We start from the raw sequence: 111,367 nt of genomic DNA on the forward strand, positions 1-111,367 counted from the left end.
GAAATCTTATCCGTGTTTCGTTCGATCCACCCAAAGGTTCCCTTTTGGCGATAACTATTATCTACACCGCCCCAATGCATTATCGTCCGCAAGATGGTGCAAACGTCGCTATTGGAATCACGTTGGATAGCGGACTGCAAATCGGCGGCCAATCGATCAAACTCGGCCTTGTTCTCGGTAAAGTGTTTTCCGTGCCACGTATATTTGGATGCCGCATCCGCCAGGCCAGCTACCGACCACTTACCGTCAACCGTTCGGGACCAAGCCAGCGATTTTCCTCTGGAGGGAACGGAAAGGGAATGCTGACGGTTTCCTCCCCATTCATGGGCAAGAAACTGGCAAAATTAGCGTATCTGCCCATGATTACAAGGTGCGTGTTTCTCCCGCTGTCCATACCGGGTTAGTGTAGATGCGAGCGGCCGCGAGGGCGCGGCGCACGCGCCCGCCAACACTGGCAACGGTTCTGCCATGATACTGCAACCGCGTTATCTTGCGTGAGTGACGTTTTTGCAGATGAGGTCCGACAGCCGAACCACAAGCTCGCGAAGTCGGGTATGCTCCTCAAGAAGCGAGCGAACGTCGTCGGTGTGTTCGTCATCCCGAAGCGAAGCATCATCCTCTCGAAGGGCATTCTCAAGTGGCGAGAGCGAGTCGTCGGTGGGTTCGGCAACCCAAAGCGACGGCTTAGCGAGGTGGACTTGTTTGTCGTGCGACGGATGATCTGTTTCCATAATTGATCCTCCAATCAATTGCCGGATGCACCCCTCAGTTTTCCAAAGTGAGTTGAGTCGAGAGTCGAAATTGAGTCTAAAAATCGAAAGGGTTTGGGCACGTCGCAATCGTGCCGCGTTCGCGCCGAGAAATCTCCGCCCCGACGGTTCTCCGGTTTTATCGAAGGGAGTGACAGAACGAGCGGTCTTTGTACGGCGTACACCCGAACCAGACCTTTGCACCGCCTCCGACGCATTAACCACCTGTTAACCAAGACCGCCGATCCTTAACTATTCAGTAAGAACGACGAGTCGGCGACAATGGACCCGATTGCCAAGGCCACACGTCAATCGTTCCGGATGCGAGGCCGTTCCTTTGTCACGCTCGCCTTATGCCCAGTCGTTCCGATCGCGGGCTGGCTCGAAGAAATAGATGTAACTCTTGCCCGCTCGCCCGATTTTTTTGCTGGCAAGCCGGTGACGCTCGATTTGTCCCCGCTTGACCTTAGCCAATCGGCTATCGCCCACCTCATCAAAAGCCTGGAGCAACGAAACATCCGCATCCTCGGCATTGAGGGCGTGGACGCCGCTCAGCTCACGACGAGCATGCCGCCTTTACTGACGGGTGGACGACCATGCCTGCTCGCCCAGAACGAACCGAAGAAGCCTGAGCCTAAACCAAAGCCAATTTCGCTGTTGCTCGACAGTCCAGTGCGCTCTGGTCAATCGATCGTTAGCGAGGGCGACGTGACTGTGCTGGGTTCGGTCGCTTCTGGGGCAGAGATCGTCGCCGGCGGGTCTATCCATGTTTACGGAGCGCTTCGCGGCCGTGCGATGGCGGGTTCCAGCGGCAACGCCACAGCACGGATCTTCTGTCAAAAGATTGAAGCCGAATTGCTGGCCATCAACGGCTACTACCAGACCGCGGAAGAAATAGACGTCGCCCTGCGCCATCGTCCGGCACAGGCGTGGTTGGAAGGCACCACTATGAAGATCACACCGCTAAGCTAATTCGGTAGGGAGATAACAATGGCGAAAGTTCTGGTCGTGACGTCTGGCAAGGGCGGCGTCGGTAAGACGACCTCAACAGCTGCGCTCGGGGCGGCGCTGGCGCAAATGGGAGAAAAAGTCGTCGTCATCGACTTTGACGTCGGTCTGCGGAATCTCGATCTTGTAATGGGGGCGGAACGCCGCGTCGTGTTTGACCTCATTAATGTTGTGCAGGGCGTTGCAAAGCTTCAGCAGGCACTCATTCGCGATAAACGTCTGGAAAATCTGTGGTTGCTTCCTGCATCCCAGACCAGGGACAAGGATGCCCTGACCGACGAGGGGATTGGAAATGTTGTCGCTGACCTGCGCACCAAATTTGACTGGATTCTCTGCGACAGCCCGGCGGGTATCGAGCGGGGGGCGTTGCTCGCGATGCGCTATGCCGATGAGGCGGTCATCGTAACAAATCCAGAAGTTTCATCGGTGCGCGACTCCGACCGTATCATTGGGATGCTTGATTCAAAGACACTCAAGGCCGAGCGCGGCGAACGAGTAGAGAAATATATACTGATTACCCGATATGATTCAGCGCGCGCATCACGTGGCGAAATGCTCGGGATCGACGATATTCTTGAAATTCTCGCGACGCCGCTGCTCGGAATCATTCCGGAGAGCCAGGAAGTTCTATTAGCGTCGAACGTTGGGTCCCCGGTTACTCTGAACAACGCCGCCAGTGCGCCGGCCCGAGCTTACACAGACGCGGTGCGTCGTCTGATGGGTGAGACTGTCACGATGACCGTACCCGTCGAACGCAAAAGCTTGATGAATCGATTACTCGGACGGAGGGCCGCATGATCAATTTGCGACGGCTCATTGGTGGCCGTACTGCTTCCGCGCCTGTTGCACGGGAACGGTTGCAGATCCTTTTGGCGCACGAACGCGGTTTGCGCGGCGAGCCTGATTTGCTGGGAGTGCTTCGGGCAGAGATCCTTGCGGTGGTATCGCGGCATATCGTGGTGGATCCGGAAAAGGTCACCGTCAAGATGGACAGGAGCAAGCATGTTTCGACGCTTGAAGTCGATATTGAGGTGCCTGAGGGTGTCCAGAGGTCGTTTGCGGTCGCGACATGATCGCCGAAAGCGACATCCCTTAAACGGTGTTCAGCTCAGAACGAACATAAACGGCGAAGGCCCTTGCAATCGCTCAATTCAGGGATCGTGTAGCCAGTAACCTATGTTTGGCCTGGGGTTGTCGATCAGTCATCGCTGCCGACCGCCGGATAGTTCGTTATAGGAGAGCAGCCGATGTCCGTTGAGATCCTGACTTATGCCGCGCTAGGTGCCCGCCTGAACATCTCGCAAAAGGCTGCTCGTTCGCTTACCCGGCGACTGAAGCTACCGCGCGCATTTTCGGATGGCGGCAAAGCACTTGTGAGCGTCGATTTCGCTGAAATACCGCATAAGTCCCGGCCACCACGGAGTCGGCCGAGCAGCAGTGCCTTAGTAGCAGCAAAGATTGAGGCGTTGAAGGCCAAAGTCGCGCGGCTCGAAATAACGGCGGCCGATCACAAAGCAGATTTGGAGTGCGAACGCGAGCGCGCCGATCGCCTGGCGGCTGAGCTGCTTCAGGCGGCTGCTGAATCTACGACGGCACTGGAGATGATCGCACGGCTTGAAGATGAGGTGTCGGCTCTGCGGGCCAGTTGCCAAACTGGCAGCTTGGTCGACGGCCACGGACAAGCTACGCGCCGGCTGGGACATCTAGCCGCTAGCATAGTGCAAGCAGACCGCAAGGCATGCAGATAGCAAATCGTGCTTCGTTCTTCGAGCACCGGGAGGTAAACATGACCAACATCACAGATATTCGCGAGATGAAGGCGCGCATTGTCGTGTTTGGGGTCGGCGGCGCCGGCGGTAACGCCATCAACAATATGATCGCGGCCGGTCTGCAAGGCGTCGACTTCATCGTCGCCAATACCGACGCACAGGCGCTCACCATGTCGATGGCCACGCGCGTCATCCAGATGGGCACTCAGGTAACCGGAGGCCTTGGCGCTGGCTCACGGCCCGAACTGGGGCGCGCCGCAGCGGAAGAAGCAATCGACGAGATCCGCGATCATTTGACCGGCGCACACATGGTATTTGTTACTGCTGGCATGGGCGGCGGTACCGGTACCGGGGCAGCGCCCATTATCGCCAAGACCGCACGCGAGCTTGGCATTCTTACCATCGGTGTAGTCACCAAGCCATTCCACTTCGAGGGCCAGCGCCGGATGCGTTTTGCCGAAGCCGGTATCGCGGAATTGCTAAAGGTCGTGGACACCCTGCTGATCATCCCGAACCAAAACCTGTTTCGGGTGGCCAACGAGAAGACGACTTTCACAAATGCATTCGCTTTGGCCGATCAGGTGCTTTATTCGGGTGTGGCTTGCATCAGCGACCTTATCGTCAAGGAAGGTCTGATCAATCTCGATTTTGCCGACGTTCTCGCCATAATGCGCGAGAAGGGCAAAGCGATGATGGGCAGAGGCGAGGCTTCCGGCGAGAAGCGCGTGCTCAACGCTGCTGTGGCCGCGATCTCCAATCCATTGATCGAGAATCCCTCGATCAAGCGCGCCAGTGGCCTCATAATCTCGATCACCGGCGGCAAGGACCTGTCGTTGTTCGAGGTCGACGAAGCCGCTACCCGCATTCGCGAAGAAGCCGACTCGGACGCCAACATCATCGTCGGCGCGTGTTTTGATGAAAGCCTCGAAGGCATGGTCCGCGTTTCGGTGGTGGCGACCGGCATCGATAATCCCGATCCGGCTTGCCCGACGCAACCAGCAGAAAGCTTGCTCACAGAACTCGCCGGCAGGTTACGCAACGTCAGCCGTCACATCGCCGGCGGCCTCGAGCGTAATGCCCCCCCGCCGTCGCAGTTAGCGAATCCGCCGGCTGTCCCAGCGGCCCGCCAGCCCCCGCGGCGGCCGGCAGACCCGAATCCGGAATATGCCCGCCATGTGGCTCCGTAGGGCCTCGATCCGCACAGCCGCCCCTCTCCTGCGCAAAATTTCATTGACGAAGACGTTCTCAACGTTCCGGCCTTCCTGCGCCGCAGGGCCAGCTGAGCGGACGCGGCTTGAGGCTGTCCGAAAGCATCGCCGCGATCTGAAGGGCTGTGGCGCTAGAAAGTTTGCTCGTTGCATTTGGAATCCCGTTTGACTCGCCTTGATGATACGCTGCACCCAGGATAACAGCCAATGCGATCATAGCTATTATGATCGCCGCGATTGCCACGCAAAGTGTATCTCGCGATTGATCATTAGCTCCGCGCTCGTTGGGGCGAGGCGGCCTGACTTCGTCCGTGATGACTGTTTGCTTTGGGAGGTGAGCCAGGTGCGCGGGTTTGCTGCCGTACGCCTCAATATCGCAAGAGAATTGTTGCGTTAGGTCTGGCATCGTAAGGACAATTTCACTGCGTGGAGCAGGCTATCAAGTGCATTCGGACCACACGGCTTGACCTCGACGACCACCTTGGATGGTTTAAGTTTTGGAGCTTTGTTGGCGTTTGTGCGCTTCGGCCGAGGTTTGTCAGGATGACCTGTGTATTTCGGCTTAGGTTTCAGCTTTTTTACGACATCCATTCTATCGTTGGCATCCAGACCAACGGTGCTCGAATCTCTGGAAACTAGAGTTGTCATAGTCACGTCCGCTGGCAGTGCTGCTGGTTCAACGGGCGAGGCCGGCTGAGGCGATGCTTCATCCAGCAAATGGTAGATTTCAATTCGATCAGCGGCCTCTAAGGTGTCAGGTGCCACACTTACGTCGACTGTGAGTTGGTCGATCGGATCTGGCGCATTTGTTTTCGTGGGCGATGGTGTCCCCAACTCCATGACCGTAAGTGCGCTCACGCTGACAACGATGAGACACATTCTCATCGTTGATCTTACTCTTCTGAAATGAAGATGCTTGAGGCCGCCAAACCCTGCAATTTCGTTTGTGGATTCTCTTTCCCTGCGGACTATGATTCTGTGGGTGCATCGGAGGGCGATGCGACCGAAGAAGCACAGGACGACGGGATGGAACGATCTGTTCCGGGCGCGGCTGGACCAGATCATCAATCTGAAGCACGAGTTGGTTCAGCTCGCCGGCAAGATCGATTGGGACTGGATCGACGGCGAGGTCGCGCCGCTCTACAGCGAGAACGGCCCGCCGGGGATCGAGACCCGCTTCATGATCGGGCTGTTGTTGCTCAAGCACACTTAGGGGCTGTCCGATGAGGGCGTTTGCGCGCGCTGGGTTCACGACCCGTATTTCCAGTTCTTCACCGGGGAAGAGTTCTTTCAGCATGCCTTGCCGCACGAGCGCTCGGACCTGAGCCATTGGCGCAAGCGGCTCGGCGACAAGTTGGAGCTGCTGCTGCGGCGCGTTACGCGGCCAAGACTTCAAGCGCGTCACCGTCGACACCACGGTGCAGCCGAAGGCCATCACCTTTCCGAGCGATGCCAAGCTGCTTCATGCGGCGATCAAGGGGCTCAACCCATCATCCGCGACATCCGCCGCAGGATCGAGGGCCAGCCGGCACTGGAGGAGGCATTCGCCCTCCCGCTTGGCCGGGCCTCGCAGATCCGCTCGCAGTAACAGCGCCAGCGCGGCTGGAAGCTTTATTCCTTCCATGCCCCAGAGGTGCAATGCATCGGCAAAGGCAAGGCCGCCGCCCCTTACGAGTTCGGCGTGAAGGCCTCCATCGTCACCAACCATCGCCGAGCTCCCGGCGGCCTGTTCCTACTGCATGCCAGCTCGCTGCCCGAAAATCCCTACGACGGTCACACCTTGCGGAACGTCATCGACCGGACCGAGACGCTCACCGGATGTCCGATCGAGCGGGCCTATGTCGACAAGGGATACCGCGGCCACAATGCTCAAAATCCACGTCGCGTCTTCATCTCCGGCCAAAAGCGCGTCCGGCCAAAAGCGCGGCGTCTTCGGCGTCATCAAGCGCGAGCTGCGCCGCCGCTCTGCCATCGAGCCCATCATCGGCCACATGAAGACCGAAGGTCACCTCGGCCGCTGCTCCCTCGAAGCGTCAAGTGGCGCAATGTAGCCAACGGACGCACGCTAACGTTGCCCAGGGGGCCGCTCTATAACGCCCCGATCTTCGCGCAGATGGCATAGAGGATCATAAAAATCGGCAACGTGCCGAAGAACCACATTGCAGGCCGGTCCCTCTCCAGCCGGGCGAACTCGCGGTTTGGGTCCGTCTCTAGCGCCGAGGGCGTGGAATCCCTCTTGTTGTGGCCCAGTCTCGCGGCGCGACGTAGCAGCCCTCGAACTTCTGTCTCGGTTTTGGGGGATTTCACCTCAGTCATCTCTTTTTTGCCTTCAGCCCGATCTCGACTTTCCCACGCGCCAAGTTCAGAGAAAATCCCGAAGCCGCGCGAGTTCAGCGACGATTTGTCCCGACAAGACATCGGCTATTAACGGCGCCTGAGGCTCCGAATGAATCTCGTAAAGATGCCGTTGGTGGGCCGGCTTAGCCATGAATGCCCGGATGCATTCATCCAGGGCGCCCTCGACCAATAAATACGGTCCGGTAGCGCTGGCGCGCCTGTGGTTGTCGAGTGATGCCCATTTCGGAAGGACAGCCGGCGCATCGAAACTGACGTGAGGATGGTCAGTTAAGCGTTCGTCGCTGTCCGTCATTTCCCCTTCGCCTTCAGGCCCCGATCGATCGTATTGTTGCTCTTAGCACCCACGACAAACTCTCTTCAGCTTTGCGTCCAGTTTTGCGTTTTCAACCGCCAGCGCGTCGACGATCGATCCTTGATTACGGGGAGCACCAGGGGCCGCCGCCTGCTTCTGCTTGGTCGCCACAGGCTTTGCAGGCGATGGTGGCGTAACCCGGTCATAACAAGCCAATCGTTCACGAGCCTTCGGTATCGTTGAGCATTCGGGTGTCTGGGCGACTGCGCCGTGGCAGCTCACAAAAATTAATGCGGTTAGCACCAAAAACTTCATTTTTAAACTCCAGCAAGGTTCGTCGCAGTGCTCAGTCTGGTTTCGCCTTCAGCCCGATCTCGACCAAGCGTTTGATGCCAATCATTTAGTGCAACGATTCTGAAGGACGATCATGACCGAAGCTATGGATGCCTTCCGTCTCAAGCGTTCGGTAAAATTCGTCGCGAGCGTCTTCATCGGTTGCAAACAAGTCTTCCCACACCGTCGAACCGCCTTCGCTATCAACAACCTCAAGCGACCAGCCTTCAGTACCGCCCTTCAGTCGATAGATTTGGAGCGTTACCGTGGTTCCGTCGCGGCGGACCTCTTCGCAGAACTGGGAATACTCAATCTCGGGGTCATCATCGATGTTCATGGAGTTCTACCCTCGCTTCGCCCAGCCCCAACTCCACTTCCGGCGAATGGCTTCGGAGCGAATGGCTTGTCGGTTGTTTCCCCCGCGCTCAGCGCTTCGTGGGAATAATCGCCCTCAATGCTGCGTCGCCCGCAGGGGTAATGCAATAGGTGCTGCCGTCAGGTTGCTTCTCGATCCAGCCCTTCCTCAACATTCCGGCAATAATCTGCTTACCTGCTGGATACAAATGTTCTGCCCGAAGACCCTTGGTCAGGCTCATCTTTTGTAAGGAGGCGCGCTCTATGGCATGCGGAATGTGACTAGGCCGCGCCGGCATTCATGTCTCCTTCGCCTTCAGCCGATCTCGACAAGCCGACGGTAGCGCAATTCTGTGTTCAGTGTGATGCCTCAGCGCGGGCGCGAATGATTTCTGAGAGGAGTAGCTTAGCCGTCATTTCGGGCAAGGAGCCCCCAACATGGGTTGCTTTGCTTCCGAATGCCGATTGCACGTACACGACGGAGTTCTGGACGAAATACGTCCCATAGTGTGCAACACCGTCGATTGCGACCGTGAGGGTTTTAAGCACGGCAGGCCGGTCCATTTGCAGCCTCGTTTCTATAAAAGCTGAAAATTAGTGCGATAGAGTGCATGATTCGCGGGGGCCTAGAAAGCTCAACCGGTGCTGCCCGTGTCCATCCTAGAGCCGTAAACCGCCATCGTGGCGGCGCAAGCGCATGCGATACGATCCTGTCCGGACTTTGGCCCTGGGGCCGTCGTTATGTTCGGCGGATGGAGGTGTACGGTCATTCCTTGCCAAGTCGGTATCTGGGGGGCGCGGTACACGCGGCATTGGCGCAGGATTTTTCGTAGCTTGCTTGTTCCGGCTAAAGACAAGACCAAGGAAACCTGACACCACGAAAATAGCCCCGACGATCATCAGCCAATGCGGCAATTGGACCGACGAAAGCCCGTCCATCTATTTCCCCGTCGCCTTCGTGGCTGACGATGACGCTGTTGCAGGACTCAGCCGTTCGCTAAGCTGCGCGCGCAACCATTTGACAGACCCGGGGCCTAGATTTGGGATGCTAGCGAAGGTTTTATCGGTGGTTTGTCGGAGATCGCCTATCGTTTTCAGTCCGGCAAATTTTGCTGCATTTCGGATTCGAGTGGGCAAGCGCACCATCTCAACTAGAGTGTCGTCCGGCAGGTCAGATCCGAGGTCAAACATCATTTCTCTTCGGCTTCGTCTGATCGACACGAGCGTGTCGCCCCCTCTGTTTCAGGACGATTTCGCCGAGGATGCAAAATGGCTTCGTGCGGGTGGTGAAGGGGGGCGGTTCACGCTGCCGGATTTAACTATAGGTTAACCATCCGTCGACAGAATGAGCGTGTCCTTTCTGGGACTCGCAATCGAAAGAGGCCGTCGCTGTCCCTGTCCACTCGCAGCGGCCGCTTTTTCATGCCCATGAGTAGCTGGGCTGACAAGCTTTCACGCCGGCGGGTTTCTCACCGTGCCCCTTCGGGCAGCGTCCGACTCACGTATGTTCGGTTCGCTGTACTTTCGATGGTGGGGGCGCCTATGGGCGACACCTTGGATCGAGATGTGCATGCGTTGAAGCAATTTCCTGATAAGGCGTGGCACTATCTGGCGTCACCGTTATTGTCGCGATTTCAGCGGCAAAAAATGCGAAATCAGATGAGGCTGACGGAGGAAACTCTGCGCATCGTTCTCAAGAAGGTTGCTGCCCGCGATCGCGCGCTAGTTCAAATCTTCAACGTGCGTCACAAACTCCGTTCGCCACCAACTCTGCGACTGCTGAGTTTCGACGGATAGGCAAACGCTGGTCGGCCCGCTCTGCTTGCGGGCCTACCGTCGGGTCAGGTCAATCCTCAGAATTTGAAAATCATTTGAGAACGGCAATTTACCTCACTGAAAATCGGTGAAAACCTAGGCTAGCGCCGTTCTCACCGACTAATACAGTAGGTAGGAGTGGCTTTGCTTAAGCGCTTTGTCGCAGACGAAAATGGTGCAAGTGCGATTGAATACGGCCTGATTGCAGCCGGCATTGCACTTGCCATCATCACCGTTGTTAACAACCTCGGTAGTACGATGAACGACAAGTTCGGGTCGATCAGCAGCTCATTGAAATAACCGACGGCTGTCCGAAACGAGGCGCCCGCGACGCTGGCTCTACTCCCAGGGATCAACCGCTCACAGCAGTCGCGCGTCCTTTTGAAATGCTGCACGTGTCGCTGCGCTGGCCAATTTGGCCCGCCGGTTCACCCGGGCGGGCTTTTCTAGCCCAGGCAGCCGTGGCAGTGGCTATTCCTTCGACCGCGCAGCCTTCTTGGCGATCTCGGTGTGCCGTGCCGGCGCCCGTGAGGTCGTGTGGGCCCGTTCTTCCTTTACCAGATAAGTGTTATCAACTGGACTCGGTTGCTGCCCCGTCACACCGTCTATGATCGACTTGGCTAGCTCGTTCGGATCTGGGGGACCTTTGGGGGGATGGTCTGTCATTGGAGTAGCCCCGAAGCCTTAGAGTCAGGCTTAGCTAAACGCGATAGCGAGCAAGCCTGAGCACAACACCACAAGGCCGGTCGCGATTAGCGCGAGAAATCCATCGGACACGAAGTCATGAGTACGCATGATACACCTCCCGTCGTTCAAGGGAGGCTGGTCCGAATTTGTTAAGAATTTCGGAATCGGCTTTTTGCCAGCGAGTCACGCGGGTTGTCGCCGTGAAGCTCCAACATGTCGAAGGCGAACAGCACCACCGCATCGCTGCGCCGGCGCCTGCTGCGCAGGGCATCGAAGTCCGGCGTCCCGTCTTCGCGCTTAACCACCGCCTCGCCGTCGATCAGGAACGATGCGGTCTTGAGGCGGCGTGCAGCGTCAACGATGATCGGTCGGCCCAGTCGTGACCGTTGCGCGTGAAGCAACGAATATGCTGACCATCGCGGAAGCGATCACCTTGCGGGTGGGTCCGCCTTGCGCTTCGAGCTTGTCAACGTAGCTCGGGTGCAAACGAGGTGCTGCGCCAGCACCGACGCCCTGGCCTCGCAGGGCATGCACAGCCACTGCGTTCCTTGCATCCTGAGATCGCGCCGGCGGCACTACGAGAAAGATCAAGCGTAACCCCGCGCGTGAATGGGCCGCGGTTATTAATCACCACGGTAACAGATTTCCCGTTCTGAGGGTTCGTCGCGATCCGAAAGGCAGCGTACGGTGCGCAGCTGTGTGCCCACCGGAATCGAAGGTCTCGCCAGTCGCTGTCCGCCCTCCCTAGGCATGGAAGGTCGCGACCACATGCTGCCCCGCGCAAGTTCCGAGCGGTTTGGGATGCGCGAAGAACCAGGCGAAGCCCCGCTATGAGCCTGCGTGGACGACCTGGTTAGCCACGCTAGAGCCAATCAAAAGATGAAAAAAGGTGGACGCATTTCCCCTTCCGCCTGCGCCCCTACACTATACGGCACCAACGGTCATGTCACGGCTGGCTCAGCACACCGTGCAGAACGACGGCCCAATTGAACACAGTGCACTGACGCTACGCCGTGGATGGCAGCTCAAAATTGGACCTTTGCGGCGAACAAAATCATTGAACGCGAACGAGTTACTCGCGATGGTAGCTGCGCGCAACTTCTGCGGGGCGACGAAAGCTATTGGGTAAGGGGCGGTGCCAATGTTTGGCTGGTTCAAATCCGAGCGGCGTGAGTGCCGGAAGAAAGTTAAACAAGATCGTAAACATCTAGAAGAAAAGACGCGGCGCTTCTTGAAAAGCTACTTAGATGCCGATCAAACACGAAAGCCTCAATTCTATCGCGCCGTTGAGGACATCAGCAAGAAATGTCAGCCAGCCGAATTGATAGGCCAGCCTGAAAAGGACGACCGACGGTTTGCTGAAGCCACGTCTCAGGCAGCTTTGCAGATGGTCTTGGACCGCGTTGGGCGATTCAGCACTGACGACAAGGTTGATGACTTCGTCACAGATGCCTGCGCAACGGTGGCCATGGCTTACCACCATGCGGCTGGCGTCTACGTTGGGGACGAAAAAATGAAGAAACTAGGAACTGCTGCTGTTCACCTCTTAACGATGGCAACGTTATACATCCCCGCCGAGAAGGAATAGCGGTGCCATCCCTGCGGTTGCCGACAGCAATCCGGCCGTCCGTTTGATGGAACGGCGTTGATGGCTCTGTCCGGCGCTGCTGTCAGAAACGGTACGGCCCCAGTCGGAGAAGGACGGAGCCGTGGACTGAATTGTCCGCACACGAGTTTCCATTCTTATCGACGGCGCCGCGCCCGCTGTTTTGTCAATCCATGATACAACTCTGCAAAGCAACGGCGATGTACAAGGGTCCATTACGCGTCAGGAGTTGTCTACCAAGTCTACCAAGGGTCTCGCCGCAAATTTGCGAGTAGCCGAAATGTGGATCGGTGAAAAAGATCGCGGTAACGCCAGCGGAGATCTCGGACGTCGGAACCACTTGGCACGTCGACATCTTAGATTAGATAGCGGCGACGTAGACGTCGAGGTGGTCGCGGCGGATACAGGAGAATGTTAGCTCGTTGTCCGAAGTGATCGACTATGCGAGTTTGAGCACTAGCTTTTGTCAACTTATCCGCCCTTCCGTGGGGCAGAGCATGCCAAATAGTCCAAAAAGGCCGTGCATGGTTATCTTGAGGGGGCCGCTGCTTGCGTCAGCCATCGCCGTGGCGATCGTGCTGGGTGTTGTCGGGCCCACCTCGGCGCAGTTCTTCAACTTCGGTGGACAGCAGCGGCCGCTGCCACAGCGCGGTGCCGGTGGGTTCGGTGGACGCTGGTTTGGCAATGACGTGTTTGCGCCGTACCAACAGCGCGCGCCCCAGCCTCGTTGGGAGAGGCGGCAAACACCATCGCAAGTGCGCGAGGATTTTTCAAAGGCTCCGCCGCCCGAGAAACGTGACACGATCCCAGAGCGCTACATTCTGGTGATCGGTGACGCCATGGCGGACTGGCTAGCCTATGGTCTTGAAGATGCCTATGCCGAACAACCCAACATCGGCGTGATCCGAAGACATAGGACCGTCTCCGGCCTAATCAAATATCAACCGAAGGGGGACCCGACCGACTGGGCCGCCGCGGCCAAAGGCATTGTCGCCACCGAAAAAGCAGACGCCATTGTCGTCATGCTCGGTCTCGATGACCGTGTCGCAATCCGCGAACCGGCGACCGATAAATCCGACAACAAATCGTCGGACAAGAAGAGCGAGAAGGATGCTAAGGCCAAACCCGATGGCAAGCCTTCCGATGCAAAATCCGCCGTGAAACCTGATGCAGGCAGAAAGCTCGACGACAGGGCGGTGGATCCCGAATTATCGCCCGATGCCGCCGACAACAGCGATGCGCCGCCGGTCATCGCGTTGGAGAAAAGCACTCGCTCGCCCAACGGGCTCTATGAATTTCGTGAGGAACGCTGGGTTGAGCTCTACAAGAAAAAAATCGAAGAGATGATCGGCGTGCTTAAGTCCAAGGGTGTGCCGGTGCTGTGGGTAGGTCTGCCGATGGTATATGGCCCTAAGGCGAGCCGCGACACATTGTTCCTGGATTCGCTCTATCGCGATGTGGCCGGCAAGACCGGCGTCGCCTATGTCGATGTTTGGGACGGCTTCGTCGACGATGCCGGCCGTTTCTTGCAAAAGGGTCCGGACTTCGAAGGTCAGGTCCGACAGTTGCGCTCACCCGACGGCGTGTATTTTACCAAGGCCGGCGCGCGCAAGCTCGCACATTATGTCGAGCGCGAGGTCACGCGGCTGTTGGCCGCGCGTTCCGCGCCTATTGCGTTGCCGACCGAACCATCGACGCCCGACGCCAATGCGCTGCCAGGTCAGCCGGCGCGTCCGTTGGCCGGGCCGATCGTCCCCTTGGTGGCCCCTTCTGTCGGCACAGATCAATTGCAAGGCGGTCCAGGGTCGCGGCCGGTGACGATCGATGCGCAAGCCGCGCGGGTCTTGGTCAAAGGCGAGCCTTTGTCGGCACCAGCCGGTCGCGCCGACGATTTTGTCTGGCCGCGACGTGAAATTGGATACGAAGAGGCCAAGGGCGAGACGCCGGTGGCATCAACTTCGCTCGATGCCAAAACGCGAACGCCGACGGCGTACCTAAACCCGAAAAAGCATCGCCCCTAAATGGGATTGCCAACCGTTTCTCGACGGTTCCCATGGGACAACCGGGCAAACCGCGCCAGTTTGCCCGGCCGCTGCGCACATCATCGGCCCAGCAGTTGCCATTGATCTCGATGTGATGGCCGCAGCGACAGTCGCGGCAATAGATCAGGACGTCTCGGACGCTGGAGGCGCGCATCTCGCAGAAGGTGATCTTATGCGGATAAGTCGTCACGGTATCCGCCACGATTCTTCGACGCCCAACATTAGTCACTTCCGGTCGAGGAGCTGATGCAGGTGGTCGGTTCGCTGTTACGCCGACCTGCGCGTTCGTGCGATCCAGCGTCGGATGCCGCGGCGACGCTTGTGATCTTCCAGACGACGTGGCGGCGGCGGCGGGGGGGGTGGTGGGAACTCGCTGGCCGGTCGGTGCTCAATCAGCTCGTCGCGTGTAAGTTCTTCAGATGCGATCGCAGGCGGCCGCTCCACCGCCAAGAGCAATGCCCGGCCTGCATCTGTGATACGCCACTCGCCCGGCTCGCGCGCGATCAGCTTTTGGCCGAAGATGTCGAGGTCTGGTGCCCGCTCAGCCAGACGCTTCATGCGGGCCGTCCACTCTGATCCGCTGGTGTAGAATAGCGCCAGGTGCTGCTTGACGACGTCAAGACTGGCCCGGCCATCGGGCTGGCCGGCGAGGATCTTGAGTATCGACAGCTGAAAGCTCACGCCCGCCACCCGTACGCTACTACTGAAATATCAGCTAAAGTAGCGAGCGCATCCAGCGTGTGTCTAGCGACAATTTTTGGCACGAACTAAGCGCGTCTCGCCGAAGCCGATTTGCTGAGAGGTCATGGGCGGCGCCTAAACTTCTCCACAGGCCTCTATGGCGCTTAATATTTTTCGCACCAAGGCACTAACGCGAATCGCGACACAAATGTGAACAATCAGATAAATATGTGAACAAATTCAATGGGATAATTCCACAAAACACTTCCTCGCGCAGGGAAGGCCGAGTGATTGGCACCACCTGTATGCTGCTGTGCGGTTTTCCTGCGTGTGCTTTTCGCGCGGCGGACCGCGGGTGCCAGCCGGCACCCGGCCTTCCCTGTGCCCTCTTGGATTTGAGGGTGGAGTAACCAAGCAAAGCTCGGGCGAAATCAGCCGCGAGGATGCGAAACTGTGTCTGCAAGTTGAGTCTGCATTGGAGGAAGGCGATGCTGCACCTTGATCCGTCATTGCGAGCGCAGCGAAGCAATCCAGTCTGCCGCCGCGGAGCGATTCTGGATTGCTTCGCTGCGCTCGCAATGACGATGTGGAGAGAGTGTGCGTCACACTTCGCTCTGGCCCCCCGACGGGCGCAGCAACGCCCCTTGCAGCGCATGTGGGAGACGCGGCGGGCGAGGCTGAAAGCGCCGACTCACCTGGCGGGGCCTCGTTAGCGCGCCGAAATGAGGCGTCGGGCGCGTGCTGGAAAATCTGAAGTTGTGGATCGGCCCGCCCAGCGGGGTATCACAGTAAGCTCGTTCCGTGTCCTCTGGGCCACGATTGTGCCGTCCGTGCAACACTCGATACGGATTTAACCATCATCTCTGTCCGTTCGCATCGACGCCGCTTTTTGGCCACACCCGAACATGAATAAAATCACTCTAATGTTTTAGCGGCAGCGGTGGTCCCGGAAGGCGACGAGAAATCCCCAAGGTCGACTCAAAAGGTCGATTCAAAATCTTGGCTCTGATTTTTCGGGTCTGAAAGGGTTGGCCGGGGAAACTGGTTTGCGATGGACGCGAAGACCGACATCAAGAAGAGGCTGCCGAGCCGTCACGTGACGGAAGGCCCCGCGCGCGCGCCCCATCGCTCCTACCTCTACGCCATGGGTCTGACCACCGACCAGATCCACCAGCCCTTCGTCGGCGTCGCCTCGTGCTGGAACGAGGCCGCGCCCTGCAACATCTCCCTGATGCGCCAGGCGCAAGCGGTGAAGAAGGGCGTGGCGGCCGCCGGCGGCACGCCGCGGGAATTCTGCACCATCACCGTGACCGACGGCATCGCGATGGGCCATGACGGCATGCGCTCCTCGCTGCCGTCGCGCGAATGCATCGCCGATTCCGTCGAATTGACGATCCGCGGTCACGCCTATGACGCCCTGGTTGGTCTGGCCGGCTGCGACAAGTCGCTGCCGGGCATGATGATGGCGATGGTCCGCCTCAACGTGCCATCGATCTTCATCTATGGCGGCTCGATCCTGCCCGGCAATTTCCGCGGACAGCAGGTCACCGTGCAGGACATGTTCGAAGCCGTCGGCAAGCACTCGGTCGGCGCGATGTCGGACGAGGACCTCGACGAGATCGAGCGCGTGGCGTGCCCCTCGGCGGGCGCCTGCGGCGCGCAGTTCACCGCCAACACAATGGCGACCGTCTCCGAAGCGATCGGGCTGGCGCTGCCGTACTCGGCCGGTGCTCCGGCCCCCTATGAAATTCGCGACGCCTTCTGCATGACCGCGGGCGAGCAGGTCATGGAGCTGATCGCCCAAAACATTCGGCCCCGCGACATCGTCACCCTCAAGGCGCTGGAGAATGCCGCCGCCGTGGTCGCCGCGTCCGGGGGGTCGACCAATGCTGCACTGCACCTGCCGGCGATCGCGCACGAGGCCGGCATCAAGTTCGACCTGTTCGACGTTGCCGAAATCTTCAAAAAGACACCGTACGTCGCGGATTTGAAGCCGGGCGGCCGTTATGTCGCCAAAGACATGTTTGAAGTAGGTGGCATACCGCTTCTGATGAAGACGCTGCTCGACAACGGATTTCTCCACGGTGACTGCATTACCGTCACTGGTCGAACGATCGCCGAAAACCTCAAAAGCGTGAAGTGGAATCCGCACCAGGACGTGGTGCACCCGGCAGACAAGCCCATCACCGTCACCGGCGGTGTGGTCGGTCTGAAGGGCAATCTGGCGCCAGAAGGTGCGATCGTGAAAGTCGCGGGAATGTCCAACCTCAGGTTTACCGGTCCGGCCAGGTGCTTCGACCGTGAGGAGGATGCTTTCGAGGCCGTCCAGAAGCGCACCTACCGCGAAGGCGAAGTCATCGTGATCCGCTACGAGGGGCCCAAGGGCGGTCCCGGCATGCGGGAAATGCTCCAGACCACCGCGGCGCTGACCGGCCAGGGCATGGGCGGCAAGATCGCGCTCATCACCGACGGCCGCTTCTCCGGCGCCACCCGCGGCTTCTGCATCGGCCATGTCGGGCCGGAAGCCGCCATCGGCGGCCCGATCGGGCTGCTCGAGGACGGCGATATTATCGAGATCGACGCGGTCGCCGGTACCCTTAACGTAAAATTGAGCGACCAGGAGCTTGCCCAGCGCAAGACCAAATGGACCGCTCGCGCGACTAACCACACGACGGGCGCGCTCTGGAAATATGCTCAGCAGGTTGGACCAGCGGTCGGTGGGGCAGTAACCCATCCGGGCGGCGCGCACGAGAAACAGTGCTATGCGGACATCTAGGCGTACCATCGTTGCGTTTGTGTTGGGGGCTACCGCGCTGGCCGCGCCGGCGCTCGCCTTCGACGGCGCCCCCGTCAGCCAGAGGGATGCGACCATCCCGGTGGTCACGACATTGCCGGGTGCAGCGGGCAAGGTCCGCAATGTACCGCCGGCGGTCGTGACCCAGGAAACCTCGCTCAGCGCCCTGCAATATGCCGCGGAGGGTGGCCACCCCATCGCGCAGTGGAAGCTCGGCCGCATGTACGCCAATGGCGACGGCGTCGCCCAGGACGATGTGCGCGCGTTCGAGTATTTCACCCGCATCGCCAACGCGCATGCCGAGGATAGCCCATCCGCGCCGCAGGCGCAGATCGTCGCCAACGCCTTTGTGGCGCTCGGCCGCTATTATCTCAGCGGCATCCCGAATTCGAAGGTCAAGCCGGACCAGGAGCGGGCGCGGGAGATGTTCTCCTATGCCGCGTCCTATTTCGGCAATGCGGATGCCCAATACGATCTCGCTCGCCTGTACCTGAAGACGCCGGACGCTTCGCGCGAGGATTTCCGCTACGGCGCGCGCTGGCTTGGGCTCGCCGCGCAGAAGGGCCAACACGAGGCCCAGGCGCTGCTTGGCCAGATGCTGTTCAACGGCGATCGCCTGCCGCGGCAGGCCGCGCGCGGCCTTATGTGGCTGACTCTGGCGCGTGACAGCGCAGGTAGCGACGAGACCTGGATCAAGGAAAACTACAACCGTGCCTTCGCAAAGGCCTCCGACGACGATCGCGCCATGTGCCTGCAGATGCTGGAGCAATGGGTGCAGGGTCGCCGGGAGTGATGGGTCGAGGCGGCCTCACGCCGCCTCAAGATCGAGATCCGCCCACACCGGCACGTGGTCCGACGGCTTCTCCCAGCTGCGCACATAGCTGTCGATGCCGACATTGGCGAGCCGGTCGCTGGCCTGTGGCGACAGCAGCAGATGGTCGATCCGCAGGCCGTGGTTCTTCTGCCAGGCGCCGGCCTGGTAATCCCAGAAGGTGTAGAGGCCGGGCTCGTCGGTGACGGCCCGAAGCGCATCGGTCAGGCCGAGGCCGAGCAGGGACTGAAAACTCTCCCGGGTCTCGGCCTTGAACAGGGCGTCCTCGGTCCAGGCGGCGGGATTATGGACGTCCCGGGCATGCGGGATGACGTTGAAGTCGCCTGCGAGGATCAGCGGCTCCTCGGTCTTGAGGCGTTCCTTCGAATACTTAAGAAGCCGCGACATCCATTTGAGCTTGTAGGGATATTTCTCGGTCCCAACCGGATTACCGTTGGGCAGATAGAGGCAGGCGATGCGCAGCACCCCGCGCTTCAGGGTGACCACGCCTTCGAGGAAGCGGGCATGCGCGTCCTCGTCGTCGCCGGCCAGCCCCGACTTGGTCTCGTCGAACCGGAGCTTCGAGAGCAGGGCGACGCCGTTGAAGGTCTTCTGCCCATGGGTGACCACGTTGTAGCCGAGCGCCTCGATCTCCAGCCGCGGGAAGGCCTCGTCGACGCATTTGATCTCCTGGAGGCAGACGATGTCCGGCTGGCACTCCTTCAGCCAGGTCAGCAGCAGGTCGATCCGCTGCCGGACCGAGTTCACGTTCCAGGTGGCAATTCTGATGGGCATATTGGCGGCTCCGGGCAGGGGCCATGGTTAGAACAAAATGCAAACGCGCCCGTCAAGGACGCCGCGAAATCTCCCACAAAATTAACCCGGCTTAAGTCGGGCCTGGGCCATTGATCGTGAAAAGGTTTTTCGAATGGGACGGCCGGACAAATCCATGAAGCGAACCGAGCCCCGCGACGGGCTGATCGGCGCGTTCCTGTACTGGCTCGGCGGCTACGAGATCGAGGACGGCCTGACAGCCGGTCTCAGCGAGCGCGAGCTGAGCCGCATCCGCGCCAAACAGATCGACGCGGTGACGCGGCTGATCCCAGTGACGATGGCCGTCAACATGCTCAACGTCGCCATCGTGCTGATCTTGTTTTGGGGCCGGGGCTGGAACGACTTTCTCGCGATCTGGGGCCTGACCCTCGCCGCCACCGCCTCGCTCGCGGTGCGCGCGTGGCGGCGCTCCCACCAGAGCCCGCCGCAGGAAGCCTCGCCCCGTGCCGCGCGGCAGATGTTGCGGCAGGCGTTTTTCCTCGCCGCGATCTGGGGCACGCTACCGGTCGCGCTGTTCAGCCGCATCGAGCCGACCAGCCAGCTCATTCTCGCCTGCCTGATGGTCGGCATGATGTCCGGCGGTGCCTTCACGCTCTCGACCTTCCCGCGCGCCGGCCTCGTCTATCTCGCGATGACGACGATCGCCTGCGCCGGGGCGTTGCTGTTGTGCGGCACCGGGCCTTACCTCGTGACCGCGCTGTTCCTGCTGCTGTTCGCGTTCTTCATGGCGCGCAACATCGTCTCGCAAGGCAATCTGTTCCTCGGCAATCTCAAGGCCCAGCTCGAGCTCGAGCGCCAGACCGAGATCATTTCGCTATTGCTGAAGGATTTTCAGGAGAATGCCAGCGACTGGCTGTGGCAGACCGACGCCGAAGGGCATCTGGTCGACGTGCCCGAGCGCTTCGCGGCCGTCGCACAGCTGCCGCTGCCGCTGCTGAAGGGCTCGCATTTCGCCGACGTGCTCGACATGCTGTGCCCCGAAGACAAGAGCGCGGCCTACAACGTCGTCGGCCTGATGGAGCATGCCGAACCGCTGCACGAGATGAACCTCAAGGTGGTCGCCGGCGGCGAGGCGCGGCTGTGGTCGCTCACTGCGAAGCCGGCCTACGACCGCGACGGTCAATTCCTCGGCTATCGCGGCTTCGGCCGCGACGTGACCGAACGCTGGCGCGCGGAAAAGGCCGAGGCCGAGAGCCGAGCCAAATCGGATTTCCTCGCCGTGATGAGCCACGAGATCCGCACGCCGATGAACGGCGTGCTCGGGCTTGCCAGCATGCTGCTGGAGACAAAACTCGATCCGGAGCAGCACGAGGCCGTCACCACGATCCGCGAGTCCGGCGACAATCTCCAGCGCATCCTCAACGACATCCTGGACCTTTCCAAGCTCGAGGCCGGACGCTTCGCGTTCGAGGTGATCGACTTCGCGCCGCAGGCGCTGGTCGAAGCAGTGGCGACCGTCGTGCGCGCGAGCGCCAAGGGCAAGGGGCTCGCGGTCAAGGTCGAGCTCGATCCCAACCTGCCGCCGACGCTGCGCGGCGATGCCGCGCGTATCCGCCAGGTGCTGCTCAATCTCGCCTCCAACGCGGTGAAGTTCACCGACGAAGGCGAAGTCACGATCACAGCTGTCTGTCAGGCTTGCCGCGATCTGCTCGCCACCGTCGAGTGGAGCGTGACCGACAGCGGCATCGGGATCGCCCCCGAGAAGCTCGGCCAGCTCTTCTCCGACTTCGCCCAGGCCGACGCCTCGATCAGCCGCCGCTTCGGCGGCACCGGGCTTGGGCTTGCGATCTCCCGGCGCATCATCGAGCAGATGGGCGGCACCATCGGTGTCACCTCGACGCCGGGCGAAGGCTCGACCTTCCGCTTCACGCTGGTGCTGCCGTGGAGCCAGGTGCAAACGTCCGATCAGGACGCAGGCCGCGAGGAAGCCGACGATCTCAGGGCGCGCATCGCGGGCCTCGACCGACCGCTGAAGGTGCTGGTCGCCGAGGACGACGCGGTCAACCGCATGGTCGTCAGCAAGATGCTCGGCGCATTCGACGTCGAGTTGCGCGTCGTGACCGACGGTGTCGAAGCCGTCGCGGCCGTGTCCGAAGGCGATTACGATATCGTGCTGATGGACGTGCGCATGCCCGAGATGGACGGCCTTGCCGCGACCCGCGCGATCCGCGCCGAGGGCGGACGCTTCGCGGCCTTGCCGATCATCGCGCTGACCGCCAACGCCTTCCCCGAGGACGTCAAGATCTGCCGCGAGGCGGGGATGTCCGACTTCCTGGCCAAACCGCTGCGCAAGCCCGCGCTGGTCGCGGCGCTGCTGCATGCGCTGACGGATGCGGCGTCAGCGGATGCGCCCCTCCAGCCGCAGCTTGCGCCGCTCGCGGCGGACTGGGCGGACGAGGCCGGCTGGAGTGATGAGGAAAGGCAGATGACCGGCGCGTAAGCGCGTTACAGTTTCCCAAAGACTCGCGCGGCGACCACCTTCAGGCGCTCGACCGAGCCTGATTCCGGATGCGGCTTGACTGGCGCGAACAGGATCGAAGCTTGCCTGCCGTTCTTCCAGACGAAGATGTTGACGGCATTGCCGTTGCCCTTGGTGCAGGAATGCTCGCCGAACGCTTCACTGCCGAGCTCGGGGATCGCGACGTGCTTGCAAGGGCCAGTGCGTTTCATCATGCTGATGACGGTGTCGCGCGAGATCGCGATCACCGCGACCGTCATGGTGTTGGCCTCGCGATCGAACATCATGCAGCTGCCCCCACCGGTCCGCTGGACCGTCAGCGTGTTCTTGTCGAGAAAGCCGTCGGCATCCGCCGCAGTGAGCCATTCGCAAGTGCCGAACCGCTCGCTGGTCTTGCTGACATTGCCGATGGCGACGCGCGCGGCTTGGGTGATCGGTCCGAGCAGCGCGTCGTCGGCACGCCGGCCGATCGGATAGACGCTGATCTGCAGAATGTAATCGCCGGACAAGGCAACGACCGAGGCCTCCTGTCGCTCCGCGCCGGCTGCGCTCGTTCCGCCCTGGCCTTCGTCGCCGATCCCCGCGACTGCGTTAAGCGGCATGCGTTCGCCAAGCGTCTTGACGAAGGTCGCGTATAATTCCCTGGCGCGGTCCTTGTCGGGATTGCGGAACACGGTCAACATCATCGTGTTGCCGCCTCCGGCCTGGTAGATGCAGCCGCGGCCGTCCTGATTTGAAATCAACGACCATTTGAGCGCCGGCATCGCGCCGGCGAGCTCCTGGGTACTGATGAACGGGCAGGTTTCGGCAGCGTGCACCGGAGGCACCGGGAGGGCGGCAACTGCAAGGAATAGAACGAAGCAACGGAACAGCCGATCGATAATGCGCATTTGATAATTGACTTTCGCTAATGGCGCGCCACGTCTGATGAAGGTGGACGGAATGATTCCGCCGTGGCGCTATGATGCCGCCGCGGTCTGGCATGCGCTCCAAGCGGCAGCATGCTCGATCTTGTCGCTGCCGAGGATGTCTCGTGATACTGGCTTATCGGATAGGGGGAACAAACGTGGGATCATGTCACGACTGACGCCTAACGTTTGCTGGGCGGCTCGCTAAGTAAATTTTCGCTCAATCCGAATGCATCGCGCCGGCTTCCCGGCTACTTTGCACGAGGTTGTTTTTCAGATTTTGAGTTGGGTTAAATCGAGAAGCTGGTCCCGCAGCCGCAGGACGCCGTGGCGTTGGGATTGTTGACCCGGAACGAGGCGCCGATCAGATCGTCGACGAAATCCACCTGCGAGCCCGCGAGGAACGGCTGCGAGGCGGAATCGACCAGCACCACCGCGTTGTCCTGCTCGATCACGAGATCATCGTCGGTGCGGGCACGGTCGATGTCGAACTTGTACTGGAAGCCGGAGCAGCCACCGCCCTCGACCGAGATCCGCAGCATCGCACCAGACCCTTCGCCCTTGAGGATCTCCCCAATCCGGCGTGCGGCCTTGTCACTGATGGTCACGTCAGTCGTCATCGTAGATCTCCGATAGCCCCGCGGTCATACCAAATTCACTTGCCCAATTCATTTGGTATCCCGCACCCGGCATAGTTAAGTGTCACCATACGCAGAATCAAATGGATAGGGACTAAATTCGCCGTGTCCGTCGGAATGGCAGCCCCCCGCGCGCCCTATGCCTGCGACCCCGAGCGCAGCCGAGGCCGGCTGGTCGCGGAGCCGCCGAGCCGGACCCGCAGCCCGTTCCGGCGGGATTGCGACCGGGTGATCCACTCCACCGCGTTCCGCCGGCTGAAGTACAAGACCCAGGTGTTCGTGTTCCACGAGGGCGACCACTACCGCACCCGGCTGACCCATTCCCTGGAGGTGGCGCAGATCGCCCGGGCGCTGGCCCGGCAGCTCGGGCTGGACGAGGACCTCACGGAAACCCTGGCGCTCGCCCACGACCTCGGCCATCCGCCGTTCGGGCACGCCGGCGAGCGGGCGCTGGACGCCTGCCTGACGGATTTTGGCGGCTTCGACCACAACGCCCAAACGCTGCGCGTGGTTGCGGCGCTGGAACACCGCTATCCCGAATTCGACGGGCTCAACCTGACCTGGGAGGCGCTGGAGGGCATCGTCAAGCACAACGGCCCACTGACCGATCGCAGCGGTGCGCCGGTCGGGCGTTATCGCGAGCACGGCATTCCGATCGGCATCGCCGACTACATCAAGACCTACGATCTCGAATTATGGAGTTTCGCCTCGCTGGAGGCGCAAGTCGCCGCGATCGCCGACGACATCGCCTATGATGCCCACGATATCGACGACGGCCTGCGCGCCGGCCTGTTTCACCTCGACGACCTCAAGGTGATGCCGCTGACCGCGGAGATCATTGCCGAGACCTCGGCGCATTATCCCGATCTCGAAGACGTCAGGCGTGGCGCCGAGCTGGTGCGCGAGCTGATCTCGCACCTGATCGGCGCCGTGTTCGCCGATGCGCAGACAAACCTTGCCGCCGTGAAACCGCAATCCGCCCAGGACGTCCGCCAGCAGAGCCGGGCATTGATCGCGTTCCCCGCCGCGGTCGCCGAGGAGGAGGCCGCCATCAAGCGCTTTCTCTATCAGCACATGTATCGCCACAAGCGGGTCATGCGCGTGATGGGCGAGGCGGAACAGATCCTGTTCGACCTGTTCGCAAAATACCTCACATCGCCCGGCGAGCTGCCGCCGGAATGGCTGGTCGGGGCGGAAGCGGACAATAAGGGCGACCGGGCCCGCCGGATCGGGAATTTCATTGCTGGAATGACCGACCGTTTCGCCCTTACCGAGCACCAGCGGCTCTTTGACTCGACCCCGGATTTGCGTTAGGCGGCCCCCATGCCCGACACATCCTCAGCACTGCACCTGTTCGCCGACGTGCTCGCGCGCGTGCACGCCGTCTGCCGCGCGCTCGCGGCGGAAGCCAACTGGCCCGAGGGCATCGATGTCTCGCGCGTGGTGGTCGAGCCGCCGCGCGATGCCTCCCATGGCGACATGGCGACCAACGCGGCCATGGTGCTTGCAAAAGAGGCGAAGGCGAAGCCGCGCGATCTCGCGGAGCAGATCGCCGAACGGCTGCGCGCGGACCCGCTGATCACCAAGGTCGACGTCGCCGGTCCCGGCTTCATCAACCTGACGCTGAAGCCGGCCGCATGGGCCGAGGCGCTACGGACGGTGCTGCGCGAGGGCGCCGATTACGGCCGCGTCCGCGGCGGCTCCAAGGTCAACGTCGAATATGTCTCCGCCAACCCGACCGGACCGATGCATGTCGGCCATTGCCGCGGCGCCGTGTTCGGCGACGCGCTGGCGAGCCTGCTCGAGTTCGCAGGCCGTGACGTCACGCGCGAATATTACATCAACGACGCCGGCGCCCAGGTCGACGTGCTCGCACGCTCCGCGTTCCTCAGATATCGCGAGGCGCTCGGCGAGGACATCGGCGCGATCCCGGAAGGCCTTTATCCCGGCGATTATCTGAAGCCGGTCGGGCAGGCGCTGGCGCAGGAGCACGGCGCCAAGCTCCTCGCCATGAGCGAGGGCGCGTGGCTGCCGACGGTGCGCGCCAAGGCGATCGCGATGATGATGGACGAGATCAAGGACGATCTCGCCGCGCTCAACATCCGCCACGACGTGTTCTTCTCCGAGCGCTCGCTGCAGGACGCCGGCAACAACAAGGTCGCTGAGACCATCGATTTCCTGCGCGCCAAGGGCGACATCTACCAGGGCCGTCTGCCGCCGCCAAAGGGGGCCCCGGCCGAGGATTGGGAAGATCGCGAGCAATTGCTGTTCAAGGCGACCGCTTATGGCGACGACGTCGATCGCCCGCTGATCAAGTCGGATAATTCCTACACCTACTTCGCCGCCGACATCGCCTACCACAAGAACAAGTTCGACCGCGGCTTTGCCGAGATGATCGACGTCTGGGGCGCCGACCATGGCGGCTACATCAAGCGCATGCAGGCGGCGGTGAAGGCGACGACCTCCGGCAAGGGGGCGCTCGACGTCAAGATCGTCCAGCTGGTGAAGTTGCTGCGCAACGGCGAGCCGGTGAAAATGTCGAAGCGGAGCGGGGACTTCGTCACCTTGCGTGAGGTGGTGGATGAAGTCGGCCAGGACGCCGTCCGCTTCATGATGCTCTACCGCAAGAACGACGCGGTGCTCGATTTCGACCTTGCCAAGGTCATGGAACAGTCGCGCGACAATCCGGTCTTCTACGTGCAATACGGCCACGCCCGCGGCCACTCGATCTTCCGCAACGCCCGCGCCGAGGTGTTCCCGGAACTCCCGGAGGACCCGGGAAAGCGCATCGCCTGGCTCGGTGAGTCGGCGGTGGAACGGCTGTCGGACCAGGCTGAACTCGACCTTCTTAAGCGGCTCGCAATTTTTCCGCGCATGCTGGAAGCGGCGGCCAGCGCCCACGAGCCGCACCGAATTGCCTTCTATCTCTATGACTTAGCGAGCGAATTTCATGCACTTTGGACGAAGGGGCGCGATTTGCCCTATTTACGCTTCATTATCAATAATGATGCAGATCTAACGAAGGCGCGGCTGGCCATGGTCCAGGGCGTCGTCTCTGTCCTGGCATCGGGCCTCGCCATCCTCGGCGTCCATGCTCCGGACGAGATGCGGTAGTTTGGGGCGAACTACTTAAGGGATTTCGGGGGTAACCGGCAGAAGCCGGATCGCTTAGACTTGGTTGAAAGCCTTGTGGGTCGAAAGCCGTGCCTTGGTCGAGGGGCGCGCGGCTTTCCCGAAGGGACGCATCATCACGATGGCCGAACGATATCAGGACAGACCGTTTCCTTCCGATGACTATCGCGGTGGCGATCAGCATGGGAGCGGCGATCCCTTGGCCGAACTTGCCCGCCTGATCGGGCAGACCGATCCGTTCGCAGCGCAAGGGCGGCCTGGCGCGCACCCGCCAGCAGCGCGTGCGCCTGCCCAGAGCCATCAGGACGACGACTATCGCCATGACGATGACCAGCAGGACTATGCCGAGCAGGCCCCGCCGCCGCCCGGGCCACCCTCATGGATGCGGCGCGCCAATGTGCAGCCGCAGACGGCGCCAGCTGAGCCTGCCTATCCTGCTTCCGTAAACCCGGTTCATCCACTGCATCGTTATTCAGCCCAGCCGACTGCGCCCGAGCCCGAACCGGATTTTCGTCAGCCGCAGACCTATCCGGATCAGGCCTATCAAGCTCCTGGCTATCAGGATCAGGCCTACCAGCAGCATGATCAGGCTTACGAGCAGCGCGATCAGGCTTACCAAGAGCAAGCCTATCAGCAGCCCGATCCGGCGCGCTACGACGATGCGCTCTACGGACGGCTGGAGGCGGGCGAGCAGGACTATCAGCGCGATCCCGCCTATCCCGACGATCCTTACGCTTTCCAGAGCGACTATCCCGAGGCCGATCTCGACGAGCCGAAGAAGCAGCGCGGCGGCATGATGACGGTCGCGGCGATCCTGGCTCTTGCCGTGGTCGGGACCGGTGCGGCCTTCGCCTATAAGACCTATGTGGGCTCGCCCCGCAGCGGCGAGCCGCCGATCATCAAGGCCGACAACACGCCGACCAAAATCGTGCCGGCGCCGTCGGACTCCTCGGCCAAGGTGCCGGACCGCATGGTCACCGGTGATGGCACCGAGAAGATCGTGCCTCGCGAGGAAGCGCCTGTCGACGTCAACGCCAAGGCGGGAGGTCCCCGCGTGGTATTTCCGCCGCTGAACCAGAACGCGAATCCGCCGCCGGTCGCAAGCGTGTCGCCGTCCAGCATTCCGCTGTCGAGTGCGGGGTCGATCCCGAGCAACGGCACGCTGCCGAACAATTCGCCGCGCGCGATCAGGACTGTGGCCGTGAAGGGCGATCAGACCGACGCCACGGCATCACAAGCCGCCACGGCCGCGAAGCCGGCAGCTCTCCCGAAACCTGTTGCGGCACCGGCTGCACCGCGCACGCCGCCGACCTCGGCCAATGCCAGTGCCAATCAGCCGCTTTCGCTGGCGCCGCAATCGGCTCCGGCTGCGGAGCCGCCGCAGCGGATGGCTGCGACCAATCCGACGCAAATAGCGCCCGCGAGCAGCGGTGGCGGCGGCTACGTCGTGCAGGTCTCCTCGCAGCAGACCGAGGATAGCGCCCACGCCTCCTACCGGGTGCTTCAGAGCAAGTACGGCAGCGTGCTTGGCTCCCGCGCCCCGGTGGTCAAGCGGGTCGACCTGACCGACAAGGGCAAGGGAATCGTCTACCGCGCCTTCGCTGGGCCCTACGGTTCGCTCGAAGAAGCGAACCAGGCCTGCAACAGTTTGAAATCCGCTGGCCTGTCTGCCTGCTTCGTCCAGAGGAATTAACGGCCGTTTCCTTGACCCTCTCGCGGGTCAGGGTTAATCGGCCATATGAGCACGCGGGCTTTCATTACCGGCGTTTCCGGAACGGAACTAACCGCCCCCGAGCGGGAGTTTATCCGCAGCGAACGCCCATGGGGTTTCATCCTCTTCAAGCGCAACGTCGAGACGCCGGCTCAAGTTGCTGCACTCGTTGCGGAATTGCGGGCGGTTGCAGGTTTTGCGGATGCCCCTGTCCTGATCGACCAGGAGGGTGGACGGGTGCAGCGGCTAGGGCCGCCGCATTGGCCGGTCTATCCGCCGGGCGCTATTTTCGCAGGTCTCTACGACACTGATTCGGCGCTCGGGCTGACCGCGGCGCGCCTCAGCGCCCGGCTGATCGCGGCCGATCTCGTAGATCTCGGCATTACTGTGGATTGCTTGCCGCTGGCCGACGTGCCGGTTGCGGGCGCCGATGCCGTCATTGGGAACAGGGCTTACGGCACCTCGCCGGGCAAGGTCGCGGCGATCGCTCGCGCGGTCACCGAGGGTCTGGAGGAGGGCGGCGTGCTGCCGGTCCTCAAGCATATCCCCGGCCATGGCAGGGCCACCGCCGATACCCATTTCAAGCTGCCGACGGTCGATACGCCCCGGGACGAACTGGAACGGACCGACTTCGCAGCATTCAAGCCGCTGGCGGATTTGCCGATGGCCATGACTGCACATGTTGTGTTTAGCGCGGTCGACCCCGCCCATCCGGCGACGACATCTGCGACAATGATCGCTGAGGTGATTCGCGGCACAATCGGGTTCCAGGGTTTGTTAATGAGTGATGACGTGTCGATGAATGCGCTGGCGGGCAATATCGCTGAACGGACCCGCGCCATCTTTGCGGCCGGCTGCGACATGGCCCTGCATTGCAACGGCAACATCGAGGAGATGCGTGAGGTCGCCGGCCAGACACCCGAACTGGGGGGCAGGGCGCTGGAGCGGGCGAAGACCGCGCTCGCGGCGCGTAAAGGACCGCAACCGTTCGATCGCGCGGCCGCGCGCGCCGAACTGGACGCATTGATCGCACGGGCAAACACGGCATCGGCATGACCGCAGAAATCCTATCGTTTGAAACCGGGCGGCCTGCAGAGCTCGCCGAGGGTGAGCCGGCGTTGGTGGTGGACGTCGAGGGTTATGAAGGTCCGCTCGACCTGCTGCTCGCACTGGCGCGGCAGCAGAAGGTCGATCTCGCCAAGATCTCGATCCTGGCGCTCGCCGACCAATATCTCCACTTCATCGAAGCCGCGCGAAAGATCCGCCTCGAGCTTGCCGCCGACTATCTCGTGATGGCGGCCTGGCTGGCCTTCCTGAAATCGCGCCTGCTTCTGCCGGAGCCGCCAAGTGCGGAAGGCCCGAGCGCGGAGCAGATGGCGACGGCGCTCGCCAACCGCCTGCGCCGGCTGGAGGCCATTCGCGAAGCCGCCAACCGGCTGATGAACCGGCAGCAATTGCTGCGCGACATCTTCCCGCGCGGCGAGCCCGAGCAGATCGCCGAGATCAAGCATCCGAAATACACCGCAACGCTCTATGACCTGCTCACCGCTTACGCCGCGCAGCGCCAGTCACGCGTGCTGGCGAGCGTGCATCTGGCCAAGCGCACGGTGTGGTCGCTCGCCGAGGCGCGCGCCACGCTGGAGCGGCTGGTCGGCAGCATCAGCGAGCAAGACGATTGGGGCGTTCTCGACGATTTTCTGCTGCAGCATGTCGCCGATCCGACGCAGCGCGCGACGGTGCTCGCCTCGAGTTTCGCGGCTGCGCTCGAGCTGGTGCGCGAAGGTCAGCTCGAGCTGAATCAGAAAGAGGCGTTTGCGCCCATCTATTTCCGGAAGGGGCGCCCCAAGCCGGTCATGGACGCAGCTCCTGCGCCCGATGCGCCGGTCGCTTAAGTGCAACAAGGAGAATCTGCCATGGCAAGCCTGGCTGAAGTGCGGGTAGAAGAGGCCGAGCCGATGGAGAACGAGTCCCAGGCACGGCCCGAAGAATTGCGGCTGCTGGAAGCGCTGCTGTTCGCTTCGAATGAACCGCTGGACACCGCGACGCTGGCCAAGCGCATGCCCGAGGGCGTGGACGTGAAGGCCGCGCTCGAGCAGTTGCAGGCCGACTATTCCCTGCGCGGCGTGAATCTCGTGCGGGTCGCCAACAAATGGACCTTCCGCACCGCGGGCGATCTCGCCTGGTTGATGACCCGCGAGAGCACCGAGACCCGCCGCCTGTCGCGCGCCGCGATCGAGGTGCTGGCGATCATCGCCTATCACCAGCCGGTGACGCGCGCCGAGATCGAGGAGATCCGCGGCGTCGTCACCTCGAAGGGCACGCTGGACGTGCTGCTGGAAACCGGCTGGATCAAGCCGCGCGGCCGTCGCAAGACGCCGGGCCGTCCCTTGACCTTCGGAACCACCGAGGACTTCCTGTCACAATTCACTCTGGAACAGCTCGGCGATCTGCCGGGTCTGGAGGAGTTGAAGGGCACGGGCCTGCTGGATTCGCGCCTGCCGACCGGATTCAGCGTGCCGACGCCGTCGGATGACCCGACTTTGCGTGAGGACGAGGATCCGCTGGAACCAGGCGAGGACCTTGATCTCGCGCTGGCGCCTGCGGTCGAGCCGGAGACGCCGCCGGAAGACGGCAATGAGGGCGGCAGCGAGGACTGACGTCCCGGCCTTTTACCGGCCCCCTGCGACCAGTTAACACTAGCAAAATTACGTAGCGCCAACAGCGAATTGGCGCTGCCTTGGTCCTTGTTTTTGACACCTGCCAAGCCTAGGTTTCGGTGAAGATCGGCCGGTCCCCGGCCATGCGCGTTTGGAGGGTTGCAGGATGGGTTCACTCAGCATTTGGCACTGGGTCCTGGTGATCGCAGTGGTCCTGCTGCTGTTCGGTCGCGGCAAGATTTCGGATCTGATGGGCGACGTGGCGCAGGGCATCAAGGCGTTCAAGAAGGGCATGCAGGACGACGACAAGGTCGCCGACAAGCCCGAGCCAGCCAAGTCCATCGAGCACAACAATGCCGCGCCGACCGCGGCACGGTCCGACGTCGGCAGCAAGGCCGTCTAAGCCAGAGAGCACGCGAGACGCGGGTAGCGGACCCGATCCTGCGCGCGAGGGATTGGGCCGGCTGCGGCTGGCGTGAACGGAAGACCTCATGTTCGACATCGGGTGGAGTGAACTGGTCCTGATCGGGGTCGTGGCCCTGATCGCCATCGGCCCGAAAGAGCTGCCGGGCGTGCTGCGCATGGTCGGACAGTGGATGGGCAAGGCGCGCAAGATGGCCGCCGAATTCCAGGGCCAATTTCAGGAAGCGATGCGCGAGGCCGAGATGGCCGACCTCAAGAAGAGCTTTGACGAGGTCAAGGAAGCGGCTTCCGGCTTCGCCGGCAACAATCTGATGACCTCACTCCAGAAGGACGTCAGCGACGCGCTCCGCGTCGATGCGCTGGACAAGCCGGTTGAGACCTCCGCCGCTGTCGAACCGGCGGCGACTTCAAGCGAAGCGCTTGCGACTTCAAGCGACGCGCTGACGACGCCCACCACGCCGGAAGCGCCGACGCCTGAGACCTTCGTGGAAGCCGAGGCACATGCGGCCGTCAACGAGCCGCTCGCCATCACCCGTGAGGTCGAGCAGGCGCAGGTCGCGCAAAGTTCGGTCACGCAAGGTTCGGTCACCCAGGACACTGCGCCGGCCGAGGCGATCAAGGACGCCAAAGCGTCATGAGCGCCGCCGATATCGAGGCCAGCAAAGCTCCTCTGATGGACCATTTGATCGAGCTGCGTTCGCGGCTGATCAAAGCGCTGCTTGGCTTCGGCATTGCCTTCATATTCTGCTTCTTCTTCGCCAAGCAGATCTACAACGTGCTGGTCTGGCCGTTCGTGTGGGTCGCTGGTCCCGAGAACTCGAAATTCATCTACACGGCGCTGCTGGAATATTTCATCACCCAGCTCAAGCTCGCGCTGTTCGGCGCCGGCTTCATCTCGTTCCCGATCGTCGCGACGCAGATCTACAAGTTCGTCGCTCCGGGTCTTTACAAGCACGAGAAGCAGGCCTTCCTGCCGTATCTGGTCGCGACCCCGTTCTTCTTCGTGCTGGGCGCAGCACTGGTCTATTTCGTCGTGCTGCCGATGCTGGTCCGCTTCTCGCTCGGCATGCAGCAGGCCGGCAGTGACGAGACCGCGCAGATCCAGCTGCTGCCCAAGGTTGGCGAATATCTGTCGCTGATGATGTCGCTGATCTTCGCCTTCGGCATCGCCTTCCAGCTTCCGGTGATCCTGACGCTGCTCGGCCGCATCGGCATCGTCACGTCAAAAATGCTGCGCGAGAAGCGCCGCTATTTCATCGTCGTCGCCTTCGTCATCGCCGCGGTTCTGACCCCGCCCGACGTGCTCAGCCAGTGCTCGCTCGCGATCCCCTTGCTTTTGCTCTACGAGGGCTCGATCATCGCGGTCGGGATCGTAGAGAAGAAGGCGGCAGCGTCAAATGCCACCGGCACCGACGTATCGACGCCGGCTAATCCGGCGGAGTAGGGCGCCCCATACTCCGGTGTCATTCCCCGCCTTGTGCGCAATTGCGCACTGGAGCGGGGAATCCAGTACGCCGCGGCCCCTCGGAGAATCAGTGCCGTCTCTGGAATACTGGATCGCCCGCTTTCGCGGGCGATGACAGCTGTGCTAGGGGGAAGCGCGCCAATGCCACCTTACAACGTTTGCCGCTGTAGGTTTACGCGCTGGATTCAGGACCACGGCCATGCACGACATCAAATCGATCCGCGACAATCCGCAAGCCTTCGACGCCAGCCTCGCACGACGTGGCCTGAAGCCGTTGTCGGCATCGCTGCTTGCGATCGACGAGACGCGGCGTGCGGCGATCCTGGCTTCCGAGCAGGCGCAGGCGCGGCGCAATGCGGCCTCCAAGGAAATCGGCGATGCCAAGAAGGCCAAGGACGAGGCGCGCGCGGCCAAGCTGATGACGGAGGTCGCCGAGCTCAAGTCCACGATGCCGGAGCTCGAGGCCGCCGCCAAGACTGCCGACGAGGAGCTGACGAAAGAGCTGTCCGCGATTCCGAACATCCCGTTCGACGAAGTGCCCGATGGCGTCGACGAGCACGGCAACGTTCAGCACCATGTGTTCGGCAACAAGCGCAATTACGGCTTTGCGCCGAAGCTGCATGACGATCTCGGCACCGCGCTCGGTGACATGGATTTCGAGGCAGCGGCAAAACTCTCGGGTGCGCGCTTCGTCGTGCTCAAGAAGGGGTTGGCGAGACTGGAGCGCGCGCTCGGCCAGTTCATGCTCGACCTGCATACCAACGAGCACGGCTACACCGAAATCAATCCGCCGCTGCTGGTGCGCAACGAGGTGATGTTCGGCACCGGGCAGTTGCCGAAATTCGAGGACGATCAGTTCTGGGCGATCAAAGGCGAGCTCTTGGCCGCGCCGGACCCCGAGCGGCTGATGACCGAGCGCCTCGGTCTCATTCCGACCGCCGAGGTCGCCCTCACCAACCTCGTCCGCGAATCCATTCTCGACGAGAAGCAGTTGCCGATGCGGCTCACCGCATTGACGCCCTGCTTCCGCGCCGAGGCAGGAGCTGCGGGGCGCGACACCCGCGGCATGATCCGCCAGCACCAGTTCACCAAGGTCGAGCTGGTCTCGATCACGACGCCCGAAACCAGCAAGGACGAGCTTGAGCGGATGCTGTCCTGCGCCGAGCAGGTGCTGCAGAAGCTCGATCTGCATTATCGCGTGATGACGCTGTGCGCAGGAGATATGGGCTTTTCGTCGCAAAAAACCTATGACATCGAGGTCTGGATGCCGGGGCAGGGCGACGGCGGCATGTTCCGCGAGATCTCGAGCTGCTCAGTGTGCGGCGATTTCCAGGCGCGGCGCATGGATGCGCGCTCGCGCGGGCCCGACGGCAAGCCGCGCTTTGTCCACACGCTGAACGGCTCCGGCACCGCGGTCGGCCGTGCGCTGATCGCCGTGATGGAGACCTATCAGCAGGAGGACGGCTCGATTGCGGTGCCAAGCGTGCTCCAGCCCTATATGGGCGGGCTGAAGGCGGTCGGACGCGACTAGGCGTGCTGCCAATCTGAAACGGTCGAAACGTTTGGTTGCGAAGATCGGGCGGCCGGTTATCCTGCCGGCCACCCGACAACGCGAACCCATCGTTCATGGCCTTGCACCGCGACATCTTCTGGGTCGGCAGACAATGGGCGGTGACGGGTGCCGGAATCCAGGCTGTCGATCAGCGGCTGCGTGGCGTGCTCGACATCGAGATCACGCGGCTCTGGGACGATCATCTCGTCCAGAGCCGGCGGGCCAAGGCCGGCGTGAATGCCGTGGATTTCGACCAGGCACTGACGCTGGCACGCGAACGCTTTCCGCAGGCGCCGGTGCCGGACGCGTTCGTCGCACAGCTGGAGGCGCTCGGCGTCATCGAGGCGCCGATCGTGAGCCCGGTCGTGCCGGCGATGAAATTGCACGCGGAGGGCCGGCTGGCGCGCTTCCTGCCACAATGGCGCGTTCGCCGATAGCCGGCAACCGGGTGCCGGCCACAATCGGCCGGTTTGCCTGATCGGCCCCGGCCGGATAAGACGGCTCAGACCCGCTTCAGGAATCGACCTTTCCCATGCGCATTCTCTGCACCAATGACGACGGTATCCACGCCCCCGGCCTCAAGGTCGTGGAGGAGATCGCGCGCGCATTGTCCGATGATGTCTGGGTGGTCGCGCCTGAGCTCGACCAGTCCGGCGTGTCGCATTCGCTGTCGCTGAACGATCCGCTGCGCCTGCGCGAGGTCGGACCGCGGCATTTCGCGGTGCGCGGCACGCCGACCGACTGCGTCATCATGGGCGCGCGCCACATCCTCGGTGCCAAGCTGCCCGATGTCGTGCTGTCCGGCGTCAACAAGGGCCGCAACGTCGCCGAGGACGTGGTCTATTCCGGCACCATCGCCGGCGCGCTGGAAGGCACCATCCTGGGGCTGCCGTCCTTCGCACTGTCTCAGGAATTCAGCGTCGAGACGCGCGAGCGGCCGCTGTGGGACACGGCGCGCAAATTCGGTCCCGACATCCTGCGCAAAGTGATCGCCGCCGGCATCCCGAAGGACACCGTCATCAACGTCAACTTCCCGGCCTGCGCGCCGGAAGATGTGCTTGGCATTCGCGTGACGCGGCAGGGCAAGCGCAATCTCGGCTTCCTCAAGATCGATGAGCGCAAGGACGGCCGTGGCAATCCGTATTTCTGGATCGGCTTCGAGCGCACTGCGATGATGGATACGCCCGCTGAAGGCACCGATCTCGCGGCGCTGCGCGAACGCTACGTCTCCGTCACGCCGCTCAGGCTCGACCGGACCAACGAGGCGTTTTCCGAGGCGCTGAGTGCGACGCTGAAGTAAGTCCGACCTGAAGTAATCCGACCTGGAACGGGGCCTAGCCGCCGCGAAGCGCGGCTTCGATGGTCTTGCCGAGGGCGTCGAGCTGAAACGGCTTCTGAAGCGCCGGCCGATCGCGGTACTGCTCGGGCAGGCCGGAGGAGCCGTACCCGGTGGCGAAGATGAACGGGCAGCCCTTCGCCTTGATGACGTCGGCGACCGGCGAGATGACCTTGCCGTTGACGTTGACGTCGAGAATGGCGATGTCGAACTCGGTTGCCTGGGCGAGCCGCATGGCTTCGGTGATGTCGCCAGCCTCGGCTGCGATCTTGTAGCCAAGCTCTTCGAGCATGTCCGCGACCATCATCCTGATCATCACCTCGTCTTCGACGAGGAATACAGAGCGGCCGGTAAGCCCCGTCGAGGTCATGGTCGAGTCCTTGCCCATTGCCAAAAACGTTCGCAGATAACATGAATCGACGCAATGCGCGTTTCGACGAACTGATGCATGAAAATGGCCGTCGAGGCTCGCCCGTTGCAAGCCAATTTGTGGTCAACTACGCCATCCAAAGCGTATCACGGGTTCCCTGGGCCGGAACAGGAATCTCGCGCCCCAAGGTTGGCGTCCCCGACCCCAAAGACAGCACAAGCAGGCAATGACCTCCCATCAGCACCCGCCGGAAAAGATGATGTTTCAGCTCACGTTGAGGCGTCGGGGCATCAGCGACCAGGCGGTCCTGCGGGCCATGGAGGAGGTGCCGCGCGATCAATTCGTCGACGACGCCGATCGCGACGGGGCGTATCGCGACAGCGCGCTGCCGATCGCCTGCGGGCAGACCATCAGCCAGCCCTTCGTCGTCGCCTACATGACCGAGCAGCTCCAGCTTCAGAAAAAGCACCGCGTGCTCGAGATCGGCGCCGGCTCGGGCTACCAGGCGGCGGTGCTGTCGCGGCTCGCCGGGCAGGTGTTGACGGTCGAGCGCTACCGCAAGCTTGCGGATGCCGCACGTATCAGGCTTGAAAAGCTCAACTATCACAACGTCGAGGTGATGCTGGGCGACGGACTCAATCTGCCTCCCAATATCGGCCCGTTCGACCGCATCATCGTCACGGCCGCGATCGAGCAGCTTCCGGACAACCTGGTCGAGCGGCTGGAGGTTGGCGGCATCCTGATCGCGCCCGTCGGCCCGCATCAGGGGGTGCAGACGCTGATCCGCCTGAGCCGAACCGAAGCCGGGATCGAGCGCAAGGAGCTCGTCGAGGTCCGGTTCGTGCCGGCGCTGCCCGGGGTGGCGCGGGAGCTGTAGAATTCCGGATTGGCTGCGCTGCCAACATCTTATTGGGAGGGTTAAGCCGTTATTTACTCGGCGCGTGTTTACTTAAAAGACCAGTTCTGTTGCGTACGAGTGAGTAACCATGTCCGTTGCCGCCGAGTTGCTTTACTCGCGCCGTGTGCCGCAGGTCGCGGTGCTGGCGCTGATCTCCTTCAGCTTCGCAGGGTGCAGCGCCGACATGTCGTCGCGCATGTCCCAGTCGAACTTCTCCAATCCCTTCGCGCAGGAATCGACCGGTTCGGTGCAACAGGCACCGCCGCCGCAGCGTGAGTTGCCGCAATATTCGCGGCCGCAGACGCAGTCCGGTTACTATCAGTCGCAGCCTTTGCCGCCGGCAGTGTCCGCGCCGCAATCCTATCCCGTTGCGGCAGGCGGTGTGTCCGGAGGCGGCCGCGGTGTCAGCTCCTACGCTCCCCCGGCGCAGCCGCATCTCGAGACCACGGCCACCGTGCCGCCGCGCTCGGTTGCAGCCGCCCAGCCGGTCGGTGGAACCAAGATCATCGTCGGCACCAGCGATACGCTCGACCTGCTTGCCAAACGCTATCGCGTCACGCCGCAGGCGATCCTCGCGGCCAACGGCTATAAGGGCCCGCGCGCGCTCTCGCCCGGCCAGCAACTGATCATTCCGCATCAGGCCACCGCCGCTGCGCCCGCGCCGCTCATGGCTCCCGTTGCGGCGGCCCCCGCGCTGGCGCCTGCTGCGAGGCCGGTTGCCGCCGTTGCCGCACCGTCGAGCACGCACTTCGTGAACCACGGCGACACCCTCGCCAGCATTGCCCGCAAGAACCATATCTCGGCGGCCGAACTGGCCCGCGCCAACGGCCTCGACCCCTCTGCAAAACTCAAGCTCGGCGCCCGGCTGGCCGTGCCCGGCGCCAAGACCGCAGCTGTCGCGGCACCGCTTGCCGCGGCTCCGGTCGGAGCCGCTCCCGTTGTGGGGACGCTGCAGCCCGTTGCGGCCGCCCCTGCGCCCGCCACCAAGATGGCGGCCGTCGCCGCGCCGGTGCAGAGCGCGCGCCTGGCCCAGGCCACGGCGAATGTCGAAGACAAGGCCGCGGAGGCTCCGGCGAAAGCTGCGGAGACCACCAGCGCGCTGCCGACTTTCCGCTGGCCGGTGCGCGGCAAGGTGGTCACGAGCTACGGCGCCAAGACCAATGGCAAGTCCAACGACGGCATCAATCTCGCGGTGCCCGAGGGTACGCCGGTCAAGGCGGCTGAAGACGGTGTCGTTGCCTATTCCGGCAACGAGCTGAAAGGTTACGGCAATCTCGTCCTGGTTCGGCACTCCAACGGCTACGTCACCGCATATGCCCATGCGAGTGAGCTGATGGTGAAGCGCGGCGATACCATCAAGCGCGGCCAGGTCATTGCCAAGTCGGGTCAATCCGGGGAGGTGGCGTCGCCGCAGCTTCACTTCGAGATCCGTAAGGGATCGAGCCCGGTTGACCCGCTTCAATTCCTGAACGGGGCGTGAGGCGCGGGCCTGTAGAGCAGGGGCACGCCGTTACCAAATACAAGCTGTCATCGCCCGCGAAAGCGGGCGATCCAGTATTCCAGAGACAGTCATTGTTGAGCCGAGAAGCCGCGGCGTACTGGATTCCCCGCCTGCGCGGGGAATGACAGTTGTGAGTGAGGCGAAACTGTCCGCTACGTCGCCGCCAGCTTCACGCCGAGCCGTCCCGCAAGCTCCTGCACGAACTGCCAGGCGACGCGGCCCGAGCGCGAACCGCGCGTCGTCGACCATTCAAGTGCCTCGCGTTCCAGCGCGTCGTCGTCGACCTTGACGCCGAAATGGCTGCAATAGCCCCGCACCATGGCGAGATATTCGTCCTGGCTGCAGCGGTGGAAGCCGAGCCAGAGGCCGAAGCGATCCGACAGCGAGACCTTCTCCTCGACGGCTTCGCCGGGATTGATCGCAGTCGAGCGCTCGTTCTCGATCATCTCGCGCGCCAGCAGATGGCGGCGGTTGGAGGTGGCGTAGAGGATGACGTTCTCCGGCCGACCCTCGATGCCACCTTCGAGCACCGCCTTGAGCGATTTGTAGGACGCATCATTGCCGTCGAAGGAGAGGTCGTCGCAGAACACGATGAAGCGGAAGGACGATGCGCGAAGCTGCTCCATGAGGGCGGGCAGGCTCTCGATGTCCTCGCGATGAATCTCGGTCAACTTCAGCTTGTCGGCCGGTTTGCGCTCCGCGTTGATGCTGGCGTGCGCCGCCTTCACCAGCGACGACTTGCCCATGCCGCGCGCGCCCCAGAGCAGCGCGTTGTTGGCGGGCAATCCGTTGGCGAAACGTTCGGTGTTTTCCATCAGGATGTCGCGCATCCGGTCGACGCCCTTGAGCAGGAACAGTTCGACGCGGCTGACGCGCGGGACCGCCGCAAGGCGGCCGTCCGGATGCCAGACGAAAGCGTCCGCCTGCTTGAACGACTCGCGTTGTGCGGCGGGCTTGCCTTGAGCGGAGAGGTGCGCCGCAATCGTCTCCAGCGCGCGAATGATGCGCTCCTGGGAGACGTTTTGGTTCGCCTTGGAAGTCGTCTTGGAAATCGTCTTGGAAGCTGCTTTGAGGGCTGCCTTGGGACGTTTTGCCGCGACGCGGGCTGGCTTCGTGGCAGGGGTGCGGGGGCCTTTGCCGGCCGGGCTTTTGCTTGGTTTTTGGGGCATGTCCGAAGTTCCTGAGAATGCAGCCTTATCGGGCCTGAGCGCGCGCCGCAAGGTGGCTAAAAGGGCGGTCTGGCAGCGTTGCAATTGGGGCAATGGCCGCTATAGTCCGCGCGAATTTGACCGAACCGGTCGCCGCTTGGGCCTGACCGGTTCTCCCCCGTTCTCACGAGGATCGTCCGAATGCTGATTACCCCTGCGTATGCCCAGGCTGCGGGCGCCGGCGACACCAGCGGCATGTTGATGTCGCTGCTGCCGTTCGCCCTGATCTTCGTGATCATGTACTTCCTGATTCTGCGTCCGCAGCAGAAGAAAGTCCGTGACCACGCCGACCTCGTGAAGAACATCCGCCGCGGCGACACCGTCGTGACCTCGGGCGGTCTCGTCGGCAAGGTCACCAAGGTCGTCGACGACGACCAGATCGAGTTCGAGATCGCCGATGGCGTGCGCGTGCGGCAGATGCGCTCGATGGTTTCCGGCGTGCGCGCCAAGGGCGAGCCGGCCAAAGAATCCGCCAAGGATAGCGCCAAGGACGACGCCGCGGCGAAGTGAGCGCTTCCGCGAGTCTCTCAAATCTCCTGATCTGACAGGTCCAGTCGATGTTGTATTTCACGCGGTGGAAGGCGCTCGGGATCATCCTGACGGCGCTGATCGTGTGCCTCTGCGCGGTCCCGAACTTCTTTCCCGAAGCGCAGGTCAAGACCTGGCCGGCCTGGGCGCAGCGTCGGCTCGTGCTCGGTCTCGATCTTCAAGGCGGCTCCTATCTGCTGCTCGAGGTCGACGGCAACTATGTGAAGAAGGAGCGGCTCGACCAGGTCCGCGACGACGTTCGCCGAACGCTGCGCGATGCCAAGATCGGCTTCACCGGCGGCGTCACCGTGCGCAACGACGCGGCCGAGGTTCGGATCACCAAGGAATCCGACCTGCAGCCTGCGCTCGCCAAGCTGCGCGAGCTGTCCCAGCCGCTGGGCGGATTGGTGGGCTCCAGCGGTCAGCGCGACCTGGATGTGACTGACGCTGGCGGCGGCGTGATCCGCCTCGCCATCCCGCAGGCCGCGATGCTCGACCGCATGCGCAAGACCATCGAGCAGTCGATCCAGATCGTCGAACGCCGCGTCAACGAGCTCGGCACCGTCGAACCCGTCATCCAGCGCCAGGGCAACGATCGCATCCTGGTGCAGGTCCCCGGCCTCCAGGACCCGACCCGTCTGAAGGAATTGCTGGGCAAGACCGCGAAGATGGAATTCCGCATGGTCGATGCGTCCGTGCCGCCCGATCAGGCGCAGCAGGGACGTTTGCCGCCGGAATCCGAGCTTCTGATGAGCGCGTCACCGCCGCCCACCCCCTATGTGGTCAAGAAGCAGGTGCTGGTCGCCGGCGGCGATCTGACCGATGCCCAGGCGAGCTTTGACCAGCGCACGAGCGAACCCGTCGTCAGCTTCAAGTTCAATACGTCAGGCGCGCGCAAGTTCTCGCAGGCCACGCAGGAGAATGTCGGGCTGCCTTTCGCGATCGTGCTCGACAACAAGGTCATCTCCGCGCCCGTGATCCGCGAACCGATCACTGGCGGACAGGGCCAGATCTCCGGCAATTTCACCGTGCAATCGGCCAACGATCTCGCGATCCTGCTGCGTGCCGGCGCATTGCCGGCACCGCTCACGGTGGTCGAGGAGCGCACCGTCGGTCCGGGCCTCGGCCAGGATTCGATCGAGAAGGGCGAACTTGCGGCTTACGTCGGCTCGATCCTCGTCATCATCTTCATGCTTTTGACCTACCGCCTGTTCGGCGTGTTCGCCAACATCGCGGTGGCCATCAACGTCGCCATGATCTTCGGCCTGCTGTCGTTGCTCAACGCCACGCTGACGCTGCCCGGCATCGCCGGCATCGTGCTCACCGTCGGCATCGCGGTCGATTCCAACGTGCTGATCTACGAGCGCATCCGCGAGGAATTGCGTGGCGGCCGCAACGCGATCTCGGCGATCGACGCCGGCTTCAAGCGGGCGCTTGCGACCATCCTCGATTCCAACATCACCACTTTCATTGCCGCCGCGGTGCTGTTCTACATCGGCACCGGTCCGGTGCGCGGCTTCGCCGTGACCCTCGGAATCGGCATCATCACCACGGTGTTCACCGCCTTCACCCTGACCCGGCTGATCGTGGCCGGGTGGGTGCGGTGGAAGCGGCCGCAGAGCGTGCCGATCTAGGAGCCTGATCGTGAATCACACCGTTCTCATCGGGCTCGGCGTCGTCATAGCCATTCTCACCGTGGTTGCGGCATTCGGCTGGCTGCCGTCGCTGCGTATCGTCCCCGACGATACCCATTTCGACTTCACGCGGTTTCGCCGGATCAGCTTCCCGATCTCGGCGGCGCTGTCGATCGTCGCGATCACGTTGTTCTTCACCCATGGCCTGAACTTCGGCATCGACTTCCGCGGCGGCACGCTGCTGGAGGTGCAGGCCAAGTCCGGCACCGCCGACATCGCGGCGATGCGCACGACGTTGGATGGCTTGCGTCTCGGCGAAGTCCAGCTGCAGCAATTCGGCGGTCCCGCGGACGTCCTGATCCGCGTGGCGGAGCAGCCGGGCGGCGACGCCGCCCAGCAGGAGGCCGTGCAGAAGGTCCGCACTGCGCTTGGCGATTCCGTCGACTATCGCCGCGTCGAGGTGGTGGGACCGCGCGTATCGGGTGAATTGCTAGCCTACGGCATGCTCGGCCTGATGCTCGCGATCGTCTCGATCCTGATCTATCTCTGGTTCCGATTCGAGTGGCAATTCGCGCTCGGCGCCATGATCGCCAACGTGCACGACATCGTGCTGACGATCGGCTTCATGTCGATCAGTCAGGTCGATTTCGACCTGACCAGCATCGCGGCGCTTTTGACCATTTTGGGCTATTCGCTCAATGACACCGTCGTCATCTACGACCGTATCCGTGAAATGCTGCGGCGCTACAAGAAGATGCCGATGCCGCAGCTGCTCAACGAATCGATCAACTCGACGCTGTCGCGCTCGATCATCACCCACTTCACCGTGACGCTGGCGCTACTGGCCCTGCTGCTGTTCGGCGGCCACGCCATCCACAGCTTCACCGCGGTGATGATGTTCGGCGTGGTGCTGGTCGGCACCTATACCTCGATCTTCATCGCGGCCCCGATCCTGATCTATCTCGGCGTCGGCGAGCATCGCGAAGATGCGGTCGATAAGGCTACGCCGGCGAAGAAAAGCAAGGCATGATCCGAACCGCATGCCCTCGCAGGAGTTTGCGAGGGCAGTAAGCTCATTCGGACGAGGCTCATGGCCGGCGATCCCAACGCACCGCATTTCCCCCGCTCGGCGCCGATCGAAGCTTATGGCAAGGGCGGCTTTGCCTTTGCCGGCATGTCGCATCGGGGATCGCTGCTTTGCCTGCCCGACGCGATCTGGGCCTGGGACATAACGGACCCCGTGAAGATCGACCGCTATTCGCTGGATCGAGTCTTCAAGTCCGCCAACAGCATCGACACACTCCTGATCGGCACCGGAACCGGGGTCTGGCTGCCGCCGCCGGAACTGCGGCAGGCGCTCAAAGCGGCGAGGGTGGTTCTGGATACGATGCAGACCGGTCCCGCCGTGCGCACCTACAACATCATGATCGGCGAACGGCGGCGCGTCGCGGCCGCGCTGATCGCCGTGCCATGAGTGGCTCCGCGCCGCCGCCGGATTCTGCCGCGTTCTGCGGTGACCTCGTGCGCAGCCACGACTTTGCGCGCTACGCCGCGACCCTGTTCGCCCCCGCCGCCGAGCGCCGCGCGCTGCTGGCGCTCTATGCCTTCAATGTCGAGATCGTCCGCGTCCGCGACCAGGTGAGCCAGCCCTTGCCCGGTGAAATCCGCCTGCAATGGTGGACCGACATGCTGTCGGGCCAGGTCCATGGCAGCGCCGAGGGCAATCCGGTGGCAGCGGAGCTGCTCCGCGCAATCCGTGATTTCGACCTGCCGGTCGAGCCGCTGTCGCTGCTCGCCGACGAGCATCAATTCGATCTCTACAACGATCCAATGCCGACCATGGCGGCTCTCGAAGGCTATCTGGCCGCGACCTGCTCGGCGTTGTTCGCCCTCGCGGCACGGATCATGGCGTCACCTTTGGACCCAGCCGAGCATCTCGCGCGGCATGCCGGGTTGGCTCAGGGCATCGCGCAAGTCATCGCGAACTTGCCGCGCGATGCGGCGCACCGGCAATTATTCCTGCCGCAGCAGGTTCTGGCGAGCCACAATTGCAACATGGAGGACGTGTTCGCCGGCAAGGAGACGCCGAATTTGCGCGCCGTGCTGGACCAACTCGCGGGCGAGGCCGGGCAGCATTTGACCACGGCGTTGTCGCTGTTGGCCGAGGTGCCGGTGTCGGCACGGCCAGCGTTTCTGCCTCTGAGCCAGGTGCGGGCCGACCTCAAGCGCCTGTCGCAGCCCGGGCGCAATCCGTTTACGCCGCAACAGTCGTCGCGGCTGCGCACGCTGTGGACGCTGTGGCGGGCCTCGCGTTCCCGGGAGTTTACCAAATAGCTGTTGGCTTATCGCCTCAAACTGCCAAATGCCCTATGCTGTCCCATGGCTGAGTTGTCCCAAAGCACCTCCTCTGATCTCAGCGCCCTTCCGGTCTCGCTGAGCGACATCCATGCCGCCGCCGTGACCATCCGCGGCGCCGTCGTGGAGACGCCCTGTAGCTACAGTCGCACGCTGAGCAATATCTGCGGCTGCGACATCTGGCTGAAGTTCGAGAACCTCCAGTTCACGTCCTCGTTCAAGGAGCGCGGCGCGCTCAACCGCCTTACGGCGCTCACGCCGGAGGAGCGCGCGCGGGGCGTCGTCGCGATGTCGGCGGGTAACCACGCGCAGGGTGTCGCCTATCACGCCAAGCGGCTCGGCATTCCCGCAACCATCGTCATGCCGGTCGGCACGCCCATGGTGAAGGTCGAAAACACCAGGCATCACGGTGCCGAGGTGGTGGTGACGGGCGCCACGCTGGAGGAGGCAGCCGCATATGCGCGCAGCCACGGCGAAGCCCGCGGCATGATCTTCGTCCATCCCTATGACGATCCGCTTGTCATCGCGGGGCAGGGTACCGTAGGGCTGGAAATACTCAAGGCAGTGCCGGAGCTCGATACGCTGGTCGTCCCGATCGGCGGCGGTGGCCTGATCAGTGGGATCGCCATCGCCGCGAAATCGATCAATCCGTCGCTGCGAATCGTGGGCGTCGAGGCCTGGCTCTATCCCTCGATGTACAACGCCATCCACGGCGGCAATCTGCCGGCGCGCGGCGACACGCTCGCCGAAGGCATCGCTGTGAAATCGCCCGGCAAGATCACGACCGAAATCGTCCGCCGCCTCGTCGACGACATCGCGCTGGTGAACGAAGCCGAGCTCGAGCGCGCGGTCGCGACCCTGATCTCGATCGAGAAGACGGTCGTCGAAGGTGCCGGCGCCGCCGGTCTCGCCGCACTGATGTCCGACCCGTCCCGTTTCGCCGGCCAGAAGGTCGGGCTGGTGCTGAGCGGCGGCAATATTGACACACGGCTGATCGCATCGGTCCTGACCCGCGAGTTGGCGCGCGAGGGGCGGCTCACCCAGCTGTCGCTCGACATCCCCGACAGGCCCGGCCAACTGGCTGCGGTCGCGGCACTGCTGGCCGAGGCCGGCGCCAACATCATCGAGGTCTCGCACCAGCGCACCTTCTCGGATCTTCCGGCCAAGGCGACGCTGCTGCAACTGGTGATCGAGACCCGCGACAGCGCCCATCTCGACGAGGTCATGGCGAAGCTTGGCGCATCCGGATTGAGTGCGCGCTGTACCTGATTGGCGCGACCGTTATTCCGGCAGGCCGGCGGCACGAAGCGCCTCGCCAAGGGACGACGCAAGCGACGGGGAACAGTTAACGCCTGAGAACTGCCGGCTGTAGCGAAACGTCGGGTGCAACTCGAGCACCCGGGCGGCCGCCGCCCTCGCTTCTTCCAGACGTCCGAGCTTTGCGAGCGCCGCGGCCAGTTGCACATAGGTAATGCTGTGTCGAGGATTGGCCTGAACCGACCGGTAGGCCGCACGACAGGCATCTTCATATCGACCGCGGTGGAAGTGTCCCATGGCCTGCGCGTCGAACGCAGCAAAGGCCCAGGGATCGAACGGACTGAGCCGCACGCCCCTTTCGCTCCACTCGATGGCGCGGTCGGCTTCGCCGCTCCAACCGAGCATGACGCTGCCGAGGATGTAGGTCAGCGCCGATGATGGGCTGATGGCGAGTGCGGCGTCGAGTGCAGTGAATGCTGCGGAACGATCGTGCCCATCCATGCCGATCGAAAAAGCCGCAAGGGTGAGAGCAAGCGCGTCATCCTGTCCGTGGATCAGGGCCGACCGTGCATGATGGATCGACGCGGCCCGATTGACCTCCTGCAAACCGGCTCGAAGGAACAGGCAATGGTGGCACATTGCGGCATTGCCGTGCGCTAGCGCATAAGTGGGCTCAAGCGCGATCGAACGTGCGAGCAGCACAAGGGCTTGCGTGACCTGCTCTGGCATTCCGGAATCGACATCCGGCTGGGCCCGCAGGACAAGATCATAGGCATCGAGGCTGTCGGGCCGTTGGCGCTTGACCCTGTTGAATTCGGCGCGCCGCAGGCTCGGCGCAATGGCGCCGACGACCGATAGGGCGATGTCATCCTGGAGGGCGAAAACGTCCTCGGACCCGCGGTCGTAGCGCTCGGCCCACAAATGCCCGCCGGTCGACGTATCGATCAACTGACCCGTGATACGGACCGTTGTGCCGGTCTTCCGGACGCTGCCTTCCAGCACATACCGGACGCCAAGCTCGCGGCCGACCTGCTTCAAGTCCACCGCACGCCCCTTGTAAATGAACGTCGAATTCCGCGCGATTACGAACAGCCAGTTGATGCGCGACAGTCCGGTGATGATGTCGTCGACCATCCCTTCGGCAAAGTAGTCTTGCTCTGCATCACCGCTCAGGTTCGCGAAGGGCAAGACCGCGATTGACGGCCTGTCAGGCAACATCAGCGATGGCGCTGCGGAGGCGGCGGATGCGTGATCCCGATGGGACGTCGTAACGGAGGGACCCACATAGCGATAGCCACGCCGCGGCAGGGTCTCGATCCAGCGGGCCTCTCCAGAGATATCCGCCAAAATGCGCCGCACAGCGGCGATTTGGACGGTCAAATTACTGTCCTCGATTGCCTGGGCAGGCCACGCCGCCTCGATCAAGGCTTCCTTGGACACCGGCGCGCCGGCCCGTTGCACGAGCAGGGCCAAGAGCAGGACGGCTCGCTGGCCGAGGGGGATCGGCTCGGCACCGTGGAAAAGGATTCCTGCATCGGCGTCGAGACGGAATGGACCAAATTCAAGGATCATGGCCATTGCCAAAGAAGGGCACATTTCGGAGGTTTTTTGCAATGTTTTCCGAACGGCTTCACCACTTTCAGGAGCCGCTGGATCACCATGGCGTGGTTTTCAGCAGAGCCGCACCGAGCCATGGAGGGTCACATGAACGCCAAACCGCTCATCCGCAGGTCCGGCGAGACCAAGGGAATCATGCTACGCGGTCAACCGATGGCCTTCCTGGTTACCGGCGAAGATACAAAGCACACCAGCATGTTCGACTGGACGATACCGGCAGGGTTCGCCACAGGCCGGCACGTTCATCGCGTGCAGGAAGAGACCTTCTACATGCTGGAGGGCGAGTGCGAATGGCATGTCGGTGACGAAGTCGTCCGAGCGGCACCGGGGACCTATCTCTTCATTCCCCCCGGCGTCCCGCACAACATCACCAACGTCAGCGAGAAGCCAGCGCGCGTGCTCATGACGGTCTCTCCACCGGGACACGAACGCTACTTCGAAGAGTTGGCCAAGCTGACCGCAAGCGGAGCCCCGGACGCGAAAGCCATCAGTGAATTGCGCGCCCGTTTCGACACCGACCAGCTGTCGGCGCTGACAACGAAAGGTTGAAGGCCATGTGCTGGGGCGACGGCGGATCGGCTTCGAACTCGATTCGGTCGAGCAGGTTCTTGCGCCTTGCTATCGTGGCGTCAAAGCTTCCAGGTGGGCGATCAGCCGATCGATCTCGGCTTCCGTATTGTAGTAATGCGGGGAGGCGCGGACCACCGGCGGCAGCGAGCGAATTTCGGCATCGATGCGCGTGCTCGACGGATCCGAGGCACCGATCGTGATGCCGGCTGCGGCCGCGTCGCTGACGACCGCGTCCGCCTCGTACCCTTCCACCGTGAAGCTGACGATGGCTCCCGGAGCGCGTCCGAGGTCGCGAATTCTGGTGCCGCGAATGGACGCAAGGCCGCCCCGGAGGCGGTCCGCCAGCATGCGGCAACGCTGCTCGATGGGGCCGATCCCGATATCGAGGGCATAGTCGACGGCCGCGCCGAGCCCCAGCCGGGCTGCGTAGTTGTTCTCCCAGGTCTCGAAACGGCGCGCATCGTCACGCAGCCGATAAGCGTCCCGGGAGACCCAGGGTGCGGCGAAGTGGTCGATCATTGGCGGTTCGAGCTGCTGCAGCATCGCCCGGCGGACGTAGAGAAAGCCGGTGCCGCGCGGGCCGCGGAGGAATTTGCGACCGGTCGCCGACAACATGTCACAGCCAATCGCCTCGACGTCGACCGCCATCTGTCCGACCGCCTGGCAGGCGTCGAGCAGATAAGGAATGCCCTGCGCCCGCGCGATCTTGCCGACGGCCGCAGCCGGATTGACCAGCCCGCCATTGGTCGGAACCCAGGTGATCGCAATCAGTTTCACGCGCTCGTCGATCATGCGTTCGAGCGCGTCAACGTCGAGCTCGCCGCTGGCATCGCTCGGCACGATGTCGATCGCGGCGCCTGTTCGCTTGGCGACCTGGAGAAAGGCGACATAGTTGGCCGCGTACTCCGCTTCCGCAGTCAGGATCCGGTCGCCCTGACGAAACGGAAGCGCGTAGAACGCCATCTGCCAGGCAACCGTCGCATTCTCCATGAGGGCGATCTCATCGGGCGCGGCATTCAGCAGGCGCGCCACTGAGCCGTAGACGGATTCAAGCTGGGGCGCCTCACGGTCGGCGGCGGCATAGCCTCCGATCTCGCTCTCCAGATCGATATGGTGCTTCATGGCTTCGACGACAGCGACGGGCATGAGCGCCGCGCCCGCATTGTGCAGGTAAGCCTGCCGGGAGGTGGCTGGCGTGTCGGCACGTACTCGCTCGATGTTGATCAAGTCAATCTCCGGCTCGGACTATCGTCGCGTCAGTGCGGCATTTCCTCGAACTGCGGCAGGTTGAGCGGCGTGTTCCACGACATGCGACGCTTGGTGAACATCTCGATCTTCGGTGCAACGAGGTCAGGCCGGTCGAGGCTGCCCAACTGGACGAAGACCGTCTTGGGGAAGCTATCGAGATTAGTGGTAAAGACCCGCGAACCGCATTCCGGGCAGAAATTGCGATCCAGGCCTTTGCCGGAATTGGCGATGTAGTGAAACGCCTTCGGCTTGCCGCAGAGAAGCGTGAAATCGTCCTCGGGTACCGCGAAGAAGGTCGCCATCTCGCCGCCCGAAGCGCGCTTGCAGTCGTTGCAATGACAATTGGCGATGAAGGACGGATCGGTGCTGAATTCGAACTTGATGGCGCCACAGGCGCATTGAGCGGTGTACTTCTTGGCCATTGATCGCCTCAGGTTGGTTGAGGATAGCGGCGCGATCATAATGGCCGGTCGGAGAAGCGCGCGCAACAATGCTTCCGGCGCGGCGTCTCGCCTCAGATGCAGAGGCCGAGCAGCTTGATGTGGCAGCCGCCGGATTTCGGCTTGCTTGCAGGAGCGGCTTCGCGTTTCACGGCAACGAGGGGCTCCTTGTCCTTCTTGCCTTTGCCCTTCGGCTCATAGTCGCCCGCAATCACCATCGCCCAATACGTGCGTTTGCCGCTGGCGTTTTTCGCGCTCGCGATCCCGACGCGGGAAGCGTTGTGCAGCAGCAGGTTCTTGCGATGCCCGGACGAGTCGATCCACTGTCCCAGGGTCTTCTCGAAATTGTCGTAGCCGTAGGCGATGTTCTCGGCGGCGCGGCCTGCGCCGGCCGGTGCGACCCGGCGGTTGAACGGACCGAGGGCGTCGTGACTGAGGTCGTCCTTTGTCGCCATCGCGCGGGCCTGGTCCATGGCGATGCGGTCGAGGGTCGAATCGCGGGCGACGCGGACCTCACCATGCTTGAGGCGGAAGCTCGAGATCAGCTCGGCCGGAGACTCGGCCATCGCGGGCGCGGCGGCGATCAGCAGAAGCACGGCGATCAGGCCGCCAACCACACGATGCATCGTCGTCCCCCGAGTGCCCATGATCCCGCCAAGTCCCCGCCAAGCCCGAATGATCGGATCGCTTCTCTATCGCCAATGTGGACGCTTCAAGGCGTGATCCACGCTAGCCCGCCGGCAGGTCGGCCTCGAAATTGAAGCGGTCGCGCAGGTTCTTGCGCTGCTCCAGGATGTCCTTGAGGAAGGCGCGGTCCTGGTCGTTCTTCATCATCGGCTCGATCAGGTCGAGCTGGTTCATGGCGACCAGTTGCAGGATCTCCGTGCGCGGCTTGCCGTCCGGATTGCGTGGCAGCGCGTGCACGACCTGGATGTGTTCCGGCGGCTTCGGCCCCTTGGCGGCGGTGAGCTCGTTCCGCAATTGGCCTTCGAGCGCGGCCTGATCGGCTTCGACGAAGGCATAGAGCCCGACACCGGAGCGGCGGTCGGCAAAGGCGACGATGGCTGTGTCGCGCACCGCGGGGTTCTTGCGGATCAGTTCCGCCAGCACCGGCGCGTCGTTCACAAGCCGGCGGCCGCCGCCTTCGCGGTCGGTGAAGTTGAACAGGCCGCGGGTGATTGCCCGATAGACCTTCTTCCCGGTGGCGAGCCACAGGCTGGCGGCGAACGACTTCTTCGCCAGGATCTTGCGCTCGCGCGGCGTCAGCGCCTCAGGCGCGTAGGAGCGCTTGTGCTTGAGCAGATGCCGGAGATCTTCATAGGCCAGGATGCGGGAAAGCCGGCCGCGACGTTCGAAGCAGGCCGCGAGTTGGAAGTCGGTCACATAGGCGAGCCCGTCGCGGCCGACCAGCCAGTTCTGTTCCTTGGCAAGATCGTTGTGGCAGATGCCGGCGCGGCGCAGCCGTCGCAGCGCGGCCTTGGCCGAGCGAAAATAGGCAAGGTCGCCATGCGGCTTCGCCAGATGCAGTGCGACACCATCGACGAAGCTGCGCACCAGCGCGCGGCGTCCGGCCCACAATAGCTCGGGGCCGACATCGAGGCCCTTGGCGAGTGCCAGCGCATGCTTCTCCCGGGCGAACAGATGGCGCGCCAAAAGGAATGACCACCACGGCACCTCGTCGAGGCGGCGCAGCACCGCGTCGACCTCGCCGTCATCGTCGCGGAATCGGCCGCGCTCGACGGTCGAGAACACGTCGCGCTTGAGCAGCACGCCCTCGGTCCAGCGCGCCGAGAGTGTTGCGGCGTCGTCTTTGGGAAGATTCATCAAAAACTCACGCCGCGGCGGCAATGCGCAGGTGATCGGCGATCCAGCGATCGAGATCGGCGAGCGCCAGCGCGCTCATCGCCTGCTTTTTGGCCACCGTCTTCTCGTTCCCGCGCAGCCGGCTTCCGTCGGGCTTCTTCGTCGGTGCGCTAGCGAGCGGCGGGAACAGGCCGAAATTGATGTTCATCGGCTGGAACGAGCGCGTGCCGGGCTCGATGGTCTCGATATGCCCGCCGGTGATGTGGCCGAGCAGGGATCCAAGCGCCGTCGTGCCCGGCGGACTCGCAAGCGTCTCACCGCGCACGTCCGCTGCCGCATAGAGGCCGGCGATCAGGCCGATGCTGGCGGATTCCACATAGCCCTCGCAGCCCGTCATCTGGCCGGCAAAACGCAGCCGCGGCTGCGCGCGCAGGCGCAACTGGCCGTCGAGCAGCTTTGGCGAGTTGAGGAAGGTGTTGCGATGCAGGCCGCCGAGGCGAGCGAATTCGGCCTTCTCCAACCCCGGAATGGAGCGGAAGATGCGTTGCTGCTCGCCGTATTTCAGCTTCGTCTGGAAGCCGACGATGTTGTAGAGCGTGCCGAGCTTGTTGTCCTGGCGGAGCTGCACGATCGCGTAGGCTTTTGTGGTGGGATCGTGCGGGTTGGTGAGGCCGACCGGCTTCATCGGCCCGTGGCGGAGAGTCTCGGGGCCGCGTTCCGCCATGACTTCGATCGGCAGGCAGCCGTCGAAATAGGGCGTGTTGGCCTCCCATTCCTTGAATTCGGTCTTCTCGCCGGAGACCAGAGCTGCGACGAAGCCGTCATACTGCTCCTTTGTCATCGGGCAGTTGATGTAGTCGGCGCCGGTGCCGCCGGGACCGACCTTGTCGTAGCGTGACTGGAACCAGGCCACCGACATGTCGATGGATTCGCGGTGCACGATCGGGGCGATCGCGTCGAAGAAGGCGAGGGCGTTCTCGTCGGTCAGCTCGCGGATCGCGTCGGCCAGCGGCGCCGAAGTGAGCGGGCCGGTCGCAACGATGACGTTGCTCCACTCGGCCGGCGGCAGGCCTGCCACCTCGCCGCGTGCGATCTCGATCAGGGGATGATCGTTCAGCGCCTTGGTGACGGCCGCTGAGAAGCCGTCGCGGTCCACCGCCAGCGCGCCGCCGGCTGGCACCTGATTGGCGTCGGCTGCGCGCATGATCAGCGAATCGAGGCGGCGCATCTCGGCATGCAGCAGGCCGACGGCGTTGTTGGCGGCATCGTCCGAGCGGAACGAATTGGAGCAGACGAGCTCGGCAAGCCCGTCGGTGCGGTGTGCCTCGGTCATGCGGGTCGGCCGCATCTCGTGCAGCACCACGGGCACGCCCGATTTGGCCACCTGCCAGGCGGCTTCGGAGCCGGCAAGGCCAGCGCCGATCACGTGCACGGTATTTGATTGGGGTCCTGTCATGGGGCGGACAGGTAGCGCTTTTCGGCGATCAGTGGAATCGCCGAGATCGAGTTTTCTGCCTCCGGATGCGACAACGCCCGCACGAGGCGGGCGCTATCGGTTCGTCCGGCTAAGGGCTGAACGATATCAGCCCTGATACTGACCGGCGGCAACGCGCGGGATGTCCGAGCGATCGAGGCCGATGTCGGCCAGCTCGCGATCGCTGAGCTGGGACAGCTCGGCAACATTGCGCTGATAGTCCCGGAAAGCCTGGATCATGCGGATGAGCGAAAGCAGCATTGGTAGTCTCCTGTAGTTCGATTCAGCTCTTGCCCGAGCCTCATCGTTGAAATGAATATAGGTGAGAGTGGTGCAGTGCGAAAGTTCCTATGTTGCGATGCAGCTAATCGCTGGATGCATGGCATCGGTAACGGACGATTAACCCAAGGGCAGGCCCGCCCAAAGGGTAGGCGAAACAGGAAAATGCGTGCGGAAAATACCCGTTGATTCACGGATTTACGGCAGATCAGCCGGCTCCGTTCAGGGGCGAAATAAGTTGCTTTCCGGCCGTCCGCAAGCTGATTGACTAGCTTCTATACCCAAGTCTCGCATGCGCGAATCGCATGATGAGCGAGTGTGTTTAGTGAATTAATATTCACTTGTTAGCGTAGAGGTGCCCTTTTTAGCCGCTGTGGCCGGCGATTCGCCTGACCCGGCGGATCGACATGACGAAAGTCGGTAAGTCAGGACGAATCTAGCCCGCTTCGTGAGCCCCGGCCTCTGCCCTAGCGTAGTGCACACACGCCGAACGTGTGGCCTTGATTACAAGCATGTAATGAAAATCAGAAATTTCTCATGCGGCTCTGCGTGGCACGCAACATCACGCAATTCTCGCGGGGAATTCATTGCGTCAAGTTGCCGCGCCCGGAGGAAAGTGATGTCGCAGAATCCGGCAATGTCGCTGGCTCTGGCCCAAGAACAAGAGAAGGAAGGTAACGTCATGACGAAGTTACTCGGGGTTATCGCAATTGCCGCGGTCGCATTCGCCGTCGCGCCAGCCCAGGCCGCCAAGCACGCCGCCGGCGGCTGCAGCTCGGCCAATCTGGAGAAGACCGAGACCGCGATCGAGAACATGGCCGATGGCGACGGCAAGTTCGTCGCGCAGAAGGAGATCGCGTCCGCGCAGGACTCGCTGCTCAACGGCAAAATGGGTGCGTGCGGCGCGCATCTGAGCAAGGCGATGCACGCCACTATGGGCAAATAAGAACTTCAGGAACGCACCAGGAGAGGGCCGGTCGCCAGGCGATCGGCCCTACGCGTTTTGACGAGGGCTTGCTAAGGGGCGTGCGCGAGCTGGGTGGCGAAATAAGCGATGGTCTTCGAGTAAACCTCGCTCTTGTTCCACTGCTGCAGCACCGCGAAATTCGGACTGCCCGGCTGCCAATCCTTACCCTTCTGCCAGCCATAGCCGGCAAGGTAGTTCGCGGTGGAGGCGAGCACGTCGGGGGCGTTGTGCAGGAGGTCGCGCTTGCCATTGCCGTCGAAATCGACGGCATATTTCATCCATGACGACGGCATGAACTGGGTCTGGCCGAGTTCGCCGGCCCACGCGCCCTTCATGTCGGCCGGTGCGAGGTCGCCGCGCTGGACGATGCGCAGCGCATCCAGCAGCTCGGCGCGAAACTGCTCGGCGCGGCGGCAGTCATAGGCCAGCGTCGCCAGCGAGCGGATGGTCGCGAACTTGCCGGTATTGACGCCGAAATCGGTCTCGAGACCCCAGATCGCGACCAGCACCTCGCCGGGCACGCCGTAGGTCTGCTCGATCCGCGAGAGCACTGAGCCGTATTGCTTCATCATGTTGGAGCCGCGCGTCATGCGCGGCGGCACCATGCGACCGGAAAACTCCTCGAAGGTCTGGGTGAAGACCTTCTGCGAGCGGTCGCGGTTGAGCACGCTCTGATCGAGCGTTACCCCGGCGAGCCCGGCGGAAATGGCCTGTTGCGAGACGCCTTTGGCCGCGGCGTCCGTTTTGAAGTCTGCAAGCCACGCGTCGAAATTGCCCGAACCGCAGGCAACGGCGGCGAGCGCTGGCTGAGCGGATAGGATGGACGCGGTGATGGCTAAGGCTGCGAGGGCGAGACGAGAAATCGTCGGGGTCATTCGAGCAAATAAATTCCGTGAAGTGATCTGAACGGCGGGCGCAATCTCGGTGGAAACCGCGGCCAAAGCAAGGCGTATGACGGTGCGCGATCCTGCCGGCACCGGGGCAGGATCGCATGTCACGATATCGTCAGGCGTCGGTCCGATTGCGCCAGGGGAAGAGGTTGGCGGGGAAGTCGGCGGCCGGCTTGCGTGGACGATGCGGCGGAGGCGGCACCGGACGCGTGGCCGGATCCGACACGATCACCTTGCGGTAGAGATGCCAGGTGGCGTGGCCAAGCAGGGGGATCACCACGGCAAGGCCGAGGAAGGCGGGAATCGTGCCTAGCGCCAGCAGCACGGCCACGATCAGGCCCCAGGCCGCCATCGGCACCGGGTTCTTCGCGATAACGCGGAGCGACGTCACCATTGCCTCGAACGCGCCGGCATGCCGGTCGAGCATCAGCGGGAACGACACGGCGCTGATGCAGAGCGCGGCAAGGGCGAACAGAAAGCCGGTGCCGCAGCCGACCACGATCAGCCACCAGCCTTGCCGGCTCGTGAGCACGCGCGTCAGAAAATCCGAGATCCCGGACGCGCCCTCATAGCCGAAAGCCGCGACGTAGATCGCCTGCGCGGTCGCAACCCAGGTCACGAACAGGGCCAGCAGCAGCGCGCCGAGACCGAGCATGGCGCCGAAGGAGGGCGAACGCAGCACCTCCATGGCATCCCAGGCGCTGGCCTCTTCATAGCGCTCGCGCCGGCTGGAGAGCTCGTAGAGACCGAGCGCGGCGAACGGGCCGATCAGCGCGAAGCCCGCGGCCAGCGGGAACAGCAACGGCAGCACCGAATAGCCCATCACCACGCGTGCAAGCACGAGACCCAGCACAGGATAGATCACGCAGAGGATGATGGCGTGGCTCGGCACCGCCTTGAAATCGTCCCAGCCGCGCTTGAGCGCATCGTGCAGATCGGAGAGTTGGATGGTTCGGATCACAGGTCCAGCCGCTTCTGCGGTCTGGGCCAAGGTGGGGACATTGCCCGGGTAGAATGTGGCCATGGTCGCTAGCTCCCTTGCCATGCGGCCGCATCTGGCGCCAGCAAACGGCGCAAGCGGCCGCTATTCTGAGTTTCGCGATCCCAACCAGACGCGAATTCCGGATGGCATCGCGAACTGAACGTCAAGCGTACGCCCATTTGCGAGTCATGTCCCTCACGCTTGGGTGAGATTCGATGCCGCAGCGCAACCTCGATGATGTCATTCGGTCGTCATTTCGCCGCAGATAAGCTGATGCTGCGTGTTGGTCCGCGGAACTTTGCGGGCACAACGACGCAACTTGGTCTATAAGTGCCACTCAAGGCCCTTCCACGGGTCCTTTTCGGGGAGCAGACATGAGCATTTTCGGGAAAATTATGGGCGCGATCTTCGGTAGCCACCCAGCTTCCGCCGCGCCCGCAGGCGGTGGTCCGTCGGGCAGCGCGCCCGCAGGGGCCGCGCCGAGCGGATCCGCGCCAGCGGTGGATGTTGCCTCGATCGTCGATGCGGCGGTCGCCGCGCACAAGGGCGAGAAGCTGGAATGGCGCACCTCGATCGTCGACCTCATGAAGGCGCTCGACATCGATTCCAGCCTCGCTGCGCGCAAGGACCTCGCCAAGGAGCTCGGCTACAGCGGCGATACCAACGATTCCGCGAGCATGAACGTCTGGCTGCACAAGCAGGTGATGTCCAAGCTCGCCGCCAATGGCGGCAAGCTGCCGCCGGAGATCAAGCACTGACCGATCGCCCGGTCGCAATCCAAGGGCCCGCGATCGCGCGGGCCCTTTTGCATTCAGGCGACGAGATCCGCATCTTCCGGATGCTTGTCGAGATAGTCGACGACGAAGCCGCAACCGGCGATCACCTTCCTGCCGTCGCGGCGGATCAATTCCAGCGCGCCCTTGACCAGCTCGGAGCCGATGCCGCGGCCGCGCAGCGCGTGCGGCGTCTCGGTGTGGGTGATGATCACCGCCGACGGCGTCAGCCGGTAATTGGCGAAGGCGATTTCGCTGCCGACATCGAGCTCGAAGCGGCTTCTGTCCTTGTTGTCCCGTACCGATGGCGCCATGCAAAATCCTTCCGACATGCTGCTTGCCTCTGATCTAGGCGCCTGAACCGGGCCTTGCCAAGGTGCGACCAAGAGTGGTTGCCGCAGGGGAGATATCCGGAAAATGCGTGTCCCGCTCAGCCTCATCGCGCTGCTCGCCGCGCTGACCTCGCCGGCGCCGGCTTCGGCGGCAGGCGGTCCGGCCTGGGAGGCTTGCGTCGGATTGACCAGCTCGCCGGACCAGCGGATCAAGGCTTGCTCGACCGTGATCGAAACCAAGAGCGAGAGTGGACCCCGGCTCGCCGGCGCTTATTGCAATCGCGGTCATGGCCTCACGGAGAAGCGTGAGCTCGACGCGGCGCTGTCCGATCTCGATGAGGCGGTCAGGCTCGACCCCGGCTATGCCTGCGCCTACAACAATCGGGGCCGTGTCCACAGTTTCAAGCGCGACTATGATCGCGCCATCGCCGATTACGACCTGGCCATCAAGCTCGATCCGTCGCTGGCGCTGGCCTACAGCAATCGCGGCGAGTCGCGTTTCAACAAGGGCGACCTCAACGGCGCCTTCGCCGACTTCGACGCCGCGATCAAGCGTGATCCCAAATACGCCATGGCCTACGCCAATCGCGCGCTGGTATATTACCGCAAGCACGACATAGCGCATGCCATCGCCGACTACACCACGCGGATCAAGCTTGCGCCCGATCTGCTCGGCTATATCGACCGCGGCAACGTCTATCGCGACAGCGAGCAGCTTGATCGCGCCGCCGCCGATTATGGCGAGGCGATCCGTGTTGCGCCGACCGACGCGCGCGGCTGGCGCAATCGCGGCATGATCCGGCTCTATCAGGGCGACAGCAAGGGCGGCCTTTCCGATTACGACAAGGCGCTGCAATACGATCCCTCCGACGTGTTCTCGTGGAGCAACCGCGGACAGGCCAAGCTGCGGCTCGGCGACAAACAGGGCGCGATCGCCGATTTCAGGAAGGCGCTGGAATTGAAGCCTGGCCTGCCGACGGCGCAGGAGCAGCTCAGGAAGCTCGGGGTGTTGTAGCTCTCGGTCGCTTCTCGCGACGACGGGGCTGGACTTCCACCAGGTCCTGATAGTCCGGATGCTTCAATCGGTCGCCTTGGCGAGCCTGGAATCCTCGGGTTGTGCCTGCGGGCGCAGGCATCCCTGGCAGATGACGAGGGAACGGTTGACTCTGGCGTCCTGTTCCGCCTCGATGCCGTCCTGCGCCTGCCACCATTCCTCCGAATAGGGCTGAAGCCCGGCTTGCGACCTGTTGCGCTCGGATCGGGCGACGGTCCGTGTTGATTCTGAGCCAGCGCGCGGGTGATTGGGATTCTCGCCGGCGCCGTCCCAGGCATAGCGCGCAGGCTTGAGGGCGGGATCGGAGGCGAGATGAGCTTGCGGGCCCACGGCACATCCGGCAAGCGCCAGCGACAACAGGAGGAGGGCGGGCGCTTTGACCATGATGCGGCACTCTGTACGCGAGAACTGACGAAGGTTGCGCCGATCATGTTTAAAATTTCCTGAATGATCGCGGCGGCGCTGACGACCAATGCCAATGCAATATCTGATCCTCCTGCTCGTCCTGTTCGCAACTGCTGCGCGCGCCGACAACGCAAAGCCGTTCAATCCTGCCGACTATCCACCCGGCGTGCAGAAGGCCGTGCGCTACGCCAATAAGGAATGCGAGAGCCAAGGCGGCGGCGCGGTGACTTTGCGCCGGATACCGTGCGCCGGATCGACCTGACCGGCGACGGCCGCGAGGACTACATCGTCGATTTCCGCGACACCAAATGCGGCGACCGCGAGACGACCTATTGTGGAACCGGCGGCTGCGTCATGAACACTCTGGTCACGTTGCCGGATGGCAGTGTGCAACCCGTTTTTGATGGCCGTGTCCGCAGCTACGAGATCAAGCCAAAACCAATGAAGCGGGGTGCGGCGCGCACCATCCGTTTTGATCTGCATGGAAGCTATTGCGGCGGCTTTGGCGCGCAGGCTTGCGTCAAGGAGAGGGCCATCTCGGTGGCGCCGTTCGCGTTCAAGCAGCCTTAAGGCAGGTACGCGGCCAGTGGCCTTGCAGGGGCGCTGGCTATGGCGATAAATGGGCTGCAATGAGCGGGCGGCTCGCGTGCCGTCCGCTGCCGAAGAGGAAGCCCGATGCAGCCCCTGCGCATGTCCCGCCGCGTCATGAACCTCGCTCACATGCTGACCCAGAATGCGCGGCGGCACGGGGCGCGTCCCGGTTTCGTCTGGGGCGACCGATCCTGGACCTGGCGCGAGATCGATGCGCAGGTCTCGGCGCTGGCGGCAGCCCTCGCGGCGCGCGGCATCGCCAAGGGCGACCGTATCCTCGTCCATTCCAAGAATGGCGACGAGATGTTCTTCTCGATGTTCGCCGCGTTCCGGCTCGGCGCGGTCTGGGTACCGACCAATTTCCGACTGATGCCGGACGAGGTGACGTATCTTGCGCAGGCCTCCGGCGCGAAGGCGTTTCTTTGCCACGTCGATTTTCCCGAGCACGCCGCGGCGGTGAAGGGCGGAGCGCTGGAATTCACCTGGAGCATCGACGGTCGGGCTCCATTTGCCGAGACGTCGGTTGCGGATGCCGTCGCATCGTGTGCCGGCACAAAGGTCGAGAACGTCGCGGTCGAGCACGACGATCCCTGCTGGTTTTTCTTCACATCGGGGACCACCGGCCGCTCCAAGGCTGCGGTGCTCACCCACGGTCAGATGGGGTTTGTCGTCACCAACCATCTCGCCGATCTCACGCCCGGCGTCACCGAAGCGGATGCCTCGCTGGTTGTGGCGCCGCTGTCGCATGGCGCAGGCGTGCATCAGCTGGTTCAGACCGCGCGCGGCGTGTGCACCGTGCTGCTGCCGACGGAGAAATTCGATATCGACGAGGCGTTCCGCCTGATCGAGGCGCATCGGGTCAGCAATCTCTTCGTGGTGCCGACCATTCTGAAGATGATGGTCGAGCATCCCGCCGCCGACAAATACGATCATTCCTCGCTGCGCCAGGTGATCTATGCGGGTGCGCCGATGTATCGCGAGGACCAGAAGGCCGCGCTGAAGAAACTCGGCAAGGTCATCGTACAGTATTTCGGCCTCGGCGAGGTGACCGGCAATATCACTGTGCTGCCAGCGGCCCTGCATGATCCCGAGGACGGACCGCACGCGAAGATCGGCACCTGTGGCTTCGAGCGTACCGGCATGCAGGTTTCGATCCAGGACGACGAGGGCCGCGAACTCGGCGCCAACCAGAGCGGCGAGATCTGCGTGATCGGCCCCGCGGTCCTTGCCGGCTACTACGACAATCCCGAGGCGAACGCGAAGGCGTTCCGCAACGGCTGGTTCCGCACCGGCGATCTCGGCCACATGGACGAGGAGGGGTTCGTCTACATCACGGGACGAGCCTCCGACATGTACATCTCCGGCGGCTCCAACATCTATCCGCGCGAGATCGAGGAGAAGATCCTGACGCATCCTTGCGTCGGCGAGGTCGCGGTGCTCGGCGTGCCCGATGCGACCTGGGGCGAGGTCGGCGTTGCCGTCTGCGTCGCCCGCGAAGGCGCGAAGCCGGTGAGCGAAGCGGAGATGGCGGCATTCCTCGGCCCCAAGGTGCCCCGCTACAAGATGCCGAAGCGGTTCTTCTTCTGGGAAGCCTTGCCGAAATCCGGCTACGGCAAGATTCCCAAACGGATGGTTCGCGACGAACTCGACGCGCGCGGGCTGCTCGATCTCGACAAGACACGGGCGGGCTGAGCGAAGGTCATGCGCAGCATCAAGCAGCCAGGCGTGCCGGTCGCCGAGCGTATTCAATGGGTGGAGGCGACGGGACGCGCTTTCTCCTTCACGCTTCAAGCAGGCCTGCCGCTGCTGGAGGCCGCGCGGCGCGGTTTTGCCGCGGAGGGATTTGCCGGCGGCGTGCTCAGCTTCGGGCGCGGCGCGCTCGGGCCGTTCGGCTATGTCATGCCGGCGCTGTCGAAGACCAGCGAGAACGCCGCGTTCTATAGCGACACATTCCGGCCGGGCGGCGTGACGCGCACCAGGCTCGGCAGCATGACGCTGGGCATGCGCGATGGCGCGCCGTTCTTTCATTGCCATGGGCTGTGGACGGAGGCCGATGGCCGCGCCGGTGGCGGCCACATGCTCCCGGACGAAACTGTTGTCGCCGAGCCGTTCGAGGTCGACGCCTTCGGTATTGATGGTGCGATGTTCAGTGCCGAGCCCGATCCCGAGACCAACTTCAAGCTGTTCGGGCCGGTGGCAGCTGCGCGCACCGGCGCACGCACGACCAGCCGGGCTTTCGCGCTGCGGCTGCGCCCCAATCAGGATTTTGCCGGCCGTCTCGAAGACTTCTGCCGCGCGCAGGGCATCGCGCGCGCCAGGATCCACGGCGGCGTCGGTTCGACCATCGGCGCGCGCTTCACCGATGGCGGCGTGACCGAGCCCTTCGCGACCGAGCTTGCGATAACAGCCGGCACGATTGCGGCCGGCTCCTCCGGCGCGCTCGAAGCCGCGCTCGACGTCGCCCTGATCGACTATACCGGCGGCATAGCGGAGGGCCGTCTGATCCGTGGCGACAATCCCGTGCTGATGACCATGGAGCTGGTGCTCGAGGTGCTGGCCTAGTATCGGCGAGCGATCATCAGTGGGCGCGCAGCTTGGCAATGGCCAAGAATGTGGAGTCACTGATCCCCGAACTCGATCCCTGAAACAGGTTGAGCAGAGGGGATTGACCCTGGCCGGTGCTCTGGCTGTTTCTGATGTCATACATGGCGGAGAAACGGCTCAACAGCTTTGTAACCTTCGCGGGATCGGACAGGTCCTTGATCTTCATGAATCTGTCCACGAACTTGGCCTGCTGATCGATCGGCATCGCCGCCATCGAGTCAGGCAGATCGAAAGTGGTCCTGAACACCTCCGAAAGAGCCTTGTCGGCAAGGATGTCATACGCGGACGTGATGTCCCCCGCCTTTCGCTGGAAATAGAGCGCCAGGCGGACGCCGGGATTCGCATCCCCTTGCTGCTGCTCCAGGCTTTGCTCGACATAGTTCGCTTGTGTTTCCCGAAACTGATCCCGCTTCTGTGGACCCATCATCGGAAGACGCGCGACGTTGCCCTTACTGTCGAAATTGAATGACGCCGCGATTTCGGCAAAGCGGGGATCGCTCTCGGTGTTCGCGAAGCTCTTTGGATCGTTCAGATCGGAGCTGAAGATCTTCCTGAGAAATTCGGTGCTGACCTTCTTGGGATCCAGACCCTTGGCCAAAAGAATGAAATCGACCATCGGCCTGTTTGCGAGAAGATCGGAAACACTGTCGATGCCGGTGATGGCTTGCTGATATTCCGTCGCATCCTTCGTGGCCTGTGCCCGAACTGCGGCCTGCTGCTGGGGAGTTGCCGTGCTTGCGCTCTTCACCGCCCCAATGACGTAGTCCTTCGCGGTCTGGAGGACTTCAGCCGAGTCCTGAGCCACCAAGGGGGTCGTCAGATTACCTTTTGCGTCGAAGTTGAAGGCGCGTGCCAGCTCCAAATAGCGATCGTCCTTGAGGGTATAGACGTAGCTCTTGGGGTCGTTGATATCGCTTTCGAGCACGGCCTTGACAGTCGCCGGCGAGACGTTTCCGGGATCGAGGCCGACGGCTCCCAGCGCAAAATCATACACGCCCGGTGTCGATACGAACGCCTGGACTGAATTGATCTTGAGAATGGCAATTCTGAATTGCCTGATTGCAAAAGCTTCGTTCAACGGGCTCGCCGCCGAATAGACGGCGGACTTGCTGTCGTCGAACCTCTGCTTCGTGATCGTGACGTTTGCAGCAGTCTGCGCGGATACGCCCGACGGAAGCGACCCGTCGGAGGAAAACTCGAACGCACCGGCCAGGTCGACGAACCCGCCGATCGTCCCTATCTGGTCGCTGAGGCTGGAAATGCTGTTCGCATATGACTCCAAATGATGCTTTTCGATCAGAATCTGGACGTTCAACTGGGTCACGTTCGCGCCCGGCTGCGATAGCTGGGTGGTGTAGTCGGCTATCCTTGAATTGGCCGCGGTGACATCCGACCGGGCCTGAGCAAGGTCGGCGTTGAGGCCGTTCAACTGAGAGGCGAAAGTGGTGTTGACGTAGCTGTTTGGATCGGATGGATCGCTTCGCATGACCTGGCTTATCGTGTCACGCGACCACTTGCTTTGATCGATCCCGTACGCCGAATAGACATAGTTGCGAAGACGATCGTCGTTCAGGAGCTGGTCTGCGCTGCCGATGTTGCCGATTTGGGCGTTGTAGTAATTCGAATCGCTGGCAAGTGCATCGACCTGGCTCTTCCTGGTCGCCGTGTACAGACCGATCATCTCATCGGTCTGGTTCTCCGATTGTGCGACCGGGGTTGCACTGCCATTGAAGGAAAATGCCGCAGCGAACTCGCGGTAACGCTTGTCGACCAGCTTGTTGACAAAGCTGTTTGCGTCGGCGAGGTCGCTGTCCAGCACCTTTTTCATGAAGGCCTTGGCGTAGGCCATGTCTTCCAGGCCATATGCCTTCGTTGCATAATGATAAAGGCGATAGTCTTTCATGAAGTCCTCGACGGACTTCACCTTGCCGATATGGGCTTTGTAATAGGCGGCCTCTCGCGCGACGTCCTGTTGCTGTTCGACCCGTGTCAGAGACTGCTTGAGATTGCGCGTGATGTAGCTGTAACCAAAATACGTTGATACCATCGCGCACTCCTCGCGGCTTCTTACGGTCCCGGACGTCCATCAATCATTGCGGGGTCGCGAGGTGGGGCCGGCCTCATGCCTGCCAACTGTCTCAGGGCTGGGTTTCCAAGGCGATTTCGGTCCGCAATCTCAGATTCCAGTTTGCCCGCGTGACGCATGTCGGGTTTTGTTGCTGTATGTTTCTCAGATGCAGCTTTCGCGAGGGTTGCGTTCCGGATATGTCCCGACCCAGAGATCGATCGGAATGGCTCTCGTCCCGGACGGGGCGCACCGCGTCCGGGGCACGAGAGCGGAATCCATCTTCGCAATCCAAATTGTACGCGCGGTTTCGCATTCTCGCGGCACATCGCGCCCGAGCTTTGCCAGTACGGTCGCCCCCAAAAATGCCGAGGGCGCAGGGAAGGCCGGGTGCCGGCCGGCACCCACGGTCCACTGTGCGAAGGTTGCGCTACAAGAGGCTGCACAGCGGCATACAGGTGAAGCCCAACACACGGCCTTCCCTGCGCAGTGGTTTTACGGCTTATGTCGCGCTCTCCCCGGGGAGCGATGCACTATTGCCCCCGTCGCCTTGCGGATGGCTGATGCTGCGGACCCGGTCGGGCCGCCACATCACCGCAACACTTGGCGCACAGACCCCGGGCGCCAGGACCACACGATTTTGCCGTACGCAGGCTGCACCGGTCGTGTGCGCGACGCCTTCGCTCACGGTTTCCCGCCCTGCAAAGCCGTTCGCGCCGACGCCGCCTGCGTCCACCACGTCCCATCCCGCGTTCGTGACGATCGCGATCCGCCCCTCGGCCGGGTTGGGATGGCTTTCTATATGATAATCCGAAATGCGGATAAAGAGAAATATTTTTGCAGGTCCCGATTGACCCGCTTATTGGGTGTTTTGCCCGCCGGGCGGCAAGGGGTGGTGGGGCGCGCGCGCCCGCCGCAACGTGGCCACGAACGGGTCTCCCCTCGGCCGCAAAATGCGCTACCATGATCCCAGCGTGCTTCAAGTCGCGCATGATCAACGAGACGCATGAGGAAACGAGATGAGGGTGACGATTGGACGGCGCACGGTCCTGGCTGCGGTGCTGACTGCCGTGGGCGCGGCGGCTTTGACGGCGGCGTTTGGCCCGGCTTCGACATCGGCTTGGGCTCACGGGCCGACCAGGCAGAAGGTGCGCGAATCCATCGAGATCAATGCTGCCCCCGCCAAGGTGTGGGCCGCAATCGGCAATTTCCAGGACATGAGCTGGCTGCCGCCGGTCACCAAGACCGAGGGCGAAAAGGGCAACGAGATCGGCGCGACGCGGAAGCTGACGCTGACGGGAGGCGCCACCGTCGAGGAGGAACTCTACAAGTTCGATGCCGCCGCTATGACCTATTCCTATCGGATCACCAATGTGGACGTGAAGGTGCTGCCGGTGACCAATTACTCCTCGACGTTGACGGTGACGCCGAGCGCTGACGGCAAGGGCTCGACGCTCGAATGGGCCGGCGCGTTCTACCGCGGCTTTCCCAACAACGATCCGCCGCCGGAGCTGAGCGACGAGGCCGCGGTCAAGGCGGTCAAGGGGCTGTACCAGGCCGGCCTCGAGGCGCTGAAGAAGAAGGTCGAGAGCGGAAGCTGACGGTGCGGGCGCTGGTCCTGGCGGCGCTCGCCGCCAGCCTTTGCCTGGACGGCATCGCGCACACCTCCGCCGAAGAGGCGTTCGTCACCAACCAGCTCAGCGACGACCTGATGGTCGTGGACCTCGCCACGGCGCGCAGCGTTGCGACGATCCCGATCGGCGGCAAGCCCGCCGGCGTCGCCGTCAGCGCGGACGGGCGCTTTGCCTATGTGACGAGCCCGGATGCCAAGGCCGTGACGGTGGTGGACGCAGCAACGCGGCAGGTTGCGGGGCGGATCGAGGTCGGCGGCGGACCGCTCGGCATTGCGGTCGCGCCTGATGGCCGCACCGTCTATGTCGCGGACTGGTACGCGGCGGCCGTGCGGGTGATCGATACGGCGAGCCGCAGCGTCACGGCCAGCATCGCGGTCGGCGCCTCGCCGTCGGGCCTCGCGGTGACGCCGGATGGCAAGCTGCTGCTCTCGGCCGACCGCGACGACGACAGCGTCTCGGTGGTCGACACCGCGACGCGCCGGCGCAGGGCGATCATCAAGGTCGGCACCCGTCCGTTCGGCGTCACCATCGATGCCGAGGGCAAGCGCGCCTACACCGCCAATGTCGGCTCCAACGACGTCTCCGTGATCGATATCGCCGCGGGTAACGAGATCGCCCGCGTGCCGGTCGGGATGCGGCCCTATGCGGTGGCGCTGGCGCAGGGCCGCGGCTTCGTCACCGACCAATATGGCGGAACTGTCAGCGTGTTCGATTTGGCGACGCTGAAGCCGATCAAGCGGATCAACGTTGGCGATTATCCCGAAGGCATCGCCGCGACCGCCGACGGCAAGCGCATCATCGTCGCCTGCTGGGAAAGCAACACGCTCGATATCATCGATGCGGCCGAGCTGAAGGTTATCGGTGAGGTCAAGACCGGCGACGGCCCGCGCGCGTTCGGGGCGTTCTTGCGCCGGACGGAGTAGGGCCGTCGTAGCCCGCATGAGCGGAGCGACATGCGGGACAGGGCTCTCCTCATCCACCGGCGTTCCCGGATATCGCTTCGCTCATCCGGGCTACCGCACCGGGGCACAGCGTCCATGCAATCTCATCCATCTGCTCAAACATGTGATCCGGCGCCAGCGCCCGCAGCGCCGCCGGCGCCGCATAACCCCAGCCGACCGCGCCGCAGGCAATGCCGACAGCCCGCGCCGCCTCGATGTCACGCACCTCGTCGCCGATCGCGATGACCTTGCCCGGCTCCACGCCGGCGCGCCGCATGACGCGGCGAAATTTCGACGGCTTGCCAAACAGCGACGCCGCGCAATCGAAATGGGCGAACAGCGCCGCGCAATCGTCGAGCTTCTCGCGCGCATTGGCTTCGCTGTCCGACGTCACCAGCGCGAGCTGCACGCCGCTCTCCGCCAGCGTCCGCAGCATCGCCTCGACGCCCGCGAACAGCGAAATCTCCTCCGCCGCATCCGCCTTCAGCCGCCGCGCATGCCGTGCGATCGCCGGCAGCTTCCACAAGGGCACTTCGAGCCGGCTCAGGATCTCGCGCGACGAAGCATGCCGCAGCCCCTCGACATCCTCATCCGCAACGCGGCGAAAGCCAAAGCGGTCGGCGACGTCGTTGATGGTCCGCAGGAACCACGGAAAGCTGTCGGCCAGTGTGCCGTCGAGATCGAAGATGGCGAGGGAGTAGGGCATGGAGACGAAGCTACACCACTAGGCTTTCCACACGGTATCCTCGGTCCATCCGAGTTGCTCGAATTCGCGGGCCCGGAGCGGTGCTTCTCCCTCGGCGAAGAATTCGTCGAGCTGGGGCGGCGCGACACCTGTTGCAGACAGCATTGCGTGCGCCTGTCCGCGGTGATGGATCTGGTGCTGAAACAGATGCATAAGTAGCCGATCACGGCGTTCGGTTTGGACCCGCGTGTCGCGGTTGATCCGCACGAGACCGTCGAGCAGCTCGGGCGTCAGTGCATCGCAGATGGCAATCAAGCGCTTGTCGATTGCGGCTTGCGCAGGCTTCAGCGCAGCAAGGGAAAGGTGCGGCACCTCGTTCTTCCAAGCCGCCGGCCCTAGCCATCCGCCCTCCAGTGCATCGACATAGAAGAGGTCGATGACATGGATGTGGTTGAGCGTGCGCTGCAGGCTCGGAAAGAAGCCGGTCCGTGCGGCTTCGAACTCGGCCTGAGACAGCGCCGCGCAAGCGGTGAGCAGCCGATGGTTCGCCCAAGCATTATTGTGGGCGAACGCACGATAGGTTTGCACAAGTCCTGCAGGCAAACGCGATCTCCCTCAGACAAATGCTTCTGCTCATTCCAGGTGGGCTACTCCGCCGCCTCGCTCGCAGCGCGCCTCCGCTTCGGCTTCCGCGCCTTCGCCAGCACCGGCGCCAGGAACTTCCCCGTGTAGCTCCGCGGCGCTTTCGCAATATCCTCTGGCGGCCCCCAGGCGACGATCTCGCCGCCGCCGTCGCCGCCTTCGGGGCCAAGGTCGATGACCCAGTCGGCGGTCTTGATGACTTCGAGATTGTGCTCGATGACGACGACCGTGTTGCCCTGCGCGACCAGCTCGTGCAGCACCTCCAGCAGCTTCTTGACGTCGTGGAAATGCAGGCCGGTGGTCGGCTCGTCCAGGATGTAGAGCGTGCGGCCGGTGGCGCGCTTGGACAGCTCTTTTGCGAGCTTGACGCGCTGGGCTTCGCCGCCCGAAAGCGTCGTGGCCTGCTGGCCGACATGGATGTAGTCGAGGCCGACGCGATGCAGCGTCTGGAAGGTCTCGCGCACGCGCGGCACCGCCTTGAAGAACTCGGCGGCTTCCTCGACCGTCATGTCGAGCACGTCGGCGATGCTCTTGCCCTTGAACAGCACCTCGAGCGTCTCGCGGTTGTAGCGCTTGCCCTTGCAGACGTCGCAGGTGACGTAGACGTCGGGCAAAAAGTGCATCTCGATCTTGATGACGCCATCGCCCTGGCAGGCCTCGCAGCGGCCGCCCTTGACGTTGAAGGAGAAGCGGCCGGGCTCGTAGCCGCGCGCTTTCGACTCGGGCAGGCCGGCGAACCATTCGCGGATCGGCGTGAACGCGCCGGTGTAGGTCGCTGGGTTCGAACGTGGTGTGCGGCCGATCGGCGACTGGTCGATGTCGATGATCTTGTCGATGTGCTCGAGGCCCTCGATGCGGTCGTGCGGAGCCGCGCCTTCGCTGGCGTTGTTCAGCTTGCGGGCGATCGCCTTGTAGACAGTGTCGATCAGCAGCGTCGACTTGCCGCCGCCGGAGACGCCGGTGACGCAGGTGAACAGGCCGAGCGGAATTTCGGCGGTGACGTTCTTGAGGTTATTGCCGCGCGCGTTCACCACCTTGATGGTGCGACGATGGTTCGGCGGACGCCGCTCCGGCACCTCGACCTCGAGCTCGCCGGTGAGATATTTGCCGGTGAGCGAGTTCGGGTTGCGCATGATCTCGGCGGGCGTGCCTTCGGCGATGATGTTGCCGCCATGCATGCCGGCACCGGGGCCGATGTCGAGGACGTAGTCGGCGAGCAGGATGGCGTCCTCGTCGTGCTCGACCACGATCACGGTGTTGCCGAGGTCACGAAGTCTCTTGAGCGTGTCGAGCAGGCGCGCGTTGTCGCGCTGGTGCAAGCCGATCGAGGGCTCGTCCAGCACGTAGAGCACGCCTGTTAGCCCCGAGCCGATCTGCGAGGCCAGGCGGATGCGCTGGCTCTCGCCGCCGGAGAGCGTGCCGGAGGAGCGGGAGAGGGTGAGATAGTTGAGGCCGACGTCGAGCAGGAAGGTGAGGCGCTCGCGGATCTCCTTGAGGATGCGGCCGGCGATCTCGTTTTGCTGGGTGTTCAGCGCCTCCGGCACGGTCTCGAACCAGGCGCCGGCGCCCTTCACCGACATCTCGGAGATGTCGCCGATATGCTTGCCGCCGATCTTGACGCAGAGCGCCTCGGGCTTGAGCCGAAAGCCGTGGCACGCCTCGCAGGGCACGTCGTGGAAATACTTCGCCAGCTCCTCGCGCGCCCACTCGCTCTCGGTCTCGCGATAGCGGCGGTTGATGTTGGTGATCACGCCCTCGAACGGCTTCTTGGTGTCATAGGAGCGGACGCCGTCCTCGTAGGAGAACTTGATCTCGTCCTCGCCGGAGCCATGGAGGATCGCGTTCTGCGTTTTCTTGGGCAGATCCTTCCATTTGGTGGTCAGCGTGAACTTGTAGTGCTTGCCGAGCGCAGTCAGCGTCTGAATGTAATAGGGCGACGAGGACTTGGCCCAGGGCGCGATCGCGCCCTTGCCGATGGCGAGCTCCTTGTCGGGGATGACGAGGTCTTCGTCGACATGCTGCTCGACGCCGAGGCCGCCGCAGGCGGGGCAGGCGCCATAGGGATTGTTGAACGAGAACAGTCGGGGCTCGATCTCGGGGATGGTGAAGCCGGAGACCGGGCAGGCGAACTTTTCCGAGAACAGCATGCGCTCGGGTCCGCTCTTGTCGTGGATCTTCGCGGTCTTCTTTTTCTCTTTCTCTTCCGCGGGTGCTGCCGCAGCCGGCGCGTCCGCGAATTCGATGACGGCAAGACCCTCGGCCAGCTTCAGCGCGGTCTCAAAACTTTCGGCGAGGCGTTGGCCGATGTCGGGACGCACCACGATGCGGTCGACGACGACGTCGATGTCGTGCGGGAATTTCTTGTCGAGAACAGGGGCTTCCGCGAGCTCGTGGAAGGCGCCGTCGATCTTGACGCGCTGAAAGCCCTTCTTGAGCCATTCGGCGAGCTCTTTGCGGTACTCGCCCTTGCGGCCGCGCACGACCGGCGCGAGCAGATAGAGGCGCGAGCCCTCGGGCAGCGCCAGCACGCGGTCGACCATCTGCGAGACGGTTTGGCTCTCGATCGGCAGGCCGGTGGCGGGCGAATAGGGCACGCCGACGCGCGCCCACAGCAGGCGCATGTAGTCGTAGATTTCGGTCACCGTGCCGACGGTGGAGCGCGGGTTCTTCGACGTTGTCTTCTGCTCGATCGAGATCGCCGGCGACAGGCCGTCGATCTGGTCGACGTCGGGCTTCTGCATCATCTCCAGGAACTGGCGGGCATAGGCGGACAGCGATTCGACGTAGCGGCGCTGGCCCTCGGCGTAGATGGTGTCGAACGCGAGCGAGGATTTGCCGGAGCCGGACAGCCCCGTGAACACCACCAGCTTGTCGCGGGGAATCTCGACGTCGATATTCTTGAGGTTGTGCTCGCGCGCGCCACGGATCGTAATTGCGCGCAGGTGGGATCCCGCGTTCTGTTGTTGGCGCTTCGCCTTGATCACTTCATCCATCCCAGTTGCCCTCAAGGAATCCCATGGGTGCGCGACCGCGCCAGCAAAAAAGGCGCGCTTCGCCCGGAACCGGGATCGGCGCCGATGGGTATGTCAGCGAACGTAGGAAGAACGGGGAGGGATTTCCAGTGGCCTTTGCGAATCGTCAACGGATTGTTGGCGCGCTGGCGGCATCTGGCAGCAGAGGGCGCGCGGAACTGCAGGGGAACGGGGTGGTCAAACAAAAAGGCCGGCGCGAGGCCGGCCTTTCGTAACGCGGATGGCGTCGAAGCGAAGATCAGTACTTCGCGACGATCGGGCCCCCGAAGTGATAGTTCACGCCGACCTGCACGGTATGGAAGTTGAGCGAGCCGCTGGGCACGGCGCCCGAGAAGTAGGTCTCGCCGCCAAGGCTGCGATACAGATACTCGCCCTTGACCGACCACTGCGGAGCGATAAACGCTTCGACGCCCGCGCCGACGGTCCAGCCCGAGTGGAACTTGCTATCGGAAACCGAGACCGGGCCCAGGGTCGCCGTGACCTTGTTGTCGATCCAGGCGTAGCCGCCGGTGCCGTAGAGCAGGACGTTATTGACGGCCCAGCCGATACGGCCGCGCACGGTGCCCATGGCGTCCGTCTTCGAGCTCACCGAGGCGGGGATGCCACCGATGCCGGGGACGAAAACCACACCAGCTGCCGAGGCGCTGACGTCAGCCCAGGCGCCATCGGCCTCGACACCGAATACGACGTTGCTGGTCTGCCAGTTGTAGCCGGCGGTGCCGCCGACGAAGCCACCCTGCATCCGCGGGCTGTTCGAATCTTCCCAGGCGCCGCCACCGACGATGCCGAGGTAGAAGCCGGTCCAGTTGTAGACCGAAGCCATCGCCACCGGAGCCTTGGTGTAGGGGCGCGCCGCCAGATCAGCGGCCGATGCCGGGGCAGCGAGAGCGAACAAACAGGCCGAAGCCAACCAAACCTTTTTCATTTTCAGTAATCCCAGTCCCAGTTTCTGTTGTGCCCTCCCTGTTCCGGAAGGGCATCGGACGCTGTGGTCCAACTGATGTCGTACCTACACCAGCAAAGCCGCAAGTTGTGTCACTCAAAAGTCACAGCGCCTGAAAATGGTGCAGGTGCTGACCTATTATTCGCCCATGGGGCACAAAATACGCAGAGGCCGGTACGAGGCCGGTCTTCAATTCCTTAAACTATATCAGTCGATTAAGTACTTCACGAGGATCGGGCCGCCCTAGCGATAGTTCACACGGATCAGGCCGATCTCGACGTCCTGGCTGATGCGCTCGGAGCGTGTGGCAGCACCGAGCGAGGCGAGCACGAAGTTGCCTGAAGGTTCCAATCGGCACGTGCCTTTGCGCAGCATGTTGGCGATCAATCCCGCACATCCGGCGCTATCATTTGCAAGAACAAATCTGGAACGAACCGGGGGTCGATGCTATATATGGGGATAACCTGAGCGGCGGCGGACGGAGCGGCGTCCGCAAGCGTTCGGCGGGCGTATAGGGTCGCCTCAACGGGCACGGCGGAACGCGGGAAGCGGACCGGCCTTCTTGAATTCAGTGGCATTCGGAGCGGAGAGCGGAGATGGCGGGAAGCGTCAACAAGGTCATTCTGGTTGGAAATCTCGGCAAGGATCCTGAAATCCGCCGCACCCAGGACGGGCGTCCGATCGCCAATCTGAGCGTCGCGACGTCGGAGACGTGGCGCGACAAGGCGACCGGCGAGCGCAAGGAAAAGACCGAGTGGCACCGCGTCGTGATCTTCAATGAAGGGCTCTGCAAGGTCGCCGAGCAGTATCTGAAGAAGGGCGCCAAGATTTACGTCGAGGGTGCGCTCCAGACCCGCAAATGGACCGACCAGAGCGGCGTGGAGAAGTACTCGACCGAAGTCGTGCTGCAGGGCTTCAACTCCACCCTGACGATGCTGGACGGTCGTAGCGGCGGTGGGGGAGGCGGCAGCTTCGGCGACGAGCCGGGCGGCGATTTCGGCTCCTCCGGTCCCGTCAGCAGCGCACCGCGGCGCCCCGTTGCGGCCGGCGGCGGTGGCCGCAACAGCGACATGGACGACGATATCCCGTTCTGAGCGATCCCGTTCTGAGAACGTAGTATCGATGCAGACGCGCCGGCCGGATGGGGCGGCGCTTCTCATCTTGTGTCAGAAAATCCTACTAATCGGCAGGACGGGCTCGGGATTTCCGGGCCCGCTTCATGTTTGGGGTGAACTCGGAGAGCGGCTTGGCAAACGCGCCAACGGGGCAAGCCCGTCGCGCGGTTTTCCACGCGCGACCGGCGATTTTGCAAGGTCGATGCGGGGCCCGTCCAAGCCACCGCGCGCAAGGGCTTAAGTTGTTGGAAAAATAGGCGGAAAAAGCGCTTCCCAGACTGCCGCGAGGGTGGTTATCAGGGGCTCGATGCGCTATATGATTCCCAGATAAAACCTCACCGGATTTCCCCTTGGCTGACGACGACGACAAGCCCGGCGACCAGCCGGCGCAACCCTCGGATATTCGCCCCGTCTCCATCTTCGAGGAGATGAAGAAGTCCTATCTGGACTACGCCATGAGCGTGATCGTGGCGCGGGCGCTGCCTGACGCCCGCGACGGTCTGAAGCCGGTGCATCGCCGCATCCTGTACTCGATGAACGAGCAGGGGCACACGCCGGACAAGAAGTACGTGAAGTCCGCCCGCGTGGTCGGTGACGTCATCGGTAAATATCATCCGCATGGCGACCAGTCGATCTACGACGCCATGGTCCGGATGGCGCAAGACTTCTCCATGCGCGTGCCGCTGATCGACGGCCAGGGCAATTTCGGCTCGGTCGACGGCGATCCCCCGGCTGCCTATCGTTATACCGAAGCCCGATTGACGAAGGTGGCGCTGGCTCTGCTGGCCGACATCGACAAGGACACGGTCGACTTCCAGCCGAACTACGACAACAACGAGACCGAACCGTCGGTCTTGCCGGCCAAGTTCCCGAACCTGCTCGTCAACGGCGCCGGCGGCATCGCGGTCGGCATGGCGACCAACATCCCGCCGCACAATCTCGGCGAGGTCATCGACGCCTGCGTCGCGCTGATCGACAACCCCGCGCTCACCATCGACGAGCTCATCAACATCGTGCCGGGACCGGATTTTCCGACCGGCGGCGTCATTCTCGGACGTGCGGGCATCCGCGCCGCCTATCACCTCGGACGCGGCTCGGTCATGATGCGCGGCAAGGTCGCGATCGAGACCATCCGCAAGGAGCGCGAGGCGATCATCATCACCGAGATTCCCTACCAGGTGAACAAGGCGACGATGGTCGAGCGCATCGCCGAGCTGGTCAAGGAAAAGAAGATCGAAGGCATCGGCGACCTGCGCGATGAATCCGATCGCGACGGCTACCGCGTCGTCATCGAATTGAAGCGCGACGCCGTGCCGGATGTGGTGCTGAATCAGCTGTACAGGTTCACGCCGCTGCAGACGAGCTTCGGCGTCAACATGGTGGCGCTCGACAGCGGCCGTCCGCGGATCATGCATCTGAAGGACCTGCTGGCGATCTTCGTCGACTTCCGCGAGCGGGTCGTCACGCGGCGGACCAAGTTCCTGCTCGCCAAGGCCCGCGATCGCGCCCATGTCCTGGTCGGTCTGGCGATCGCGGTCGCCAATATCGACGAGATGATCCGCGTCATCCGGACCTCGCCCGACCCGACCACAGCGCGCGACACCCTGATGTCGCGCGACTGGCCGGCCCGGGACGTCGAGGACATGCTGACGCTGATCGACGATCCGCGCCACCGCATCAGCGAGAACGGCACGATCCGGCTGTCGATGGAGCAGGCCAGGGCCATTCTCGATCTGCGCCTGCAGCGCCTCACCGCGCTCGGCCGTGACGAAATCCGCGAGGAGCTCGACAAGCTCGCCGGCGAGATCGCCGACTATCTCGACATCCTGCGCTCGCGCGACCGCGTGCTTGAAATCATCAAGTCCGAGCTCGCCGAAGTGAAGGCCGAGTTCGCCACCCCGCGCCGCACCGTCATCATCGAGCAGGAAGGCGAGGTCGAGGACGAGGACCTGATCCAGCGCGAGGACATGGTCGTGACCGTCTCGCACGCCGGCTACGTCAAGCGCGTGCCGCTGTCGGCCTACCGGGCGCAGCGCCGCGGCGGCAAGGGCCGCGCCGGGATGCAGACCCGCGACGAGGATTTTGTCAGCCGGCTGTTCGTGGCGTCCACGCATACTCCGATGCTGTTCTTCTCCTCGCGCGGCCAGGTCTACAAGATCAAGGTCTGGCGCCTGCCGATGGCCGCGCCAAATGCGCGCGGCAAGGCGCTGATCAACATCCTGCCGCTTGAGCAGGGCGAGCGCATCACCACCATCATGCCGCTGCCGGAGGACGAGTCCACCTGGGGCAACCTCGACGTGATGTTCGCCACGACAGGCGGCAACGTCCGGCGCAACAAGCTGTCCGACTTCGTCGATGTCCGCCGCTCCGGCATCATCGCGATGAAGCTCGACGACAACGAAGCGATCGTCGACGTGCAGATCTGCACCGAGCACGACGACGTGCTTTTGACCGGCGCCGGCGGCCAGTGCATCCGCTTCCCCGTCACCGACGTGCGCGTGTTCACCGGGCGCACCTCGATGGGTGTGCGCGGCATTGCGCTTGCCGAGGGCGACAAGGTGATCTCGCTGGCGATCCTGCGCCACGTCGAGACGACATCCGACGAGCGCTCGGCGTACCTGAAGATGCGTCGTGCGGTCGCCGGCGAAGCTGCGGCCGAGGAGCCGGCGGCGGACGCCGAGGCCGAGGAGACCTCCGGCAGCTTCCAGCTCGCCCAGGAGCGCTACATCGAGATGTCAGCGCAGGAGCAGGTCGTGCTGACCGTGTCCGTCAACGGCTACGGCAAGCGGACCTCGTCCTACGAGTACCGCACCACGGGCCGCGGCGGCAAAGGCATCGTCGCCATGAGCGTCAACAACCGCAACGGCAATCTAGTCGCGTCCTTCCCGGTGGAAGATGCTGATCAAATCATGCTGGTCACCGACAAGGGACAGCTGATCCGCTGCCCGGTCGAAGGCATCCGCGTCGCCGGCCGTTCGACCCAGGGCGTGATCGTGTTCGATACCGCCGAGGACGAACATGTGGTGTCGGTCGAGCACATTACGGAAGAGGCGGAAAGCGGGAATGGGGCGAATGGAGACGCAAACGGGGAGTGATGCGTCACCCCTCGTAGCCCGGATGGAGCGAAGCGAAATCCGGGTTTCTTGCGCCGCGCAAAGAGTCCCGAATTGCGCTTCGCTCCATCCGGGCTACCAACTGCCCTAAATCTCGAGCTCCGTGCCGAACTCCACCACCTGCTTGGTCGGCACGCCAAAGAACGCGGCTGAGCGTTCGGCATTGCGTTGCAGAAAGGCGAACACGGTTTCGCGCCAGACCCACATCCCCGGCACGTCCTCGCGCGGGATGATGGTCTCGCGGCCGACATAATAGGTGATGTCGGAGAGATCGATGCCGGGCAGCTTGCCGTGGCGGCAGGCCAGGGTCAGCCCGTCATAGATCGTCGGGTTCTGCATGAAGCCGTAATGCAGGATGACGCGGGTAATGCCGGGAATGATCTCGATCACCTCGGTGCGGTCTTCGTCGGCGATGTGAGGAAGCTCCTCGATCAACACGGTGACCAGGATGATGCGCTCGTGCAGCACGTGGTTATGCTTGACGAACTGGGTCAGCGCCAGCGGCACGCCGCGCGGCGCCGAGGCCAGGAACACGGCGGTGCCGGGGAGTCTGGCGCTGCATTTGTTGACCGCGGTCTCGATCAGATCCTCCTCGGGCTGGCGCAGCTTTGCGCGTGCCGCTTCGACCAGCTTCACGCCGCTTCGCCAGGTCAGCATCAGGAATGCGACGAAGCCCGCCAGCATCAACGGAAACCAGCCGCCCTCGAACAGCTTGATCGAATTGGCCGAAAAGAAGATCACGTCGATCACAAAGAAGAAGCCGTTCACGGCCACCACGAGCCATGGCGAATAGCCCCACTGGATCGCGACGAGGGCTGCGAGCAGCGTGGTGATCGCCATCAACAGCGATACCGCGATGCCGTAGGCGCCGGCCAGCGCGTCCGAGCTGCCGAAGCTCAGGACGGCGCCGAGCGTTGCGGCGGCGAGCAGCCAGTTCACCAAGGGCACGTAGATCTGGCCGATCGCGTCGCTCGTGGTGTGACGGATCTGCATGCGCGGCAGGAAGCCGAGCTGGATCGACTGCTGCGTCAGCGAGAACACGCCGGAGATGATGGCCTGCGAGGCGATCACGGTCGCGACCGCCGAGAACGCGACCAGCGGATAATGCAACGCGTCGGGGCAGAGCTGGAAGAACGGATTTTCGATCATGGTGGGGTCGGTGATCAGCAGCGCAGCCTGGCCGAAATAGTTCAGTACCAGCGCGGGCAGGCAGATCGCGAACCAGGCCAGCCGGATCGGCAGGCGGCCGAAATGCCCCATGTCGGCATACATGGCCTCGCCGCCGGTCACCGCGAGGAAGGCGGCCCCCAGGATCGCAAAGGAGACATGAAAATCCTGGTGGATCAGGAAGTCGAACGCATAGAGGGGGCTCAGCGCCGCCAGCACCGCCGGCGCCTTGACGATGCCGTGGATGCCGAGCGCTGCCAGCACGAAGAACCAGGCCAGCATCACCGGCCCGAAGATGCGGCCGATGAAGCCGGTGCCCTGCTTCTGCATCATGAACAGGCCGATCAGGATGACGACGGTCACGGGCACTACCGCCGGCGCGAGGGAGGGAGCGTCGACCTTCAGACCTTCGATGGCTGAGAGCACCGAGATGGCCGGTGTGATCGCGCCGTCGCCGTACAGCAGCGCTGCGCCGATGAGGCCGATGATGAGCAGATGCGCCCGCCAGGTGCCGGGTTGGGCGTTGCGGGCATGCAGCAGCGCCAGGAGCGCGACGATGCCGCCTTCGCCGCGGTTGTCCGCGCGCAGGATCAGCAGCGCATATTTCAGCGAGATGATCAGCAGCAGCGCCCAGAGGATCAGTGAGGCAACCCCCAGGACAGCGTCTGGGGTCACTGTCGCACCATGGGCGGCGGCCTTGGCGGCTTCCTTCAGGGCGTAGAGCGGGCTGGTGCCGATATCGCCGTAGACCACCCCGAGGGCGCCCATGGTCATGGCAAGCGGCAGTGGATCAGGTTGATGGCCGGAGGCGACTGCGGGCGTACTGGACAATGGCGACCCCCCGATGGGATCGCGCCCGACGGGTCATTCCGATGGGCGCGAGCATCGTCCAGTCTGCGACGGGACGTCGCAAATATCCATGGTGTTTATCTATGGGGTTTATCGTTGGGACCTATCGGGAGGTTCCTGACGCGAAACTGACAGATCCCGCTACGGAGTGCGGTTGGCGGTCACGAGGCGAGCCTCGCGGATGTTGGATTTGGTGCCGGCCTGGCGAAGGCAGGACGCCTCGAAATTCGGCCAGGCCTGCTGCGAGCAGTCCTTGCCGATGGTGCGGATATCGAGCCGGTCGCTCTTGGCGAGCGGCTGCGGCACGCTCGCCTCGACGGTTGGGGCGAAGCCGGGCAGGAGGGTGAGGGCGGCAGCAACACACGCAGAGATGGCGATCGCCGAAAGAGCCTTGATCATGACAGTCCCCTGTGATGCGGCCGCTACGCCCAGTGTGCGGCCCGTCGTTCGTTGGCTGGATTAGTAACCATGGCCAGTTTCCGGACGTCTTCGCGAACGCGGGAAATGGTTTCGTTCGCGCTCCGTTTTGTTTCGTGGCCGCCCCCAGGACGAAACAATTCGGTGTATTCCGACACGATTTTGCGGAAAAACCGCCAGGGAACCCGACCGGCTTGCCGGGCCGGGCAGGGCGCGGTAGGACGTGGCCATGCCGCGCATTGCCTTCTATCCAGGTTCCTTCGACCCCATCACCAACGGCCATCTGGACGTGGTCCGGCACAGCGTATCGCTGTGCGACAGGCTCGTTGTCGCGATCGGGGTGCATCCCGGCAAGAAGCCGCTGTTCTCGACCGAGGAGCGGCTCAAGATGCTCCATGACGTCTGCGGGCCGGTAGCAGCCCAGGCCGGCTGCGTGCTCGAAGCCGTGACGTTCGACGATCTGTCAGTGACATCGGCGCGCAAGCACGGTGCGACGATCATGATTCGGGGCCTGCGCGACGGCACCGACCTCGACTACGAGATGCAGCTCGCCGGCATGAACGAGGCCATGGCGCCCGAGGTGCATACAGTCTTCCTGCCGGCTTCTCCCATGGTCCGCCCGATCACCGCCACTTTGGTGCGCCAGATCGCCGCCATGGGCGGGGATGTCTCGGCCTTCGTCCCGCCGCTGGTTGCGGCACAGCTCAAGGCAAAATTCGCCTGATAACGGCGCGTTTCCTTTCTCATCTCTGATCCGGAGTTATCATGATCCGAATTCTCGCAGTTCTTGTCGGGTTTCTTGCCGCGGTTCTGTTCGCGGTGCCGGCCTTCGCGCAAGCCTTGCCGGCCGGCCTCGACAAGGCCAACGCCATCGTCATCGACACCACCAAGGGCCGCATCGTCATCAAGCTGAGGCCGGACCTTGCGCCCCAGCACGCCGAGCGCATCAAGCAGCTCGCGCGCGAGGGCTATTACAACAACGTGCCGTTCCACCGCGTCATGGACGGCTTCATGGCGCAGACCGGCGACGGCGAGAAATTCAACGGCACCGGCGGCTCGAAATATCCGAACCTGAAGCAGGAATTTTCCAAGGTGCATTTTGCGCGCGGCATCGTCGGCATGGCCCGGCGCGGCGACAGCGTCGACACCGCCAATTCGCAATTCTTCATCATGTTCGCCGACGGCGGCAGCCTCGACAACCAGTACACCGTGATCGGCGAGGTCGTGCAGGGCATGGACGTCGTCGACAAGCTGAAGAAGGCGCCTCCCGGATCAAGCGGCGGCACCGTCACCGATCCCGACAAGATGGTGAAGGTGCAGGTCGCTTCCGACATCAAATAGGAGAGGCGATGGCGCGCCGCGGTGGCAAGCTCCTGCTGGTTGCCGCGGTGCTGCTGCTCGGCGTCCCCGGTGCAATCGCCGAGGACGCACAGGTCAACACCATCCAGGACATCTTTCGGCATCTGCGCACCTGCTGGAAGCCGCCGCCCGCCGCCAGGGCCCGCCCGATCGACATCACCGTCGTCGTGAGCTTTAACCGGGCTGGAAACATTCTGGGTCATCCGAGGATTACCTATGAGTCCGCGGAGGCCTCCGACGAGGACCGGCTGCAATACCGGGTCGCGGTGATGGAGGCATTGCAACGCTGCACGCCGATGCCATTTACCGATGCGATGGCCGGCGCCGCTGCGGGGCGTCCATTCGCGATCCAGTTTCGAAACCGCAAAACGTCACCTGACAGGACTTCACCCCCAACCCAAGAGAGACGAGCATGAGCGCCACCGAAAACACCCTGATCCTCGAGACCACGCAGGGCCCCGTCACCATCGAGATGCGGCCTGATCTGGCGCCCGGCCACGTCGCGCGCATCAAGGAGCTCGTGCGCGAAGGCTTCTACGACGGCATCGTGTTCCATCGCGTGATCGACGGCTTCATGGCGCAGACCGGCTGCCCGCAGGGAACCGGCACCGGCGGCTCCGGCAAGAAGCTGAAGGCCGAGTTCAACAAGGAGCCGCATGTGCGCGGTACCACCTCGATGGCGCGCGCCGCCAGCCCGGATTCCGGCGACAGCCAGTTCTTCATCGTGTTCGACGACGCCCGCTTCCTCGACAACCAGTACACGGTGTGGGGCAAGGTCACCGAGGGCATGGAGAACGTCGACAAGATCAAGCGCGGCGAGCCCGTGCAGAACCCCGACAAGATCGTCAAGGCGCGGATGGCGGCTGACGCGGAGTAGGCGTTCAACCCTCATCCTGAGGAGCGCGGAACGCGCGTCTCGAAGGATGAAGTCCCCGCTGCTGCAGCTCGGCCTTCATGGTTCGAGACGGCGCTACGCGCCTCCTCACCATGAGGGTCTGACTGTACGGCCGTGAGCACGCGATGCGCACCGATCTCTTCGATTTCGACCTGCCCGCCGAGCGCATCGCATTGCGCCCGGCGAGCCCGCGCGACTCCGCGAAGATGCTGGTTGTCGATCACGGCACGCTGCGCGACCAGGTCATCGTCGATCTGCCGCAATGGCTGAAGCCGGGCGACCAGCTCGTCGTCAACGACACCAAGGTGATCGCGGCGCAATTGAAAGGCCGTCGCATCGGCCGCGAGACCGAGCCGAAGATCGAGGCGACGCTGATCAAGCGCCTCGACGGTTCGCGCTGGCAGGCGCTGGTGAAGCCGGCCAAGAAACTCGCAGCCGGCGACCGCATCCGCTTCGGCAATGAGGGCAAGGTCTGCCTGCTCGGCCATCTCGACGCCGAGGTCGAGGCCAAGGGCGCGGAAGGCGAGGTGACGCTGTCATTTTCGTTCCACGGTCCGACGCTGGATCAAGCCATTGCCGATCTCGGCAGCCCGCCGCTGCCGCCCTACATCGCCTCGAAACGCACGCCCGACGATCAGGACCTCGCCGACTACCAGACCATGTTCGCGGCGAATGAAGGCGCCGTTGCTGCGCCGACAGCCGGCCTGCACTTCACACCGGCGCTGGAGCAGGTGCTGCACGCGCGCGGCGTCGGCATCAACCGCGTCACGCTGCATGTCGGGGCAGGGACCTTTCTGCCGGTGAAGGTGGACGACACCGAAAGCCACAAGATGCATGCCGAGTGGGGCACGATCTCGGCCGAGACGGCGGAGCGGCTCAACACCGCCCGCAAGAACGGCGGCCGTATCATCGCGGTTGGCACCACGTCGTTGCGCTTGCTCGAAAGCGCAGCCAGCGAGGACGGCACCATTGAGCCATTCGCCGCCGAGACGGCCATCTTCATCACCCCCGGCTATCGCTTCCGCGCCGTCGATATCCTGATGACCAATTTCCATTTGCCGAAGTCGACACTGTTCATGCTGGTGTCGGCATTCTCCGGGCTGGAGGCGATGCAGCAGGCCTATGCACACGCGATCGCGACCGGCTATCGGTTCTATTCGTACGGCGATGCGTGTTTGTTGTTTCGGGCGGAGCGGTAGGGTGGGTTAGCCGTAAGGCGTAACCCACCGCTTCTGTTTCTGCGGATGGAGACCGTGGTGGGTTACGCTTCGCTAACCCACCCTACGCACCTTTTGCGCTACGCCATCACCCGCTGCGGCAGGAGCTCCGCGATCTGCACCGCGTTGAGCGCAGCGCCCTTGAGCAGCTGGTCCGCCGCCACGAACATCGAGATCGAATGCCCAGAGGGGTCGCTGAGGTCCTTGCGGATGCGGCCGACCAGGACGTCGTCCTGGCCCGAGGCGTCGATCGGCATCGGGAAGTAGTTCCTGGCGCGGTCGTCGACAATCTTGACGCCCGGCGCTCGCGCCATGATGGCGCGGACCTGGTCCTCGCTGATCGGCTTCTCGCATTCGAAGGTGATGGCCTCGCAATGAGCCCGCAGCACCGGCACGCGCACGCAGGTGACGCCGATCGCGATCTTGTCGTCCTCGAAGATCTTGCGGGTTTCGTTGATGACCTTGGTCTCTTCGTCGTTGTAGCCGGTGTCGGGGTCGATCGCCGTGTTGTGGTTGAAGAGGTTGAAGGCGTAGGGATGCGGCATCACCTTCGGCGTATAAACCTGCCCGTTGAGGTTGGCCCGGGTGGACTCGACCAGCTCGTCCATAGCGGCAGCGCCGGCGCCGGAGGCTGCCTGGTAGGTCGAGATGATCAGGCGCTTGATGCGGTTGCTCTGGTGGATCGGCCACAGCGGCACCAGCGCCGTGATGGCGGCGCAGTTCGGGTTGGCGATGATGCCCTTGTGGTCGCGGATGCGGTTCGCGTTGATCTCGGGGATCACCAGCGGCACGTTCGGATCCATACGGAAGGCGGAGGAGTTGTCGACAACGACGGCGCCCGCCTTGACCGCGATCGGGGCATATTTCTTCGAAATGCTGCCGCCGGCGGAGAACAAGGCGATGTCGACGCCTTCGAAGGCGCGCTCGGTCAGCTCCTCGATGACGACGTCTTGCCCGCGGAACGACACCGTCTTGCCGGCCGAGCGGGCGCTGGCCAGCGCCTTGAGCTTGCCAACGCGAAAGCCGCGCTTGTCCATGGTGGCGATGAATTCGGCGCCCACCGCACCGGTGACGCCGACAATCGCGACGACGGGATCGTTACTCACTTTGTCCTCCATTGAATTGAGAATTCAGACAACAAAAAAGCCCCGGACCAACGAGGGCGGGGCTTCGGTAGAGTGGATTGCGTTCTAGTCGACGACTACACGCGCACGCCTCCCCGGGCCCCGAAGGCCGTGGTGGTTTTAGTCGTGCGTTTGGTGGTCGTGAACATGGCGGGAGCTTATGCGGGAGAGTTTTGCGCCCGTCAATGGCTTTTCGGCGGGATAGGGGCTGCCGCTATTTGGTCCGGGCGCCCGGCGGTTCGAGGATGACTCCTTGAGGTTGTCGCCACTGATGACGACGATCGCGAAATTCAGCCGGCCGCGTTCGCGCACCAGGCCGCCGCTGATCGCCTTGCCGGAGGCCGCGCGCTCGGCGACGTCCACGGCATCCGCAAGGCGGTGCTTGATGGCGCCGAGCGCTGCGAGGTTGCTGCGATCGTCGAGGTCGAGCTCGGCGAGGGGGAGGGCGGCTTCGCCGCCGACGATCTCGCCGGTCGCGGCATTGATCGTATGGCGCCAGATCCGGTCGTTGTGCAGCGTCTTGACCCGGTAGACCGGCACGCCGGAGGCTCCGTCGAAGCTCACATCCGCCGTCGTGGCACCGGCATGGCGGCCTTCCGCAATCGCCATGGCCTGGTTGATAGAGATCGACGAGCTGCGGAAGCGCTCGATCTCTCGACTGACCGCCTGGCGGTCGGCCTCGGCGTCACCATCTGTGTCGCTGGGAAGGGCGGTCGGCGTGGCCGTGCTCACGATCGCCCGCGCCGGCGCTGCGAGGAGGAGTGCGGACAGGGCGATCGCGAGCAATCCCGAGATCCGTCGTTTGGTTGTCGTCATGCTCGAAACCCTCGGCCAGCGAGTGTGCCGGATGATCGTAAAGAATTTGCGGCCGACCTTGGACATCGGTCGGCCGCTGAGCGTCGTGACGGGTGGTACCGCCCCGGCGATCCAGGCGGTGCGGACCTCTTTGGGGCTGGTGAAAAAGCGATCCGCATCGCCCTATAATTAAACCATACCGTATCGTTTTGTTTTGGTCAACGGCGCGGCCGCGGGTCCCCCTGGAAAGATCGCAACCTCACGGAATTGTCAGCGCGACGAGCGCCGCCGCTGCGTGCCCTTGGCAGCACTCTGGACGCCGTCCGCAGATCCCAGCGCGCCTGCCAGGAACAGCTTGATCGCAGCGCGCATGCGCTTTTCCGCGACCTTCATCTCCGGCGGCGTTCCAAACGTCGCCAAGCGATGGTTGTGACCGACGACGACGTCGAGAAACACTTCCGCCGCGATGGTGGTGTCGTCGACGTCGAGCGCGCCTTGCGCCACCAGATGATCGAAGAAGCGTGCCGTGGTGGCGACGGCCTTGAGCCAGCCTTCCTCCTTGCCGAGCTTGGCAATGTCGGGAAAGTTGATGGCCTGCGACGTCATCATGCGGCTGAAGGCGACGGCATCGGGACCGCAGGTGAAGCTCAGCATCTCGCGCCCGATCTCGACCAGCCGCTGCTCGACCGAGATATCCGAGGCGCTGCTGAGCTTGGTCTCGGCGGCCGCGGATAGCGGTGCAAGCCATCGCGCGATCTCGCGCCGCAGCACGGCGGCGAACAGGCCGCGCTTGTCGCCGTAACGGGCATAGACGGTGGGCTTGCTCACGCGCGCGGCTTCCGCGACCGCGTCGAGCGAGGTGGCGTCAAAGCCGCGATCCAGGAACAGGCGGGTGGCGACCTCGATCAGCCGCTGATCGCGCTCGATCGCGGCGCTTTTCGTCGGCCGGCCGCCGCGCGATTTCGGCACCTCGCGCTGCGGCGCTGCCGGTCTTGTCCTGGTCGCAGTCAATCCCATGCCCAATGATTCCTGCGCGGTCGTAGCATCAGTCATTGCTCTATAACGCGCAGCAACGGGTGCGTCATGGCTAATCTGGCCGAATGGGCCGCATCCTCAACCGTCTCGACACGGCCTCGTTCCTGAGCGAGCGTCTCACGGAAGCGCCGAAGTCCAGGCCTGGCCTGACGCCGCCTTCTCATATCCGTACTGATACAGCGCCCGCATATAGGCGGTGTCGAACCCTTCCGAGGGGGCCGCCGGATAGTCGCGCGCGATATAGGAGAGGTGGAAGCCCAGGTGGTTGCGCCTGGCAAAATCATAGGTCGAGAAGATGGTCGAGCGGGTTTGCGACTGGGTGATCGACGACAGGCTGCGTGAGGCGACGTCGATGGTGCTGTTGGAGACGAGCTCGAAGTTGCGTTCGATCTTCTTGTTGACGAGGATGTAGATGTCCATCCTCGCCGCGCCGGGGAGGCGACTGCCCTGGAAAAGCAGGGCTTCCGGCAGCGTCAGCACCGGGGCCGTCACGCCGCCGTCGACATGCATCTCCTGAAACCTGCGGCCCTGGCCCTCGGCGTCGATCATGATCGGCGGAAACACCAGAGGTATGCTGGCGGAGGCCGCCATCACGTCGCGAAACAGCTTGAGCGCCTCGGGCGTGCCCACCGCGGCGATCTTGCCCATGTCCCAGATGGCGGTCCGCTGGGTGTCGAGATCGGTCGTCACCACCAGCAACTTGCGCCCCTTGGCGTTTTCACGCGCGACCTGCGCCATGAGCTCCTGCCCGACATAGCGGGCGACGAGCTCACGCAGCCGCGTGTTGCCGAACAGGCCGGATCCGAACAGCACGCGCATGATGCTGGGATCGCTCAACAGGCTCTCCGCGATACCGCTGGTGTAGACCTCCTTCAGCGTGTCGTCATATTGCGAGCCGAGAAACGCAAAGGGTGCAATCAGGCCGCCGGTGCTCACGCCCGAGACGACCGAGAAGGCGGGCCGGGTTCTGGCCGCGGTCCAGCCGTTGAGCACGCCGACGCCGTAGGCGCCATCTGCGCCGCCGCCTGACAGCGCCAGATAGGACTTCGTCGCGGTACCGGTGTCCTTCTCGAAACTGAATTTCGTGACGGGGTCGTCGGCGTAGCGCCGCAGGCCGTCGATATCGAGCACACGCGATGTGCTGGCTTCGGCGGCCGTATAGGGCGTGCGGGGCAGGGAGGTACAGGCGCCGAGCGCCAGGCTGCACGTCAGGGCCAGCCATCCGATCAGGCCGGCAACTGTCTGCCTTGTCCTGCCATGCGAACGGCCGGCTGGGTCAGTCGAACTTGAAAGGATGGGCATTGTCGGTGGCTGGCGATCACGCATCTACCGCCGCCGGCAACATCGCCGCGGCATCTCGTCCAGCCCCCAGGATAGAACTACACTGTATCGTTTTGTTTAACAAGCGCCGCGGCTGCAAACTTCCGTGTCCCCGATATTGGCCTCCATTGTCCCAGTCTGATGCATAAGCCGGCCGAAGCATCGTCTGGGCGGGTTGATCGGCCTGCTCCGACACGCAATAAGCACCGTCATGAATCGTCCTGACACCGGTCTGCCCAATCATTTCGAACTGCTCGCCACCGACGGTGCCGCGCGCACCGGGCGCCTGACCACGCCGCACGGTGTGGTGCGCACGCCCGCCTTCATGCCGGTCGGCACCGCCGGCGCGATGAAGGGCATGCACTGGCGCGAGGTGCGTGAGGCCGGTGCCGACATCGTGCTCGGCAACACCTATCATCTGATGCTGCGTCCCGGCGCCGAGCGGATCGCGGCGCTTGGCGGCTTGCAAAAATTCACCGGCTGGAACGGGCCGATGCTGACGGATTCCGGCGGCTTCCAGGTGATGTCGCTGGCGGATTTGCGCAAGGTCAGCGAGCAGGCCGTGACCTTCCGTTCGCATATCGACGGCGCCAAGGTCGAGCTGTCGCCGGAGCGCTCGATCGAGGTGCAGCGTTTGCTCGGCTCCGACATCGCCATGCAGATGGACGAATGCGTGCGACTGCCCGCCGAGCGCGCCGACATCGACCGCGCGATGCAATTGTCGCTGCGCTGGGCCGAGCGAAGCAAGCGTGCCTTCGAGACCGCGCCCGACGGCTACATGCTGTTCGGCATCGTGCAGGGCGGCGACATACCCGAGCTTCGCCATGCCAGCGCGCAAGGCCTCATCGAGATCGGTTTCCATGGTTATGCGATTGGCGGCCTGGCCGTCGGCGAGCCACAGGCCGTGATGCTGGCGATGATCGACGAGACAGCGCCGCGGCTGCCGAGAGATCGGCCGCGCTACCTGATGGGCGTCGGCACGCCGGACGACATCCTCGAGGCAGTCAAGCGCGGCATCGACATGTTCGATTGCGTGATGCCGACGCGCAATGGCCGGCATGGCGTCGCCTTCACACGCTTCGGCCAGGTGAATTTGCGCAACGCGCGCCACGCCGACGATCCGCGTCCGCTCGACGAAGAGAGCTCCTGGCCGTCGGCGCGCAGCTACGCGCGGGCCTATCTGCACCATCTCGTCAAGGCGGGCGAGACGTTGGGTGCGATGCTGCTGTCCGAGATCAATATCGCTTACTACCAGTTCCTGATGCAGGGCATCAGGGACGCGGTCGCGCAGGGCACGTTCGAGGAGTTCTATCGGCGTACGCGCGAGGACTGGGCGAGGGGCGACATCGCCCCGCGCTAGGTCAATTGCACACGGTCAGTTGCAGAGGAAACGTCAGTTGCAGAGGAAGCGCTGCTTGACGGCGTGCTTGGTCACGAAGCCGTAGCCGCAATTGTCGCAGGTCCAGAGATAGCTGATCAGGTGTTCCGACACATACGCAGAACCTTCGGCGGCGACCATGGAGTCGGCGCAGACTGGACAGGTGGGCAACTCACTGCAACGCGGAGCGCGGTTCGGCGCGACGGTCGACAACACTTCAGCGACTGCTGACATCGTGGTGACCTCCCAGCTTTGAGACCTAAGTCTAACATAAGCAGAATCAGTTGACGAGGTCGCAACACAAATGCGTTGGTTTTCTGATAATTGCAGCTCACGTGATTTTGCGATGCAGCGTATTTAACATGTACCGCAATGTCGCTTGCGTGTCGCCGCAGGCTGTCTCTAACTGCGCAAGAGCTGCAACAGAAGCGCAATTCGTCGCCACAGGGAGTTGATCATGGACGCATCGTCCACCACGGGTGCAGCGCACCAACCCGGCCGCGGCCGGATCTATGACTCGATCGTCGATGCTTTTGGCGACACGCCCATCGTCCGCCTGCGCCGGCTGCCGGGCATGCACGGCGTGAACGCGACCATTTTGGCAAAGCTTGAATATTTCAACCCCGCCGCAAGCGTGAAGGATCGCATCGGCGCGGCCATGATCATCGCCATGGAGAAGGCCGGCATCGTCAAGCCCGACACCGTGCTGATCGAGCCGACCTCCGGCAATACCGGCATCGCGCTGGCCTTCGTCGCGGCGTCGCGCGGCTATCGGCTCAAGCTGGTCATGCCGGAGTCGATGTCGATTGAACGGCGCAAGATGCTGGCCTTTCTGGGCGCGGAGCTGGTGCTGACACCGGCCGCGCAAGGCATGAAGGGCGCGATCGCGACGGCCGAAGAGCTGTTGAAGACGACGCCGAATTCGGTGATGCCGCAGCAGTTCAAGAATCTCGCCAATCCCGAGGTGCACCGCCGCACCACCGCGGAGGAGATCTGGAACGACACCGGCGGCAACATCGACTTCTTCGTCGCCGGCGTCGGCACCGGCGGCACCATCACCGGCGTCGGTCAGGTGCTGAAGCCGCGCAAGCCCTCCCTGCGCGTGGTCGCGGTCGAGCCGGAGGAGAGCCCGGTGCTGTCGGGCGGCCAGCATACGCCGCACAAGATCCAGGGCATCGGCGCGGGCTTCGTCCCTGACATCCTCGATCGCTCGGTTTTCGACGAGATCGTGAAGATCAGCTCGACGACGGCGATCGAGACCTCGCGGGCGCTGGCGCGGCACGAGGGCATTCCCGGCGGCATTTCCTCGGGCGCCGCGATCGCCGCGGCCCTCGAGATCGGCAAGCGGCCGGAAGCTGCGGGAAAAACCATCCTGGCTATAGTGCCGTCCTTCTCCGAGCGGTATCTTTCGACGGCTCTGTTTGAGGGAATCTAGGACATGGCGGATCAACCACCGAGGCGGCCGCGAACGCTGGGCGATGCCAGGACGGAGGCCGAGGCGGCGTTCAAGAAGGTGACGGCCAAGGCCGCCGAGGCGCCGCCAAAGCAGAACGTGGCGCCGGGGATCAAGGAGCAGGTCACGCTGCGGATTGACCAGGACGTGCTGGAGCATTTCCAGGCCGGAGGGCCCGGCTGGCAGGACCGCATCAACGAGGCGCTGCGAAAGGCCGCGGGGAAGTAGACGCCAACTGCCGGATCCGGGGGCGGTCGTCCGAAACTGGCGCGCCCCTGGGTGGCGAACTCAAAGGACCTGCGACAGAAACCGCTGCGTTCGTTCGTCCGTGGCGGCCGTAAATAATGTTTCCGGCGGGCCGTGCTCGACGATCACACCGCGATCGGTGAAGTAGACGTGATCGGCGACCTCACGGGCGAAGTTCATTTCGTGGGTTACCAGGAGGCATGTCATCCCGTCTTCGGCCAGCTCCCGGATGGTGACCAGGACCTCCTTGACCGTTTCCGGATCGAGGGCGGCGGTGACTTCGTCGAACAGCATGATGTCCGGTCGCATCGCCAGCGAACGGGCGATGGCCACGCGCTGCTGCTGTCCGCCGGAGAGTTCACCGGGATAGGTGTCCTCCTTCCCCGCAAGCCGCACCTTGGCAAGCAGCGCCCGGGCGCGCGCTTCGACCTCGGGACGCTTCTGGCCGAGAACATGGATTGGCGCCATCATGACGTTCTGGAGCGCGGTCTTGTGCGGGAAAAGGTTGTATTGTTGAAAGACCATCCCGACCTTGCGACGAAGCGCCAGTTTGTCGAGCCTGGGGTCGGAAACCTCGATGCCTTCGATTTGAATGCTGCCGGACGAGATCGGTTGAAGGGCATTGATGCAGCGGATCAGCGTGGATTTCCCTGATCCGGACGGGCCGATGATACAGATCACCTCGCCTTTCCTGACCGACAGGCTGATTCCTTTCAGAACCTCGAGAGCTCCGAAGACTTTCTGACGTCGACGCATTGGACGATGGGCTGATCCGGCGTCCAGGTCGCGGCCATGCTCTGCTCCCTCAGCGTACGCGGAACCGACGCTCGAGACGAGCGGTCCACAGGTTGATCGGATAACAGTAGAGAAAGAAACACAGCAGCGCGAAACCGTAGAGCGGCGCGAACAGCTCCGGTCTCCCGCCTTCGGCGGCGTGCACCTGTGCTGTCAGCGTGAGCATTTCCGAAACGCCGACGATCGATGCGAGCACCGTCGACATCGCGACCAGCGCATAGATATTCATCCAGGGCGGCAGCATGCGCTTGATGCATTGTGGCAGCATGATCAGCCACATGGTCTGACGCCGCGTGAATGACAGCGATTCCGCCGCCTCCCACTGCGTCGCCGGAATGGAGCGGACGGCGCCGCGCACGACCTCGGCGACATTCGCCATGACGGGCAAGGCGAAGCCCACGGTCGCCTTGATCCAGTCCGGCAACGGGATGGTCGTCTTGAACAGGGTGACCTGGAAAGGCACCAGAAACATCACGAAGAACAGCAGCACCAGCCAGGGCGCATTGCGGAAGAATTGAGTGACGAGCCAGCTGACAGCGGCGAGTAGCCGGGACTCCGACAACAGGGCGAGGCCCAGGCCAAGCCCGGCGACGGTCCCCAGCAGCATAGCCAGCAGGGAGATCGCGATGTTGAAGACGAACCCGCGCAGCAGCAGCGGTGACCACTTCACGATGATTTGCAGTGGGGACAGCATCGTCGGTCCGGCCTCCGCCCATGCGGTGGATGCGGCCATGACGGCGCAGAAACAGAGGATCGCAGCGGACAGTGGACCGATCCGAACGGGCATCCTGGCCGGCGCGGGACGATACGGCACGAGAACAGCAAGCCTGTTTCCGGACCCTGTAGTCTTCATCGCGCATAACCGGGGATGCGCATCGCCTGCTCCCAGCGATGCATCAGCCAGACGAGGACGCCGACAAGGATGCCGTAGGTCGCCAGCAACACGACCATCATTTCGAGGACATTCTGCGATTCCGACCAGATCTGCTTGACCGCATACAATGTTTCGGGAACTGCGATCGCGTAGGCGAGGGTGGTCGTCTTGAGCAGATTGACGAGGTTGTTGTTCAGGGCGGGGAGGCAGACGCGCACGGCCAGCGGAAGGACGATGTGGATGTAAGCCTTGAGGCGCGTGTATCCGAGCGCCTCCGCGGCTTCTATCGTCGTCCTGGGCACCGCCTCAATTCCGGAGCGGAAGATTTCGACGTTGAAGGCGGCCGCGAACAGTGACAGCGAAATGATGGCCCACTGAACGTTGCTCAGCAGCGGAACGCGCATGCCCGCCGCTTCGACGGCCGGAAGCATGGTGCCGAGGCCGAAATAGAAAAAGAAGAGCTGGACCAGCGGTGGCGTGTTGCGGAACACCACCACGAAGGCATTGATAGGCAGCCGCAGCAACATCGACGGACTGCCCTGCAGCAAGGCGCCCACCGCACCGATCATCAGGCTCAGCAGGATGGTCGTGACACTCAGAAGCAACGTCATCTTGAGGCCGCCGAGATAGCGGTCCCAGTCGTAGGCATCGTAGAACACGGAGAAGTTCAACCCCGTCGATTCGTAGAGCTGCTGAAACCAGTTGGCGATTGCTTGCATGTTGCTCGACACCGAACTGTTGAGGGCGATGCCTCGTAGCAGTGCATGGGCTCGACCTGTTCGGAGCGCAAGATGGATATGGCGCTCCGCTTTGCGCGCCTATTTGTCCTTGTATTGCTCGTGCATGGAGAGCGAATACTCGGTCGGCGTAATGCCCCACTTCTTTTCCGCTGCCACGATGAAGCCGGTCTTCATCCAGTCCTTGGTCGTATCTTCGAGCAGCTTCTGAAGACTGGCATTCTCGAGCGCAACGGCGATCATCCATGGCGAAGGCAGAACGCCTTTCAGGGGCAGGTCGTAGTCCGTCTTCCACTCGTCCTCCAGCAGCTTGCCTTGCAGGAAGGTCTGATCGTAGACGTAGCCGATGCAGTTGCCCTGCTTCATCGCGAACAGGGGCTTCTCCGAGCCGTCAAACGCAACAATTTCGGGGCCGTATGATTTGGCGACGTCCTTGTTGTACCAGGCCCCCGACGTTGCACAGACGGGCTTTCCCTTGAGGTCAGCCCAGTCCTTGATGCCGGCCTTCTTGTTGAGAAGGATGTTCACATAGTCTGAATAATACAGCGGCTCGATGACTTGAACGACGCGGCGACGTTCCGGCCTGTCCGACATGGTCGCGATCAGCAAGTCGACCTTTCCCTGCTGGAGAAATTCGATTCTGTTTGAGGCTCCGACCGGAACGAGCTCGAGTTTGACGCCGAGGCGCTTGGCAATGTCGGCGGCAAGATCAGGCTCGATGCCGACCACGTTTCCCGTGGGATCGCGATATCCGAAGGGTTTGTAGTCAGCCTTGACGCCGACATTCAACGTGCCGCGCTGTTTGATGGCATCGACGCCATCGGCGGCTTGAGCGCTGCCAAGCAGCAGCAGCACCGCGGCACCTGCCATCATGGAACGGAGCATATTTCTCATTGGGTGACACCTCCAGGATTGCAATCACGACACGCGCAGCATGTACTCTTTGCGTTACAAGGTTCGTGCCAAACGTCACGAAAAACGGGACACGGAGAATGGAGCAAGGTCGATCGAGCTTCGACCATCGGCCATCATCTCGGCGACGACGTTTCCAATGCCGGCCGAGTGCTTGAAGCCGTGACCGGAGCACGCCGAGACGACAAAGACTCTGTCCTGGTCAGGATGCCGGTCGATGATGAATCCCCGATCGGGTGTTGTCGTGTAGAGACAGGCAGCCGCCTGCGCGGCACGGGGCGTGGCGCCCGCGAGGCGCCCCTTGACGTGCATCCGGTACATCTTGGCCGACTCCGCCGGATCAACGGTGCGATCGACGGTATCGGCCGTTGTGCTGGTCTCGTACTGCTCGGTCGCCACCTTGACGCGACGGTCGCCTGGCAGTGGCGGGAAGCCGTAGAAGTAGTCGACATCCGTCGCGCCATGCATCCAAATGAACACAGGCGCGTTGGCGCGATACGGGCTCATGTCCTCAAGTTCGTACCAGTGGAGCACCTGACGTTTCACCGTGAGCACACGGTCAAACGGCGCGCCGAGAAGGTGAGCGTTCCAGGCGCCCGCCGACACCACCACCTGGTCCGCCTCGAAAGTGCCTGAGGACGTTTCCACCCGAACGGCAAAGCCTCTCTGGGCGATCGAGAGAACTTCGACTCCCGTGCGTATCGTTGCGCCAAGCTGCTCGGCGCGTGTCAGTTGCGCCTTGATGCAACGCTCTGGAAAAACGTAGCCCCCGCCGGGCTCGTAATAGGCCTTCTCATTGCCCTCGAGGTTCAGGAACTGCGGGAAGCGGTGAGCCACCTCTCGCCCGTCGATCACTTCATGCGCGATGCTGAAGTCACGGGCTGCCGCAATCGAACGCGCGACGAAATCCGGCTTGCCGTGGTGCGACGTCTCGCCGACACCGGGCGCCATGACGATGACGCCGCACGGGTTCAGCAGCTCGGCGGACGTCTCGGCTTCGAGCTCACGCCAGATCCGGTGAGTATCCAACACCAGGGGCACGTAATCGCGGCCTTCGCCGACCGCCTGCCGAGTGATGCGGGTTTCGCCGTGGCTGGACCCCATCGTGTGGGGAGGGGCAAAGCGATCGAGGCCGATCGCCTTGATCCCTCGCTTGGCCAGTTGATAGAGCGCCGCGCTGCCCATGGCACCGAGGCCGATCACCAGAATATCCGCTTTCTCGCGCATCGATCGGGACTGCTTAATTGTTAGGACGGCACGAAGTCTGCTTTTAAATGCAGCTCGTCGACAAGGATAATTCATGAAATGAAGAAAATTTGCATCTTCAGATGACTTTTGCTTAAGTCATGGAGATGCTGTCACCTGTTCCAGACCTGCGAAGCCTGCAGATCGTCGCCGCTGTCGCAGACTCCGGCAGCATGTTGGAAGCGTCACGCCAATTCGGGATGACGCAATCCGCCGTGTCTCAGGCGGTCCGGCGTGCCGAAGCGGCGGTCGGCGTCGCGTTCTTCAACCGGACCCGCAGGCCGCTCACGCCGACTCGCGCGGGGCGCATCCTCGCAAGCCGCGTTCTCGAACTGAACCGCGACTTTGATGCGCTTCTCAGCGCACTCCGGGTCGCGGCGGAACAGTCTGAGCGGGTTGATCTGAGGCTTGGCCTCGTCGACTCCTATGCGGCCACGGTCGGCGCGCACCTCGTCAAAGAACTCATGACGGGCGAGATCGCACTGAGTCTGTCCGTATGGTCGGGCCTCGCTCACTCACATGCCGAGGCGCTGATGAATCGCAAGATCGACGCCGCGATCACATGCGACGCGATGGATGACCTGTATGATGTCGAACGCTTCCCATTCTATCGCGAGCCAAATCTGTTGGTGGTGCCGCGCGGCATGGAGGCCGAATTTGCTGGCCTTGATCTGCGGGAGATCCTCACTCGACATCGCCTGGTTCGGTACAGCGAGCGTTCCTATGCAGGGGCTCAGGTCGAGCGCCATCTGAGCCGCCTCGGCATTCGCCCGCCACGGGCTTTCGAGTTTGACACCTCGGACAGTCTGGTCGCCATGGTCGCGACCGGCATGGGTGTGGCGATCACCACGCCGCTGTGTCTGTTGCAGGGGCTTGCTCACGCGGCGCAGGTCAGCGCTCTGCCTTTGCCCGGCCCTGGCTTCTTTCGTGAGCTGCTTCTGGTGACCCGCCGTGGAGATCTTTCATCCCTGGCGCCGCGGATCGCAGAGATGGCGCGAACGAGCATTACGACGCAAGCGATGCCGCGTATCCGGACGCTCGTGCCCTGGTTCACCGAGGATTATTAGCAAGAAAAAAGCCCGGCGCGAGCCGGGCTTTTGTTTGTCGTAACTCGCCTGTCTCAGCGGCGGAACATGCCGCCCATCATGCCGCCGACGACACCGCCGACGAAGGCTGCTCCGGGATCGCCGCCGCCGCTGCGATGCTGTGCGGGAGCGCTCTGGGAGGGGGCGCTGCTGGCACGCCGGGCCGGCTTCGCGCTGTCGTCGCTCGCCGTCGGCGTGGTCGCCACGATCTCGGACAGAAGGGCCTTGTGCTGGAGCTTGTTGAGATAGCCGCTCGACGGATAGCCACGTGCCGCCTGCCAGCGCTTGAGCACCGTACGGGTGTCCTCGCTGAAGGCGCCGGTGACCTTGGTGTCGAACCCAAGTCCGGTCAGGCGGCGCTGCACGTCGCGGCGCTGGCCCTTGTCGAGACCGATCTGGTCCTCGGTGAGCTGGCTGGCGTCGTCGGTGAAGGTCGCGGGATCGACACCGGCGTTGAGGTTGCGGGTCGTCGTCGACGGGCCGCTCTTGATCGCGGCGATCCGCGCCAGCGCCAGCGCCTTGAACTGGCCGTTGGGGTAGGCGGAGAGGTAGGCGTTGAGCTCTTCCGGCTTGTTGCTCTCCTTGACCGAGCGCCAGTATTCGAGCTCGACACCGTCCGAATTGACGCCGGTTGCCGCCGGCGCGATGCCAACAGCCATCGGTGCCGCATTGGCGACCTGGGTCGCCGGAGCCTGGTTGAGATAGACCGCGCCGATCAAATTAGTGTGGCCCCAGGGCAGCTGACCCTTGTGGGTCTCCTCATTGACCTGGGCGCGGACCGACGTCATCGCCTGCTGAATCTCGATACCAGGCTTGGTGATGTTGTCGATCAGCGCACGGGTGAACGGGCTGTTGTTGCCCTCCTGGCCGTCGAGCGCGGTCTGGCCCGGGCCGGTGGCGAACGCGATCAGCGTGCCTTCGCCGGATTTCATCTCGGCAAGACCGCTCTGCACGTTGACGCTGCGGGTCGCGGAGTTCGACTTGATCTTGGCAGCGAACGGATTGTCGCGGCAGGCATCAAGGAAGACCAGCTTGACCTTGGCGTCGCCCATGGTCTGCTCGAGTGTCAGATCGATGTTGATGGCGGCACCGAGCTTGACGTCCATCTCCGACTTGATGTCGGCGTCGACGGGCAGGAGATAATTGGAGCCGCCGACCGCGATGCCGTGACCGGCATAATAGAACACTGCGACATCGGAGCCCTGCGCCTTGCGGCCGAAGTCCAGCAGCTTCTCCGTCATCTGGTCGCGCGAGAGGTTCGAGCCTTCGATCACCTCGAAGCCGACATTGCGCAGCGTTGCCGCCATCGCCTTGGCGTCGATCGGCGGGTTCGGCAATTGTGCGACGTTCTTGTAGGTGCCGTTGCCGACGACGAAAGCAACACGGCGGTCGGCCTTCGCGGCACTGACCGACAGTACCATGCACATCAGCGACGCGAGGAGGGTGAGAGTGCGCATCTGGAATCCCCAACAGAATCGAATTGCAGGCAGCAACAAATTGGCAACGAACTTACACGAAGTATCCGATTTGGCGCCACCAAAACGGCAGTCGTGACGTTCAACCCGCTGCTGTGTGGCAGAATGTGCACGATGGAATACCCCTCCAACGTGATCTAAATCACACGGCCACTTGGTTTTGTCGCGTGAGGCGGCGCGAGGTTCAGCGCGCGCGGGCGGGAACCGGCGAAGGCGGCTTCAAATTCAGGAGATTGCCGCAGAGGATCAGCGCCGCGCCGAGCACGGTCCAAGTATCGAGCCGCTCCGAATAGAGCAGCCAGCCGACGGTCGCCGTGAGTGGAACCCGCAAAAAGTCCATCGGCACCACGATGGTTGCATCCGCGTACCGGAGCGCGCTGGCGAGGCAGTAGTGCGAGAATGTGCCGCAGACCCCGATGACGAAGAGCCAACCCCACAGGGAGGCTGACGGCCAGGTCCAGACGTAGAGCGTCGGGAGCAAACCCACCACCATCTGCACGACGATCATCCAGAACAGGATCGACAATGCGCTCTCGGTCCGGGTCAGCGATTTCGCCAATATCATGGAGATGCTGAAGCCGATCGCGGCTCCCAGTGCGATCAGCTGGCCCGGATTGATCTCGCCGGTGGCGGGCCGCACGATCATGACCACGCCGACGATGCCGAGCACGATCGCGGATATCTTCCAGACGGTCATGCGCTCGGACAGGAATGTTGCGGCCAGCAGCGCCGTCCAGATCGGCATGGTGAATTCGATCGCGACGACCTGGCCGATCCCGATCAGCGTCAGTGCGTAGAACCAGCCGAGCTGTGCGAAATAATGGACCCCGTTGCGCGCGAGGTGCTGGGGCAGGCGCTTGGTCGCGACCGCCTTGAAGCCACCGGCTCGGTAGATGATCGGCAGCAGAAGCGTGAACCCGATCACCGAGCGCACTTCCATAATCTCGAAGACGTTGAGCTCGCGCGTGGTCTCGCGCCCGGCGACCGCCATGACCAGCATCAGCGACAGCCAGCCCGCCATCCACAGGGCAGCCATCGTTTTGGACGGTGTCGTGTTCATTGGCGCTGGTGTGGGAGGCGAGGGTCTGAGGGAGGGTCGGTATCGGCGACATCGTGGCCGTTTGCAACGGCCAAATCTGCCGGTGCAGCGATGCATGGCGGCGTGCTAAGGCATCAGTGAACAACGAGAAAAAACGGGAGATCTTCGCTCATGCACATCTTGCAGCCGGCCGAGTGGAAAAAACCGCGCGGCTTTTCCCACGGTGTCGTGGTCGAGGGGCCGGGCCGCTGGGTGGTCCTGGCCGGCCAGACGGGCGGCGACGAGACCGGAAATTACGCGCCTGACATGGCAGCGCAGGTCGGGACTGCGCTGAAGCGTATCATCAAGCTCATGGGCGAGGCCGGCGCCGGCCCCGAGCATATCGTCCGCCTGACCTGGTACCTGACCAGCCGCAGCGAATATGAGACAGCCGGGACCGGCATCGGCGCGGCCTGGAAGGAAACGCTGGGGCGCAATTTCCCGCCCTCGACCTTGCTCTATATCGGCGGTCTGGTGGACAAGCGGGCCAAGGTCGAGATCGAGGTCACGGCGTTCGTGCCGGGCACATAAAAAATCGACCCGGCGAGATCGCCGGGTCGATTGTCAATCTACTCGTATCGGCTTAGCGCGACAGCGAGATGTTGGCGCCGCGGAACTGGCTGTCGGCGCGCATCGTGACGTTCTGCTTGTTGCCGGACGTCTTCAGCGAGATGTTGGCGTTGAAGCCGGCGGTGGAGGCGAGCAGCTCATAGTTTCCGCCGGCGCCGCGACCCGAAAGGGAGCCGCTGATATTGCGGCTGGCCTCGGACCAGCTGCCCGCAATGGCGCTGCCTTCAGCCTTGACGTTGGCGCCGAGGTTGAACTTGTACGCGTCGCTGGCGCACGTCAGAGACAACTCCATCGTCGGTCCGATTGGAGCGTATTTGGCCCGGCAGCGGATTCGCTCGGTCGAGCCGTCATCCAGGGTGACCGTGCCTGAGCCGCTCCAGCTGCCTGCCAGCGGGGCGAACGGGCCGGACTGGGCCTTGCTCTCGGAGTTGGCTATTCCGGCCGCAAACATAATACCGGCCGCGATCAGCAGCCGTTGGCCCAGACCGCTCGTCACGATTTTTCTATTGGCGCGATGCTTCCCACCGCCCGCTGCACGGTATGCCTGCAGATGCTCCATTCCACTTCCCCGATCCGGCGTTGCCGCTGAGTTGACCGTTGGCATATGCACCATTGATCGAAACTTTCACAAGTCCCCCGCTGCCGATGGTGCCGGAAACGTTAGCGCCGGGCGCAGTGATCTTGCCGTCGGCAACCGTCAGCAAGGAACTTGCGGTCGGCTCGCAGGTGCCGCTCTTGGTGACGATGGTGACCTGCCAGTTGCCGTCATAGGGGGTCTGGGCGAAAGCGGGCGCGGCGAGGGTGACAATCGAAGCGGCACAGAACGCCGCAATGCGAGCAAAACGCATAAAATCCGTCCTTGAATCTGTCTGATATGCTGACGCTTATTCGGGCAAAATGTGACGGAAATTTGGTGCGGTGCCAAATCGAAAATTGTTCCTGTTGGAACAATGGTTTATTTGGGTTTCCGACTGCAATTTTCGAAGCAGAATCAACGCCCCTTCACGTTAAGGGTAAGGACTGCGACTCAGGGAAATGGTCTCAGGAAAGGGGCCTCAGGAAAGCGCGGCTCAGGAAAGACTTGGCGCCGAGGTCGCGAACTGCTCGTCCTGAGTCTTGGACGGCAGCGCCTTGTGGACCTTGGCATAGTCGATCACGTCGGCCAGCAATTTGAGCCCGAGCGGGGCGAGCGCGCGCTCCCACAGCTCCCGTGCCGTCTCGCCCTTCTTGACGAAGCACCATTCCTGGGCCGCGATGGCGCCGGCGTCCATGCGGTCGGCGAGGTGATAGATCGTGCCGCCGGCGATCGGATCGCCTTCCTTGATGGTCCATTCCACGGCCGCCTTGCCGCGGTGACGCGGCAGCAGCGAGGGATGATAGCCGATCCCGCCCAGCTTCGCTGCCTCGAGCGCGTCCTTGCCGATCCGAGCGTGGCTATGCGCGGTGACGATCAGATCGGTCTCGGGGGCGATCTCGGAGGCTACCACCAGCTTCGGATTGGCCTGGACCACGACGTCGATGCCCGCCGCCTTGGCCGTCGCGGCGAGACGATCCTCGGGGTCGGCCACCACGACCCGCACGATCAAGACACCGTGCTCCCGGAGCATGTTCAGGGTGGTCACGCCGAAATGGCGGGAGCCGACGAGGGTAATGCGCATGGGTGTCCGATCCGTCTCGCAACTGCGTCATCTCCCGATAACACGTCCGGACGTCCTGTCACCACCCGCGCTGCGTTTGCGCCGGTTATCAACAATGCACCGGGCGGGGGTGCGCCGACGGTGCGCAATGAATTCCGCGATTGCGGCGTCGGCCCGTCAGGTGCTTCCATGCGCGCATGGCATCGGCTCGGAGCGAACGCATGCGAAGCGCGTGGTTTGTCTTTCTCGCGGCCCTGGTCGCAACCACTCCGGCGCGCGCCGGCGGTCCGCCTTATCCGGCGGTTCCGCCCGAGGTTGGGGTGGCACCCTTCATCGGCCCGACCTGGGACACCTATCGCTGCGCGGAAGGGCCGGTCATCAATTTCTATCACGGCGCCTATTACGGCCAGGAGCCGCCGGCACTCTATCGCGGCTACGCGTACCGGCCGCATTACCGCTACAGCGCCTACCGCAGGCTGCCGCGCGAATATTTCTGCCTCACAGACTAGCGTTGCCGCGCCGCCACGGTCGGGCGGCGATTAGGGATAGGCCTGTTCCTGTGTTTGGTTCTTAACAGAGAGATCTAGGATTTGCCGTTAGAACGTGGACCCACCGGGGCTGGCGACATTTCAACCCGCATCCGTTTTCGAACCGGGATTTGGCCGCTGGCGTTATCGCCAGCGGCTTTTTCATGCTCGGCAGTCACGAAAACATCTAACGGTAACATGATCTCAACCACCTTGGCGTATCGACGAATCCGTCGCGGATTTGTATTGCGTACCGCGACACCGAGATTGTCCCGCCGGCGTGGGTGCGCCGTGCGGGCTTTTTCGCCGGGACCGATTTCATGCCGAGCGCGATTGAGCAGATCGTCGACGTCTATGTCCGGCTGAAGAACCGGCGCGGCCTCGACGAGCTGATGATGCACAGACAGCGGCTTGCGGTCGATCTGAAGAGCAGGTCCGGCTACGACTTCAGCCTGCCGATCGGCCAGATCGACGAGGAGATCGCGATCATCGAAGCCGGCCTCAGCCGGCTCAAGTCGGGCGATGTCGCCGCGACGGACGATAGCCGGCCAGTCTGACGCTCAGTCGCGCCGGCCGCCGTCGATGACGGTGAACAACGGCCGTGCCTGGGTCGGCTCGACCAGCAATTCCTCCACCAGCGCGGTCGCCGCATCGACATATTTGCGCGTCGGCTTGTCGAGGGGGCGCGTGGCCTCGTCGTCGAGCGCGACCTTTGCGGCCTCGACCAGCTTGCGCATCCGCGCCGCATGGTCATCGCCCGCCGTCAGCGTTGCGCGGGCCAGCGAGCGCAGCACGAACAGCTCGCCCTCGAGGCGGAGCAGACGGTCGTTGAGCCTGGTGAGGACGGCGTTGAGGTCAGCCATGGCGCGCGTTCGTTGCGGAAGATCCATCCTGATCTATCGGCGATCGGTGAACGGAGTCCAAACAGCATCGGCGCAATTCGGCCGATCGGCTGGACCGGCGGCAGGCGCAATGCCGCCGATGTGACCGATCGTGACCCCACAGGACCGTGGGCTCTGCGTGGTTCCCGCACCACATCAGGAGACGGGTGGACGTCTGGAGGACGTTCAATGCGATCTGTTCTGGCCGTGGTTCTTTTGATCTCAGCGTGCGCGCCGGTGCCGGCTGCGCCGGTCCATCATGCTCGGCAGCACAGTCACGTCATCGTCCGTCCGCCTGAGGACGCGCCCGTGCCGCCCGGCTGGTACAAGTTTCCGGGCTATCCACCGATCCCGCCATCGGAGAACCGGAATCTGGACCCCTCCAATTTCGGCGGCGGCTAGCGGCCAATCATGCAGTCCGCGCCAGATAGTCGCGCGCGAAGGCGAGATACCAGTCGAGGCAGGCGGGATTGGCCATCGCTTCCCGGTTGATGACCTTCTCGACGGGCTGGCCGAGCAGCAGCTTCTTGATCGGCAGCTCCTGCTTCTTGCCCGATAGCGTGCGCGGAATCTCGGCGACCGCAAAAATCTCGTTGGGCAGGAAGCGGCGGGAGAGGCCGGCCTCGATCGCCTTGTTGATCTTCGCTCTCATTGCGCCGTCGAAGGCGACGCCTTCGCGCAGCACCACGAATAGCGGCATGTAGCTGTCACGGCCGAGATATTCGAGATCGACGACGAGGGAATCCAGCACCTCCGGCAAAGCCTCGATCGCGGAGTAGAGTTCGCTCGTGCCCATGCGCAGGCCATGCCGGTTGATGGTGGCATCGCTGCGGCCATAGATGATACAGGAGCCGTCCGGGTCGACCTTGAGCCAGTCGCCATGCCGCCACACCGGCCCGCGGCCGCTGCCGTCGAAATTATCCGGATAGGTCTCGAAATAGCTCGCGCGATAGCGCGCATCACGGTTGTCGTTCCAGAAATAGAGCGGCATCGACGGCATCGGCTCGGTGCAGACGAGCTCGCCGACCTCGCCGGTGACGGCGCGGCCCTGTTCGTCGAAAGCTTCCACTGCGGCACCCAGCAGACGGCACTGCATCGCGCCCGGCGTCTGCGGCAGTTCGCGATTGCCGCCAATGAAGGCGCCAGCGAAATCCGTGCCGCCGGAGATGTTGGCCCACCAGATATCGGCCTGCGCCTTGCTGCCGTTGGTGTTCGAGAGCGCCGCGAAGCGGTCGTTGAACCAGGCTTGGATGTCGGCGCTCAGCGGAGAGCCGGTCGAGCCGAGACAACGCAATCGCGAAAGATCGCCGGCGGCGAGGTCAACCTCGGCCTTGGCGCAGTTGGCGAAGAACGCGGCGCCCGCACCGAAGAAGGTCGCTTTCGATTGCGCGACGAAGCGCCACAGCGTGGTCCAGTCCGGCTTGTCCCTGGAGCCGCCGGGGCTGCCGTCGAAGATACAGCAGGTGGTGCCGCTGAGCAGGCCGCCGACCTGGCTGTTCCACATGATCCAGCCCGTCGAAGAGTACCAGTGATAGCGCTCGCCGAACGAGTTCTCGTGGTAGGAGCAGCCGAGATCGTTGTGCAATCCTAGCAGCGCCAGCACCACGATGACGATGCCGCCATGGCCGTGCACGATCGGCTTCGGCAGGCCGGTGGTGCCGCTGGAATAGACGATCCAGAGCGGATGATCGAACGGCAGCCACGCCGGCTCGAACGAGTCGATCGCGGCGCCCGTTGTTGCGACGATGTCGGAGAGCAGGGCGTCCGGCGCTGCGGGGGCGGCGGCCTCGCTGTGCAGGATGACGTGTTCGACCGTCGGCAGCGATCGCCGCAGCTCGGCGAGGACATCTTTGCGATCATGCCGGCGTCCGGCATAGGTGACTGCGTCGCAGGCAATCAGCACCTTGGGCTCGATCTGCTTGAAGCGGTCGATCACGGCGGGCGCAGCCATGTCGGGCGCGCACACGCTCCAGACCGCGCCGATGCTGGCGCTCGCCAGGAATGCGATGATGGTCTCGGGGATGTTGGGCAGATAGGCGGCGACGCGGTCGCCGGGCTTGATGCCTTTTTCTTTCAGATGCAGCGCGAGGGCAGCCGCCTTGCGCCGCAGCTCCGGCCAGCTCGTCTCGCGAAGCCTGCCGTCCTCGCCACAGCTGACGATCGCGGGCAGGCCGGCGGCGTCGGCCGCCTCCACATGCCGGAACACCTGACGCGCATAGTTGACCTGAGCGCCGGGAAACCAGGTCGCGCCGGGCATCTTGCGCTTGGTGATTACGGCCGCAAACGGCGTTGGCGATCGCAGATCGTAGTAGTCCCAGATGCTGTGCCAGAAGCCGTCGAGATCGCGTACCGACCATTGCCGCATGTCCTCGTAGCTGGCGAAGGTGAGGCCGCGCTGCTCGGCGAGCCAGGTGCGGTAAAGGGCGATCTGGGGAACGAAAGCAGCGGTCATTGCGTGTCGACTTCAGTTGCGGGGCGGGGAGTTTAACCGTTGCCGCAGAGTAGCAGAAGCCGCAGTTCGGGCAGGCAGCGTTGACGGGAGTAGCTGGTCTGGGTCCACTGGAAGCCGCCTACCATCCGGCTCCGGCCCAGCGCCTTCCGAACACGGGTGGCTTGGCCTTCACCGCTTCCCAGCCGAAGAAATGATGCTTGCCGGACCAGGTGTGCACCACGCCGCTGCAGATGCTGCACTTGAAGCTGCCGGAATGCGCTTCGGCGTGCTCCTCCCTTGTCGCGGTGTAGTTCATGCTGCAACCCGCGCAGGTGAATTCTTCGATCGTCCAGATGCTATTGGCCATTGCACCGAAAGTGGTTTGGGGGACCTCGCTGGAAGCCTAGGTGCCCGCCTTTGCATCGGCGTAAACCGGTCGGCCGAAATCCGGTTAATCGTCGTTAGCCAAGCCGTCGGCGACAGAGCCCGCTCCGGGCTCGGATCCGCCTCGTCTTGACGCCGGATGCGCGGCTGGCAATAACGCTGGGCCGCGCAACTGCCGGAACCCGCGTCAATGCCGCAAGGAAAGCCGTGCCCGTGAAAAGTCTGCGTCAGCTCCTGACGGGCGAGGACATCATCCAGCTCGTGATCCGCGTCGGCCTGCTCGGCCTGCTGATCATCTGGACCCTCCTGATCATCCGGCCCTTCGTGCCGATCCTTGCCTGGAGCGGCGTTCTCGCTGTCGCGTTCTACCCGGCCTTCAGCTGGGTCGCCAAGATCCTCGGTGGCCGGCCCAAGACCGCAGCGGCGATCCTGACCCTGATCACGCTCGGCATCGTCATCGGTCCTGCGACCTGGCTCGGGATCAGCGCGGTGGACGGCGTGCGCGAGCTGGCGCGCCAGCTCGGCACCGGCGACCTCGCGCTTCAGTCGGCGCCGGAGCAGCTCAAATCGTGGCCGCTCGTTGGCCCTTGGCTGTTCGACCTCTGGGAGCAGGCCTATAACAACATCCGCGCGGTGCTGCGCGAGGTGGCGCCGTATCTCCAGCCGCTGGCGGGACCATTGCTTGGGCTCGCGGGAGACGCCGGCGTCGGTACGCTCCAGTTCCTGGTCTCGGTGTTCGTGGCCGGCTTCCTGTTTCCGCACGGGCCGAGGCTGGTTGCGGCCGGCCGCGGCTTCCTGTTTCGTATCGTGCCCGAACAGAGCGAGCATTTCCTGGGGCTCGCGGGCGCGACCATCCGCGCCGTGGCGCAAGGCGTGATCGGCGTCGCGATCGTGCAGGCGTTGCTCGCCGGCATCGGCTTCAAGCTGGCCGCGGTGCCGAGCGCCGGCCTGCTCGCCTTCATCGTGCTGCTGCTCTCGATCGTACAGATCGGCGCCTTCCTGGTGCTGCTGCCGGTGATCATCTGGATCTGGACCGCCAAGGACGTCACCACCGCGTTGCTGCTCACCGTGTTTCTCGTCCTCGTCGGCTTCCTCGACACCATGTTGAAGCCGCTCGTAATGGGGCGCGGCCTGACGACGCCGACCATCGTCATCTTCGTCGGCGTGATCGGCGGCACGCTGGCCCACGGTATCGTCGGCCTGTTCATCGGCCCGATCATCCTGTCGGTCGCGTGGGAAATGATGATGGCCTGGATCAGGACGGAGGACCTGGCAGAGGCGGGGTCAAGGGCGGGCACAGCGGCGGGCGAGGGCTGATCCGGCGCCTCGAACGGCGAAATCGGCCTGCCTGCCGTGTTCAATCGGACCTGACGGCCTTGGCCCCGTGTGATCGAGATCCATCCCGAACTTGTCTATCCGACTAGACAAGTTACCATGGGCTCGATTCTGTTTTGAATTACGGCGGAAATGGCGAAGTCTTCCAAGCTGGTTGCCGCCAAGCGCGGCAAGGTATTGTTGGTCAGACGTCGGTCGGACGGCCTGTGGATGTTCCCGGGCGGTCGCAAGCGCGCGCGTGAGTCCGACAAGGACTGCCTGCGGCGGGAAATCAAGGAAGAGCTGCCCAAGCTGAAGCTCGGCCGGATCAGCCTCTGGAAGGAAGTGACGACCAGGAACAAGCGCTCCGGCCGCAAGATGAGCGACGCGATCTTCATCGCCAAGGGCGCCAAGGGCAGGCTCGCGATCGGCGACAAGAACGAGATCGACCGCGCCGTCTGGCAGAAGCCGCGTGGCATCCGCCTGACGCCAACCTCACGCTATATCCGCGACCGCCTGTTTCCGCGGAAGCCGCGGCGGCGCGGGTGAGCTAGTCCTCGTCGTTCTCCTCCGACGATAGCTGTATCCGTCCGGTATGGGCCCGCGAAAAATTGGCGCGCGGTTGCGGCGCGGACATCCTGGCCATTTCGGTTTCGCGCTGCTCCTTGCGGGCCTTGCGCGCGCGCTTCATGGCCTGCTTGACCTGAGGGTTCGGCGAATCCTCCGCGAAGAACAGCACCACCTCGCAGCTCGGACATTGCCTGGAATAGCCGTCCTGCAACCGTCCCGCGCGGTCGCGGAACACGGTCTTGCAGCGCGTGCACTGAATCTGGACGAAACTCATGCGCGGTCGATCGACAATGACTGATGGAAATGGATCGTCAGGTGATCCCAAATGTCTGAAGAAAGCTTGAACGCGCCCGGGACTTCAAGCCGCTTCAATCAGCCGGCTATTGCTTGGCCGCTATCGTCTCCAGGCAATGGTTGAGGTAGACGGTGCGATCCCTGGGCAGCACCTTGTCGAGATCCGCCTTCAGCGCGCATTCGCGCTGCCGCATCTGCTCGGCCCGCCGCTTCTCGGCCGCCTCGCGGTATTCGGGAGCAACCTTGTTGGGATCGACGAGGGCCTGCGAGCGGGCGGGAGCCGTCGCGGCGAGTGCAATAGCGGTGACGATAATGAACTGTTTCAAATGAGCCTCCATCAAAGGGCTCATCCTAGCGTCCGGCCGGAGAGGGCTCAAACGGCAAATTTGCCGACGACCGGCAGTGCAGCCTGTCCGGCCAGGGTCGCCGGCACCTGGTCAATCGATTTCAGCTACCTGAAGTTGGGACGAGGGGAGTCCGTCACTTCGGGACGTGGTCGATCTTGTGGCCGAGATGCCCGGTGTCGTGATCGCGGCGCAACTGGCTCAGCGATGTCTCGTTCAACTGGTGCAGGACCTCGCTGAGTTCAGTCGTATCCGGATAACCGGCAGCAAAACCCTTGCCGTAGATCTTGCGCAACGTACCGACCAGCGTGTTGCCGTGCTTCTTGCTGATCGCGCCATCCTTGTCGCGGTGGCGATGATCCAGGCCCGTGTCCTTCATGGTTTTCTCCCTGAGCGGCGTCTGCGCGCCTGGAGAGAGCGTGCTCCCAAACGAGTTGATTGGCAACGGCACGGCGCGCGGCAGTTGAGCGTCGTCAAGGTGTGGAAAGATCTAGGGAGTGTGAAGCAGTTCACAAGCGATTGTCGAGATCGCTGCTACGAAGGCTTCATTGCTTGACCGATTGATATTTTGAAAACGCCCCAGCGCCCCACCAGGCGCTGGGGTTTTCACGTCGATCAGAGCAACGGCCAGAGCGCGCGACGCGCGATCGGATGGGCGGGTGCTTTCCGAATGATGTCGAAGGCGGGCGACTACGCGGCTTGCTCCTCGAACGAGGTGTAGACTTGGCCACCTGGACCAATCACCTGAACGCCCCAGCATCCATCGGCGATCAACTCCTTGGCCTTCTTGAGGGCGGCGGTGAGTGACAGCCGCTTGAGGCTGACGACGCCTGCCGTGTCGAAACCGCTGATTTCAAACATGCCGCTCCTCCCTGTTTTGTCGAATCCTACACTTTTTGTGCGGGTTGTCTCGCGGCTTTTGGGATAGATACCCGGCAGATGATCGGGCGCTGGCCAAAAGCGCGAAAACAACCCCATGCACAGTAGCTAAGTCCTGCTGGCACAACGTTTTCTTTTGGCGCACGGCGGTCTTGCATCCGCCGGAGAGGCCGGTTGACCCGTCGGGCAAAACAAGGATAATCTGCCAGCTTCGGAAAATCCGCTTCGGACCAAGACGGCGTCCCGGGATCGGGAGGAGCTCTTGCACCGGCATGCGAGCCATGTCCGTCGCACGGACCCCGTAGTCGGCCGGGGTGGCGGTGTCTGCGGCAGGCCGCGGCCGCTAACGTGGAATTAAGCTGAAAAGCCCACAATTTTAGACAGTTGTAGATGGGTGCTGCGTAAAGGAGCCGTCGCGAGGACGTTCCGGCGACGGCTTCCTGTTGCTCGCTCATTTGGGGTCAATGCCATGACCGCGACTTTCGAAACCCAAGGCCTTGTCGAACAGCTCGACCCCGCAGCACTTGCTGCAGTCATAGCGGCCGACGAACCCGCAATCTTGGACGCTCCAGAACCGATCAAGCGGTCCAGCCGAACGTCGGTCATGGCGCTGTCGGTATGTGCCCTCGCCATCAACGGCGCCGCGGCGATCTACACATGGCCGTCCGGCTTGCCATCGCTGAATCTGAGCAGCCTGGCTGATCTGCTGCCGCGGCAAGAGGCTTCAGCGCCAAAGCCGGATCCGGTTGTCGCTGCCTTGAAGGATATTCAGTCGACCCAGCAGCAACACACGGCTTCGCTGCAGGAGAGCAACCAGGCTTTGCAGCAAAACGCGGCTGTGCTGCAGGCGGATTCGATGGTGCTGCTTTCGCTGCGACAAAGCATCACGGACGAACGGGTCGATGTGAAGAAGGTATCTTCCCAGCTGTCCACGCTGATTGCGAAGATCGACTCACTGCAAAATGCGATGATGTCGGACGTCACGTCCTCCGTTCGAAGAGCGCATGCGCGCTATGGACTGTCCGCCGCGATCCGCAAACGGATCGCCCGGCAGCCGAAATATATAGGACCGGTTTCGGTGGGAGGCGCTCCGCTGAGTGTGCCTGCTACAGTTTCGGGCCCCGAGAGCTGAAGGCTGGTCAAGCCAATCGCTCAAGCAAATCACCAGTGGCCGGGCTAGCGTTGACGAGCTGGCGGGCCGCTGATGCGGGCACCTGGATTTCCCGGAACGAATGACGCGACGCTAGTAGCGCGGGTAATAGCCTGGCGGGTACCTGGGATCGCCATATCTCTGGGATCGATAGTGGCCATAGCCCCGCGGCGGGTCGTCAGGGACGGGCCTGGCGTAGACGCCGGGCGCCTTGTACGCGTTTGGATAACAACGGCCGTTGGAGTTATTGAAGTCATATCCGTGCGGACAGCCGCCTTCCGGGCTGCCGCGAAACTGGACCTGTTGAAGCGGGCCCGACTGGGGAGCGGCCAGGCCCACCTGAAGAGCGAGGGCCGCACCGGCGATAGCTGCAAGCATTTCTATGTCCTCCCTAAGGTCGCCACAGTCAGGTCCTCGCTATAAGCGCCACAGCCAGACCATACGATTGAACCGCGTAATTTCACCTGAACGCGGCATTCATCGATCGTTCACAGTGGGATGCAGTTCACTCCAGAGCCTCGTACTCGAAGCGACGCCTTCCGGATCGTTCTCTTCGAACCATTTTTCTGCGGCGTAGTCGGAATCCGCGACGACCTTGAGGTGATCAGAGTCCATCTCAGTCCCGCCGATATGGCTCAGCTAAACACGTTACCGTTGCTCAAGTTCCGCAGCTAGCCTTCCGGAGTGCAGCTTAAACCTGCAAGGGCGATTTCCCCGCTCCAATGTATCTTCCCTTCGGCCAGCTGCTCAATCCCACGGACGGTAGGTTCATCGAGTGCGGCCGTAGCGGGAAAGTAACTTCCCCGCTGGCCTTGCGCGGAATCTTGCCATGCTCTTGTGCGCGATGAATAAGCGATCACCGCGGCGACCGTATGCACTTCCTGATGCATCCGTTTCATTAGGTAGGCGTATTCGCTCGCACTCGGCAGCATTTTGGCCAAGGCATGGCAGAAACCATCCCGATCGCCGGATGAGGCCGCTCTGAGCACAATTCGCAGAAAACGCTCAGATGACTCGTTCAAGGTGTCGAGGTTCGAGTACGAATATGGAGAATCGAGACCAGTCCGCGCGCGGATAATGCTCGTCGTGAAAGGATCAGATACAATTATTGTGCTGAGCGGCAGCTTCTTCATGTAATTTGCGAGTTCGATCTCGTCAGCGCTGTAATGAGTGATGGCCGAGATCGTGTTTGTCGGCTTGCCGTAGGAATGCGGAAACAAAATCGCTCTTGCGCTCAGTCGATCCGCCATCAACGTGAATGCCAGCAGCGCGACCAAGCTACCGGCTCTCCATGCCGGCCGCGTCGCAGTAATGAGGGTAGCGATCCCGGCTAAGACGAGGCCGGCGGCGAGCGGAATATAGAAACGCGAAAAGGTGACAAGGGGCGGAAGCGTCATGACAGCCGCATATGTGAGACCAAGAAGGGCTGGCAGAGCCGCTGCCATCCGGTACGGCTCCCCGGCACGGATCCAAAGCCGCGGTAGCGCCGTGCTCAGCGCGAGCGCGAAGAATACACAGACGAACGGCATTGCCCGATAGGCAAAGGGAAATCCCGTGAGAATGAAGCACGTCAGGCCTGCCGCCAGCGCCCAATACAGGGCAAACAGCGGCTCTTTCCAAAGTGCTCGGCCATCGGGCGACAGGATTGAATAAAGAAAAGCGGCAAAGACGAGCATAGCGAACAGTGCGCCCGTTGCCGCGCCCCACTCAATCACGGCGTTCTTTACGCCGAGTCCGAGCAGCAATTCCGCGCTCACGCTGCCGCCAAACAGCTTCATGATCTCGAAAAACGCATCATCAAGCGAGAGCGGATTGTTGGTGCCAAAGATCCAGATTCCTAGAGCCAACAGCGGAATTATGCCCGCCGCGAGTGTGCTAGCGCGCGCCGTCCAAGCCATTGTAGTGACCAGCCAGGGCCAGTCGCGCAACCGCCACGTTGCAGCAGCAGCCGCTGCGATAAGAATGTAGAGCACGCTCACTCGATGCAGCGGGACCAGGCACCCAATCAGGACAAAGATGAAGAGAGCGAAAAGCCATATGGATTTTTCAGCGCTGGCTCGCGTCAAGGTGCCAACGATCCCTCCAAGAATCGGGACGCCGACCAGGAAGGCGACACTTGGAAGTGCATAAGGGTTTAAAGCTCGCCAAAACAGGAGCGCTCCGATGCTCAACAGCAAGATGGATCCGACGGCGGTCCACGATTTTTCGATCTTTGCTCCGAAATCGCCAAGCAGGACCAGGAGCATAATGGAGCCGAGCATGCACAGCGTGCCGTTCCCAAGCTCGAAACCGAGCAGCGTGCCGCTCAAAAGCGCGAATGCAAGCATCCTGTTTCCAGTGCGGTCGACCAGTTGCGAGGCTTGCCAGGCTACCAGCACTTTGAATGCCGCCGTCCATGGAGCAATCGCCCATGCTCCCGCTAACGGATCGTGGCCGAACGCGCTGATCAGAATGCCGGTGAGAATCGGCTTCACTTGTATGTATGATGCGCCATCAATGTTGTTGAGCACATGGGACCGAGCGAGCTCGACCGCGATCTTCATGGAATGAATGTCGGCGAACAAGTCGGTGAAAGGGAAACTGGATAGCCAAAAGAATTCGTATAGATACGCAGGCGCAGCGACAAGCGCAGCCAATATCAGCGGAGCGCGCGGCAGCCGGAAACCTCTCAGGGTGGGGAGTCCAAGCAGAATCCCTAAGGTCGAAAGCAATATGATCGAGCCAACTAGCGCTCCATAGATGTGATCGAGGACGTACCACCGTTCGGCGATCTCGAAAGTTCTCGCGATGACGACTGCCCCGAGAAAGAACGCCGTCAGTAACACCATGATCGGCAGCCCCGGACGGCAACGCCACAAGAGCAGAATGCCCAACCCCAATGGGATTGCGTAGAAGAGCGGAACAACGAAATTTTCAATAAGCACTCAGGTAACCCCCTAACACGAGCACCTCTACCATCAATCTGCGGTTGTGCAATCCACCTGGATATTTTTTCCTGCAAAGGACGTACGCATTGAGCACAGACAGATGGCTTTGCCGCGGCGGCGCCTAAACGCCCTAGAGGGATTGGTTTTTCCCTGCGGGCGGGGGGCCTCGGGGACGAACAGCTGCGCACGTAGCTCGTCTTCGAGGCGCTCGGGCCCTGTGGTGTATCGGCCCGATGCGGGGAAGGTGTCTTTGGCGGGGTGTCCCTGAGCTTTTTTGCCTGAAGCCCGCGGCCCACGCGCGGCTTAACCTCATTTTAAGAAACCGTTGTACGGCGGTGCTACGTTGGCTACAACATGGTCTGTGTCAGCGTCAGTTGCGTCCGGAAGTCATGATTACGTACAAGCAGTACCATATCGAACGATTTGAGCACG

114 protein-coding genes and 4 pseudogenes (1 of these 118 cut by a window edge) are annotated in these 111,367 nt (G+C 63.0%); 63 read left to right on the top strand and 55 right to left on the bottom strand.

Features of this window, described 5'->3' with window-relative positions:
- From C7G41_RS37415 to C7G41_RS23095, 7 genes and pseudogenes are all read left to right on the top strand, one after another.
- Positions 1-404 (top strand): hypothetical protein (locus C7G41_RS37415; protein WP_158268026.1); only part of this gene is annotated, 404 nt, incomplete at its 5' end.
- A 627-nt stretch (positions 405-1,031) separates the two neighbouring features.
- Positions 1,032-1,721, top strand: a complete 690-nt coding sequence (gene minC, locus C7G41_RS23070) for a septum site-determining protein MinC (RefSeq protein ID WP_106944687.1) — start codon at positions 1,032-1,034, stop codon at positions 1,719-1,721.
- A gap of 18 nt (positions 1,722-1,739) precedes the next feature.
- On the top strand, positions 1,740-2,555 hold the full coding sequence (gene minD / locus C7G41_RS23075; RefSeq protein ID WP_106944688.1) for a septum site-determining protein MinD: 816 nt from the start codon (positions 1,740-1,742) through the stop codon (positions 2,553-2,555).
- A complete protein-coding gene (minE, locus tag C7G41_RS23080; RefSeq protein WP_106944689.1) occupies positions 2,552-2,830 on the top strand; it encodes a cell division topological specificity factor MinE in 279 nt (92 codons plus the stop codon). Before minD ends, minE begins: the two co-directional genes overlap by 4 nt.
- A 174-nt stretch (positions 2,831-3,004) precedes the next feature.
- Positions 3,005-3,505: a hypothetical protein gene (locus tag C7G41_RS23085; protein WP_106944690.1), complete on the top strand. Its 501-nt coding sequence runs from the start codon at positions 3,005-3,007 to the stop codon at positions 3,503-3,505.
- A gap of 38 nt (positions 3,506-3,543) precedes the next feature.
- Positions 3,544-4,677 (top strand): annotated as a pseudogene (gene ftsZ / locus C7G41_RS23090) (cell division protein FtsZ); the annotation flags it as partial.
- Positions 4,678-5,731: 1,054 nt separating this feature from the next.
- A pseudogene (locus tag C7G41_RS23095) lies at positions 5,732-6,776 on the top strand (transposase); the annotation flags it as partial.
- A 320-nt stretch (positions 6,777-7,096) separates the two neighbouring features.
- On the opposite strand, the gene C7G41_RS23105 reads toward C7G41_RS23095, so the two are convergent.
- The 5 genes from C7G41_RS23105 to C7G41_RS39030 form a co-directional block, all read right to left on the bottom strand.
- Positions 7,097-7,384 (bottom strand): hypothetical protein, encoded by a 288-nt coding sequence (locus tag C7G41_RS23105; protein WP_106944692.1) that lies wholly within the window; start codon positions 7,382-7,384, stop codon positions 7,097-7,099.
- Between the two features lie 42 nt (positions 7,385-7,426).
- The gene (locus C7G41_RS36995; RefSeq protein WP_146159788.1) at positions 7,427-7,699 is read right to left on the bottom strand and encodes a hypothetical protein; all 273 of its coding nucleotides are present in this window, start codon (positions 7,697-7,699) and stop codon (positions 7,427-7,429) included.
- An 85-nt stretch (positions 7,700-7,784) separates the two neighbouring features.
- Positions 7,785-8,054 carry a hypothetical protein gene (locus C7G41_RS23110; RefSeq protein WP_106944693.1) on the bottom strand — a complete coding sequence of 90 codons (270 nt, stop codon included), beginning with the start codon at positions 8,052-8,054 and terminating at the stop codon, positions 7,785-7,787.
- An 88-nt stretch (positions 8,055-8,142) separates the two neighbouring features.
- Positions 8,143-8,370 (bottom strand): hypothetical protein, encoded by a 228-nt coding sequence (locus C7G41_RS23115; protein WP_106944694.1) that lies wholly within the window; start codon positions 8,368-8,370, stop codon positions 8,143-8,145.
- Positions 8,371-9,010: 640 nt separating this feature from the next.
- Complete coding sequence (locus C7G41_RS39030; protein WP_106944696.1) at positions 9,011-9,265, bottom strand: DNA-directed RNA polymerase subunit alpha C-terminal domain-containing protein; 255 nt, start codon at positions 9,263-9,265, stop codon at positions 9,011-9,013.
- 348 nt (positions 9,266-9,613) lie between these two features.
- On the opposite strand from C7G41_RS39030, the gene C7G41_RS37000 reads away from it, so the two are divergent.
- Positions 9,614-9,868: a hypothetical protein gene (locus C7G41_RS37000; protein WP_146159789.1), complete on the top strand. Its 255-nt coding sequence runs from the start codon at positions 9,614-9,616 to the stop codon at positions 9,866-9,868.
- 156 nt (positions 9,869-10,024) lie between these two features.
- Positions 10,025-10,186 carry a Flp family type IVb pilin gene (locus C7G41_RS23130; protein WP_106944697.1) on the top strand — a complete coding sequence of 54 codons (162 nt, stop codon included), beginning with the start codon at positions 10,025-10,027 and terminating at the stop codon, positions 10,184-10,186.
- A 536-nt stretch (positions 10,187-10,722) separates the two neighbouring features.
- Here C7G41_RS23130 and C7G41_RS23135 read toward each other — a convergent pair.
- Entirely contained in the window at positions 10,723-10,974 is a 252-nt protein-coding gene (locus tag C7G41_RS23135; protein ID WP_106944698.1) for a hypothetical protein, read from the bottom strand.
- Positions 10,975-11,039: 65 nt separating this feature from the next.
- Positions 11,040-11,207: a hypothetical protein gene (locus C7G41_RS23140; RefSeq protein ID WP_306768049.1), complete on the bottom strand. Its 168-nt coding sequence runs from the start codon at positions 11,205-11,207 to the stop codon at positions 11,040-11,042.
- Between the two features lie 507 nt (positions 11,208-11,714).
- On the opposite strand from C7G41_RS23140, the gene C7G41_RS23145 reads away from it, so the two are divergent.
- Together C7G41_RS23145 and C7G41_RS23150 are read left to right on the top strand one after the other, a co-directional pair.
- A complete protein-coding gene (locus C7G41_RS23145; RefSeq protein WP_106944699.1) occupies positions 11,715-12,161 on the top strand; it encodes a hypothetical protein in 447 nt (148 codons plus the stop codon).
- Positions 12,162-12,676: 515 nt separating this feature from the next.
- Positions 12,677-14,200, top strand: coding sequence for a DUF459 domain-containing protein (locus C7G41_RS23150; RefSeq protein ID WP_106944700.1), 1,524 nt, complete (start codon positions 12,677-12,679; stop codon positions 14,198-14,200).
- 288 nt (positions 14,201-14,488) lie between these two features.
- Here the strand turns inward: C7G41_RS23150 and C7G41_RS23155 are convergent, their stop codons facing one another.
- Positions 14,489-14,902, bottom strand: a complete 414-nt coding sequence (locus C7G41_RS23155; protein WP_106944871.1) for a hypothetical protein — start codon at positions 14,900-14,902, stop codon at positions 14,489-14,491.
- Positions 14,903-15,953: 1,051 nt separating this feature from the next.
- Between C7G41_RS23155 and ilvD the strand changes: the two genes are divergently transcribed.
- Together ilvD and C7G41_RS23170 are read left to right on the top strand one after the other, a co-directional pair.
- On the top strand, positions 15,954-17,678 hold the full coding sequence (ilvD, locus tag C7G41_RS23165; protein ID WP_106944701.1) for a dihydroxy-acid dehydratase: 1,725 nt from the start codon (positions 15,954-15,956) through the stop codon (positions 17,676-17,678).
- Complete coding sequence (locus C7G41_RS23170) at positions 17,665-18,489, top strand: tetratricopeptide repeat protein (protein ID WP_106944702.1); 825 nt, start codon at positions 17,665-17,667, stop codon at positions 18,487-18,489. Before ilvD ends, C7G41_RS23170 begins: the two co-directional genes overlap by 14 nt.
- 15 nt (positions 18,490-18,504) lie before the next feature.
- Here C7G41_RS23170 and xth read toward each other — a convergent pair whose 3' ends face one another.
- Positions 18,505-19,302 (bottom strand): exodeoxyribonuclease III, encoded by a 798-nt coding sequence (gene xth / locus C7G41_RS23175; RefSeq protein WP_106944703.1) that lies wholly within the window; start codon positions 19,300-19,302, stop codon positions 18,505-18,507.
- A gap of 133 nt (positions 19,303-19,435) precedes the next feature.
- Here xth and C7G41_RS23180 point away from each other — a divergent pair, with 133 nt between their 5' ends.
- The gene (locus C7G41_RS23180) at positions 19,436-21,781 is read left to right on the top strand and encodes an ATP-binding protein (protein WP_106944704.1); all 2,346 of its coding nucleotides are present in this window, start codon (positions 19,436-19,438) and stop codon (positions 21,779-21,781) included.
- A 5-nt stretch (positions 21,782-21,786) separates the two neighbouring features.
- Here the strand turns inward: C7G41_RS23180 and C7G41_RS23185 are convergent, their stop codons facing one another.
- Both C7G41_RS23185 and erpA read right to left on the bottom strand, forming a co-directional pair.
- The gene (locus tag C7G41_RS23185; protein ID WP_106944705.1) at positions 21,787-22,689 is read right to left on the bottom strand and encodes a hypothetical protein; all 903 of its coding nucleotides are present in this window, start codon (positions 22,687-22,689) and stop codon (positions 21,787-21,789) included.
- 308 nt (positions 22,690-22,997) lie between these two features.
- Entirely contained in the window at positions 22,998-23,327 is a 330-nt protein-coding gene (gene erpA, locus C7G41_RS23190; protein WP_007610737.1) for an iron-sulfur cluster insertion protein ErpA, read from the bottom strand.
- Positions 23,328-23,462: 135 nt separating this feature from the next.
- Here erpA and C7G41_RS23195 point away from each other — a divergent pair, with 135 nt between their 5' ends.
- From C7G41_RS23195 to surE, 12 genes are all read left to right on the top strand, one after another.
- On the top strand, positions 23,463-24,659 hold the full coding sequence (locus tag C7G41_RS23195; protein ID WP_245446644.1) for a deoxyguanosinetriphosphate triphosphohydrolase: 1,197 nt from the start codon (positions 23,463-23,465) through the stop codon (positions 24,657-24,659).
- Positions 24,660-24,668: 9 nt separating this feature from the next.
- Positions 24,669-26,459 carry an arginine--tRNA ligase gene (gene argS / locus C7G41_RS23200; RefSeq protein ID WP_106944707.1) on the top strand — a complete coding sequence of 597 codons (1,791 nt, stop codon included), beginning with the start codon at positions 24,669-24,671 and terminating at the stop codon, positions 26,457-26,459.
- A 139-nt stretch (positions 26,460-26,598) separates the two neighbouring features.
- Positions 26,599-28,170 carry an SPOR domain-containing protein gene (locus C7G41_RS23205; RefSeq protein ID WP_106944872.1) on the top strand — a complete coding sequence of 524 codons (1,572 nt, stop codon included), beginning with the start codon at positions 26,599-26,601 and terminating at the stop codon, positions 28,168-28,170.
- Positions 28,171-28,215: 45 nt separating this feature from the next.
- A complete protein-coding gene (nagZ, locus tag C7G41_RS23210; protein ID WP_106944708.1) occupies positions 28,216-29,244 on the top strand; it encodes a beta-N-acetylhexosaminidase in 1,029 nt (342 codons plus the stop codon).
- Positions 29,241-30,080 (top strand): ScpA family protein, encoded by an 840-nt coding sequence (locus C7G41_RS23215; RefSeq protein ID WP_007590654.1) that lies wholly within the window; start codon positions 29,241-29,243, stop codon positions 30,078-30,080. Before nagZ ends, C7G41_RS23215 begins: the two co-directional genes overlap by 4 nt.
- A 21-nt stretch (positions 30,081-30,101) precedes the next feature.
- Complete coding sequence (gene scpB, locus C7G41_RS23220; protein ID WP_199198561.1) at positions 30,102-30,845, top strand: SMC-Scp complex subunit ScpB; 744 nt, start codon at positions 30,102-30,104, stop codon at positions 30,843-30,845.
- Between the two features lie 166 nt (positions 30,846-31,011).
- Positions 31,012-31,248 (top strand): twin-arginine translocase TatA/TatE family subunit, encoded by a 237-nt coding sequence (locus tag C7G41_RS23225; RefSeq protein ID WP_007610722.1) that lies wholly within the window; start codon positions 31,012-31,014, stop codon positions 31,246-31,248.
- Positions 31,249-31,336: 88 nt separating this feature from the next.
- Entirely contained in the window at positions 31,337-31,906 is a 570-nt protein-coding gene (tatB, locus tag C7G41_RS23230) for a Sec-independent protein translocase protein TatB (RefSeq protein WP_106944710.1), read from the top strand.
- Positions 31,903-32,712 carry a twin-arginine translocase subunit TatC gene (gene tatC, locus C7G41_RS23235; RefSeq protein ID WP_106944711.1) on the top strand — a complete coding sequence of 270 codons (810 nt, stop codon included), beginning with the start codon at positions 31,903-31,905 and terminating at the stop codon, positions 32,710-32,712. The genes tatB and tatC overlap by 4 nt, the downstream gene beginning before the upstream one ends.
- 220 nt (positions 32,713-32,932) lie before the next feature.
- Positions 32,933-34,264: a serine--tRNA ligase gene (gene serS / locus C7G41_RS23240; RefSeq protein ID WP_106944712.1), complete on the top strand. Its 1,332-nt coding sequence runs from the start codon at positions 32,933-32,935 to the stop codon at positions 34,262-34,264.
- A gap of 95 nt (positions 34,265-34,359) precedes the next feature.
- Complete coding sequence (locus C7G41_RS23245; protein ID WP_106944713.1) at positions 34,360-34,722, top strand: hypothetical protein; 363 nt, start codon at positions 34,360-34,362, stop codon at positions 34,720-34,722.
- A gap of 95 nt (positions 34,723-34,817) precedes the next feature.
- On the top strand, positions 34,818-35,585 hold the full coding sequence (gene surE / locus C7G41_RS23250; RefSeq protein ID WP_106944714.1) for a 5'/3'-nucleotidase SurE: 768 nt from the start codon (positions 34,818-34,820) through the stop codon (positions 35,583-35,585).
- Positions 35,586-35,619: 34 nt separating this feature from the next.
- Here the strand turns inward: surE and C7G41_RS23255 are convergent, their stop codons facing one another.
- Entirely contained in the window at positions 35,620-35,991 is a 372-nt protein-coding gene (locus C7G41_RS23255) for a response regulator (RefSeq protein ID WP_027567081.1), read from the bottom strand.
- A gap of 226 nt (positions 35,992-36,217) precedes the next feature.
- On the opposite strand from C7G41_RS23255, the gene C7G41_RS23260 reads away from it, so the two are divergent.
- A complete protein-coding gene (locus C7G41_RS23260; protein WP_106944715.1) occupies positions 36,218-36,868 on the top strand; it encodes a protein-L-isoaspartate(D-aspartate) O-methyltransferase in 651 nt (216 codons plus the stop codon).
- A gap of 109 nt (positions 36,869-36,977) precedes the next feature.
- Complete coding sequence (locus C7G41_RS23265) at positions 36,978-38,369, top strand: LysM peptidoglycan-binding domain-containing M23 family metallopeptidase (RefSeq protein WP_106944716.1); 1,392 nt, start codon at positions 36,978-36,980, stop codon at positions 38,367-38,369.
- A gap of 173 nt (positions 38,370-38,542) precedes the next feature.
- On the opposite strand, the gene C7G41_RS23270 is transcribed toward C7G41_RS23265, so the two are convergent.
- Positions 38,543-39,559: an ATP-binding protein gene (locus C7G41_RS23270; RefSeq protein ID WP_106944717.1), complete on the bottom strand. Its 1,017-nt coding sequence runs from the start codon at positions 39,557-39,559 to the stop codon at positions 38,543-38,545.
- A gap of 180 nt (positions 39,560-39,739) precedes the next feature.
- Here C7G41_RS23270 and yajC point away from each other — a divergent pair, with 180 nt between their 5' ends.
- The 6 genes from yajC to C7G41_RS23300 are packed head-to-tail and all read left to right on the top strand — an operon-like array spanning position 39,740 to position 45,384.
- Complete coding sequence (gene yajC / locus C7G41_RS23275; RefSeq protein WP_106944718.1) at positions 39,740-40,108, top strand: preprotein translocase subunit YajC; 369 nt, start codon at positions 39,740-39,742, stop codon at positions 40,106-40,108.
- A gap of 47 nt (positions 40,109-40,155) precedes the next feature.
- Entirely contained in the window at positions 40,156-41,760 is a 1,605-nt protein-coding gene (gene secD, locus C7G41_RS23280; protein ID WP_106944719.1) for a protein translocase subunit SecD, read from the top strand.
- 10 nt (positions 41,761-41,770) lie between these two features.
- Positions 41,771-42,790, top strand: coding sequence for a protein translocase subunit SecF (secF, locus tag C7G41_RS23285; protein ID WP_106944720.1), 1,020 nt, complete (start codon positions 41,771-41,773; stop codon positions 42,788-42,790).
- A 60-nt stretch (positions 42,791-42,850) separates the two neighbouring features.
- Positions 42,851-43,234, top strand: coding sequence for an Mth938-like domain-containing protein (locus C7G41_RS23290; RefSeq protein WP_106944721.1), 384 nt, complete (start codon positions 42,851-42,853; stop codon positions 43,232-43,234).
- Positions 43,231-44,094, top strand: a complete 864-nt coding sequence (locus C7G41_RS23295; RefSeq protein WP_106944722.1) for a phytoene/squalene synthase family protein — start codon at positions 43,231-43,233, stop codon at positions 44,092-44,094. The genes C7G41_RS23290 and C7G41_RS23295 overlap by 4 nt, the downstream gene beginning before the upstream one ends.
- A 45-nt stretch (positions 44,095-44,139) precedes the next feature.
- The gene (locus C7G41_RS23300) at positions 44,140-45,384 is read left to right on the top strand and encodes a threonine ammonia-lyase (RefSeq protein WP_106944723.1); all 1,245 of its coding nucleotides are present in this window, start codon (positions 44,140-44,142) and stop codon (positions 45,382-45,384) included.
- A 12-nt stretch (positions 45,385-45,396) separates the two neighbouring features.
- On the opposite strand, the gene C7G41_RS23305 is transcribed toward C7G41_RS23300, so the two are convergent.
- Positions 45,397-46,950, bottom strand: coding sequence for a winged helix-turn-helix domain-containing tetratricopeptide repeat protein (locus C7G41_RS23305; RefSeq protein ID WP_106944724.1), 1,554 nt, complete (start codon positions 46,948-46,950; stop codon positions 45,397-45,399).
- A gap of 126 nt (positions 46,951-47,076) precedes the next feature.
- Between C7G41_RS23305 and C7G41_RS23310 the strand changes: the two genes are divergently transcribed.
- A complete protein-coding gene (locus tag C7G41_RS23310) occupies positions 47,077-47,538 on the top strand; it encodes a cupin domain-containing protein (protein WP_007610684.1) in 462 nt (153 codons plus the stop codon).
- Positions 47,539-47,607: 69 nt separating this feature from the next.
- On the opposite strand, the gene C7G41_RS23315 is transcribed toward C7G41_RS23310, so the two are convergent.
- The 6 genes from C7G41_RS23315 to C7G41_RS23340 form a co-directional block, all read right to left on the bottom strand.
- Positions 47,608-48,786, bottom strand: coding sequence for an aminotransferase class V-fold PLP-dependent enzyme (locus tag C7G41_RS23315; RefSeq protein ID WP_106944725.1), 1,179 nt, complete (start codon positions 48,784-48,786; stop codon positions 47,608-47,610).
- A gap of 29 nt (positions 48,787-48,815) precedes the next feature.
- Positions 48,816-49,229 carry a GFA family protein gene (locus tag C7G41_RS23320; RefSeq protein WP_106944726.1) on the bottom strand — a complete coding sequence of 138 codons (414 nt, stop codon included), beginning with the start codon at positions 49,227-49,229 and terminating at the stop codon, positions 48,816-48,818.
- A gap of 92 nt (positions 49,230-49,321) precedes the next feature.
- Positions 49,322-49,873: a CAP domain-containing protein gene (locus C7G41_RS23325; RefSeq protein ID WP_199198562.1), complete on the bottom strand. Its 552-nt coding sequence runs from the start codon at positions 49,871-49,873 to the stop codon at positions 49,322-49,324.
- 103 nt (positions 49,874-49,976) lie between these two features.
- Entirely contained in the window at positions 49,977-51,071 is a 1,095-nt protein-coding gene (locus tag C7G41_RS23330) for a serine/threonine protein kinase (RefSeq protein WP_199198563.1), read from the bottom strand.
- 7 nt (positions 51,072-51,078) lie between these two features.
- The gene (gene trmFO / locus C7G41_RS23335; protein WP_106944729.1) at positions 51,079-52,506 is read right to left on the bottom strand and encodes a methylenetetrahydrofolate--tRNA-(uracil(54)-C(5))-methyltransferase (FADH(2)-oxidizing) TrmFO; all 1,428 of its coding nucleotides are present in this window, start codon (positions 52,504-52,506) and stop codon (positions 51,079-51,081) included.
- 126 nt (positions 52,507-52,632) lie between these two features.
- Positions 52,633-52,785 carry a DUF1127 domain-containing protein gene (locus tag C7G41_RS23340; RefSeq protein WP_007590701.1) on the bottom strand — a complete coding sequence of 51 codons (153 nt, stop codon included), beginning with the start codon at positions 52,783-52,785 and terminating at the stop codon, positions 52,633-52,635.
- 637 nt (positions 52,786-53,422) lie between these two features.
- On the opposite strand from C7G41_RS23340, the gene C7G41_RS23345 reads away from it, so the two are divergent.
- Entirely contained in the window at positions 53,423-53,749 is a 327-nt protein-coding gene (locus tag C7G41_RS23345; RefSeq protein WP_199198564.1) for a hypothetical protein, read from the top strand.
- Positions 53,750-53,820: 71 nt separating this feature from the next.
- Here C7G41_RS23345 and C7G41_RS23350 read toward each other — a convergent pair whose 3' ends face one another.
- Both C7G41_RS23350 and C7G41_RS23355 read right to left on the bottom strand, forming a co-directional pair.
- Positions 53,821-54,645 carry a lytic murein transglycosylase gene (locus tag C7G41_RS23350; RefSeq protein ID WP_106944731.1) on the bottom strand — a complete coding sequence of 275 codons (825 nt, stop codon included), beginning with the start codon at positions 54,643-54,645 and terminating at the stop codon, positions 53,821-53,823.
- A gap of 130 nt (positions 54,646-54,775) precedes the next feature.
- Positions 54,776-55,684: a DUF2189 domain-containing protein gene (locus C7G41_RS23355; RefSeq protein ID WP_199198565.1), complete on the bottom strand. Its 909-nt coding sequence runs from the start codon at positions 55,682-55,684 to the stop codon at positions 54,776-54,778.
- 332 nt (positions 55,685-56,016) lie between these two features.
- Here C7G41_RS23355 and C7G41_RS23360 point away from each other — a divergent pair, with 332 nt between their 5' ends.
- A complete protein-coding gene (locus C7G41_RS23360; RefSeq protein WP_106944733.1) occupies positions 56,017-56,400 on the top strand; it encodes a DUF3597 domain-containing protein in 384 nt (127 codons plus the stop codon).
- Positions 56,401-56,453: 53 nt separating this feature from the next.
- Here the strand turns inward: C7G41_RS23360 and C7G41_RS23365 are convergent, their stop codons facing one another.
- On the bottom strand, positions 56,454-56,729 hold the full coding sequence (locus C7G41_RS23365; RefSeq protein ID WP_106944734.1) for a GNAT family N-acetyltransferase: 276 nt from the start codon (positions 56,727-56,729) through the stop codon (positions 56,454-56,456).
- Positions 56,730-56,832: 103 nt separating this feature from the next.
- On the opposite strand from C7G41_RS23365, the gene C7G41_RS23370 reads away from it, so the two are divergent.
- Complete coding sequence (locus C7G41_RS23370) at positions 56,833-57,762, top strand: tetratricopeptide repeat protein (protein WP_106944735.1); 930 nt, start codon at positions 56,833-56,835, stop codon at positions 57,760-57,762.
- Between the two features lie 63 nt (positions 57,763-57,825).
- On the opposite strand, the gene C7G41_RS23375 is transcribed toward C7G41_RS23370, so the two are convergent.
- The gene (locus C7G41_RS23375; RefSeq protein WP_106944736.1) at positions 57,826-58,185 is read right to left on the bottom strand and encodes a hypothetical protein; all 360 of its coding nucleotides are present in this window, start codon (positions 58,183-58,185) and stop codon (positions 57,826-57,828) included.
- Positions 58,186-58,279: 94 nt separating this feature from the next.
- On the opposite strand from C7G41_RS23375, the gene C7G41_RS38340 reads away from it, so the two are divergent.
- The 4 genes from C7G41_RS38340 to C7G41_RS23390 all read left to right on the top strand — a co-directional run bounded on the left by C7G41_RS38340 (position 58,280) and on the right by C7G41_RS23390 (position 61,359).
- Complete coding sequence (locus C7G41_RS38340) at positions 58,280-58,468, top strand: hypothetical protein (protein ID WP_245446646.1); 189 nt, start codon at positions 58,280-58,282, stop codon at positions 58,466-58,468.
- A complete protein-coding gene (locus C7G41_RS23380; protein ID WP_245446648.1) occupies positions 58,450-58,776 on the top strand; it encodes a hypothetical protein in 327 nt (108 codons plus the stop codon). Before C7G41_RS38340 ends, C7G41_RS23380 begins: the two co-directional genes overlap by 19 nt.
- A 105-nt stretch (positions 58,777-58,881) precedes the next feature.
- Positions 58,882-60,489: an acyl-CoA synthetase gene (locus C7G41_RS23385; protein ID WP_106944737.1), complete on the top strand. Its 1,608-nt coding sequence runs from the start codon at positions 58,882-58,884 to the stop codon at positions 60,487-60,489.
- 9 nt (positions 60,490-60,498) lie between these two features.
- Complete coding sequence (locus C7G41_RS23390; RefSeq protein ID WP_106944738.1) at positions 60,499-61,359, top strand: PCC domain-containing protein; 861 nt, start codon at positions 60,499-60,501, stop codon at positions 61,357-61,359.
- Between the two features lie 16 nt (positions 61,360-61,375).
- Here the strand turns inward: C7G41_RS23390 and C7G41_RS23395 are convergent, their stop codons facing one another.
- On the bottom strand, positions 61,376-63,448 hold the full coding sequence (locus C7G41_RS23395; protein ID WP_106944739.1) for a DUF1217 domain-containing protein: 2,073 nt from the start codon (positions 63,446-63,448) through the stop codon (positions 61,376-61,378).
- 1,037 nt (positions 63,449-64,485) lie between these two features.
- Here C7G41_RS23395 and C7G41_RS23410 point away from each other — a divergent pair.
- Positions 64,486-65,067, top strand: coding sequence for an SRPBCC family protein (locus C7G41_RS23410; protein WP_199198566.1), 582 nt, complete (start codon positions 64,486-64,488; stop codon positions 65,065-65,067).
- Between the two features lie 2 nt (positions 65,068-65,069).
- Entirely contained in the window at positions 65,070-66,023 is a 954-nt protein-coding gene (locus C7G41_RS23415) for a cytochrome D1 domain-containing protein (protein WP_106944741.1), read from the top strand.
- A 49-nt stretch (positions 66,024-66,072) separates the two neighbouring features.
- Here the strand turns inward: C7G41_RS23415 and C7G41_RS23420 are convergent, their stop codons facing one another.
- The 4 genes from C7G41_RS23420 to C7G41_RS23435 form a co-directional block, all read right to left on the bottom strand.
- Entirely contained in the window at positions 66,073-66,747 is a 675-nt protein-coding gene (locus tag C7G41_RS23420; RefSeq protein ID WP_106944742.1) for an HAD-IA family hydrolase, read from the bottom strand.
- Positions 66,748-66,765: 18 nt separating this feature from the next.
- Positions 66,766-67,329 (bottom strand): DinB family protein, encoded by a 564-nt coding sequence (locus C7G41_RS23425; protein WP_106944743.1) that lies wholly within the window; start codon positions 67,327-67,329, stop codon positions 66,766-66,768.
- Between the two features lie 44 nt (positions 67,330-67,373).
- Positions 67,374-70,361 (bottom strand): excinuclease ABC subunit UvrA, encoded by a 2,988-nt coding sequence (uvrA, locus tag C7G41_RS23430; RefSeq protein WP_106944744.1) that lies wholly within the window; start codon positions 70,359-70,361, stop codon positions 67,374-67,376.
- 277 nt (positions 70,362-70,638) lie between these two features.
- Entirely contained in the window at positions 70,639-71,325 is a 687-nt protein-coding gene (locus C7G41_RS23435) for an outer membrane protein (RefSeq protein WP_106944745.1), read from the bottom strand.
- Positions 71,326-71,939: 614 nt separating this feature from the next.
- Here C7G41_RS23435 and C7G41_RS23440 point away from each other — a divergent pair.
- Positions 71,940-72,437, top strand: coding sequence for a single-stranded DNA-binding protein (locus C7G41_RS23440; RefSeq protein WP_007590726.1), 498 nt, complete (start codon positions 71,940-71,942; stop codon positions 72,435-72,437).
- A gap of 371 nt (positions 72,438-72,808) precedes the next feature.
- On the top strand, positions 72,809-75,553 hold the full coding sequence (gene gyrA, locus C7G41_RS23445; protein ID WP_106944746.1) for a DNA gyrase subunit A: 2,745 nt from the start codon (positions 72,809-72,811) through the stop codon (positions 75,551-75,553).
- Between the two features lie 105 nt (positions 75,554-75,658).
- On the opposite strand, the gene C7G41_RS23450 is transcribed toward gyrA, so the two are convergent.
- Positions 75,659-77,512: a potassium transporter Kup gene (locus tag C7G41_RS23450; protein ID WP_106944747.1), complete on the bottom strand. Its 1,854-nt coding sequence runs from the start codon at positions 77,510-77,512 to the stop codon at positions 75,659-75,661.
- 216 nt (positions 77,513-77,728) lie between these two features.
- The gene (locus C7G41_RS23455) at positions 77,729-77,986 is read right to left on the bottom strand and encodes a hypothetical protein (RefSeq protein WP_106944748.1); all 258 of its coding nucleotides are present in this window, start codon (positions 77,984-77,986) and stop codon (positions 77,729-77,731) included.
- Between the two features lie 247 nt (positions 77,987-78,233).
- Between C7G41_RS23455 and coaD the strand changes: the two genes are divergently transcribed.
- The 5 genes from coaD (at position 78,234) to queA (ending at position 81,457) form a co-directional block, all read left to right on the top strand.
- A complete protein-coding gene (gene coaD / locus C7G41_RS23460; RefSeq protein ID WP_106944749.1) occupies positions 78,234-78,728 on the top strand; it encodes a pantetheine-phosphate adenylyltransferase in 495 nt (164 codons plus the stop codon).
- 41 nt (positions 78,729-78,769) lie between these two features.
- Positions 78,770-79,345, top strand: coding sequence for a peptidylprolyl isomerase (locus C7G41_RS23465; protein ID WP_106944750.1), 576 nt, complete (start codon positions 78,770-78,772; stop codon positions 79,343-79,345).
- 8 nt (positions 79,346-79,353) lie between these two features.
- Positions 79,354-79,779, top strand: coding sequence for a hypothetical protein (locus C7G41_RS23470; RefSeq protein WP_106944751.1), 426 nt, complete (start codon positions 79,354-79,356; stop codon positions 79,777-79,779).
- Positions 79,776-80,240 (top strand): peptidylprolyl isomerase, encoded by a 465-nt coding sequence (locus tag C7G41_RS23475; protein ID WP_007590736.1) that lies wholly within the window; start codon positions 79,776-79,778, stop codon positions 80,238-80,240. The genes C7G41_RS23470 and C7G41_RS23475 overlap by 4 nt, the downstream gene beginning before the upstream one ends.
- Positions 80,241-80,383: 143 nt before the next feature.
- The gene (gene queA, locus C7G41_RS23480; RefSeq protein WP_106944752.1) at positions 80,384-81,457 is read left to right on the top strand and encodes a tRNA preQ1(34) S-adenosylmethionine ribosyltransferase-isomerase QueA; all 1,074 of its coding nucleotides are present in this window, start codon (positions 80,384-80,386) and stop codon (positions 81,455-81,457) included.
- Positions 81,458-81,555: 98 nt separating this feature from the next.
- Here the strand turns inward: queA and C7G41_RS23485 are convergent, their stop codons facing one another.
- The 4 genes and pseudogenes from C7G41_RS23485 to C7G41_RS23500 all read right to left on the bottom strand — a co-directional run bounded on the left by C7G41_RS23485 (position 81,556) and on the right by C7G41_RS23500 (position 85,731).
- Complete coding sequence (locus tag C7G41_RS23485; protein ID WP_106944753.1) at positions 81,556-82,593, bottom strand: aspartate-semialdehyde dehydrogenase; 1,038 nt, start codon at positions 82,591-82,593, stop codon at positions 81,556-81,558.
- Positions 82,594-82,813: 220 nt separating this feature from the next.
- Positions 82,814-83,415, bottom strand: a pseudogene (locus tag C7G41_RS23490) (PepSY domain-containing protein).
- 249 nt (positions 83,416-83,664) lie between these two features.
- Complete coding sequence (locus C7G41_RS23495) at positions 83,665-84,411, bottom strand: TetR/AcrR family transcriptional regulator (RefSeq protein WP_106944754.1); 747 nt, start codon at positions 84,409-84,411, stop codon at positions 83,665-83,667.
- A gap of 135 nt (positions 84,412-84,546) precedes the next feature.
- The gene (locus C7G41_RS23500; protein WP_245446652.1) at positions 84,547-85,731 is read right to left on the bottom strand and encodes a patatin-like phospholipase family protein; all 1,185 of its coding nucleotides are present in this window, start codon (positions 85,729-85,731) and stop codon (positions 84,547-84,549) included.
- Between the two features lie 229 nt (positions 85,732-85,960).
- Here C7G41_RS23500 and tgt point away from each other — a divergent pair, with 229 nt between their 5' ends.
- Positions 85,961-87,109 (top strand): tRNA guanosine(34) transglycosylase Tgt, encoded by a 1,149-nt coding sequence (gene tgt, locus C7G41_RS23505; protein ID WP_106944756.1) that lies wholly within the window; start codon positions 85,961-85,963, stop codon positions 87,107-87,109.
- A 33-nt stretch (positions 87,110-87,142) separates the two neighbouring features.
- On the opposite strand, the gene C7G41_RS23510 is transcribed toward tgt, so the two are convergent.
- Complete coding sequence (locus tag C7G41_RS23510; protein ID WP_007610632.1) at positions 87,143-87,361, bottom strand: hypothetical protein; 219 nt, start codon at positions 87,359-87,361, stop codon at positions 87,143-87,145.
- A 223-nt stretch (positions 87,362-87,584) separates the two neighbouring features.
- Here C7G41_RS23510 and cysK point away from each other — a divergent pair, with 223 nt between their 5' ends.
- On the top strand, positions 87,585-88,562 hold the full coding sequence (gene cysK / locus C7G41_RS23515) for a cysteine synthase A (protein ID WP_106944874.1): 978 nt from the start codon (positions 87,585-87,587) through the stop codon (positions 88,560-88,562).
- Positions 88,563-88,565: 3 nt separating this feature from the next.
- Positions 88,566-88,808, top strand: a complete 243-nt coding sequence (locus C7G41_RS23520) for a BrnA antitoxin family protein (RefSeq protein ID WP_106944757.1) — start codon at positions 88,566-88,568, stop codon at positions 88,806-88,808.
- A gap of 60 nt (positions 88,809-88,868) precedes the next feature.
- Here the strand turns inward: C7G41_RS23520 and C7G41_RS23525 are convergent.
- The 5 genes and pseudogenes from C7G41_RS23525 to solA all read right to left on the bottom strand — a co-directional run bounded on the left by C7G41_RS23525 (position 88,869) and on the right by solA (position 93,371).
- Positions 88,869-89,620: pseudogene (locus C7G41_RS23525) on the bottom strand (amino acid ABC transporter ATP-binding protein).
- Positions 89,621-89,631: 11 nt separating this feature from the next.
- Positions 89,632-90,354, bottom strand: coding sequence for an amino acid ABC transporter permease (locus C7G41_RS23530; RefSeq protein WP_373681147.1), 723 nt, complete (start codon positions 90,352-90,354; stop codon positions 89,632-89,634).
- Positions 90,355-90,470: 116 nt separating this feature from the next.
- A complete protein-coding gene (locus tag C7G41_RS23535; protein ID WP_106944760.1) occupies positions 90,471-91,214 on the bottom strand; it encodes an amino acid ABC transporter permease in 744 nt (247 codons plus the stop codon).
- A 99-nt stretch (positions 91,215-91,313) separates the two neighbouring features.
- Positions 91,314-92,126 carry a transporter substrate-binding domain-containing protein gene (locus C7G41_RS23540; protein WP_106944761.1) on the bottom strand — a complete coding sequence of 271 codons (813 nt, stop codon included), beginning with the start codon at positions 92,124-92,126 and terminating at the stop codon, positions 91,314-91,316.
- 75 nt (positions 92,127-92,201) lie between these two features.
- Positions 92,202-93,371: an N-methyl-L-tryptophan oxidase gene (gene solA / locus C7G41_RS23545; RefSeq protein ID WP_106944762.1), complete on the bottom strand. Its 1,170-nt coding sequence runs from the start codon at positions 93,369-93,371 to the stop codon at positions 92,202-92,204.
- 119 nt (positions 93,372-93,490) lie between these two features.
- On the opposite strand from solA, the gene C7G41_RS23550 reads away from it, so the two are divergent.
- Complete coding sequence (locus C7G41_RS23550; protein ID WP_245446656.1) at positions 93,491-94,456, top strand: LysR family transcriptional regulator; 966 nt, start codon at positions 93,491-93,493, stop codon at positions 94,454-94,456.
- Between the two features lie 53 nt (positions 94,457-94,509).
- Here C7G41_RS23550 and C7G41_RS23555 read toward each other — a convergent pair whose 3' ends face one another.
- Entirely contained in the window at positions 94,510-95,931 is a 1,422-nt protein-coding gene (locus C7G41_RS23555) for a caspase family protein (protein WP_106944763.1), read from the bottom strand.
- A 202-nt stretch (positions 95,932-96,133) separates the two neighbouring features.
- Entirely contained in the window at positions 96,134-97,009 is an 876-nt protein-coding gene (locus C7G41_RS23560; protein ID WP_106944764.1) for a DMT family transporter, read from the bottom strand.
- A gap of 150 nt (positions 97,010-97,159) precedes the next feature.
- On the opposite strand from C7G41_RS23560, the gene C7G41_RS23565 reads away from it, so the two are divergent.
- On the top strand, positions 97,160-97,558 hold the full coding sequence (locus C7G41_RS23565) for a RidA family protein (RefSeq protein WP_106944765.1): 399 nt from the start codon (positions 97,160-97,162) through the stop codon (positions 97,556-97,558).
- Between the two features lie 52 nt (positions 97,559-97,610).
- On the opposite strand, the gene C7G41_RS23570 is transcribed toward C7G41_RS23565, so the two are convergent.
- From C7G41_RS23570 to C7G41_RS23580, 3 genes are all read right to left on the bottom strand, one after another.
- Positions 97,611-98,156 carry a hypothetical protein gene (locus tag C7G41_RS23570; protein ID WP_199198567.1) on the bottom strand — a complete coding sequence of 182 codons (546 nt, stop codon included), beginning with the start codon at positions 98,154-98,156 and terminating at the stop codon, positions 97,611-97,613.
- Positions 98,101-98,445 carry a hypothetical protein gene (locus tag C7G41_RS23575; RefSeq protein ID WP_106944767.1) on the bottom strand — a complete coding sequence of 115 codons (345 nt, stop codon included), beginning with the start codon at positions 98,443-98,445 and terminating at the stop codon, positions 98,101-98,103. The genes C7G41_RS23570 and C7G41_RS23575 overlap by 56 nt, the downstream gene beginning before the upstream one ends.
- A gap of 222 nt (positions 98,446-98,667) precedes the next feature.
- Entirely contained in the window at positions 98,668-99,255 is a 588-nt protein-coding gene (locus C7G41_RS23580) for a formyltransferase family protein (protein WP_106944768.1), read from the bottom strand.
- A 200-nt stretch (positions 99,256-99,455) separates the two neighbouring features.
- On the opposite strand from C7G41_RS23580, the gene C7G41_RS23585 reads away from it, so the two are divergent.
- Positions 99,456-99,743: a hypothetical protein gene (locus C7G41_RS23585; protein ID WP_106944769.1), complete on the top strand. Its 288-nt coding sequence runs from the start codon at positions 99,456-99,458 to the stop codon at positions 99,741-99,743.
- 338 nt (positions 99,744-100,081) lie between these two features.
- Positions 100,082-100,318, top strand: coding sequence for a hypothetical protein (locus C7G41_RS23590; protein WP_106944876.1), 237 nt, complete (start codon positions 100,082-100,084; stop codon positions 100,316-100,318).
- A gap of 3 nt (positions 100,319-100,321) precedes the next feature.
- On the opposite strand, the gene C7G41_RS23595 is transcribed toward C7G41_RS23590, so the two are convergent.
- A complete protein-coding gene (locus tag C7G41_RS23595; RefSeq protein ID WP_027518070.1) occupies positions 100,322-100,624 on the bottom strand; it encodes a hypothetical protein in 303 nt (100 codons plus the stop codon).
- Between the two features lie 207 nt (positions 100,625-100,831).
- Between C7G41_RS23595 and C7G41_RS23600 the strand changes: the two genes are divergently transcribed.
- Complete coding sequence (locus C7G41_RS23600; protein ID WP_106944770.1) at positions 100,832-101,044, top strand: hypothetical protein; 213 nt, start codon at positions 100,832-100,834, stop codon at positions 101,042-101,044.
- 7 nt (positions 101,045-101,051) lie between these two features.
- On the opposite strand, the gene C7G41_RS23605 is transcribed toward C7G41_RS23600, so the two are convergent.
- Both C7G41_RS23605 and C7G41_RS23610 read right to left on the bottom strand, forming a co-directional pair.
- The gene (locus C7G41_RS23605) at positions 101,052-103,094 is read right to left on the bottom strand and encodes an acetoacetate--CoA ligase (protein ID WP_106944771.1); all 2,043 of its coding nucleotides are present in this window, start codon (positions 103,092-103,094) and stop codon (positions 101,052-101,054) included.
- Positions 103,095-103,212: 118 nt separating this feature from the next.
- Positions 103,213-103,440 (bottom strand): hypothetical protein, encoded by a 228-nt coding sequence (locus C7G41_RS23610; RefSeq protein WP_106944772.1) that lies wholly within the window; start codon positions 103,438-103,440, stop codon positions 103,213-103,215.
- Positions 103,441-103,664: 224 nt separating this feature from the next.
- On the opposite strand from C7G41_RS23610, the gene C7G41_RS23615 reads away from it, so the two are divergent.
- Both C7G41_RS23615 and C7G41_RS23620 read left to right on the top strand, forming a co-directional pair.
- The gene (locus C7G41_RS23615; protein ID WP_106944877.1) at positions 103,665-104,774 is read left to right on the top strand and encodes an AI-2E family transporter; all 1,110 of its coding nucleotides are present in this window, start codon (positions 103,665-103,667) and stop codon (positions 104,772-104,774) included.
- Between the two features lie 150 nt (positions 104,775-104,924).
- Positions 104,925-105,320: an NUDIX hydrolase gene (locus C7G41_RS23620; RefSeq protein ID WP_106944773.1), complete on the top strand. Its 396-nt coding sequence runs from the start codon at positions 104,925-104,927 to the stop codon at positions 105,318-105,320.
- 1 nt (position 105,321) lies between these two features.
- On the opposite strand, the gene C7G41_RS23625 is transcribed toward C7G41_RS23620, so the two are convergent.
- From C7G41_RS23625 to C7G41_RS37920, 4 genes are all read right to left on the bottom strand, one after another.
- Entirely contained in the window at positions 105,322-105,615 is a 294-nt protein-coding gene (locus C7G41_RS23625; protein WP_106944774.1) for a hypothetical protein, read from the bottom strand.
- A 106-nt stretch (positions 105,616-105,721) separates the two neighbouring features.
- Positions 105,722-105,973, bottom strand: coding sequence for a hypothetical protein (locus C7G41_RS23630; RefSeq protein ID WP_373681149.1), 252 nt, complete (start codon positions 105,971-105,973; stop codon positions 105,722-105,724).
- 142 nt (positions 105,974-106,115) lie between these two features.
- Positions 106,116-106,358 (bottom strand): hypothetical protein, encoded by a 243-nt coding sequence (locus tag C7G41_RS23635; RefSeq protein ID WP_007590794.1) that lies wholly within the window; start codon positions 106,356-106,358, stop codon positions 106,116-106,118.
- A 311-nt stretch (positions 106,359-106,669) separates the two neighbouring features.
- Positions 106,670-106,840, bottom strand: coding sequence for a hypothetical protein (locus C7G41_RS37920; protein WP_199198568.1), 171 nt, complete (start codon positions 106,838-106,840; stop codon positions 106,670-106,672).
- Between the two features lie 487 nt (positions 106,841-107,327).
- Between C7G41_RS37920 and C7G41_RS23640 the strand changes: the two genes are divergently transcribed.
- The gene (locus C7G41_RS23640; protein WP_106944775.1) at positions 107,328-107,990 is read left to right on the top strand and encodes a hypothetical protein; all 663 of its coding nucleotides are present in this window, start codon (positions 107,328-107,330) and stop codon (positions 107,988-107,990) included.
- 495 nt (positions 107,991-108,485) lie between these two features.
- On the opposite strand, the gene C7G41_RS37420 is transcribed toward C7G41_RS23640, so the two are convergent.
- Both C7G41_RS37420 and C7G41_RS23650 read right to left on the bottom strand, forming a co-directional pair.
- Positions 108,486-108,623, bottom strand: a complete 138-nt coding sequence (locus C7G41_RS37420; RefSeq protein ID WP_158268027.1) for a hypothetical protein — start codon at positions 108,621-108,623, stop codon at positions 108,486-108,488.
- A 56-nt stretch (positions 108,624-108,679) separates the two neighbouring features.
- Complete coding sequence (locus C7G41_RS23650; protein ID WP_146159790.1) at positions 108,680-110,932, bottom strand: hypothetical protein; 2,253 nt, start codon at positions 110,930-110,932, stop codon at positions 108,680-108,682.
- A gap of 392 nt (positions 110,933-111,324) precedes the next feature.
- On the opposite strand from C7G41_RS23650, the gene C7G41_RS23655 reads away from it, so the two are divergent.
- A protein-coding gene (locus C7G41_RS23655) for a hypothetical protein (protein WP_106944778.1) crosses the window boundary here: on the top strand, positions 111,325-111,367 show its start. The gene runs 164 nt beyond the window's last position; 43 of the gene's 207 nt are visible here — the first part of the coding sequence; the start codon lies at positions 111,325-111,327; the stop codon falls past the right edge of the window.

This window comes from Bradyrhizobium sp. MOS002, assembly GCF_003020115.1.
In the GTDB taxonomy this organism is placed as follows: domain Bacteria; phylum Pseudomonadota; class Alphaproteobacteria; order Rhizobiales; family Xanthobacteraceae; genus Bradyrhizobium.

Excerpts from the sequence above, each read along its gene's own strand:
- minC (WP_106944687.1), top strand. The coding sequence starts at position 1,032 with ATGGACCCGATTGCCAAGGCCACACGTCAATCGTTCCGGATGCGAGGC.
- minD (WP_106944688.1), top strand. The coding sequence starts at position 1,740 with ATGGCGAAAGTTCTGGTCGTGACGTCTGGCAAGGGCGGCGTCGGTAAG.
- minE (WP_106944689.1), top strand. The coding sequence starts at position 2,552 with ATGATCAATTTGCGACGGCTCATTGGTGGCCGTACTGCTTCCGCGCCT.
- C7G41_RS23085 (WP_106944690.1), top strand. The coding sequence starts at position 3,005 with ATGTCCGTTGAGATCCTGACTTATGCCGCGCTAGGTGCCCGCCTGAAC.
- C7G41_RS23105 (WP_106944692.1), bottom strand. The coding sequence starts at position 7,384 with ATGACGGACAGCGACGAACGCTTAACTGACCATCCTCACGTCAGTTTC.
- C7G41_RS36995 (WP_146159788.1), bottom strand. The coding sequence starts at position 7,699 with ATGAAGTTTTTGGTGCTAACCGCATTAATTTTTGTGAGCTGCCACGGC.
- C7G41_RS23110 (WP_106944693.1), bottom strand. The coding sequence starts at position 8,054 with ATGAACATCGATGATGACCCCGAGATTGAGTATTCCCAGTTCTGCGAA.
- C7G41_RS23115 (WP_106944694.1), bottom strand. The coding sequence starts at position 8,370 with ATGCCGGCGCGGCCTAGTCACATTCCGCATGCCATAGAGCGCGCCTCC.
- C7G41_RS39030 (WP_106944696.1), bottom strand. The coding sequence starts at position 9,265 with ATGATGTTTGACCTCGGATCTGACCTGCCGGACGACACTCTAGTTGAG.
- C7G41_RS37000 (WP_146159789.1), top strand. The coding sequence starts at position 9,614 with ATGGGCGACACCTTGGATCGAGATGTGCATGCGTTGAAGCAATTTCCT.
- C7G41_RS23145 (WP_106944699.1), top strand. The coding sequence starts at position 11,715 with ATGTTTGGCTGGTTCAAATCCGAGCGGCGTGAGTGCCGGAAGAAAGTT.
- C7G41_RS23150 (WP_106944700.1), top strand. The coding sequence starts at position 12,677 with ATGCCAAATAGTCCAAAAAGGCCGTGCATGGTTATCTTGAGGGGGCCG.
- ilvD (WP_106944701.1), top strand. The coding sequence starts at position 15,954 with ATGGACGCGAAGACCGACATCAAGAAGAGGCTGCCGAGCCGTCACGTG.
- C7G41_RS23170 (WP_106944702.1), top strand. The coding sequence starts at position 17,665 with ATGCGGACATCTAGGCGTACCATCGTTGCGTTTGTGTTGGGGGCTACC.
- xth (WP_106944703.1), bottom strand. The coding sequence starts at position 19,302 with ATGCCCATCAGAATTGCCACCTGGAACGTGAACTCGGTCCGGCAGCGG.
- C7G41_RS23180 (WP_106944704.1), top strand. The coding sequence starts at position 19,436 with ATGGGACGGCCGGACAAATCCATGAAGCGAACCGAGCCCCGCGACGGG.
- C7G41_RS23185 (WP_106944705.1), bottom strand. The coding sequence starts at position 22,689 with ATGCGCATTATCGATCGGCTGTTCCGTTGCTTCGTTCTATTCCTTGCA.
- erpA (WP_007610737.1), bottom strand. The coding sequence starts at position 23,327 with ATGACGACTGACGTGACCATCAGTGACAAGGCCGCACGCCGGATTGGG.
- C7G41_RS23195 (WP_245446644.1), top strand. The coding sequence starts at position 23,463 with ATGGCAGCCCCCCGCGCGCCCTATGCCTGCGACCCCGAGCGCAGCCGA.
- argS (WP_106944707.1), top strand. The coding sequence starts at position 24,669 with ATGCCCGACACATCCTCAGCACTGCACCTGTTCGCCGACGTGCTCGCG.
- C7G41_RS23205 (WP_106944872.1), top strand. The coding sequence starts at position 26,599 with ATGGCCGAACGATATCAGGACAGACCGTTTCCTTCCGATGACTATCGC.
- nagZ (WP_106944708.1), top strand. The coding sequence starts at position 28,216 with ATGAGCACGCGGGCTTTCATTACCGGCGTTTCCGGAACGGAACTAACC.
- C7G41_RS23215 (WP_007590654.1), top strand. The coding sequence starts at position 29,241 with ATGACCGCAGAAATCCTATCGTTTGAAACCGGGCGGCCTGCAGAGCTC.
- scpB (WP_199198561.1), top strand. The coding sequence starts at position 30,102 with ATGGCAAGCCTGGCTGAAGTGCGGGTAGAAGAGGCCGAGCCGATGGAG.
- C7G41_RS23225 (WP_007610722.1), top strand. The coding sequence starts at position 31,012 with ATGGGTTCACTCAGCATTTGGCACTGGGTCCTGGTGATCGCAGTGGTC.
- tatB (WP_106944710.1), top strand. The coding sequence starts at position 31,337 with ATGTTCGACATCGGGTGGAGTGAACTGGTCCTGATCGGGGTCGTGGCC.
- tatC (WP_106944711.1), top strand. The coding sequence starts at position 31,903 with ATGAGCGCCGCCGATATCGAGGCCAGCAAAGCTCCTCTGATGGACCAT.
- serS (WP_106944712.1), top strand. The coding sequence starts at position 32,933 with ATGCACGACATCAAATCGATCCGCGACAATCCGCAAGCCTTCGACGCC.
- C7G41_RS23245 (WP_106944713.1), top strand. The coding sequence starts at position 34,360 with ATGGCCTTGCACCGCGACATCTTCTGGGTCGGCAGACAATGGGCGGTG.
- surE (WP_106944714.1), top strand. The coding sequence starts at position 34,818 with ATGCGCATTCTCTGCACCAATGACGACGGTATCCACGCCCCCGGCCTC.
- C7G41_RS23255 (WP_027567081.1), bottom strand. The coding sequence starts at position 35,991 with ATGACCTCGACGGGGCTTACCGGCCGCTCTGTATTCCTCGTCGAAGAC.
- C7G41_RS23260 (WP_106944715.1), top strand. The coding sequence starts at position 36,218 with ATGACCTCCCATCAGCACCCGCCGGAAAAGATGATGTTTCAGCTCACG.
- C7G41_RS23265 (WP_106944716.1), top strand. The coding sequence starts at position 36,978 with ATGTCCGTTGCCGCCGAGTTGCTTTACTCGCGCCGTGTGCCGCAGGTC.
- C7G41_RS23270 (WP_106944717.1), bottom strand. The coding sequence starts at position 39,559 with ATGCCCCAAAAACCAAGCAAAAGCCCGGCCGGCAAAGGCCCCCGCACC.
- yajC (WP_106944718.1), top strand. The coding sequence starts at position 39,740 with ATGCTGATTACCCCTGCGTATGCCCAGGCTGCGGGCGCCGGCGACACC.
- secD (WP_106944719.1), top strand. The coding sequence starts at position 40,156 with ATGTTGTATTTCACGCGGTGGAAGGCGCTCGGGATCATCCTGACGGCG.
- C7G41_RS23290 (WP_106944721.1), top strand. The coding sequence starts at position 42,851 with ATGGCCGGCGATCCCAACGCACCGCATTTCCCCCGCTCGGCGCCGATC.
- C7G41_RS23295 (WP_106944722.1), top strand. The coding sequence starts at position 43,231 with ATGAGTGGCTCCGCGCCGCCGCCGGATTCTGCCGCGTTCTGCGGTGAC.
- C7G41_RS23300 (WP_106944723.1), top strand. The coding sequence starts at position 44,140 with ATGGCTGAGTTGTCCCAAAGCACCTCCTCTGATCTCAGCGCCCTTCCG.
- C7G41_RS23305 (WP_106944724.1), bottom strand. The coding sequence starts at position 46,950 with ATGGCCATGATCCTTGAATTTGGTCCATTCCGTCTCGACGCCGATGCA.
- C7G41_RS23310 (WP_007610684.1), top strand. The coding sequence starts at position 47,077 with ATGAACGCCAAACCGCTCATCCGCAGGTCCGGCGAGACCAAGGGAATC.
- C7G41_RS23320 (WP_106944726.1), bottom strand. The coding sequence starts at position 49,229 with ATGGCCAAGAAGTACACCGCTCAATGCGCCTGTGGCGCCATCAAGTTC.
- C7G41_RS23325 (WP_199198562.1), bottom strand. The coding sequence starts at position 49,873 with ATGCATCGTGTGGTTGGCGGCCTGATCGCCGTGCTTCTGCTGATCGCC.
- C7G41_RS23330 (WP_199198563.1), bottom strand. The coding sequence starts at position 51,071 with ATGAATCTTCCCAAAGACGACGCCGCAACACTCTCGGCGCGCTGGACC.
- trmFO (WP_106944729.1), bottom strand. The coding sequence starts at position 52,506 with ATGACAGGACCCCAATCAAATACCGTGCACGTGATCGGCGCTGGCCTT.
- C7G41_RS23340 (WP_007590701.1), bottom strand. The coding sequence starts at position 52,785 with ATGCTGCTTTCGCTCATCCGCATGATCCAGGCTTTCCGGGACTATCAG.
- C7G41_RS23345 (WP_199198564.1), top strand. The coding sequence starts at position 53,423 with ATGTCGCAGAATCCGGCAATGTCGCTGGCTCTGGCCCAAGAACAAGAG.
- C7G41_RS23350 (WP_106944731.1), bottom strand. The coding sequence starts at position 54,645 with ATGACCCCGACGATTTCTCGTCTCGCCCTCGCAGCCTTAGCCATCACC.
- C7G41_RS23355 (WP_199198565.1), bottom strand. The coding sequence starts at position 55,684 with ATGGCCACATTCTACCCGGGCAATGTCCCCACCTTGGCCCAGACCGCA.
- C7G41_RS23360 (WP_106944733.1), top strand. The coding sequence starts at position 56,017 with ATGAGCATTTTCGGGAAAATTATGGGCGCGATCTTCGGTAGCCACCCA.
- C7G41_RS23365 (WP_106944734.1), bottom strand. The coding sequence starts at position 56,729 with ATGGCGCCATCGGTACGGGACAACAAGGACAGAAGCCGCTTCGAGCTC.
- C7G41_RS23370 (WP_106944735.1), top strand. The coding sequence starts at position 56,833 with ATGCGTGTCCCGCTCAGCCTCATCGCGCTGCTCGCCGCGCTGACCTCG.
- C7G41_RS23375 (WP_106944736.1), bottom strand. The coding sequence starts at position 58,185 with ATGGTCAAAGCGCCCGCCCTCCTCCTGTTGTCGCTGGCGCTTGCCGGA.
- C7G41_RS38340 (WP_245446646.1), top strand. The coding sequence starts at position 58,280 with ATGCAATATCTGATCCTCCTGCTCGTCCTGTTCGCAACTGCTGCGCGC.
- C7G41_RS23385 (WP_106944737.1), top strand. The coding sequence starts at position 58,882 with ATGCAGCCCCTGCGCATGTCCCGCCGCGTCATGAACCTCGCTCACATG.
- C7G41_RS23390 (WP_106944738.1), top strand. The coding sequence starts at position 60,499 with ATGCGCAGCATCAAGCAGCCAGGCGTGCCGGTCGCCGAGCGTATTCAA.
- C7G41_RS23395 (WP_106944739.1), bottom strand. The coding sequence starts at position 63,448 with ATGGTATCAACGTATTTTGGTTACAGCTACATCACGCGCAATCTCAAG.
- C7G41_RS23410 (WP_199198566.1), top strand. The coding sequence starts at position 64,486 with ATGAGGGTGACGATTGGACGGCGCACGGTCCTGGCTGCGGTGCTGACT.
- C7G41_RS23420 (WP_106944742.1), bottom strand. The coding sequence starts at position 66,747 with ATGCCCTACTCCCTCGCCATCTTCGATCTCGACGGCACACTGGCCGAC.
- uvrA (WP_106944744.1), bottom strand. The coding sequence starts at position 70,361 with ATGGATGAAGTGATCAAGGCGAAGCGCCAACAACAGAACGCGGGATCC.
- C7G41_RS23435 (WP_106944745.1), bottom strand. The coding sequence starts at position 71,325 with ATGAAAAAGGTTTGGTTGGCTTCGGCCTGTTTGTTCGCTCTCGCTGCC.
- C7G41_RS23440 (WP_007590726.1), top strand. The coding sequence starts at position 71,940 with ATGGCGGGAAGCGTCAACAAGGTCATTCTGGTTGGAAATCTCGGCAAG.
- C7G41_RS23450 (WP_106944747.1), bottom strand. The coding sequence starts at position 77,512 with ATGACCATGGGCGCCCTCGGGGTGGTCTACGGCGATATCGGCACCAGC.
- C7G41_RS23455 (WP_106944748.1), bottom strand. The coding sequence starts at position 77,986 with ATGATCAAGGCTCTTTCGGCGATCGCCATCTCTGCGTGTGTTGCTGCC.
- coaD (WP_106944749.1), top strand. The coding sequence starts at position 78,234 with ATGCCGCGCATTGCCTTCTATCCAGGTTCCTTCGACCCCATCACCAAC.
- C7G41_RS23465 (WP_106944750.1), top strand. The coding sequence starts at position 78,770 with ATGATCCGAATTCTCGCAGTTCTTGTCGGGTTTCTTGCCGCGGTTCTG.
- C7G41_RS23470 (WP_106944751.1), top strand. The coding sequence starts at position 79,354 with ATGGCGCGCCGCGGTGGCAAGCTCCTGCTGGTTGCCGCGGTGCTGCTG.
- C7G41_RS23475 (WP_007590736.1), top strand. The coding sequence starts at position 79,776 with ATGAGCGCCACCGAAAACACCCTGATCCTCGAGACCACGCAGGGCCCC.
- queA (WP_106944752.1), top strand. The coding sequence starts at position 80,384 with ATGCGCACCGATCTCTTCGATTTCGACCTGCCCGCCGAGCGCATCGCA.
- C7G41_RS23485 (WP_106944753.1), bottom strand. The coding sequence starts at position 82,593 with ATGGAGGACAAAGTGAGTAACGATCCCGTCGTCGCGATTGTCGGCGTC.
- C7G41_RS23495 (WP_106944754.1), bottom strand. The coding sequence starts at position 84,411 with ATGGGATTGACTGCGACCAGGACAAGACCGGCAGCGCCGCAGCGCGAG.
- C7G41_RS23500 (WP_245446652.1), bottom strand. The coding sequence starts at position 85,731 with ATGCCCATCCTTTCAAGTTCGACTGACCCAGCCGGCCGTTCGCATGGC.
- tgt (WP_106944756.1), top strand. The coding sequence starts at position 85,961 with ATGAATCGTCCTGACACCGGTCTGCCCAATCATTTCGAACTGCTCGCC.
- C7G41_RS23510 (WP_007610632.1), bottom strand. The coding sequence starts at position 87,361 with ATGTCAGCAGTCGCTGAAGTGTTGTCGACCGTCGCGCCGAACCGCGCT.
- cysK (WP_106944874.1), top strand. The coding sequence starts at position 87,585 with ATGGACGCATCGTCCACCACGGGTGCAGCGCACCAACCCGGCCGCGGC.
- C7G41_RS23520 (WP_106944757.1), top strand. The coding sequence starts at position 88,566 with ATGGCGGATCAACCACCGAGGCGGCCGCGAACGCTGGGCGATGCCAGG.
- C7G41_RS23530 (WP_373681147.1), bottom strand. The coding sequence starts at position 90,354 with ATGGCCGCATCCACCGCATGGGCGGAGGCCGGACCGACGATGCTGTCC.
- C7G41_RS23535 (WP_106944760.1), bottom strand. The coding sequence starts at position 91,214 with ATGCAAGCAATCGCCAACTGGTTTCAGCAGCTCTACGAATCGACGGGG.
- C7G41_RS23540 (WP_106944761.1), bottom strand. The coding sequence starts at position 92,126 with ATGAGAAATATGCTCCGTTCCATGATGGCAGGTGCCGCGGTGCTGCTG.
- solA (WP_106944762.1), bottom strand. The coding sequence starts at position 93,371 with ATGCGCGAGAAAGCGGATATTCTGGTGATCGGCCTCGGTGCCATGGGC.
- C7G41_RS23550 (WP_245446656.1), top strand. The coding sequence starts at position 93,491 with ATGGAGATGCTGTCACCTGTTCCAGACCTGCGAAGCCTGCAGATCGTC.
- C7G41_RS23555 (WP_106944763.1), bottom strand. The coding sequence starts at position 95,931 with ATGCGCACTCTCACCCTCCTCGCGTCGCTGATGTGCATGGTACTGTCG.
- C7G41_RS23560 (WP_106944764.1), bottom strand. The coding sequence starts at position 97,009 with ATGAACACGACACCGTCCAAAACGATGGCTGCCCTGTGGATGGCGGGC.
- C7G41_RS23565 (WP_106944765.1), top strand. The coding sequence starts at position 97,160 with ATGCACATCTTGCAGCCGGCCGAGTGGAAAAAACCGCGCGGCTTTTCC.
- C7G41_RS23570 (WP_199198567.1), bottom strand. The coding sequence starts at position 98,156 with ATGGAGCATCTGCAGGCATACCGTGCAGCGGGCGGTGGGAAGCATCGC.
- C7G41_RS23575 (WP_106944767.1), bottom strand. The coding sequence starts at position 98,445 with ATGCGTTTTGCTCGCATTGCGGCGTTCTGTGCCGCTTCGATTGTCACC.
- C7G41_RS23580 (WP_106944768.1), bottom strand. The coding sequence starts at position 99,255 with ATGCGCATTACCCTCGTCGGCTCCCGCCATTTCGGCGTGACCACCCTG.
- C7G41_RS23585 (WP_106944769.1), top strand. The coding sequence starts at position 99,456 with ATGCGAAGCGCGTGGTTTGTCTTTCTCGCGGCCCTGGTCGCAACCACT.
- C7G41_RS23590 (WP_106944876.1), top strand. The coding sequence starts at position 100,082 with ATGCCGAGCGCGATTGAGCAGATCGTCGACGTCTATGTCCGGCTGAAG.
- C7G41_RS23595 (WP_027518070.1), bottom strand. The coding sequence starts at position 100,624 with ATGGCTGACCTCAACGCCGTCCTCACCAGGCTCAACGACCGTCTGCTC.
- C7G41_RS23600 (WP_106944770.1), top strand. The coding sequence starts at position 100,832 with ATGCGATCTGTTCTGGCCGTGGTTCTTTTGATCTCAGCGTGCGCGCCG.
- C7G41_RS23605 (WP_106944771.1), bottom strand. The coding sequence starts at position 103,094 with ATGACCGCTGCTTTCGTTCCCCAGATCGCCCTTTACCGCACCTGGCTC.
- C7G41_RS23610 (WP_106944772.1), bottom strand. The coding sequence starts at position 103,440 with ATGGCCAATAGCATCTGGACGATCGAAGAATTCACCTGCGCGGGTTGC.
- C7G41_RS23620 (WP_106944773.1), top strand. The coding sequence starts at position 104,925 with ATGGCGAAGTCTTCCAAGCTGGTTGCCGCCAAGCGCGGCAAGGTATTG.
- C7G41_RS23625 (WP_106944774.1), bottom strand. The coding sequence starts at position 105,615 with ATGAGTTTCGTCCAGATTCAGTGCACGCGCTGCAAGACCGTGTTCCGC.
- C7G41_RS23630 (WP_373681149.1), bottom strand. The coding sequence starts at position 105,973 with ATGGAGGCTCATTTGAAACAGTTCATTATCGTCACCGCTATTGCACTC.
- C7G41_RS23635 (WP_007590794.1), bottom strand. The coding sequence starts at position 106,358 with ATGAAGGACACGGGCCTGGATCATCGCCACCGCGACAAGGATGGCGCG.
- C7G41_RS37920 (WP_199198568.1), bottom strand. The coding sequence starts at position 106,840 with ATGTTTGAAATCAGCGGTTTCGACACGGCAGGCGTCGTCAGCCTCAAG.
- C7G41_RS23640 (WP_106944775.1), top strand. The coding sequence starts at position 107,328 with ATGACCGCGACTTTCGAAACCCAAGGCCTTGTCGAACAGCTCGACCCC.
- C7G41_RS37420 (WP_158268027.1), bottom strand. The coding sequence starts at position 108,623 with ATGGACTCTGATCACCTCAAGGTCGTCGCGGATTCCGACTACGCCGCA.